At 68.8% G+C, this 115343-nt stretch carries 107 protein-coding genes, 2 pseudogenes and 1 riboswitch (1 of these 110 running past the window's edge); of the genes and pseudogenes, 74 read left to right on the forward strand and 35 right to left on the reverse strand.

All coding sequences use genetic code 11. The features are described from left to right. The first annotated feature begins 89 nt into the window (after positions 1-89). From cobA to A5760_RS08080, 3 genes are all read left to right on the forward strand, one after another. Positions 90-1295: a uroporphyrinogen-III C-methyltransferase gene (gene cobA / locus A5760_RS08070; RefSeq protein ID WP_064879478.1), complete on the forward strand. Its 1206-nt coding sequence runs from the start codon at positions 90-92 to the stop codon at positions 1293-1295. Positions 1296-1328: 33 nt separating this feature from the next. Beyond that, the gene (locus A5760_RS08075; RefSeq protein WP_064879479.1) at positions 1329-2945 is read left to right on the forward strand and encodes an MFS transporter; all 1617 of its coding nucleotides are present in this window, start codon (positions 1329-1331) and stop codon (positions 2943-2945) included. A gap of 155 nt (positions 2946-3100) precedes the next feature. Further along, on the forward strand, positions 3101-4858 hold the full coding sequence (locus tag A5760_RS08080) for a proline--tRNA ligase (protein WP_064879482.1): 1758 nt from the start codon (positions 3101-3103) through the stop codon (positions 4856-4858). 62 nt (positions 4859-4920) lie between these two features. Here the strand turns inward: A5760_RS08080 and A5760_RS08085 are convergent, their stop codons facing one another. Further along, entirely contained in the window at positions 4921-5367 is a 447-nt protein-coding gene (locus A5760_RS08085) for a ferritin-like domain-containing protein (protein WP_064879483.1), read from the reverse strand. Further along, positions 5364-5894 carry a hypothetical protein gene (locus A5760_RS08090; protein ID WP_064879484.1) on the reverse strand — a complete coding sequence of 177 codons (531 nt, stop codon included), beginning with the start codon at positions 5892-5894 and terminating at the stop codon, positions 5364-5366. The genes A5760_RS08085 and A5760_RS08090 overlap by 4 nt, the downstream gene beginning before the upstream one ends. Positions 5895-6122: 228 nt before the next feature. Between A5760_RS08090 and rimP the strand changes: the two genes are divergently transcribed. The 6 genes from rimP to A5760_RS08115 all read left to right on the forward strand — a co-directional run bounded on the left by rimP (position 6123) and on the right by A5760_RS08115 (position 12558). Next, on the forward strand, positions 6123-6656 hold the full coding sequence (rimP, locus tag A5760_RS08095) for a ribosome maturation factor RimP (protein ID WP_064879485.1): 534 nt from the start codon (positions 6123-6125) through the stop codon (positions 6654-6656). A gap of 49 nt (positions 6657-6705) precedes the next feature. After that, positions 6706-7761, forward strand: coding sequence for a transcription termination factor NusA (gene nusA, locus A5760_RS08100; RefSeq protein WP_007775127.1), 1056 nt, complete (start codon positions 6706-6708; stop codon positions 7759-7761). 185 nt (positions 7762-7946) lie between these two features. After that, positions 7947-8192 carry a YlxR family protein gene (locus A5760_RS26045; RefSeq protein WP_419538229.1) on the forward strand — a complete coding sequence of 82 codons (246 nt, stop codon included), beginning with the start codon at positions 7947-7949 and terminating at the stop codon, positions 8190-8192. A 75-nt stretch (positions 8193-8267) separates the two neighbouring features. Beyond that, positions 8268-11036 (forward strand): translation initiation factor IF-2, encoded by a 2769-nt coding sequence (gene infB / locus A5760_RS08105; protein ID WP_064879487.1) that lies wholly within the window; start codon positions 8268-8270, stop codon positions 11034-11036. A gap of 51 nt (positions 11037-11087) precedes the next feature. Continuing rightward, the gene (gene rbfA / locus A5760_RS08110) at positions 11088-11576 is read left to right on the forward strand and encodes a 30S ribosome-binding factor RbfA (protein WP_064879489.1); all 489 of its coding nucleotides are present in this window, start codon (positions 11088-11090) and stop codon (positions 11574-11576) included. Beyond that, positions 11551-12558 (forward strand): DHH family phosphoesterase, encoded by a 1008-nt coding sequence (locus A5760_RS08115; RefSeq protein ID WP_196772028.1) that lies wholly within the window; start codon positions 11551-11553, stop codon positions 12556-12558. The genes rbfA and A5760_RS08115 overlap by 26 nt, the downstream gene beginning before the upstream one ends. Before the next feature lie 11 nt (positions 12559-12569). Here the strand turns inward: A5760_RS08115 and A5760_RS08120 are convergent, their stop codons facing one another. Next, positions 12570-13151, reverse strand: coding sequence for a hypothetical protein (locus A5760_RS08120; protein WP_064879493.1), 582 nt, complete (start codon positions 13149-13151; stop codon positions 12570-12572). Between the two features lie 58 nt (positions 13152-13209). Continuing rightward, positions 13210-13959 (reverse strand): enoyl-CoA hydratase, encoded by a 750-nt coding sequence (locus A5760_RS08125; protein WP_064879495.1) that lies wholly within the window; start codon positions 13957-13959, stop codon positions 13210-13212. A gap of 102 nt (positions 13960-14061) precedes the next feature. Between A5760_RS08125 and A5760_RS08130 the strand changes: the two genes are divergently transcribed. Next, complete coding sequence (locus tag A5760_RS08130) at positions 14062-14331, forward strand: DUF2277 domain-containing protein (protein ID WP_064879496.1); 270 nt, start codon at positions 14062-14064, stop codon at positions 14329-14331. Beyond that, positions 14328-14900, forward strand: coding sequence for a DUF1802 family protein (locus A5760_RS08135; RefSeq protein WP_064879497.1), 573 nt, complete (start codon positions 14328-14330; stop codon positions 14898-14900). Before A5760_RS08130 ends, A5760_RS08135 begins: the two co-directional genes overlap by 4 nt. Here A5760_RS08135 and A5760_RS08140 read toward each other — a convergent pair. Further along, positions 14859-16589, reverse strand: a complete 1731-nt coding sequence (locus A5760_RS08140) for a CocE/NonD family hydrolase (protein ID WP_064879499.1) — start codon at positions 16587-16589, stop codon at positions 14859-14861. The genes A5760_RS08135 and A5760_RS08140 overlap by 42 nt on opposite strands. Positions 16590-16642: 53 nt before the next feature. After that, positions 16643-17239 (reverse strand): hypothetical protein, encoded by a 597-nt coding sequence (locus tag A5760_RS08145; protein ID WP_064879500.1) that lies wholly within the window; start codon positions 17237-17239, stop codon positions 16643-16645. A gap of 161 nt (positions 17240-17400) precedes the next feature. On the opposite strand from A5760_RS08145, the gene A5760_RS08150 reads away from it, so the two are divergent. The 5 genes from A5760_RS08150 to A5760_RS08170 all read left to right on the forward strand — a co-directional run bounded on the left by A5760_RS08150 (position 17401) and on the right by A5760_RS08170 (position 22496). Next, positions 17401-18378: a metallophosphoesterase family protein gene (locus tag A5760_RS08150; protein ID WP_064879501.1), complete on the forward strand. Its 978-nt coding sequence runs from the start codon at positions 17401-17403 to the stop codon at positions 18376-18378. After that, positions 18375-19055, forward strand: coding sequence for a 4'-phosphopantetheinyl transferase family protein (locus A5760_RS08155; protein WP_064879502.1), 681 nt, complete (start codon positions 18375-18377; stop codon positions 19053-19055). Before A5760_RS08150 ends, A5760_RS08155 begins: the two co-directional genes overlap by 4 nt. Next, complete coding sequence (gene truB / locus A5760_RS08160; protein ID WP_064879503.1) at positions 19052-19954, forward strand: tRNA pseudouridine(55) synthase TruB; 903 nt, start codon at positions 19052-19054, stop codon at positions 19952-19954. Before A5760_RS08155 ends, truB begins: the two co-directional genes overlap by 4 nt. Before the next feature lie 78 nt (positions 19955-20032). Further along, complete coding sequence (locus A5760_RS08165; RefSeq protein WP_064879504.1) at positions 20033-21223, forward strand: lipid-transfer protein; 1191 nt, start codon at positions 20033-20035, stop codon at positions 21221-21223. Positions 21224-21230: 7 nt separating this feature from the next. Further along, on the forward strand, positions 21231-22496 hold the full coding sequence (locus A5760_RS08170; protein WP_064879505.1) for an acyl-CoA dehydrogenase family protein: 1266 nt from the start codon (positions 21231-21233) through the stop codon (positions 22494-22496). A 145-nt stretch (positions 22497-22641) separates the two neighbouring features. Here the strand turns inward: A5760_RS08170 and mntR are convergent, their stop codons facing one another. Next, complete coding sequence (gene mntR, locus A5760_RS08175; RefSeq protein ID WP_064879506.1) at positions 22642-23346, reverse strand: manganese-binding transcriptional regulator MntR; 705 nt, start codon at positions 23344-23346, stop codon at positions 22642-22644. Between the two features lie 112 nt (positions 23347-23458). On the opposite strand from mntR, the gene A5760_RS08180 reads away from it, so the two are divergent. The 5 genes from A5760_RS08180 to A5760_RS08200 all read left to right on the forward strand — a co-directional run bounded on the left by A5760_RS08180 (position 23459) and on the right by A5760_RS08200 (position 29871). Then, entirely contained in the window at positions 23459-24430 is a 972-nt protein-coding gene (locus A5760_RS08180) for a bifunctional riboflavin kinase/FAD synthetase (protein WP_064879508.1), read from the forward strand. 151 nt (positions 24431-24581) lie between these two features. Then, positions 24582-24851, forward strand: coding sequence for a 30S ribosomal protein S15 (gene rpsO, locus A5760_RS08185; RefSeq protein WP_064879510.1), 270 nt, complete (start codon positions 24582-24584; stop codon positions 24849-24851). A 365-nt stretch (positions 24852-25216) separates the two neighbouring features. Beyond that, positions 25217-27481 carry a polyribonucleotide nucleotidyltransferase gene (locus A5760_RS08190; RefSeq protein WP_082279389.1) on the forward strand — a complete coding sequence of 755 codons (2265 nt, stop codon included), beginning with the start codon at positions 25217-25219 and terminating at the stop codon, positions 27479-27481. Continuing rightward, positions 27459-28841 (forward strand): M16 family metallopeptidase, encoded by a 1383-nt coding sequence (locus A5760_RS08195; RefSeq protein WP_064879779.1) that lies wholly within the window; start codon positions 27459-27461, stop codon positions 28839-28841. The genes A5760_RS08190 and A5760_RS08195 overlap by 23 nt, the downstream gene beginning before the upstream one ends. 4 nt (positions 28842-28845) lie before the next feature. Further along, positions 28846-29871 carry a nitronate monooxygenase gene (locus A5760_RS08200; protein WP_064879513.1) on the forward strand — a complete coding sequence of 342 codons (1026 nt, stop codon included), beginning with the start codon at positions 28846-28848 and terminating at the stop codon, positions 29869-29871. A gap of 8 nt (positions 29872-29879) precedes the next feature. Here A5760_RS08200 and ald read toward each other — a convergent pair whose 3' ends face one another. Then, entirely contained in the window at positions 29880-30995 is a 1116-nt protein-coding gene (ald, locus tag A5760_RS08205) for an alanine dehydrogenase (RefSeq protein ID WP_064879515.1), read from the reverse strand. A 90-nt stretch (positions 30996-31085) separates the two neighbouring features. Here ald and A5760_RS08210 point away from each other — a divergent pair, with 90 nt between their 5' ends. The 5 genes from A5760_RS08210 to A5760_RS08230 all read left to right on the forward strand — a co-directional run bounded on the left by A5760_RS08210 (position 31086) and on the right by A5760_RS08230 (position 36924). Then, entirely contained in the window at positions 31086-31547 is a 462-nt protein-coding gene (locus tag A5760_RS08210) for an SRPBCC family protein (RefSeq protein ID WP_064879517.1), read from the forward strand. Positions 31548-31568: 21 nt separating this feature from the next. Continuing rightward, entirely contained in the window at positions 31569-33032 is a 1464-nt protein-coding gene (locus tag A5760_RS08215) for a flavin-containing monooxygenase (protein WP_064879520.1), read from the forward strand. A 137-nt stretch (positions 33033-33169) separates the two neighbouring features. Continuing rightward, positions 33170-34078, forward strand: a complete 909-nt coding sequence (locus A5760_RS08220; RefSeq protein WP_064879522.1) for a metal-dependent hydrolase — start codon at positions 33170-33172, stop codon at positions 34076-34078. Next, positions 34078-35835, forward strand: a complete 1758-nt coding sequence (locus A5760_RS08225; RefSeq protein ID WP_064879523.1) for an SDR family oxidoreductase — start codon at positions 34078-34080, stop codon at positions 35833-35835. The genes A5760_RS08220 and A5760_RS08225 overlap by 1 nt, the downstream gene beginning before the upstream one ends. Positions 35836-35847: 12 nt before the next feature. After that, positions 35848-36924, forward strand: a complete 1077-nt coding sequence (locus A5760_RS08230; RefSeq protein WP_064879525.1) for a PDR/VanB family oxidoreductase — start codon at positions 35848-35850, stop codon at positions 36922-36924. On the opposite strand, the pseudogene A5760_RS08235 reads toward A5760_RS08230, so the two are convergent. Together A5760_RS08235 and A5760_RS08240 are read right to left on the reverse strand one after the other, a co-directional pair. After that, a pseudogene (locus A5760_RS08235) lies at positions 36911-37418 on the reverse strand (N-acetyltransferase family protein). The gene A5760_RS08230 and the pseudogene A5760_RS08235 overlap by 14 nt on opposite strands. Next, positions 37418-38059 carry a TetR/AcrR family transcriptional regulator gene (locus tag A5760_RS08240; protein ID WP_064879527.1) on the reverse strand — a complete coding sequence of 214 codons (642 nt, stop codon included), beginning with the start codon at positions 38057-38059 and terminating at the stop codon, positions 37418-37420. Before A5760_RS08240 ends, A5760_RS08235 begins: the two are co-directional and overlap by 1 nt. 122 nt (positions 38060-38181) lie before the next feature. On the opposite strand from A5760_RS08240, the gene A5760_RS08245 reads away from it, so the two are divergent. Together A5760_RS08245 and A5760_RS08250 are read left to right on the forward strand one after the other, a co-directional pair. Further along, positions 38182-39186, forward strand: coding sequence for a Rieske 2Fe-2S domain-containing protein (locus A5760_RS08245; protein WP_064879529.1), 1005 nt, complete (start codon positions 38182-38184; stop codon positions 39184-39186). Further along, positions 39186-40268 carry a dihydrodipicolinate reductase gene (locus tag A5760_RS08250; protein WP_064879530.1) on the forward strand — a complete coding sequence of 361 codons (1083 nt, stop codon included), beginning with the start codon at positions 39186-39188 and terminating at the stop codon, positions 40266-40268. The genes A5760_RS08245 and A5760_RS08250 overlap by 1 nt, the downstream gene beginning before the upstream one ends. Here the strand turns inward: A5760_RS08250 and A5760_RS08255 are convergent. After that, positions 40230-41600 carry an HNH endonuclease signature motif containing protein gene (locus A5760_RS08255; protein WP_064879531.1) on the reverse strand — a complete coding sequence of 457 codons (1371 nt, stop codon included), beginning with the start codon at positions 41598-41600 and terminating at the stop codon, positions 40230-40232. The two genes, A5760_RS08250 and A5760_RS08255, sit on opposite strands and share 39 nt — an antisense overlap. A 298-nt stretch (positions 41601-41898) precedes the next feature. Here A5760_RS08255 and A5760_RS08260 point away from each other — a divergent pair, with 298 nt between their 5' ends. The 4 genes from A5760_RS08260 (at position 41899) to A5760_RS08275 (ending at position 44185) form a co-directional block, all read left to right on the forward strand. Continuing rightward, complete coding sequence (locus A5760_RS08260; RefSeq protein ID WP_064879781.1) at positions 41899-42459, forward strand: hypothetical protein; 561 nt, start codon at positions 41899-41901, stop codon at positions 42457-42459. A gap of 84 nt (positions 42460-42543) precedes the next feature. Next, on the forward strand, positions 42544-43281 hold the full coding sequence (gene dapB / locus A5760_RS08265) for a 4-hydroxy-tetrahydrodipicolinate reductase (RefSeq protein ID WP_064879532.1): 738 nt from the start codon (positions 42544-42546) through the stop codon (positions 43279-43281). Then, positions 43278-43733: a hypothetical protein gene (locus tag A5760_RS08270; RefSeq protein WP_064879533.1), complete on the forward strand. Its 456-nt coding sequence runs from the start codon at positions 43278-43280 to the stop codon at positions 43731-43733. The genes dapB and A5760_RS08270 overlap by 4 nt, the downstream gene beginning before the upstream one ends. Then, on the forward strand, positions 43730-44185 hold the full coding sequence (locus tag A5760_RS08275) for a flavodoxin family protein (RefSeq protein ID WP_064879534.1): 456 nt from the start codon (positions 43730-43732) through the stop codon (positions 44183-44185). Before A5760_RS08270 ends, A5760_RS08275 begins: the two co-directional genes overlap by 4 nt. 13 nt (positions 44186-44198) lie before the next feature. Here the strand turns inward: A5760_RS08275 and A5760_RS08280 are convergent. The 9 genes and pseudogenes from A5760_RS08280 to A5760_RS08320 form a co-directional block, all read right to left on the reverse strand. Beyond that, positions 44199-47305: pseudogene (locus A5760_RS08280) on the reverse strand (NAD(P)-binding protein). After that, complete coding sequence (locus A5760_RS08285) at positions 47290-47706, reverse strand: hypothetical protein (RefSeq protein ID WP_064879535.1); 417 nt, start codon at positions 47704-47706, stop codon at positions 47290-47292. Before A5760_RS08285 ends, A5760_RS08280 begins: the two are co-directional and overlap by 16 nt. Beyond that, positions 47699-48721 (reverse strand): hypothetical protein, encoded by a 1023-nt coding sequence (locus A5760_RS08290; RefSeq protein WP_064879537.1) that lies wholly within the window; start codon positions 48719-48721, stop codon positions 47699-47701. The genes A5760_RS08285 and A5760_RS08290 overlap by 8 nt, the downstream gene beginning before the upstream one ends. Then, positions 48718-48987, reverse strand: a complete 270-nt coding sequence (locus tag A5760_RS08295) for a hypothetical protein (RefSeq protein WP_064879542.1) — start codon at positions 48985-48987, stop codon at positions 48718-48720. The genes A5760_RS08290 and A5760_RS08295 overlap by 4 nt, the downstream gene beginning before the upstream one ends. Then, on the reverse strand, positions 48984-49442 hold the full coding sequence (locus tag A5760_RS08300) for a hypothetical protein (protein WP_064879544.1): 459 nt from the start codon (positions 49440-49442) through the stop codon (positions 48984-48986). The genes A5760_RS08295 and A5760_RS08300 overlap by 4 nt, the downstream gene beginning before the upstream one ends. Continuing rightward, complete coding sequence (locus A5760_RS08305) at positions 49439-50644, reverse strand: polyprenyl synthetase family protein (RefSeq protein WP_064879546.1); 1206 nt, start codon at positions 50642-50644, stop codon at positions 49439-49441. The genes A5760_RS08300 and A5760_RS08305 overlap by 4 nt, the downstream gene beginning before the upstream one ends. Further along, positions 50613-51410 carry a hypothetical protein gene (locus A5760_RS08310; RefSeq protein ID WP_064879548.1) on the reverse strand — a complete coding sequence of 266 codons (798 nt, stop codon included), beginning with the start codon at positions 51408-51410 and terminating at the stop codon, positions 50613-50615. Before A5760_RS08310 ends, A5760_RS08305 begins: the two co-directional genes overlap by 32 nt. Positions 51411-51509: 99 nt before the next feature. Continuing rightward, positions 51510-55814 (reverse strand): AAA family ATPase, encoded by a 4305-nt coding sequence (locus tag A5760_RS08315; protein WP_231122584.1) that lies wholly within the window; start codon positions 55812-55814, stop codon positions 51510-51512. Between the two features lie 251 nt (positions 55815-56065). Then, a complete protein-coding gene (locus A5760_RS08320; protein WP_196772029.1) occupies positions 56066-56899 on the reverse strand; it encodes a thioesterase family protein in 834 nt (277 codons plus the stop codon). A 39-nt stretch (positions 56900-56938) separates the two neighbouring features. Here A5760_RS08320 and A5760_RS08325 point away from each other — a divergent pair, with 39 nt between their 5' ends. Beyond that, positions 56939-58471 (forward strand): class I adenylate-forming enzyme family protein, encoded by a 1533-nt coding sequence (locus A5760_RS08325; RefSeq protein WP_196772030.1) that lies wholly within the window; start codon positions 56939-56941, stop codon positions 58469-58471. Continuing rightward, complete coding sequence (locus tag A5760_RS08330; RefSeq protein WP_064879552.1) at positions 58468-61695, forward strand: carboxyl transferase domain-containing protein; 3228 nt, start codon at positions 58468-58470, stop codon at positions 61693-61695. Before A5760_RS08325 ends, A5760_RS08330 begins: the two co-directional genes overlap by 4 nt. Positions 61696-61707: 12 nt before the next feature. Here the strand turns inward: A5760_RS08330 and A5760_RS08335 are convergent, their stop codons facing one another. Then, positions 61708-62037 (reverse strand): hypothetical protein, encoded by a 330-nt coding sequence (locus A5760_RS08335; RefSeq protein WP_064879554.1) that lies wholly within the window; start codon positions 62035-62037, stop codon positions 61708-61710. A gap of 133 nt (positions 62038-62170) precedes the next feature. Between A5760_RS08335 and A5760_RS08340 the strand changes: the two genes are divergently transcribed. Genes A5760_RS08340 through A5760_RS08355 form a run of 4 tightly spaced genes read left to right on the forward strand, consistent with a single transcriptional unit; the run spans position 62171 to position 66520 of the window. Next, positions 62171-62953, forward strand: a complete 783-nt coding sequence (locus A5760_RS08340) for an SDR family oxidoreductase (RefSeq protein WP_064879556.1) — start codon at positions 62171-62173, stop codon at positions 62951-62953. Further along, entirely contained in the window at positions 62950-64149 is a 1200-nt protein-coding gene (locus A5760_RS08345) for an acyl-CoA dehydrogenase family protein (RefSeq protein WP_064879558.1), read from the forward strand. The genes A5760_RS08340 and A5760_RS08345 overlap by 4 nt, the downstream gene beginning before the upstream one ends. Continuing rightward, positions 64146-65249, forward strand: coding sequence for an acyl-CoA dehydrogenase family protein (locus A5760_RS08350; RefSeq protein ID WP_064879560.1), 1104 nt, complete (start codon positions 64146-64148; stop codon positions 65247-65249). The genes A5760_RS08345 and A5760_RS08350 overlap by 4 nt, the downstream gene beginning before the upstream one ends. Positions 65250-65305: 56 nt before the next feature. Continuing rightward, the gene (locus A5760_RS08355; RefSeq protein ID WP_064879562.1) at positions 65306-66520 is read left to right on the forward strand and encodes a glycosyltransferase; all 1215 of its coding nucleotides are present in this window, start codon (positions 65306-65308) and stop codon (positions 66518-66520) included. On the opposite strand, the gene A5760_RS08360 is transcribed toward A5760_RS08355, so the two are convergent. Then, complete coding sequence (locus A5760_RS08360; protein WP_064879564.1) at positions 66509-67258, reverse strand: dienelactone hydrolase family protein; 750 nt, start codon at positions 67256-67258, stop codon at positions 66509-66511. The genes A5760_RS08355 and A5760_RS08360 overlap by 12 nt on opposite strands. A gap of 98 nt (positions 67259-67356) precedes the next feature. Here A5760_RS08360 and A5760_RS08365 point away from each other — a divergent pair, with 98 nt between their 5' ends. The 9 genes from A5760_RS08365 (at position 67357) to A5760_RS08405 (ending at position 76734) form a co-directional block, all read left to right on the forward strand. After that, positions 67357-68157, forward strand: coding sequence for a thymidylate synthase (locus A5760_RS08365; RefSeq protein WP_064879566.1), 801 nt, complete (start codon positions 67357-67359; stop codon positions 68155-68157). Positions 68158-68218: 61 nt separating this feature from the next. Further along, complete coding sequence (locus A5760_RS08370; RefSeq protein WP_064879568.1) at positions 68219-68743, forward strand: dihydrofolate reductase; 525 nt, start codon at positions 68219-68221, stop codon at positions 68741-68743. A gap of 71 nt (positions 68744-68814) precedes the next feature. Continuing rightward, positions 68815-69549, forward strand: a complete 735-nt coding sequence (locus tag A5760_RS08375; RefSeq protein ID WP_064879570.1) for a hypothetical protein — start codon at positions 68815-68817, stop codon at positions 69547-69549. Positions 69550-69606: 57 nt separating this feature from the next. Then, positions 69607-70827 (forward strand): winged helix-turn-helix domain-containing protein, encoded by a 1221-nt coding sequence (locus A5760_RS08380; RefSeq protein ID WP_064879571.1) that lies wholly within the window; start codon positions 69607-69609, stop codon positions 70825-70827. Next, entirely contained in the window at positions 70827-72227 is a 1401-nt protein-coding gene (locus tag A5760_RS08385; RefSeq protein ID WP_064879573.1) for a type I restriction-modification system subunit M, read from the forward strand. The genes A5760_RS08380 and A5760_RS08385 overlap by 1 nt, the downstream gene beginning before the upstream one ends. Next, positions 72224-73300: a restriction endonuclease subunit S gene (locus A5760_RS08390; protein ID WP_064879575.1), complete on the forward strand. Its 1077-nt coding sequence runs from the start codon at positions 72224-72226 to the stop codon at positions 73298-73300. Before A5760_RS08385 ends, A5760_RS08390 begins: the two co-directional genes overlap by 4 nt. 10 nt (positions 73301-73310) lie before the next feature. Next, a complete protein-coding gene (gene thyX, locus A5760_RS08395; RefSeq protein WP_064879787.1) occupies positions 73311-74063 on the forward strand; it encodes an FAD-dependent thymidylate synthase in 753 nt (250 codons plus the stop codon). 72 nt (positions 74064-74135) lie between these two features. Continuing rightward, positions 74136-75038, forward strand: coding sequence for a 4-hydroxy-tetrahydrodipicolinate synthase (dapA, locus tag A5760_RS08400; RefSeq protein ID WP_064879789.1), 903 nt, complete (start codon positions 74136-74138; stop codon positions 75036-75038). Positions 75039-75057: 19 nt separating this feature from the next. After that, entirely contained in the window at positions 75058-76734 is a 1677-nt protein-coding gene (locus A5760_RS08405) for a ribonuclease J (protein WP_064879577.1), read from the forward strand. A gap of 61 nt (positions 76735-76795) precedes the next feature. Here the strand turns inward: A5760_RS08405 and A5760_RS08410 are convergent, their stop codons facing one another. From A5760_RS08410 to A5760_RS08420, 3 genes are read right to left on the reverse strand one after another with little or no spacing between them, the layout of a single operon-like run. Then, on the reverse strand, positions 76796-77668 hold the full coding sequence (locus tag A5760_RS08410; protein ID WP_082279391.1) for an SAM-dependent methyltransferase: 873 nt from the start codon (positions 77666-77668) through the stop codon (positions 76796-76798). A gap of 5 nt (positions 77669-77673) precedes the next feature. Further along, positions 77674-78504 (reverse strand): mycofactocin-coupled SDR family oxidoreductase, encoded by an 831-nt coding sequence (locus A5760_RS08415; protein WP_064879581.1) that lies wholly within the window; start codon positions 78502-78504, stop codon positions 77674-77676. Continuing rightward, a complete protein-coding gene (locus tag A5760_RS08420; RefSeq protein ID WP_064879583.1) occupies positions 78504-78818 on the reverse strand; it encodes a putative quinol monooxygenase in 315 nt (104 codons plus the stop codon). Before A5760_RS08420 ends, A5760_RS08415 begins: the two co-directional genes overlap by 1 nt. A gap of 170 nt (positions 78819-78988) precedes the next feature. On the opposite strand from A5760_RS08420, the gene A5760_RS08425 reads away from it, so the two are divergent. The 3 genes from A5760_RS08425 to A5760_RS08435 all read left to right on the forward strand — a co-directional run bounded on the left by A5760_RS08425 (position 78989) and on the right by A5760_RS08435 (position 83673). Continuing rightward, positions 78989-81505, forward strand: coding sequence for an FtsK/SpoIIIE family DNA translocase (locus A5760_RS08425; protein WP_196772032.1), 2517 nt, complete (start codon positions 78989-78991; stop codon positions 81503-81505). Positions 81506-81814: 309 nt separating this feature from the next. After that, entirely contained in the window at positions 81815-82123 is a 309-nt protein-coding gene (locus A5760_RS08430; protein ID WP_155764257.1) for a DUF7161 family protein, read from the forward strand. Between the two features lie 128 nt (positions 82124-82251). Continuing rightward, positions 82252-83673, forward strand: coding sequence for a sugar porter family MFS transporter (locus A5760_RS08435; protein ID WP_082279392.1), 1422 nt, complete (start codon positions 82252-82254; stop codon positions 83671-83673). Positions 83674-83748: 75 nt separating this feature from the next. Here A5760_RS08435 and A5760_RS08440 read toward each other — a convergent pair whose 3' ends face one another. Next, complete coding sequence (locus A5760_RS08440) at positions 83749-84291, reverse strand: amino-acid N-acetyltransferase (protein ID WP_064879587.1); 543 nt, start codon at positions 84289-84291, stop codon at positions 83749-83751. Positions 84292-84356: 65 nt separating this feature from the next. Between A5760_RS08440 and pgsA the strand changes: the two genes are divergently transcribed. The 4 genes from pgsA to pspM all read left to right on the forward strand — a co-directional run bounded on the left by pgsA (position 84357) and on the right by pspM (position 87146). Beyond that, a complete protein-coding gene (gene pgsA, locus A5760_RS08445; RefSeq protein ID WP_064879589.1) occupies positions 84357-84929 on the forward strand; it encodes a CDP-diacylglycerol--glycerol-3-phosphate 3-phosphatidyltransferase in 573 nt (190 codons plus the stop codon). A gap of 115 nt (positions 84930-85044) precedes the next feature. Further along, complete coding sequence (clgR, locus tag A5760_RS08450; protein WP_064879591.1) at positions 85045-85371, forward strand: transcriptional regulator ClgR; 327 nt, start codon at positions 85045-85047, stop codon at positions 85369-85371. Between the two features lie 133 nt (positions 85372-85504). Beyond that, positions 85505-86326 carry a phage shock protein PspA gene (gene pspA / locus A5760_RS08455; RefSeq protein WP_064879593.1) on the forward strand — a complete coding sequence of 274 codons (822 nt, stop codon included), beginning with the start codon at positions 85505-85507 and terminating at the stop codon, positions 86324-86326. 10 nt (positions 86327-86336) lie between these two features. Continuing rightward, positions 86337-87146 carry a phage shock envelope stress response protein PspM gene (gene pspM, locus A5760_RS08460; protein ID WP_064879595.1) on the forward strand — a complete coding sequence of 270 codons (810 nt, stop codon included), beginning with the start codon at positions 86337-86339 and terminating at the stop codon, positions 87144-87146. 9 nt (positions 87147-87155) lie between these two features. On the opposite strand, the gene A5760_RS08465 is transcribed toward pspM, so the two are convergent. Continuing rightward, a complete protein-coding gene (locus A5760_RS08465; protein WP_044485002.1) occupies positions 87156-87587 on the reverse strand; it encodes a limonene-1,2-epoxide hydrolase family protein in 432 nt (143 codons plus the stop codon). Between the two features lie 50 nt (positions 87588-87637). Here A5760_RS08465 and A5760_RS08470 point away from each other — a divergent pair, with 50 nt between their 5' ends. Genes A5760_RS08470 through A5760_RS08480 form a run of 3 tightly spaced genes read left to right on the forward strand, consistent with a single transcriptional unit; the run spans position 87638 to position 89373 of the window. Next, on the forward strand, positions 87638-88804 hold the full coding sequence (locus tag A5760_RS08470; protein WP_064879597.1) for a glycosyltransferase: 1167 nt from the start codon (positions 87638-87640) through the stop codon (positions 88802-88804). A 49-nt stretch (positions 88805-88853) separates the two neighbouring features. Next, entirely contained in the window at positions 88854-89126 is a 273-nt protein-coding gene (locus A5760_RS08475; protein WP_064879599.1) for a hypothetical protein, read from the forward strand. A 52-nt stretch (positions 89127-89178) separates the two neighbouring features. Then, the gene (locus tag A5760_RS08480; RefSeq protein ID WP_419538230.1) at positions 89179-89373 is read left to right on the forward strand and encodes a DUF3046 domain-containing protein; all 195 of its coding nucleotides are present in this window, start codon (positions 89179-89181) and stop codon (positions 89371-89373) included. 10 nt (positions 89374-89383) lie between these two features. On the opposite strand, the gene A5760_RS08485 is transcribed toward A5760_RS08480, so the two are convergent. Next, positions 89384-90010 carry a flavodoxin family protein gene (locus tag A5760_RS08485; protein WP_064879603.1) on the reverse strand — a complete coding sequence of 209 codons (627 nt, stop codon included), beginning with the start codon at positions 90008-90010 and terminating at the stop codon, positions 89384-89386. A gap of 58 nt (positions 90011-90068) precedes the next feature. Further along, positions 90069-90734, reverse strand: a complete 666-nt coding sequence (locus A5760_RS08490; protein ID WP_064879605.1) for a (2Fe-2S)-binding protein — start codon at positions 90732-90734, stop codon at positions 90069-90071. 39 nt (positions 90735-90773) lie between these two features. Then, positions 90774-90912, reverse strand: a riboswitch (cobalamin riboswitch). Positions 90913-91081: 169 nt separating this feature from the next. Here A5760_RS08490 and recA point away from each other — a divergent pair. The 4 genes from recA (at position 91082) to A5760_RS08510 (ending at position 94820) form a co-directional block, all read left to right on the forward strand. Beyond that, entirely contained in the window at positions 91082-92122 is a 1041-nt protein-coding gene (gene recA / locus A5760_RS08495) for a recombinase RecA (RefSeq protein ID WP_064879607.1), read from the forward strand. Further along, the gene (recX, locus tag A5760_RS08500) at positions 92088-92609 is read left to right on the forward strand and encodes a recombination regulator RecX (protein ID WP_064879609.1); all 522 of its coding nucleotides are present in this window, start codon (positions 92088-92090) and stop codon (positions 92607-92609) included. The genes recA and recX overlap by 35 nt, the downstream gene beginning before the upstream one ends. A 61-nt stretch (positions 92610-92670) precedes the next feature. Further along, complete coding sequence (gene miaB, locus A5760_RS08505) at positions 92671-94182, forward strand: tRNA (N6-isopentenyl adenosine(37)-C2)-methylthiotransferase MiaB (RefSeq protein WP_196772038.1); 1512 nt, start codon at positions 92671-92673, stop codon at positions 94180-94182. Positions 94183-94190: 8 nt separating this feature from the next. Beyond that, positions 94191-94820 (forward strand): hypothetical protein, encoded by a 630-nt coding sequence (locus A5760_RS08510; protein ID WP_082279402.1) that lies wholly within the window; start codon positions 94191-94193, stop codon positions 94818-94820. A 6-nt stretch (positions 94821-94826) separates the two neighbouring features. Here the strand turns inward: A5760_RS08510 and A5760_RS08515 are convergent, their stop codons facing one another. After that, complete coding sequence (locus A5760_RS08515) at positions 94827-96155, reverse strand: DUF349 domain-containing protein (RefSeq protein WP_064879615.1); 1329 nt, start codon at positions 96153-96155, stop codon at positions 94827-94829. A 311-nt stretch (positions 96156-96466) separates the two neighbouring features. Here A5760_RS08515 and A5760_RS08520 point away from each other — a divergent pair, with 311 nt between their 5' ends. The 8 genes from A5760_RS08520 (at position 96467) to A5760_RS08560 (ending at position 106879) form a co-directional block, all read left to right on the forward strand. After that, entirely contained in the window at positions 96467-97396 is a 930-nt protein-coding gene (locus tag A5760_RS08520) for a DMT family transporter (protein ID WP_231122585.1), read from the forward strand. A 237-nt stretch (positions 97397-97633) separates the two neighbouring features. Beyond that, positions 97634-98611 (forward strand): DMT family transporter, encoded by a 978-nt coding sequence (locus A5760_RS08525; protein ID WP_064879619.1) that lies wholly within the window; start codon positions 97634-97636, stop codon positions 98609-98611. A 54-nt stretch (positions 98612-98665) separates the two neighbouring features. Continuing rightward, the gene (locus A5760_RS08530; protein WP_064879621.1) at positions 98666-99358 is read left to right on the forward strand and encodes a hypothetical protein; all 693 of its coding nucleotides are present in this window, start codon (positions 98666-98668) and stop codon (positions 99356-99358) included. An 8-nt stretch (positions 99359-99366) separates the two neighbouring features. Beyond that, positions 99367-100326: a tRNA (adenosine(37)-N6)-dimethylallyltransferase MiaA gene (gene miaA, locus A5760_RS08535; RefSeq protein ID WP_064879795.1), complete on the forward strand. Its 960-nt coding sequence runs from the start codon at positions 99367-99369 to the stop codon at positions 100324-100326. A gap of 84 nt (positions 100327-100410) precedes the next feature. Then, positions 100411-101283, forward strand: coding sequence for a diaminopimelate epimerase (dapF, locus tag A5760_RS08540; protein ID WP_064879623.1), 873 nt, complete (start codon positions 100411-100413; stop codon positions 101281-101283). Positions 101284-101329: 46 nt separating this feature from the next. After that, a complete protein-coding gene (gene hflX / locus A5760_RS08545) occupies positions 101330-102769 on the forward strand; it encodes a GTPase HflX (protein WP_064879625.1) in 1440 nt (479 codons plus the stop codon). A gap of 143 nt (positions 102770-102912) precedes the next feature. After that, positions 102913-104073: an acyl-CoA dehydrogenase family protein gene (locus tag A5760_RS08550; RefSeq protein WP_064879627.1), complete on the forward strand. Its 1161-nt coding sequence runs from the start codon at positions 102913-102915 to the stop codon at positions 104071-104073. 604 nt (positions 104074-104677) lie between these two features. Beyond that, positions 104678-106879 (forward strand): LGFP repeat-containing protein, encoded by a 2202-nt coding sequence (locus A5760_RS08560; RefSeq protein WP_064879631.1) that lies wholly within the window; start codon positions 104678-104680, stop codon positions 106877-106879. Positions 106880-106896: 17 nt separating this feature from the next. On the opposite strand, the gene lexA is transcribed toward A5760_RS08560, so the two are convergent. Continuing rightward, positions 106897-107595, reverse strand: coding sequence for a transcriptional repressor LexA (gene lexA, locus A5760_RS08565; RefSeq protein WP_064879633.1), 699 nt, complete (start codon positions 107593-107595; stop codon positions 106897-106899). Positions 107596-107897: 302 nt separating this feature from the next. Here lexA and A5760_RS08570 point away from each other — a divergent pair, with 302 nt between their 5' ends. From A5760_RS08570 to A5760_RS08580, 3 genes are all read left to right on the forward strand, one after another. Beyond that, complete coding sequence (locus tag A5760_RS08570; protein WP_064879635.1) at positions 107898-108392, forward strand: LysM peptidoglycan-binding domain-containing protein; 495 nt, start codon at positions 107898-107900, stop codon at positions 108390-108392. Positions 108393-108541: 149 nt separating this feature from the next. Further along, entirely contained in the window at positions 108542-109006 is a 465-nt protein-coding gene (gene nrdR, locus A5760_RS08575; protein WP_064879637.1) for a transcriptional regulator NrdR, read from the forward strand. Positions 109007-109043: 37 nt separating this feature from the next. Further along, complete coding sequence (locus A5760_RS08580) at positions 109044-109529, forward strand: peroxynitrite isomerase (RefSeq protein WP_064879641.1); 486 nt, start codon at positions 109044-109046, stop codon at positions 109527-109529. 21 nt (positions 109530-109550) lie between these two features. Here the strand turns inward: A5760_RS08580 and A5760_RS08585 are convergent, their stop codons facing one another. From A5760_RS08585 to A5760_RS08595, 3 genes are all read right to left on the reverse strand, one after another. After that, a complete protein-coding gene (locus A5760_RS08585) occupies positions 109551-110237 on the reverse strand; it encodes a PhzF family phenazine biosynthesis protein (RefSeq protein ID WP_064879643.1) in 687 nt (228 codons plus the stop codon). A gap of 45 nt (positions 110238-110282) precedes the next feature. Continuing rightward, complete coding sequence (locus A5760_RS08590; protein WP_064879645.1) at positions 110283-111314, reverse strand: alpha/beta fold hydrolase; 1032 nt, start codon at positions 111312-111314, stop codon at positions 110283-110285. A gap of 63 nt (positions 111315-111377) precedes the next feature. Continuing rightward, a complete protein-coding gene (locus A5760_RS08595) occupies positions 111378-112349 on the reverse strand; it encodes a proteasome assembly chaperone family protein (RefSeq protein WP_064879647.1) in 972 nt (323 codons plus the stop codon). A 231-nt stretch (positions 112350-112580) separates the two neighbouring features. On the opposite strand from A5760_RS08595, the gene A5760_RS08600 reads away from it, so the two are divergent. Further along, a complete protein-coding gene (locus A5760_RS08600) occupies positions 112581-113417 on the forward strand; it encodes a trypsin-like serine peptidase (RefSeq protein ID WP_064879649.1) in 837 nt (278 codons plus the stop codon). Positions 113418-113468: 51 nt separating this feature from the next. On the opposite strand, the gene sthA is transcribed toward A5760_RS08600, so the two are convergent. Next, positions 113469-114884: a Si-specific NAD(P)(+) transhydrogenase gene (gene sthA, locus A5760_RS08605; protein WP_064879650.1), complete on the reverse strand. Its 1416-nt coding sequence runs from the start codon at positions 114882-114884 to the stop codon at positions 113469-113471. A gap of 113 nt (positions 114885-114997) precedes the next feature. Here sthA and A5760_RS08610 point away from each other — a divergent pair, with 113 nt between their 5' ends. Next, on the forward strand, positions 114998-115343 hold the 5' portion of the coding sequence (locus A5760_RS08610) for a DUF4192 domain-containing protein (protein WP_064879652.1). The gene runs 713 nt beyond the window's last position; 346 of the gene's 1059 nt are visible here — the first part of the coding sequence; it begins with the start codon at positions 114998-115000; the stop codon falls past the right edge of the window.

Consider the following 115343-nt stretch of genomic DNA (forward strand, 5'->3'; position numbering starts at 1 on the left):
TCGCCGCGCTGGCGGTCGCCACTAGGTCGATGGTGGCGACCCGCTGCGCCCCGCTTCGCCGCGCTGGCGGTCGCCACTAGGCTTGCCGGGTGACCGAGAGCGCCTACCTCGCTGGGCTGCGGCTGGCCGGCAAAAAGGTCGTCGTGGTCGGCGGCGGCACCGTCGCCCAGCGCCGGCTGCCCTTGCTCATCGCCAGCGGCGCCGACGTCCACGTCATCTCCCGCAGCGCCACCCGGTCGGTCGAGGCGATGACGGGAATTACCCTGGCATTGCGCGAATACCGCGACGGCGACCTCGACGGAGCCTGGTACGCGATCGCGGCCACCGATGACGCGCAAGTCAACGAGGCGGTGGTCGCCGAGGCCGAAAGCCGCCGCATCTTCTGCGTCCGCGCCGACATCGCCGTCGAGGGGACCGCAGTCACCCCAGCGTCTTTCGACTACGCGGGGCTGTCCGTCGGGGTCCTGGCCGGCGGCGACCACCGCCGCTCGGCGGCGATCCGCTCGGCCATCCGCGAGGCGCTGCAGACAAGACTCATCACACCCGACAGCCCGGTGAGCTCCGACGTCGTCAAGGGCGGCGTCGCGCTGGTCGGCGGCGGGCCCGGTGACCCCGAACTGATCACCGTCCGCGGCCGGCGCCTGCTGGCCCAGGCCGACGTCGTGGTCGCCGACCGTCTCGCGCCACCGGAACTCCTCGCCGAGCTGCCCCCGCACGTCGAAGTCATCGACGCCGCCAAGATCCCGTACGGGCGGGCCATGGCCCAGGACGCCATCAACGACGTCATGATCGAACGCGCCCGCACCGGCAGCTTCGTGGTGCGTCTCAAAGGCGGCGACCCCTTCGTGTTCGCCCGCGGCTACGAAGAGGTGCTGGCGTGCGTCGAGGCCGGGGTACCCGTGACGGTGGTGCCAGGTGTGACAAGTGCCATAGGAGTGCCCGCTTTGGCGGGCGTTCCGGTCACGCATCGGGCGATAAATCACGAGTTCGTGGTGGTCAGCGGCCATCTGCCACCCGGCCATCCCGAATCGTTAGTGAATTGGGATGCGCTGGCCGCAATGTCAGGCACGATTGTTTTGCTGATGGCGGTCGAACGCATCGAGCTTTTCGCTGAAGCATTGCTTAAAGGCGGCCGACCAGCGGACACCCCGGTGCTTGTGGTTCAGCACGGAACGACCGCCGCTCAACACACTTTGCGGGCTACCCTGGCCGACACGCCCGAAAAGATTCGCGCCGAGGGTATCCGACCTCCCGCGATCATCGTGATCGGCGCCGTGGCGGCCTTCGGGCTTTAAACGGTTCTTAAGATTACTGTAAGGTAACCCTTTATGACGGCTCTCAACGATGCAGAGCGCGCGGTGCAGAAACTGGCCTCGGCGCGCCCCGATCGTCCGGCCCCGGTGAGCACTGCGCTCCCGGCGGAGACCGCCTCCAAGCCCCCGGCGGAGACCGCCTTGAAGCGCATCAGCAAGTACTACCCGGCGTGGTTGCCCTCCCGGCGCTTCATCGCGGCCGTGATCGCGATCGGCGGTATGCAGCTGCTCGCGACCATGGACAGCACTGTCGCCATCGTCGCGCTCCCCAAGATCCAGAACGAGCTCAGCCTGTCCGACGCCGGGCGCAGCTGGGTCATCACCGCCTACGTGCTGACGTTTGGTGGCCTGATGCTGCTGGGCGGTCGCCTCGGCGACACCATCGGGCGCAAGCGCACCTTCATCGTCGGTGTCGCGCTGTTCACCATCTCGTCCGTGCTGTGCGCGGTCGCCTGGGACGAGGCCACCATGGTGATCGCCCGGCTGTCGCAGGGGGTCGGCTCGGCCATCGCCTCGCCGACCGGTCTGGCGCTGGTGGCGACCACCTTCCCCAAGGGGCCGGCCCGTAACTTCGCGACGGCGGTGTTCGCCGCGATGACGGCGGTCGGCTCAGTGATGGGCCTGGTGGTGGGCGGAGCGCTCACCGAGGTGTCGTGGCGGCTGGCGTTCCTGGTGAACGTGCCGATCGGCCTGGTGATGATTTACCTGGCCCGCACCGCGCTGCGGGAGACCAACCGCGAGCGGATGAAGCTCGACGCCACCGGCGCCATGCTCGCCACCCTGACCTGCACCGCGGCAGTGTTCGCCTTCTCGATGGGCCCGGAAAAGGGCTGGGTGTCGATCACCACCATCGGATCCGGCGTGGTCGCGCTGGGTGCCGCTCTCGCCTTCGTCATCGTGGAGCGCACCGCCGAGAACCCCGTCGTCCCGTTCGACCTGTTCCGCGACCGCAACCGGCTGGTCACTTTCACCGCCATCTTCCTGGCAGGCGGGCTCATGTTCAGCCTGACCGTGTGCATCGGCCTGTACGTGCAGGACATCCTCGGCTATAGCGCGCTGCACGCCGGGGTCGGCTTCATCCCGTTCGTCATCGCGATGGGAATCGGCCTCGGGGTCTCCTCACAGCTGGTCTCCCGGTTCTCGCCGCGGGTGCTGACCATCGGCGGCGGCATCCTGCTGTTCTGGGCGATGCTCTACGGCTGGGCGTTCATGCACCGCGGCGTCGCCTACTTCCCGAACCTGGTGCTGCCCATCGTGGTCGGCGGGATCGGCATCGGCATGGCCGTTGTCCCCCTGACGCTGTCGGCCATCGCCGGCGTGGGCTTCGATCAGATCGGTCCGGTGTCGGCCGTCACGCTGATGCTGCAGAGCCTGGGCGGGCCGCTGGTGCTGGCCGTCATCCAGGCGGTGATCACCTCGCGGACGCTGTATCTGGGCGGCACCACCGGCCCGGTGAAGTTCATGAACGACGCGCAGTTGTCCGCGCTGGACCACGGCTACACCTATGGGCTGCTGTGGGTGGCCGGCGTGGCCGTCCTCGTCGGCGGCGCGGCGCTGCTGATCGGCTACACCCCGGACCAGGTTGCGCACGCGCAAGAGGTCAAGGAAGCGATGGACGCCGGGGAGCTGTAGCTCACCGCAGACCCCTTGACGGTCACCGCTGCGCCCAATGGCGGTGACCTGCCGCGCCCAACTTCGTTGCGCTGTGCTCAATTGCCCGGCTCCTCCGCGGCCCCGTGTGGGCCGCATCGTCGCCGAGCGCCCAGTCACCGCTAGGCTGGCCCGCTGTGATCACCCGGATGTCCCAGTTGTTTTTGCGCACCTTGCGCGACGATCCCGCCGACGCCGAAGTCGCCAGCCACAAGCTGTTGATCCGGGCCGGCTACATCCGGCCCGTCGCGCCGGGGCTGTACAGCTGGCTGCCGCTGGGATTGCGGGTGCTGCGCCGCATCGAACGCATCGTCCGCGAGGAGATGAACGCCATTGGCGGGCAAGAGATCTTGTTCCCCGCGTTGCTCCCGCGCGCACCGTACGAGACGACTAACCGGTGGACCGAATACGGCGACTCGGTGTTTCGGCTGCAGGACCGCCGCGGCAACGACTACCTGCTGGGCCCCACCCACGAAGAACTGTTCACCCTGACCGTCAAAGGCGAATACAGCTCGTACAAGGACTTTCCGGTCCTGCTGTATCAGATCCAGAACAAATACCGTGACGAGGCGCGGCCCCGCGCCGGCATCCTGCGCGTGCGGGAGTTCCTGATGAAGGACTCCTACTCGTTCGACATCGACGACGCCGGACTCAAGGCCGCCTACCACGCGCACCGCGAGGCCTATCAGCGCATCTTCTCGCGCCTGCAGGTGCGTTACGTCATCGTCTCCGCGGTGTCGGGCGCCATGGGCGGCAGCGCCTCCGAGGAGTTCCTGGCCGAGAGCGTGGTCGGCGAGGACACCTTCGTGCGGTGCCTGGAATCCGGCTACGCGGCCAACGTCGAAGCCGTCGTCACCGCCCGCCCAGAACCGAAGCCCGCGGAAGTTGTGGCCGGGCTGCCCGAGGCGGTGGTTCACGACACCGGCGACACCCCGACCATCACCACCCTGGTGGACTGGGCCAACCAGGCGGACCTGGGCCGCACCGTCACCGCGGCCGACACGTTGAAGAACGTGCTGCTCAAGGTGCGCCAGCCCGGCGGGGAGTGGGAGCTGCTGGCCATCGGGGTGCCGGGGGACCGGGAGGTCGACGACAAACGGCTGGGCGCGGCGCTGGAACCGGCCGAATACGCCCTGCTCGATGACGTCGACTTCGCCAAGTACCCCTTCCTGGTGAAGGGGTATATCGGACCGAAAGCGTTGCAGGGCAACGGTGTTCGCTACCTGGTCGATCCGCGGGTGGTGGACGGCACCAGCTGGATCACCGGGGCCGACGAGCCAGGGCGGCACGTCGTCGGGCTGGTCGCCGGCCGGGACTTCACCGCCGACGGCACCATCGAGGCCGCCGAGGTGCGCGACGGTGACCCCTCACCGGATGGCGCGGGCCCGCTGGTCTCGGCGCGCGGTATCGAGGTCGCGCACATCTTCCAGCTCGGCCGCAAATACACCGACGCCTTCACCGTCGACGTGCTGGGCGAGGACGGCAAGCCGGTGCGCCTGACCATGGGCTCCTACGGCCTCGGGGTGTCGCGGATGGTGGCCGTCATCGCCGAGCAGCACCACGACGAGCTCGGGCTGCGCTGGCCGTCCGCGGTCGCGCCGTTCGACGTCCATCTGGTGATCGCCAACAAAGACGCGGAAGCTCGCACCGGAGCCACGGACCTGGCCGGCGAGCTGGATCGGCTGGGCGTCGAGGTGCTGCTCGACGACCGTCAGGCCTCACCCGGCGTGAAGTTCAAGGACGCCGAGCTGCTCGGCGTGCCCTGGATCGTCGTGGTGGGACGGGGCTGGGCGGACGGCGTGGTAGAGCTGCGCGACCGCTTCGGCGGCCAAACCCGAGAACTGGGGACCGGGCCGTCGCTGGCGACCGACATCGCGGCCGCCCTGCACGCCTGATAGCGGCTAGTCCCGATGGTGGCGACCCGCTTCGCCCGGCTCCGCCGCGCTCGCGATCGCCACTAGTCGTTGCCGCCGGGGAAGCTCGTCGTGATGGGCCAGGCACCCAGCACCCGGCTCCACCGGGCGGCCATCACCGCGCTCTGAACCAGCGCCGTCGAGGCGAACGCGCGGTCCGCGCCCGTCTCCGCGTGCTCGGCGACCACGCGCCACGCGCCCGCGCCGTCGTTCTCCATCCGCGCGGCCAGCCGTGCGGCGTCGGCCGGGCCGCCGACCACCATGGGCAGCTGGTAGCCGGCCGCGGCGACCGGGGCGGTCACCTTGCGCGCGGTCAGCATCGCGATGACGTCGTCGCGGCGCTGGCGATGCTGTCCGAGCGCCTCCACCACCATGTCGTTCACGCTGGGTGGCGACAGCGCGGACACGATGCCGTAGCCGTAGATCGTCGAGTGCTCGATGGCCAGCGCGTCGCACAGCGCCTGGTTGTCGGCTTCCTTGCCGGAGGTCATATCGACGGACCCCCGGGCACCAGCGCAACCGTGTACGACGCCGTACAGGACGCCGCGATCGAGGCGAGCAGCCCCGCCCGGTAACCCGATTCGGTGCCTACCAGCCGGCTCGCGCTGTCGGCCGAGGCGCGCAAGGCATCGATCACGTCGGACACCGGCGGCGGGGGCGGGGGCGGCCCGGCCGGCTGGGCCTGGCTCGGGCTGGGCGCTTCGCTCGTGGACGACGTGGCGAGCTTGCCGGCCGCGCGCGAGATCTCCGCGGACAGCGCGCGGGCGTGTGCGGCGCGCTGGCTGGCCACCACGGTCAGTGCGGCGGCGACCTGCGGTGGGTTCCCGATGGCCGCGGCGGCGGCACCCGCCAGCGTGCTGTCGTGCCGCGCCTGATCCAAGGGCCCCAGCAGCTGCTCGACGGTCGGGGGCTTGGGCGCGGGCTTGCCACAGGCGGTCACGACCGCGCCGAGCGCAGCGAAAGCCACACCCCCGGCGAGGACATCTCGCCTGTTGACGAACGGAACTGCGCTAGCCACAAGGACATCCTGCCATCGGCGCCGATGCGGGCACGATGCCAGGACGCGATCACGCCGTCATATGCAATTCCTGGCGTATCGTGGATAGCTGGTTCTCGCAGAGGGCAGCCACCGACAGCAACTGTCGGCGCGGATGTTCCTCAGCCGGGACACCGGAAGTCGCCTGCGAAGCCATCGGGGCGCCGACATCCGCCAGATGACCGGACAACTCAAGATGAGGAGCTCGCCGTGACCACCGGGCTACCGTCGCAGACGCAGGTGATCGAGCTACTCGGTGGAGAGTTTGCGCGCGCCGGATTCGAGATCGAAGACGTGGTCATCGACACCCGGACCCGCCCGCCGCGAATCCTGGTGATCGCCGACGGCGATAACGGCCTCGATCTGGACACCGCGGCCACCCTGTCCCGCTCGGCATCGGCATTGCTCGACGGCATGGACACCCTCGACGACCATTACGTGCTCGAGGTTTCCTCGCCCGGCGTCGACCGCCCGCTGACCGGCGCGAAGCACTTCCGTCGGGCCCGCGGCCGCAAGGTCGACGTCGTCCTGTCGGACGGATCGACGCTGACCGGCCGGGTCGGTGAGACGACCGACGACGCAGTCGCGCTGGTGGTCCGCGCCGGCCGGGACTGGGCGGTGCGCGAGATCCCACTCGGTGACATCGCGAAAGCGGTTGTCCAGGTGGAGTTTTCGCCCCCTAGCCAAGCGGAGCTGGAACTGGCGAGTATGGGTCAGGCCCGGAGGACGGAGACCGGAGCATGAACCGCGCCAGTGACGATGCAGAGCGTAGCGATGAGGAGGAGCGGCGCAGATGAATATCGACATGGCCGCACTGCACGCCATCGAGGTGGATCGCGGCATCTCGGTCAACGAGCTGCTCGAGACGATCAAGTCGGCGCTGCTCACCGCCTACCGGCACACCGAAGGCCACCAGAACGACGCGCGGATCGAGATCGACCGCAAGACCGGTGTCGTGCGGGTGATGGCCCGGGAGACCGACGAAGACGACAACGTCATCAGTGAATGGGATGACACCCCCGAGGGTTTCGGCCGCATCGCCGCCACCACCGCGCGCCAGGTCATGCTGCAGCGCTTCCGGGACGCCGAAAACGAGCGGACCTACGGCGAGTTCTCCACCCGCGAGGGGGAGATCGTGGCGGGCGTCATCCAGCGGGACAGCCGGGCCAACGCCCGGGGGCTGGTCGTGGTCCGGATGGGCACCGAAACGAAGGCCTCCGAGGGCGTGATCCCGGCGGCCGAGCAGGTTCCCGGCGAAAGCTACGAGCACGGCAACCGCGTGCGGTGCTACGTGATCGGGGTGACCCGCGGCGCCCGGGAACCGCTGATCACCCTGTCCAGGACCCACCCCAACCTGGTCCGCAAGTTGTTCTCGCTGGAAGTCCCCGAGATCGCCGACGAATCGGTGGAGATCGTGGCCGTGGCCCGGGAGGCGGGCCATCGGTCCAAGATCGCGGTGAAGTCCAACCTGCCCGGCCTGAACGCGAAAGGCGCCTGCATCGGCCCGATGGGGCAGCGGGTCCGCAACGTGATGAGCGAGCTCTCCGGCGAGAAAATCGACATCATCGACTACGACGAGGACCCCGCGCGCTTCGTCGCCAATGCGCTGTCACCGGCCAAGGTGGTGTCGGTCTCGATCATCGACCAGGCGGCCCGCGCCGCCCGGGTGGTGGTGCCCGATTTCCAGTTGTCGCTGGCCATCGGCAAGGAGGGCCAGAACGCGCGCCTGGCCGCCCGGCTCACCGGGTGGCGCATCGACATCCGCGGGGACTCGCCCGGCGGCTCCGGTGGGCATTCGGAGAGCCAGTCCGAACACGGCGCCAGCCACGGAATGGCCCACGACCGGTAGCGCCACCCGCGCATCCTCGGGTGGTTCTGACCATCTATTCGGTGACGCTAGACTGAGCCGTGATCCAGCACGAACTTTCGGCTCCCGAAACCAGAGGGTCGCACCGTCATGCGGGTGGGCCCGTACGGACATGTGTCGGGTGCCGAAAGCGAGAGCTGGCCGTCGAGCTGCTTCGAGTGGTGGCTGTGCCGAACGGGAACGGCGAATTCGCCGTGATCGTTGACACAGGCAAAAGCCTGCCGGGGCGGGGTGCATGGCTGCATCCCGGGCCGCAGTGCGCGCAACAGGCGATCCGGCGGCGGGCTTTCACCAAAGCGCTGCGCATCACCGGTTCACCGGACCCATCCGCGGTGATCGAGCACGTAGAGTCTCTCTGTGCGCCCGAGCGCCCGGCAACAGAACAGGTAGCAAAGAACATGAGCACACCGTGAAGTCCCGATGACAATGCGTCATAGCTAAACCCGAGGCGCGGCCCCACGACTGTCGCCTCATAGACAGGAGATGTAGTGGCAGGTAAGGCCCGCGTACACGAGTTGGCTAAGGAACTCGGTGTCACCAGCAAGGAAGTCCTCGCCCGACTGAATGATCAGGGCGAATTCGTCAAATCCGCATCGTCGACGGTAGAAGCGCCGGTGGCTCGCCGGCTGCGCGAGTCCTTCGGCGGCGGCAAGGCCCCCGCGAAGGCCTCTGCGCAAGGCGGGGCCAAGGCGCCCGCCGCCAAGGCCCCCGACAAATCCCTCGACAAGGCCCTCGACAACGCCATCGGCAGCGCGGGCGGCAACGGCGAGGCGACGGCGACGCCCGCCAAGCCCGCCGCCCCGCAGGCGTCCGCGGCGGCACCCGCCGAGGCCCCGGCCCGTCCCGGCCCGGCTCCCGACCGGCCGTCCGCGCCGTCCCCGGGCCAGCCGAAACCGCCCGCGCCCGGGCAGCCGCCCGGCCAGGCGCCGCGCCCCGGCATGACGCCCGGCCCTCGTCCGGGCCCGATGCCCAAGCCCCGCGCCCCGCGCGTCGGCAACAACCCCTTCTCGTCGGCGCAACCCGTCGACCGGCCCATCCCACGTCCGCAGGCGCCCCGTCCCGGAGCGCCCCGCCCGGGCGCGCCGCGTCCCGGCGGTGCTTCGCCGGGCAACATGCCGCCCCGGCCCGCCGGTGCCGGTGGGCCCGGTCGCCCGGCCAGGCCCGGCGCCCCGCGTCCCGGGGGCGGCCGTCCCGGCGGTCCCGGCGGCCGTGACGGAGGCGGCGGCAACTACCGCGGCGGCGGTGGCGGCGGAGTCGGCGCCCCGCCCGGAGGAGGCGGTGGCGGTTTCCGTGGCCGTCCCGGTGGCGGTGGCGGTGGACGCCCCGGCCAGCGCGGCGGTGCGGCCGGCGCGTTCGGCCGTCCCGGCGGTGCGCCGCGACGCGGCCGCAAGTCCAAGCGGGCGAAACGCGCCGAATACGAGAACATGCAGGCACCCGTCGTCGGTGGCGTGCGGTTGCCGCACGGCAACGGCGAGACGATCCGGCTGGCACGCGGCGCGTCGCTGAGCGACTTCGCCGACAAGATCAACGCCAACCCGGCCTCGCTGGTGCAGGCGCTGTTCAACCTCGGCGAGATGGTCACCGCCACCCAGTCGGTCGGCGACGAGACGCTCGAGCTGCTGGGCAGCGAGATGAACTACGTCGTCCAGGTCGTCAGCCCCGAGGACGAGGACCGCGAGCTGCTGGAGTCCTTCGACCTGACCTACGGGGAGGACGAGGGCGGCGAGGAAGACCTGCAGACCCGGCCGCCGGTGGTGACCGTGATGGGTCACGTCGACCACGGTAAGACCCGACTGCTGGACACCATCCGGAATGCCAGCGTCCGCGAGGCCGAGGCCGGCGGCATCACCCAGCACATCGGTGCCTACCAGGTGACCGTCGACTTCGACGGCACCGAGCGGCCGATCACGTTCATCGACACCCCGGGTCACGAGGCGTTCACCGCCATGCGTGCCCGCGGTGCCAAGGCCACCGACATCGCGATCCTGGTGGTCGCCGCCGACGACGGCGTGATGCCGCAGACGGTGGAGGCCATCAACCACGCGCAGGCGGCCGACGTGCCGATCGTGGTGGCGGTCAACAAGATCGACAAGGAAGGTGCCGACCCGGCCAAGATCCGCGGCCAGCTCACCGAATACGGTTTGGTGGCAGAGGATTTCGGCGGCGACACGATGTTCGTCGACATCTCGGCCAAACAGGGCACCAACATCGAGGCGCTGGAAGAGGCGGTGCTGCTGACCGCTGACGCGGCCTTGGACCTGCGGGCCAACCCCGATATGGAAGCCCAGGGTGTGGCGATCGAGGCGCACCTGGACCGCGGTCGCGGACCGGTGGCCACCGTGCTGATCCAGCGCGGCACGCTGCGGGTCGGTGACTCGATCGTCGCCGGCGACGCCTACGGCCGGGTTCGCCGCATGGTCGACGAGCACGGCGAGGACGTCCATGAGGCGCTGCCGTCGCGGCCGGTGCAGGTCATCGGCTTCACGTCGGTGCCCGGGGCCGGCGACAACCTGTTGGTGGTCGACGAGGACCGCATCGCCCGCCAGATCGCCGACAAGCGCAGCGCCCGCAAGCGCAACGCGCTGGCGGCACGTTCCCGCAAGCGGATCAGCCTGGACGATCTGGATGCCGCGTTGAAGGAAACCAGCCAGCTGAACCTGATCCTCAAGGGCGATAACGCCGGTACGGTCGAGGCGCTGGAAGAGGCGCTGATGGGAATCCAGATCGACGACGAGGTGGAGCTGCGCGTCATCGACCGCGGTGTCGGTGGCATCACCGAGACCAACGTCAACCTGGCGTCCGCCTCGGACGCGGTGATCATCGGCTTCAACGTGCGCGCCGAGGGCAAGGCCACCGAGCTGGCCAACCGCGAGGGTGTGGAGATCCGCTACTACTCGGTGATCTACCAGGCGATCGACGAGATCGAGAAGGCCCTGCGCGGCATGCTCAAGCCGATCTACGAGGAGAGCCAGCTGGGTCGCGCCGAGATCCGGGCGATCTTCCGGTCCTCCAAGGTAGGCATCATCGCCGGCTGCATGATCAGCAGCGGCATCGTGCGCCGCAACGCCAAGGCGCGGCTGCTGCGGGACAACATCGTGGTCACCGACAATCTCTCGATCACCTCGCTGCGACGGGAGAAGGACGACGTGACCGAGGTCCGCGAGGGCTTCGAGTGCGGTATGACGCTGGGGTACTCCGACCTCAAGGAAGGCGACATCATCGAGTCCTACGAGTTGGTCCAGAAGGAACGCACCTGACCACCGCCGACGCTGCAGAACGAAGTGATGAGGAGAAGGCGGTGAATCCGAATGCCTGACCCGGCCCGGGCGCGCCGTTTGGCCAAGCGGATCAACACCATCGTCGCCTCGGCGATCGAGTTCGAGATCAAGGATCCCGGGCTGGAGGGGGTCACCATCGTGGACGCGAAGGTGACCGCCGATCTGCACGATGCGACGGTGTTCTACACGGTGATGGGACGCACGCTGGACGATGAGCCGGATTACGGGGCCGCCGCGGCCGCCCTGGAACGGGCCAAGGGCGCGCTGCGCACCATGGTCGGGGCCGGCACCGGCGTGCGTTTCACGCCCACGCTGACGTTCACCCGCGACACCACGTCGGACAACGTGCAGCGGATGGACGAGTTGCTGGCGCGGGCCCGCGCCGCGGACGCAGATCTGGCGCGGGTTCGTTCGGGCGCCAAGCCGGCTGGGGAGGCCGATCCATACCGGGATAGCGAATCGGGCGTGGAGCCCGGCCTCGACGGGAGCATCGGTGACGACGACCAACACGAATACTGACCTGGACGACCCCTGGGTGGGGGCACGCGTCGACGCCGCGGATGCGGTCGATCTGCTGTCGGATGCCGACACCGTCGCGGTGATCGCGCACGTGCACCCCGACGCCGACACCATCGGCGCCGGGCTGGCGCTGGGGCTGGTGCTGGACAAGTGCGGCAAGCGGGTCGAGGTCAGTTTCGCCGAGCCGGCGGGGTTGCCCGAGTCGCTGGCGTCGCTGCCCGGCTGCCATCTGCTGGTCAGCCCGGATGCGATGCGCCGCGACGTCGATTTGGTTGTCACCGTCGACGTTCCGAGCGTCAAGCGGCTGGGCGCGTTGAGCTACTTGGCCGTCGAGACCGGCGAGGTGCTGGTCATCGACCACCACGCCTCCAACGACATGTTCGGCACCGCCAATTTCGTTGACGTGACGGCCGATTCGACCACAATGATGGTCGCCGACATCCTGGACGCGTGGGGCAAGCCCATCGATCCCGACGTCGCGCACTGCATCTACGCCGGCCTGACGACCGACACCGGATCCTTCCGCTGGGCCAGTGCACGCGCGCTGCGGCTGGCGGCCCGGCTGGTCGACGGCGGCGTGGACAACGCCGCGATCAGCCGCACCCTGATGGACAGCCACCCGTTCGGCTGGCTCCCGCTGCTGTCGCGGGTGCTGGCCTCGGCCCGGCTGCTGCCGGACGCCGCGGGCGGCCGGGGGCTGGTGTATGCCGTTGTCGACAACCTGGATTGGACTAGTTCACGTCCGGAGGAAGTCGAGAGCATCGTCGACATCGTGCGGACCACGCAGCAGGCCGAAGTGGCTGCGGTGTTCAAGGAGATCGCGCCGCAGCAGTGGTCGGTGTCGATGCGGGCCAAGGCCGCGGTGGACCTGGCGTCGGTCGCGTCCGGGTTCGGCGGTGGTGGGCACCGGCTGGCGGCCGGCTACTCGACCACCGGAACCATCGAGGATGCGGTGGCGTCGCTGCGCACCGCCCTGGACTAGAACGCCCTGCGCTAAAAAGCCCAGCTTCCCGAGCGCTGCACGACGAATCCGTGGTCGCCGCTGGTGGTGTCCAGGCAGGCGACGAGGTTGTCCGCTCCCACTGCGCAGGTGACGTTGAGATAGGTCAACTTCTGGCCCGACCCCAGTGCTTTGCCGCCCGCCGGCAGCGGGGGCGCGTTGCCGTCGCATCCGCCGTAGGACATCCGGCTCAGCTGATAGCCCGGGCCTTTGAAATCAACCGAACCCACCAAGCAGTCGCCGGGCCGTGAGCGCCCCCCCGGAATGGGGACGTCGTCCATCCCGGACATGTCTCCCTTGCACTTGATGTCCTGTGACGGTTGCGGCACGGGCGGTGGGCCGCCGTAGAAGTCGCAGACCAGGGCGGAACCGGCGGAGAAACTGACCCGCGGCGGGTTCCCCGGCGCGCCCGCGCCCTGGTAGCCGTCGGCCGGCACGGCGGTGAAGGCGTCCAGGTTGGGAAATCCCGGCGGCGGCAGTGCGCCCGCGTGCGGCGCGGACACCGCGACCGCCGACGCGACCGCCAGCGTCAGGCCGCCGAGCATCCGCACGATGACTCCGGCGACCGCGTTCATCAGCTGATCGTATGGCGTGTTCCGGATCGGGGGGAGCGGACCGGCGCAGATCGCGACGTCAGCGCACCTGCGAGCGGCCGCGTTGCAGCACGGCCTCCCGGTTGGCGGCGATGTCGTCGCCGCTGGTCCGGAACTGCCGGGCCGCCGTCGCCTCCTGCCACAGACCCGCGCTGGTCTGCGCGTCGTCGATGTGGTGATAGGACGCCAGCAACGCCCGCACCGCGTCCTGGTTGTTCCCGACGATCGAGGCCGCCACCGCCCGGGCGGCGGGAAGCAGTTGGTCGTGCGGCACCACTTCGGTCACCAGGCCGCCGCGCAGCGCGTCGGCGGCGGACAGGTAATCCCCGGTCATGCTCATCCGCCGGGCCAGCCCAACCCCCACCTTCTGCGGCAACCGCACGCTCAGGCCCCAGGTGGGCAGCAGCCCCACCCGGGCGTGCGTGTCGGCGAACCGGGCGTTTTCCGAGGCGATCAGGATGTCGCAGTACAGCGCCAGCTCCAGCCCGCCGGTCACCGCGGCGCCGTTGATCGCGCCGATCACCGGCTTGGTCAGCGCCGGCCACCGCGGCGAGATATCCGGGAGCGCCGTGGAGCCGCCCAACTCCTTGAGGTCCAGTCCCGCGCAGAACACCGGGTCGGCGCCCGTGACGATGATGACGTCGACGTCGTCGTCGGTTTCGGCGTCGGCCAGCGCGCCGAAGAAGCGGTCCCGCAACGCCGACGACAGCGCGTTGCGCGACTGGGGCCGGTTCAGGGTCAGGGTGCGCACCCGCTCGTCGGTGTCGATCAGCAGGATCTCGTCGGTCATGACATCACCGTAGCCAGTCGCCCGGCAGGGCCGGTTGGCCGCCTTGCTGCCGGCCGATCCGTCCGGAAGCGGCGGCGCCGAGCAGGGCTTATCGTGGGAAAGATGTGCCGAAACATCACCGAACTGCGCGGCCTGCAGCCCGCGGCCACCGCCGAGGAGATTGCCGCGGCCGCCCGGCAGTACGTGCGCAAGGTCAGCGGCATCACCCACCCCTCGGCGGCCAATGTCGGCGCGTTCGAGGCGGCGGTCGCCGAGGTCACCGAGACGACGACGCGGTTGCTGGGGCAGCTGCCGCCGCGGCGCCAGCCACCCAAGACGGTCCCGCCGCTGCGGCGGCCCGAGGTGATCGCCCGGATGGCGGGCGCGAAATGACCGTCACCACAACGATGCCCGCGCTCAAGGAATGGAGCGCGGCGGTGCACGCCCTGTTGGACGGCCGCCAGCGGGTGCTGCTGCGCAAGGGCGGCATCGGGGAGAAGCGATTCGAACTCGCGGCCCGCGAATTCCTGTTGTTCCCGACGGTCGCGCACAGCCACGCCGAGCGGGTGCGCGCCGAGCATCAAGACCTGTTGGCACTCGCGGCCGCCGACAGCACCGACGACGAGCTGGTGATTCGGGCCGCCGCGAAAGTTGTTGCGGCGGTGCCCGTCGAGCGCCCGGACGGCCTTCCGGCCATCGAGGACCTGCACATCTGGACGCCGGAGTCGGTGCGCGCCGACCGGCTCGACTTTCGTCCCAAGCACAAGCTGGCCGTGCTGGTGGTGTCGGTGGTCCCGCTGGTCGAGCCGGTGCGCCTGGAGCGGACCGCGGAGTATGGCGGCTGCAAGAGCTGGGTGGAGGTGCCCGTGCCGGCGCCGTTGGCGGCGCCGGTGCACGACCCCGTTCATGAGCAAGCGGCGCTAGCCGCGGTCGCCGCCCGGGTCCGCGCCGCCGTTGGCTGACAGCTCGGCCGGCCCGACCGGCAACAGCAGCCGGGAGCGCCCGTAGCGCACGGTGTGGGTGACCGGCGTCGGCTGCCGGCCGGTCAGCACCGGTTCGCCGGAGCCGAGGTTGTGCGCGTAGCGCGGGGACCAGCTGCCGGCGATCAGCACCCGGATGCGTGAGCCGGCCCGGAAGCGGTGGGCCATGCCGTCGAGGTCGAGTCGAACGATCTTCTCCGACTTGGGTTTTGCCGCGGCTTGCAGCCGGCGGTACGCCTCGCTGACGTTGCGCGACCGGCCCTTGGCGTCGACCTCGCTCACCCGCACGAACAGGTCGGCGTGCGGACCGTCCGCGCCGTGGGCGAGCTCGACGACCGGGGTGCCGTAGGCGTACACGTCCTCGGTGAGGGTCGCGCTGGTGAACGCCAGCACGTCGTCACGCGACGCCAGCCGGCTGTCGTCACGGTAGCCGCCGTTCGCGGACAGCAACGGGCCGCCGGTCGTCGGTGTCGGGTGGGCCGGGTCGTGACGAAAGGTGGCCGGGGCCAACCCCTTCAGGGCCGGCGCGGTCTCGCCCAGGTAGCCGCCGGGCCGCAGGTACAGGGCGCGTTCGGTGGTGGCAGGCGGCCAGTCGGGCAGGCTGCGCCAGCCCCCGCCGGCGCCGCCGCCGGTGACGTAGACCCGGACCCGGCTGGGGCGGCGCGACGTGGCCGCATCGCCCAGATGGGTGCCCAGCCAATCCAGCGCCTCCCGGGCGCAGGTGGAGAACCCGGTGGTGAGCAGGTGGGTGTGTGTCCAGGGGCCGACGGTGAGCGCGACGTCGACGCCGCGGCCCCGCAGGTGCGCGTACTGCTGCAGCGTCTGCCTGATGAAGATGTCCTGCCAGCCGCCCACCAACAGCACCGGCACCTGCACGCGGTCCAGCGCGTCGTTGCACCGCAACGCATTCCAGAACGGGTCGTCGGGTTCGCTGTGCTCGACCCAGGATTCGAACCAGGGGGCACCCGCGCCGAGCAGGCTGCGCGCGGCGTCGCCCAGCGGCACCGCGGCCGCCGCCTGCGCCACCCTGCGGCGGGTCTGCAGCTGGCGAAGCGCGGCGCGAACGCGCACCGGGTCCTCCTGGTGCGCCACCATGTCGCTCCAGCCCAGAAAGTCGTTGACCGCGAATGTGCCTGTGCCCCAGGTTGATTCGTTGAAATCGTGCGGGCCCACCATGATGACGGCGGTGGCCAGTTCCGGCGGGGGATCCTGCAGCAGCGCCCACTGGGTGAACCCCAGGTACGACATGCCGACGGTGGCGAAGCGGCCGGTGAACCATGGCTGCTCGCGCAGCCAGGCGACGGTGTCGGCGCCGTCGTCGACCTCGTTGGCCATCGGCTCGAACACCCCGCCCGATCCGAACGTGCCGCGCACGCTCTGCAGCACCACGTGGTAGCCGCGCGACGCGTACAACGCGCCGAAGATCAGCGTGAACGGGAAACCGCGCCCATAGGGCCCGCGGACCAGCAAGGTGCCCAGGGCGGACGCGGTGGCCGGCGCGTAGTGGTCGGCCACCAGCTGCACCCCGTCGCGCATCGGTACCACGACGCGCTCCACGGTGTAGTCGGTGGTCGCCGGCGGCAGGCCGAGCAGCCGGCCGGCGGCCTTGCCGCCCAAGTGTCGCAGGGTGTGCAGCGCCGGCTGTGTGGGTTGGATCGAGGTCGTACTCACGGTCCTCACATTAAGACCCCGTCAACCGGCGGCGACGCAACCCCGGGGAGAAATCAGAACTTGTAATACGGCGCGAGGTCGTTGGCGCGCTGCAGATTGGTCTGCATGCAATCGACCTCGGGGTTGGAGTAGACGGTCGAGTAGTACAGCGCCTGCTGCAGCACGCCGTAGCTGGTCTTGAACGCGACCATGCAGGAGTAGAACCAGTAGCTGTTGTGGTAGGTCGGCTTGAGCACCCAGTACTGCGCGGCGCGGTGACCCGCGATCGTCGTCTCGACGGCGTCGGCTGGCAGCGACTGCTCGTAGGTGCGCCAGATGATCGGTTCGACGGCCACCTGATAGTTCCCGGCGTCGAAGTGGCAGCGCAGCCCGTCTTCGTGTTCGGGCGGTGTGAAGCCCAAGCCGAGCCCCTGGATGACGTCGAACGGGATGTCCTCGCACGCGTCGAAGGGGCGCGGATCGGTGGTCGCCACGATGGGGCTCTTCATGGTGGTTTCCATCGGCTGGGCGGTCGACCTCAGCTCGACGGACCGGTCGCCGCCACCCGGCCAGGAAAGGTCCTGCGGGGCGGTCAACAGGCCCACCGTGCCCCCGATGGCCGCTGTGAGCAGCGCACCCAGCGCCCCCATCAGACGAACATTGGCGAACACGACATCCCCCCTGACGCCTCAGCGGTCCTTTCGGGGGAGTGTACAAGTCCCGCGCGCGGCGTCACAGGCAAACCTGAACTTGTTCTAACTCACCCGCTCGCGGGCCGAAATGGCGCCCGCGAAAGGGGCTTGCCCGGTTCGGGTCGTTAGGGTGGTTAATCGTGGCTGGGCATTCAGCGGGGCAGGACTCGACCAACGGTGGGCAACCGACGCTGTGGGCGGTGTCCGACCTGCACACCGGTCACCTCGGCAACAAGCCGGTCACCGAATCGCTGCATCCCTCCTCGCCGGATGACTGGCTGATCGTCGCCGGCGACGTCGCCGAACGCACCGACGAGATCCGTTGGGCCCTTGACCTGCTGCGACGGCGCTTCGCCAAGGTGATCTGGGTGCCGGGCAACCACGAGCTGTGGACCACCACCCGCGATCCGGTGCAGATCTTCGGCAAGGCGCGCTACGAGTACCTGGTCAACATGTGCGACGAGATGGGCGTGGTCACGCCCGAGCATCCGTTCCCGGTGTGGACCGAGCGCGGTGGCCCGGCCACGATCGTGCCGATGTTCCTGCTCTACGACTACAGCTTCTTGCCCGACGGGGCCACGAGCAAAGCCGAAGGCCTGACCATCGCGCGCGAGCGCAACGTGGTGGCCACCGACGAGTTCCTGCTCTCCCCGGAGCCCTACGCCACCCGTGAGGCGTGGTGCCGCGAGCGCCTGGAGATCACCCGTGCCCGCCTCGAAGAGCTGGACTGGATGAACCCGACCGTCCTGGTGAATCACTTCCCGCTGGTCCGCGACCCCTGCGACGCGCTGTTCTACCCGGAGTTCTCGCTGTGGTGCGGGACCACCAAGACGGCCGACTGGCATACCCGCTACAACGCCGTGTGTTCGGTCTACGGCCACCTGCACATCCCGCGGACCACCTGGTACGACGACGTGCGCTTCGAGGAAGTGTCGGTGGGTTATCCGCGGGAGTGGCGGCGCCGCAAGCCGCCCAGCTGGCTGCGCCAGGTGCTGCCGGATCCGCAGTACGCGCCGGGCGACCTCAACGACTTCGGCGGCCACTTCGAGATCACTCCCGAGATGAAGGCCCAGGCCGCGCAGTTCCGGGAACGGTTGCGGCAGCGGCAATCACGATGACGGGGGACATGCTGGTCTCCTCGGTGCTGCCGGTCGCCGACGGCCTGGCCTACTCGGAGGTGTATACCGATCCGCCCGATCTCGCGCCGCTGCCCGAAGAGGAGCCGCTGATCGCCAGGTCGGTGGCCAAGCGGCGCAACGAGTTCATCACCGTCCGGCACTGCGCCCGGATCGCGCTGGGCGAGCTCGGCCTGCCGCCGGTGCCGATCCTCAAGGGCGAGAAGGGTGAACCCTGCTGGCCCGACGGCGTGGTGGGCAGCCTCACCCACTGCACGGGCTATCGGGGTGCGGTGGTGGGCCGCACCGACGCGGTGCGCTCGGTGGGCATCGACGCCGAACCGCACGACGTGTTGCCCGACGGCGTGCTCAACGCGATCAGCCTGCCGGCCGAACGCAGCGAGATCCCCGCCCGCCTGACGGGGGACCTGCATTGGGACCGAATCCTGTTCTGCGCCAAGGAGGCGACGTACAAGGCCTGGTTCCCGCTGACCAAACGGTGGCTGGGTTTCGAGGACGCGCACATCGCGTTCGAGGCCGACGGTCCCGGCGCGGCGACGGGCGGTTTCGTGTCGCGGATCCTGATCGATCCGGAAGCGCTGTCCGGTCCGCCGCTGACCGAGCTGCGCGGCCGGTGGTTGGTCGAGCGCGGGCTGGTGCTGACCGCCATCGTGCTATGAGCCAAACCCCCACCGGGCCAGGGATAGTCGTCGTCGACAAGCCGCCCGGAATGACAAGTCACGACGTGGTCGGGCGCTGCCGCCGGATCTTTTCCACCCGCAGGGTGGGCCACGCGGGGACGCTGGACCCGATGGCCACCGGCGTGCTGGTGATCGGCGTCGAGCGCGCCACCAAGATCCTCGGTCTGCTGACCGCGACCGCCAAGTCCTACACCGCCACCATCCGTCTGGGCCAGAGCACGTCCACCGACGACGCGGAGGGCGAACTGGTGCACAGCGTCTCGGCGCGGCACCTGACCGGCGAGGCGATCGAATCCGCCGTGGGCGGCCTGCGCGGCGACATCGAACAGGTGCCGTCGACGGTCAGCGCCATCAAGGTCGACGGCAAGCGCGCCTACCGGCTGGCGCGCGAGGGCCAGACCGTCGAGCTCAAGGCCCGCCCGGTGCGCATCGACCGGTTCGAGGTCTGCGACATCCGGCCCGGACCCGGCGGCCACGACGTCGTCGACCTGGACGTCGAGGTCGACTGCTCGTCGGGGACCTACATCCGCGCCCTGGCCCGCGACCTCGGCGGCGCCCTGGGGGTGGGCGGGCACCTGACGGCGTTGCGGCGCACCAGCGTCGGGCGCTTCGGGCTCGATCAGGCCTACCCGCTCGACGAGCTGGCGGAGCGCCCGCGGCTCAGCTACAGCCTGGACGAGGCCTGCCTGCTGATCTTTCCGCGCCGCGACCTGTCCGCCGAGGAGGCCGAGGCGACCGGCAACGGCCGGTCGCTGGCGCCGGCGGGCATCGAGGGCATCTACGCCGCCTGCGACCCGGACGGCCGGGTGATGGCGCTGCTGCGCGACGAGGGCTCGCGGACCAAGCCGGTGGTGGTGATCCGCCCGGCGACGCTGTAACGGCCCCGGCCGAACGGTTGGTTGGGCTACGTTGCACACTGGATGCCTAGACCGCCCACGGTTCGGAAGGGGACAAAGATGTCCAGCAAGGTTTATGTCGTCGGCGTCGGGATGACGAAATTCGAGAAGCCGGGCCGCCGTGAGGGCTGGGACTATCCGGACATGGCCCGGGAATCGGGCACCAACGCCCTGAAGGACGCCGGCATCGACTACCGCGAGGTCCAGCAGGGCTACGTCGGCTACGTCGCCGGTGATTCGACGTCGGGGCAGCGGGCGCTCTACGAGCTGGGCATGACCGGCATCCCGGTCGTCAACGTCAACAACAACTGCTCCACCGGCTCGACGGCACTGTTCCTCGCGGCGCAGGCCATCCGCGGCGGCATCGTCGACTGCGCGATCGCGCTCGGCTTCGAGAAGATGCAGCCCGGCTCGCTGGGCGGTGGCGCCCAGGACCGCGAATCGCCGATGGCCAAGCACGTCAAGGCGATGGCCGACATCGACGAGTTCGCGATGCCCGTGGCGCCGTGGATGTTCGGCGCCGCAGGACGCGAGCACATGAAGCAATACGGCAGCACCGCAGAGCATTTCGCCAAGATCGGCTACAAGAACCACAAGCACTCGGTCAACAACCCGTTCGCCCAGTTCCAGGAGTCCTACACGCTCGAGGACATCCTGGGGGCGCGGATGATCTCCGACCCGCTTACCAAGCTGCAGTGCTCGCCCACCTCGGACGGCTCGGGTGCGGCCATCCTGGCCTCGGAGAGCTTCGTCGACAGCCACGGTCTGGCCGGCCAGGCGGTGGAGATCGTCGGGCAGGCCATGACCACCGACTTTGCGTCGACGTTCGACGGGAGCGCGAGGAACCTCATCGGCTACGACATGAATGTCCAAGCCGCGCAACAGGTCTACGACCAGTCCGGGCTCGGGCCGCAGGACTTCCAGGTGATCGAGCTGCACGACTGCTTCTCGGCCAACGAACTGCTGCTGTATGAGGCCCTGGGGCTGTGCGGTCCGGGTGAGGCACCGAAGCTGATCGACAACAACGACACCACCTACGGCGGCCGCTGGGTGGTCAACCCGTCCGGCGGCCTGATCTCCAAGGGGCATCCGCTGGGTGCCACCGGCTTGGCGCAGTGCGCCGAGCTGACCTGGCAGCTGCGCGGGACCGCCGACAAGCGTCAGGTCGACAACGTCACCGCCGCACTGCAACACAACATCGGACTGGGCGGCGCCGCCGTCGTCACCGCCTACCAGCGCGCCGAGCGTTAAGGGCGCCATGATCGAGTGGTCCGACACCGACCTGATGGTCCGGGATGCCGTACGGCAGTTCGTCGATAAAGAGATTCGCCCGCACGTCGACGAACTCGAAACCGGCCAAATGTCGCCGTATCCGATCGCACGCAAGCTGTTCAGCCAGTTCGGCCTCGACGCCATGGCCGCCGAGTCGGTCAAGAAGATGCTGGACCGCGAGCGGGCCAAGCTCGACGGCGCCCCCGCTCCTGCAGATGAAAAGCCCGACGAGTCAGGCGGTTTCGCCGGCGGCGCGCAGGGGTCGATGATCGCGGTGTTGGTGTCCGAAATCGCGAGAGTCAGCATCGGGCTGCTCAGCACCGCATCCGTGAGCCTCGGCCTGGGTGCGGCGACCATCATGAGCCGCGGGACACTGGCGCAGAAGGAACGCTGGCTGCCCGAGCTGATGACGCTGGAAAAGATTGCGGCGTGGGCGATTACCGAGCCCGACTCGGGATCGGACGCGTTCGGCGGGATGAGGACCTACGTCAAGCGCGACGGCGAGGACTACATCCTCAACGGGCAGAAGACATTCATCACCAACGGGCCCTGCGCCGACGTCCTGGTCGTGTACGCCAAACTCGACGAGGGCGATGCGAGCCCGGACAAGCAAGACAAGCGCAACCGACCGGTGCTGGTCTTCGTGCTCGACGCGGGCATGCCGGGCCTCACCCAGGGCAAACCGTTCAAGAAGATGGGCATGATGTCCTCGCCGACCGGCGAGTTGTTCTTCGACAACGTGCGGCTGAGCCCGGACCGGCTGCTCGGCGAGAGTGAACAGCACACCGACGGCGATGGCCGCGACAGCGCCCGCGCCAACTTCGCCGCCGAGCGGATCGGGATCGCGATGATGGCGTTGGGCATCATCGACGAATGCCACCGGCTCTGCGTGGATTACGCCAAGAGCCGGACGTTGTGGGGCAAGAACATCGGGCAATTCCAGCTGATCCAGCTCAAGCTGGCCAAGATGGAGATCGCCCGAATGAACGTGCAGAACATGGTCTTTCACACCATCGAGCGCCAGCAGGCCGGTAAGCCGCTGACGCTGGCCGAGGCGTCGGCGATCAAGCTGTACTCGTCGGAGGCGGCCACCGACGTGGCGATGGAGGCCGTACAGCTGTTCGGCGGCAACGGGTATATGGCCGAATACCGGGTGGAGCAGCTGGCCCGCGACGCCAAGTCGCTGATGATCTACGCGGGCAGCAACGAGGTTCAGGTCACCCACATCGCCAAGGGCCTGCTGGCCGACTGAGCGCCAACACGACTGCGCCGCTTACGATCGCCGCTAGGCCTGATGGCGGTGACCCGCTGCGCCCGGCTGCGCCGCGCTTGCGATCGCCGCTAGGCCTGATGGCGGCGACCCGCTGCGCCCGGCAGCGCCGCGCTTGCGATCGCCGCTAGGCCGTCACCCAGATGGCCCGGGCCGCCGGGCTGCCCAGGTCGACCATCGTCTCGGCGCCGTCGCCGGAGTCGATCGCGACCGAGATCATGCCGGCGAATTCGCGTCGGGTCAGGACCCGCAGCCGGGAGTCGAGGTTGATGCCGACATCGGTGAAGTAGCGCAGCATCTCGGGGTCGGCGTCGGAGATGCGCGCGACTGTGCCGGTGTCCCCGTCGTCGCACGCCCACAGCTGGCGGGCCGGCGGGGTGGGCACCTGCCCGTCGGAGGCCGGGATCGGGTCACCGTGCGGGTCGCGCTGCGGGAATCCCAGCTTGGCGTCGATGCGCGCCACCAGCCGATCGGACACCGCGTGCTCGAGCACCTCGGCCTCGTCATGCACCTCGTCCCAGGCGTAGCCGAGCTCGTTGACCAGGAAGGTCTCCAGCAGCCGGTGCCGGCGCACCATCTCCAGCGCCGCGCGCCGGCCCGCCTCGGTCAGCGTCACCGCGCCGTACTTTTCGTGGTCGACAAGGCCCTGCTCGGCGAGCTTGCGGATGGACTCCGAGGCCGTGCTGGCCGACACCCCGATCTTCTCGGCCAGCATCTTGGTGCTGACCTTCTGCGGCGCGTCTTTGGGGGACCACTCCTGGGCATTCCAGATGACCTTGAGGTAGTCCTGGCCGACCGCGGTGATACCGCCACGCTCTTCGTCAGCGCTCACACCGAGAAAGTTTAGGCACCCCACGCCTGATCCGGCGTGTTCCCCGACACCATGGCGGGGTTTGCCCCTCTGGATCTCCCGGCGGACCACTCGGCGCCGTAGGCTGGCGGGCGTGCAGCGGTGGCGCGGCCAAGACGAGATTCCCACGGACTGGGGCAGGTGTGTGCTCACCATCGGTGTATTCGACGGTGTGCATCGCGGCCACGCCGAGCTGATCGCGCATGCGGTCAAGGCGGCGCGCGCCCGCAACGTCCCGACGGTGCTGATGACGTTCGACCCGCATCCGATGGAAGTGGTCTACCCGGGCAGCCATCCCGCCCAGCTGACGACGCTGACCCGGCGCGCCGAGCTGGTCGAGGAGCTGGGCATCGACGTCTTCCTGGTGATGCCGTTCACCACCGACTTCATGAAGCTAACCCCGGAGCGCTACGTGCACGAGCTGCTGGTGGAGAACCTGCATGTCGTCGAAGTCGTGGTGGGGGAGAACTTCACCTTCGGCAAGAAGGCGGCCGGCACCGTCGACACCCTGCGCAAGGCGGGGGACCGGTTCGGGTTCTCGGTCGAGTCGATGTCGCTGCTGTCCGAGCATCACAGCAACGAGACCGTGACGTTCTCGTCCACCTACATCCGGTCCTGCGTGGACGCCGGCGACATGGTCGCGGCCACCGAGGCACTGGGCCGCCCGCACCGCGTCGAAGGTGTGGTGGTCCGCGGCCACGGGCGCGGCATCGAGCTGGGCTTCCCGACCGCCAACGTGGCGCCGCCGATGTACTCGGCCATCCCGGCCGACGGCGTGTACGCCGCGTGGTTCACCGTGCTCGGGCACGGACCGGCCACCGGCACCGTCATCCCCGGTGAGCGCTACCAGGCGGCGGTGTCGGTCGGCACCAACCCGACCTTCTCCGGACGCACCCGCACCGTCGAGGCGTTCGTCCTGGACACCACCGCCGACCTCTACGGCCAGCACGTCGCCCTGGATTTCGTCGCCCGCATCCGCGGTCAGCACAGGTTCGACTCCGTCAAGGAACTCGTCGTCGCGATGGGCAAGGACACCGAGAAGGCACGCCAGCTGCTCACCGAGTAGGTCGCCACCATCGGATGAGCGTCCCGCCAACGATTCGAGCCGGGCACCTTCTGGCTGCTAAACTGCCGGACGACATCGGCGCGTGCTGCGGTTCGCGGTGGCCGCGCCTTGAACATTCACCTTTCGCGGACCGATTGATGGAGATAGTTTCGTGGCGCTGACAGCCGAGCAGAAAAAAGAAATCCTGGGCAACTACGGCCTGCATGGCACCGACACCGGTTCCCCCGAGGCGCAGGTCGCGCTGCTGACCAAGCGGATCGCCGACCTGACCGAGCACCTGAAGGTGCACAAGCACGACCACCACTCGCGGCGCGGGCTGCTGCTGCTGGTCGGACGCAGGCGCCGGCTGCTCAAGTACGTCGCGCAGATCGATGTCGCGCGGTACCGCTCGCTGGTCGAGCGGCTGGGCCTGCGTCGCTGACGCAAGCACCGCCAGGGCGGTAGCGCCCCGCAAATTCCGAGCAATATGGCGGGCAGAGGTCGCCCGTGTAGAGTGAGGACGTTCTGGGCCGGTTCGGCCGGAGCAAACGGTGCGGTCACGCAGATCCGCGTGTGCCGTTCCAGCGTGTCACTACGCACGTTCGAGGGAGCAGCCAGTCTGCATCGGGCGGTCTTCGGTAGTGGCTGCCGGGCTCTCCGGATCTGGGGCAGGTCGGCCGCTTCGATCGATGGCCGTAGCCGTATTCAGACTCAGCGCCTCCCGCGGGTGACCCGCGGCCGTCAGGCCTGCGGTTCGCGCGTGGTCACGCGAAAAAGATGAATACAAGAGAGGCCGTACGGACGTCTATGTCTGTCGCTGAAATTGAAGAGGGCGTGTTCGAGGCGACCGCCACTATCGACAACGGGAGCTTCGGCTCCCGCACCATCCGTTTCGAGACCGGCCGGTTGGCCCAGCAGGCAGCTGGCGCCGTGGTCGCGTACCTCGACGACGAAAACATGCTGTTGTCGGCGACCACCGCCAGCAAGAGCCCCAAGGAGCACTTCGACTTCTTCCCGCTGACCGTCGATGTCGAGGAGCGGATGTATGCCGCCGGTCGCATCCCCGGTTCGTTCTTCCGTCGCGAGGGCCGTCCCTCCACCGACGCGATCCTGACCTGCCGGCTCATCGACCGGCCGCTGCGCCCGTCGTTCGTCTCCGGGCTGCGCAACGAGATCCAGGTCGTGGTCACGGTCATGAGCCTGGACCCCAACGACCTGTACGACGTGCTGGCGATCAACGCCGCGTCGGCCTCCACCCAGCTGAGCGGGCTGCCGTTCTCGGGTCCGATCGGGGGCGTGCGGGTCGCGCTCATCGACGGCCAGTGGGTGGCGTTCCCGACTGTCGAGCAGCTCGAGCGCGCCGTGTTCGACATGGTCGTCGCCGGCCGCAAGGTCGAGGGTGACGTCGCGATCATGATGGTCGAGGCCGAGGCCACCGAGAAGGTCATCGAGCTCGTCGAGGGCGGCGCCCAGGCGCCGACGGAAACCGTTGTGGCCGAAGGACTCGAGGCCGCCAAGCCGTTCATCGCCGCGCTGTGTACCGCGCAGGAGGAGCTGGCCGGGGCCGCGGCCAAGCCGGTCGGCGAGTTCCCGACGTTCCCGGACTACCAGGAAGACGTCTACTACTCGGTCGCCTCGCTGGCCACCGACGAGCTGGCCAAGGCGCTGACCATCGGCGGCAAGGCCGAGCGCGACGCGCGCACCGACGAGCTCAAGGCCGAGGTGCTCGCGCGGCTCACCGGGGCCTCTGCGACCTACGAGGGCCGCGAGAAAGAGGTCAGCGCCGCCTACCGGTCGCTGACCAAGAAGCTGGTGCGCCAGCGCATCCTGACCGATCACTTCCGCATCGACGGCCGCGGCATCACCGACATCCGCGCGTTGTCGGCCGAGGTCGCCGTGGTGCCGCGGGCGCACGGCAGCGCGCTGTTCCAGCGCGGCGAGACCCAGATCCTGGGTGTGACCACGCTCGACATGGTCAAGATGGCCCAGCAGATCGACTCGCTGGGACCGGAAACCTCCAAGCGCTACATGCACCACTACAACTTCCCGCCGTTCTCCACCGGCGAGACCGGCCGCGTGGGCTCGCCCAAGCGGCGCGAGATCGGGCACGGCGCGCTCGCCGAGCGCGCCCTGATCCCGGTGCTGCCCGGCGTCGAGGAGTTCCCGTACGCCATCCGTCAGGTGTCCGAGGCGCTGAGCTCCAACGGCTCGACGTCGATGGGTTCGGTCTGTGCGTCCACCCTGTCGCTGCTGAATGCCGGTGTGCCGCTGAAGGCGCCGGTGGCCGGCATCGCGATGGGCCTGGTCTCCGATGACGTCGAGGTGGACGGCAAGACCGAGCGCCGCTTCGTCACCCTGACCGACATCCTGGGCGCCGAGGACGCGTTCGGCGACATGGACTTCAAATGCGCCGGTACCAAGGACTTCGTCACCGCGCTGCAGCTGGACACCAAGCTCGACGGGATCCCGTCGCAGGTGCTGGCGGGCGCGCTGGGGCAGGCCAAGGACGCGCGGCTGACCATCCTGGAGGTCATGGCCGAGGCGATCGACGAGCCCGACGAGATGAGCCCGTATGCGCCTCGGGTCACCACCATCAAGGTTCCGGTGGACAAGATCGGTGAGGTGATCGGGCCCAAGGGCAAGGTCATCAACGCGATCACCGAGGAAACCGGCGCGCAGATCTCCATCGAGGACGACGGCACCGTGTTCGTCGGCGCCACCGACGGACCCTCGGCGCAGGCCGCGATCGACCGGATCAACGCCATCGCCAACCCGCAGCTGCCGACCGTCGGCGAGCGGTTCCTCGGAACCGTGGTCAAGACAACGGATTTCGGTGCGTTCGTGTCGCTGCTGCCCGGCCGTGACGGCCTGGTGCACATCTCCAAGCTCGGTAAGGGCAAACGGATCGCGAAGGTGGAGGACGTGGTGAACGTCGGCGACAAGCTGCGCGTCGAGATTGCTGACATCGACAAGCGGGGCAAGATCTCGCTGGTTCTGGTGGAGGAGGACAACTCGGCTCCTGCCGATGCTCCGGCGGCCGCTCCTGCCGATGCCGCGACGGCGAGCAGCTGACTCATCGACCGGGACGCGTCCCGGTCGGGCCGGCGCACTGCGCCGGGGCAAAGTCGCTGAGGCGGAGTCGGCACCCCAAGCCGCGTTGCGGCGCACCACGCTGCCGGGCGGCTTGCGGGTGGTCACCGAGTACCTGCCCGCGGTGCGTTCCGCCTCGGTCGGCGTCTGGGTCGGGGTCGGCTCGCGCGACGAGGGTGCCACCGTGGCCGGCGCCGCGCACTTCCTCGAGCATCTGCTGTTCAAGTCGACCCCCAGCCGCACGGCGGTGGACATCGCGCAGGCGATGGACGCCGTCGGGGGAGAGCTGAACGCGTTCACCGCGAAGGAGCACACCTGCTACTACGCGCACGTGCTCGACAGCGATCTGGCGCTGGCCGTCGACCTGGTCGCCGACGTGGTGCTCAACGGGTGCTGCGCGGCCAACGACGTCGAGCTGGAACGCGACGTGGTCCTCGAAGAGATCGCGATGCGCGACGACGACCCCGAGGACGCACTCGGCGACATGTTCCTGAGCGCGCTGTTCGGTGACCACCCCGTCGGCCGCCCCGTCATCGGCACCGCGCGGTCGGTGACGTCGATGACGCGCAACCAGCTGCACTCGTTTCATGTCCGGCGTTACACGCCGGAGCGGATGGTGGTGGCGGTGGCCGGCAACGTCGACCACGACGAGGTAGTGGCGTTGGTGCGCCGGCACTTCGGGCCGCATCTGGTCCGCGGGCGCGAACCGATCGCGCCGCGCAAGGGCGCCGGACGGGTCAGCGGCCGCCCCGGTCTACTGCTGGGCACCCGGGACGCCGAGCAGGCGCACGCGTCATTGGGTGTCCGCACGCCCGGGCGCGGCTGGGAGCATCGCTGGGCGCTGTCGGTGCTCAACACCGCGCTGGGCGGCGGCCTGAGCTCCCGGTTGTTCCAGCAAGTTCGGGAACTGCGCGGGCTGGCCTACTCGGTGTACTCGACGGTGGACGTCTTCGCCGACAGCGGCGCGCTGTCGGTGTACGCCGCCTGCCAGCCCGAACGCTTCGCCGAGGTGATGGCGGTGACCAGCGGCGTGCTCGAGTCGGTGGCGCGCGACGGCATCACCGAGTCGGAATGCCGCATCGCCAAGGGATCGTTGCGCGGCGGTCTGGTGCTCGGGCTGGAGGATTCCAGCTCGCGGATGAGCCGGCTGGGCCGCAGCGAGCTCAACTACGGCATGCACCGCAGCATCGAGCACACCCTGCGCCAGATCGATCAGGTGACCGTCGAGGAGGTAAACGCCGTGGCCCACCGGCTGCTCGGGCAGCGGTACGGCGCCGCGGTTCTGGGCCCCTACGCCGCCAAACGGTCACTGCCCCAACAACTTCGGGCGATGGTAAATTAGCCGAATGGTACTGGGCTTTTGGGACATCATGGTGCCCATCGTGGGCGCACCCATGGCCGGCGGGCCCGGGACTCCCGCGTTGGCCGCGGCGGTGTCCAATGCGGGTGGGCTCGGTTTCGTCCCCGGCGGGCACCGCAGCGCCGAGCAGTTGGCCGACGACATCGTCGCGGCGCGCAAGGCCACCAGCGGCCCGCTCGGGGTGAACTTGTTTGTGCCCCAACCCAGCGTCGCGGACTGGATGGCCCTGCATTACTACGCGGCCGAACTCGAAGAAATCGCCGAGCACTACCAGGTCGAGGTCGGTCACCCGCAGCACGGCGACGACGACGAGTGGGAGCAGAAGCTCGAGGTGGTGGCCGACGTCCGGCCCGAGCTGGTGTCCTTCACCTTCGGCGTGCCGCCGCCCGACGTGATCCGGCGGCTGGGCGCGCTGGGCCTGCTGGTGATGGTCACCGTCACCTCTGCCTACGAGGCGGGGATCGCCGTCGCGGCCGGTGCCGACAGCCTGGTGGCCCAGGGGCCCGCCGCCGGCGGGCACCGCGGCACCTTCGCGCCGGATATGGAACCCGCCAACGAGTCGCTGCACCAGCTCATCGACCGCATCCGCAACGCCCATGACATCCCGATCATCGCGGCGGGCGGGCTGGGCACCGCCGACGAGGTCGGGGCCGCGCTGCGCAGGGGAGCGGTGGCGGCCCAGGTCGGCACCGCGCTGCTGCTGGCCGACGAGGCGGGCACCAACTCCGCGCACCGCGTCGCGCTGAAGAACCCGCTGTTCGCCACCACCGTTGTGACGCGGGCGTTCTCGGGCCGCTACGCGCGTGGACTGGAGAACGACTTCACCCGCATGCTCGACCACGTCGCGCCGCTGGGCTACCCCGAGGTCAACCAGATGACCTCACCGATCCGGGAAGCCGCCGCCGCCATCGAGGACCCCAACGGCATGCCGCTGTGGGCCGGGACGTCGTTCAAGAACGCGTGTGCCGGCCCGGCTGCCGACATCATCGCCAGCCTCGCGGCCACGAGTTAGCGCACCAGTCAGCCCAGAACGGCGGCCGGGTCGGTGAACGGCAGGCCGAGGTCGGTGGCCACCTGTTCGGACAGCAGCCCACCGTCGTGCGTCGAAAGGCCTTTGGCCAGAGCATGATCCGAGCGACATGCCGCCTGCCAACCGCGGTCGGCGAGCGCGAGCACGTACGGCATGGTCGCGTTGGTCAGCGCCACCGTCGACGTCTTGGGCACCGCGCTGGGCATGTTCGCCACGCAGTAGAACACGGTGTCGTGCACCGCGAACGTGGGATCGTCATGCGTGGTGGGCCGCGAGCCCTCGAAACAACCGCCCTGGTCGATGGAGATGTCCACCAGCACGGCACCCGATTTCATCTGAGACACAAGGGAATTCGAGATCAAGTTGGGCGCCTTCGCGCCGGGCAGCAGCACCGCGCCGATCACCAGGTCGGCGCGCTTGACGGTGCCCTCCAGGTCGTAGGCCGACGAGTAGCGGGTGCGGACCTGGCCGCCGAACTCCGCGTCGAGCAGTCGGAGCTTGTTGATGTTGACGTCGAGCACCGTGACCGAGGCTCCCATGCCGCCGGCGACCCGGGCCGCGTTGTAGCCGGCCGTCCCCGCACCCACCACCACGACGTCGGCGGGTTTGACGCCCGGCACCCCGCCCATCAACACGCCGCGCCCACCGTGGGTGCGCATCAGGTGATACGCGCCCACCTGAGCCGACAGCCGGCCGGCGACCTCACTCATCGGAGCCAGCAACGGCAGTGTGCCGTCGGCGCTCTGGACCGTCTCGTAGGCGATCGACGTCGTCCCGGACCTCAGCAGCGCCTCGGTGCACGCGCGCGACGCGGCCAGATGCAGATAGGTGAATAGGATCTGGTTGCGCCGCAACAGGTCGTACTCGGCCGGCACCGGTTCTTTGACCTTGAGCAGCAGGTCCGCGTCGGCCCAGACCTGGTCGGCGGTATCGGCCAGCTGGGCGCCCGCCGCCTTGAACTCCGAGTCGGGGATCGCCGACCCTTCCCCGGCGCCGGCCTGCACGAACACGTCATGGCCGCGGCGGGTCAGCTCTGCGACGCCGGCCGGGGTGATGGCAACCCGGAACTCGTTGGTCTTGGTCTCGGTCGGTACGCCGACTCGCATGATCGCCCCTTGGTTGCCGGTTCGCCTTCAAGTGTGAAGAAAGTTCGCGGGGGCCGCAAAAGCTCGGTGTTTGCTGGCTATGATCGGCGGATGACCGACCCGTGCGTGCAGGCCACCGTGCAGATCGACGCCCGGCCCGACGTGGTGTACCGGCTCATCACCGACCTGCCCACGCTGGCCGAGCTGGCCGAGGAGGCGGTGGCGATGGAGTGGCGCAAGGGCGACGCGGTGAGCCCGGGCGCGGTGTTCACCGGCCACAACCGGAGCGGCAGCCGGCGCTGGAGCACCAAGTGCAGGGTCACCGACGCCGAACCGGGCCGTCGCTTCGCGTTCGACGTGAGCCACACCATGATTCCGGTGGCCCGCTGGCAATACGACATCGCCGCGGCCGACGGCGGGTGCGCGGTCACCGAGAGCACCTGGGACCGCAGGCCCGGCTGGTTCCGCAAGGTCGCCGGCAAGGCCACCGGCGTCAGCGACCGGGTGACCGCCAACACCGAGCACATCCGGCTCACCCTGCAGCGCCTCAAGCAGCGCGCCGAGACCGAGTAGCCGAAGAACCAGGGAGTCCCGATGACGCGACGCGATCCCGCCGTAGCCGTCATTGGAGCGGGCATGTCGGGGCTGTGCGTCGCAATTGCCTTGTTGCGCAGCGGTATCAGCGATGTGACCGTGTACGAGAAGGCCGACGAGGTGGGCGGCACCTGGCGGGACAACACCTATCCCGGTCTGGTCTGCGACATCCCGTCGCGCATCTACCAGTACAGCTTCGCCAGGAATCCCGACTGGTCGCACCTGTTCTCGCCCGGCGGCGAAATCCAGGCCTATTTCCGGGACGTCGCCGACCGCTACGCGCTGCGCGACCGGATCCGCTTCGGCACCGAGATCTCTCATGCCCGTTTCGAGGGCGGCGGCTGGGTGCTGCGCACCGCTGCCGGGGAGGAATCGACGGTCGACTTCTTGATCTCGGCCACCGGGGTGCTGCATCACCCGCGACTGCCGTCGATCCCGGGCCTGGATGACTTCGGCGGCAACGTTTTTCACTCGGCGCGCTGGGATCACGGCGTCGACGTGCGGGGGCGGCGCGTCGCGGTCGTCGGCAACGGCTCGACGGGCGTGCAGCTGGTGTGCGGTCTGTCCGGGGTGGCCGGCCACGTCGCGCTGTTCCAGCGCACCGCGCAATGGGTGCTGCGCCTGGCGAATCCGCGCTACAGCGGCTTCACCGGGATCACCCGGCGCAAGATGCCGTGGTTGGACGGGTTGGCGTATCGCATCTACAGCCTCGGATACGACTACTTCGCGGTCGGGCTGACCAAGCCGGGCCTGCGCCGGAAGATCATGGCGGCGCTGTGCCGGGCCAGCCTCTGGGAGATCCGCGATCCCGAGCTGCGGCGGTCCCTGACTCCCGACTACACGCCGGCCTGCAAGCGCCTGGTGATGTCGAACGGTTTCTACCGGGCGATGCAGCGCGACGACGTCGACCTGGTGACGGCGGGCATCGACCATGTGGAACGGCGCGGCATCGTCACCGCCGACGGCGTGCTGCACGACGTGGACATCATCGTGCTCGCCACCGGGTTCGACACGCACGCGTTCTTCCGGCCGATGGAGCTGATCGGCCGCGACGGCATCTGTGCCAACGACGTCTGGCGCGACGGGCCTCGGGCCTACCAAACCGTCGCGCTGTCCGGCTTCCCCAACTTCTTCATGATGCTGGGGCCGCACAGCCCGGTCGGGAACCTGGCGCTGACGACGGTCGCCGAATCGCAGGCCGACCACATCGTGGGCTGGATCGAACGCTGGCGCCGCCGCGAATTCGACACGATCGAGCCGACGGCCGCGGCGACCGAGCGTTTCAACGCGAAGCTGCGCGCCGCGATGCCGGACACCGTGTGGACCACCGGCTGTAACAGCTGGTACCTCAACAAGGACGGCGTGCCCGAGGTGTGGCCCCTCACGCCGGCCGAATACCGCCGGATGCTGGCCAATCCCGATCCCGGCCAGTACGAGCTGCGCCGGCGCGCCGCCGCCGGCTGACGGCGATCGCGAAAGAACCCAGTACCGGCGGTTTCGCATATCTGGCTGGCGTACCTATACTTGGGACGCGCACTTGGGACGCGCGATGCCCACCGCAACACCATGATCGAGGGCAGAACGCAGAGGTAGGGGGCATTATGCTGACCGTCGACAACCAGGCAGCGGGTCCACATGACGCCTCGCTGGACCACGAGCGACTGGTGCTCGAGGCCCGCGATGTGAACTTCGACTGGACGCAGCTGCCGTTCCACTACGTGCCCGGTGAGCCGTTTGCCACCCACGTCCTCAACGTGCTGCACCTGCTGCTGCCCGCCGGCGAAGAGTTCTTCGTCGAGGTGTTCAAGCAGACGCTGCCGCTGATCAAGGACGACCAGCTGCGGCTGGACGTCCAGGGGTTCATCGGCCAGGAGGCCGTGCATTCGCAGGCGCACGCGAACGTGCTCGCCCACTTCGCCGCGCGCGACATCGACCTGACGCCCTACACCGGCCAGATCAAGTGGCTGTTCGACAAGCTGCTCGGGCCCCGGCCCGGTTGGAGCCTGCGCCGCCAGCAAGGCTGGCTTCTCGAGCAGGTTTCGATCGTCTCGGCGATCGAGCACTACACCGCCATCCTGGGCGAGTGGATTCTCGACTCGCCGGCCCACGACAGGATCGGCACCGATCCGGTGATGCTGGACATGCTGCGCTGGCACGGCGCCGAAGAGGTCGAGCACAAGGCGGTGGCCTTCGACACCATGAAGCATCTGCAGGCCGGCTACTGGCGGCAGGTGCGCGCCCAGCTCGTGGTGACGCCCGCCATGCTGCTGTTGTGGATCCGCGGCGTGCGGTTCATGTACTCCCTGGATCCCCACCTGCCGCCGCGCACCAAGCCGCGCTGGCGCGACTACTTCTCCGCGGCGCGCCGCGGCCTGGTGCCCGGGCCGCTGCGCTTCATCCGGGCGATCGGCAATTACTACCGGCCGGGCTTTCACCCCTCGCAGCTCGGTGGGCTGGAACAGGCCGTCGACTACCTGGCCATCTCACCCGCCGCGCGCGCCTCGCACTGATGACCGTCACGTCGACCATCACCGCCAGCGACGGCGTCACGTTGGCCGTGCACCGGTACACCGACATCGACCCGGCGCGCCCAACCATCTTGGCAATTCACGGCTTTCCAGATAACCACCACGTCTGGGACGGTGTGGCCCACGAGCTGGCCGGCAAGCCCTACAACGTGGTGGCCTACGACGTGCGCGGGGCCGGTGAATCCAGCCGTCCCGCAAAGAGATCCGGATACCTCTTCGCGCAGCTGGTCTCCGACATCGGTGCGGTGATCGACTGCCTGGGCGTCGGGCCGGTGCACCTGTTGGCCCACGACTGGGGGTCGATTCAGGCATGGGCGGCGGTCACCGACGACTCGGTGATGGGCAAGGTCGCGTCTTTCACCTCGATCTCGGGCCCGCACCTGAACTACGCCGGCGCGTTTCTGCGGTCGGCGCGCACGCCGCGGGCCGTAGCGCAGGTCATCAGACAACTGATCTCGTCGGGCTACATCGGCTTCTTCTTGTGCCCGGGCGTGCCGGAACTGTCGTTTCGCTCGCACGTCGGCGTGAAAGTCGTTGAGGCGCTTGAGCGCATCGGCCGGTCGAGCACGCGCAGCCAGCGCCACGACACCCTGCGCTCGGTCACCGACTACGTGCACGGGCTCAACCTGTACCGGCAGAACATGCCCGCGCCGATGCTGGCGCCGGGACGCCAACTCCCCGAGACCACGGTCGCCGTGCAGACTCTGGTGCCGCGCCGCGACATCTTCGTCACGCCCGCACTGCAACGGTTCACCGGCGCAATTCCCAACGGCGGCAGGGTGATCGAGATCGAGGGCGGCCACTGGGTGGTGACGTCGCGTCCTGACGTCATCGCCCGGCTGACCGCCGAGTGGGTCGACCGCAATGTCCCCGGCGCGTCCCCCGCCGGGGCGGCCGAGGTACGCGGCGGGCGGCGCGAGGTGCGCGGCAAACTCGCCCTGGTCACCGGCGCCGGCGCCGGAATCGGCCGGGCCACCGCGGTGGAGCTGGCCCGGCACGGCGCTCGCAAGATCGTGCTCGTCGATCGTGACCTGGCCGCCGCCAACGACACCGCGGACGCGGTGCGCGCCGCGTGCGCCGAGGCCGTGGCTTACCAGGTCGACGTGAGCGACGAGGCCGCCATGAATGACCTTGCGGCGCAGGTGCGCAACGAGCACGGCGTGGTCGACATCCTGGTGAACAACGCCGGCATCGGGATGGCGGGCCGGTTCCTGGAGACGAGCTCGGCGAACTGGGAAGACATCATGGGCGTCAACGTCGGCGGCGTCATCTCGGGCAGCAGGGCGTTCGGGGCGCAGATGGTCGAGCGCGGCGAGGGCGGAACGATCATCAACGTGGCATCGGCGTCGGCATACCTGCCGTCGAAGTCCATGGTCGCCTACAGCACCACCAAGGCGGCCGTGTTGGCGCTCAGCGAATCGCTGCGGGCCGACTTCGCCGACGAGGGCATCGGCGTCACGGCGGTGTGCCCGGGATTCGTCAACACCAACATCGCGAAGAACACGATCTACGCCGGGATGAGCGCGGACCAGCAGGAGCGGGCGCGGGGCAAGGCCGACGCCGCCTACCGGCGCCGCAACTTCACCCCCGAAGCGACCGCCAAGGCGATCGTCAAGGCCGTCAAGACCGGTCCGGCCGTGTTGCCGATCGCCGCGGAGTCGCGGATCGGCTATGCGATGCGGCGCATCAGCCCGGGGGCGATCCGGCTGTTCGCACGTTTCGATATTCGGCAGAAGTAGGAGGCGGATTCGGTGCCGGAGAGCATCTGGGCCAGCAGGCCCGCCGACCTGTACGGACGGCGCGACCACGACCGCTTCGGGTCGCTGCTGTGGGGCGTGCGGGCGATGTTCGAGGGCTTCGCCACGGTGTCACGGTGGTCGCCGACGCGGGTGAAGCCGGTGCAGCGCAAGCTGACCGCGGTGGTGACCAAGCGCGAGCTCGTCGCCCCGGACGTCGTCGCGCTGACCCTGGCCGACCCCGACGGGAGGCTGCTTCCGTCCTGGACGCCCGGCGGCCACATCGACGTTCTGTTGCCCTCGGGCCGGCGCCGGCAGTACTCCCTGTGCGGTGCGCCCGGGCGGCGCACCGACTATCGCATCGCCGTTCGCCGGATCGCCGACGGCGGAGGCGGATCCATCGAAATGCATGAGGCATTCGGCGTGGGCGACACGATCGCGTTCGAGGGTCCGCGCAACGCGTTCTACCTCGGCACCGCCGAGCGCGAGGTGCTGTTCGTCATCGGCGGCATCGGGGTGACGCCGATCCTGCCGATGATCCAGGTGGCCGCGCAGCGCGGAATCGATTGGCGCGCAACGTATGCCGGCCGCAGCCGGGAGTACATGCCGCTGCTCGACGAGGTCGTGTCGCTGGGGCCGGACCGGGTGACGGTGTGGGCCGACGACGAGCGCCGCCGCTTCGCCACCGTGGCGGAGCTGCTGGACGGAGCGGGACCGGCGACCGCCGTCTACGTGTGCGGGCCGAGCTCGATGCTGGAGGCCGTCCGCATTGCCCGCAACGAGCATGCCGGTGCGCCATTGCATTACGAGCGATTCAGCCCGGCGCCCGTCGTCGACGGGGTGCCGTTCGAGTTGGAGCTCGCACGATCACGGCAGGTGCTCGCGGTGCCGGCGAATCGGACCGCGCTCGAGGTCATGCTCGATCGGGACCCGACCACCCCCTACTCGTGCCGGCAGGGATTCTGCGGGACGTGCAGGGTCAAAGTGCTTGCCGGACAAGTGGATCACCGCGGCCGGGCCGTGCCGGGAGACGACGGCATGCTGGTGTGTGTCTCGCGCGCCGACGGCGAGCGAATCGTCATCGACGCCTGAGGCGATAGCCCAGGTGGGGCACCTTGACGCCGGGCACCGGCTCCCAGTCCCAGGGTGCGCCCGTCGAGGTGAAAGTCGTTCTTCTCGTAAAAGCGCCGCGCCACACCATTGGCCTCCGCGCACCACAACACGACGTCTCCGCGCGGGTCGGAGTCCAGGGCCTTCGCGAGCAGCAGGCCGCCGACGCCGTGCCGTTGGCGCCCCTGCGAGATATAGAGCGCATCGAGTTCGAGCCGCTCGCGGTCGTCGGGGTCCGGCCCGAAGATCGTCATGCCGAGCAGTTGCCCGCCGGCCTCGGCGACCCACATCCGCCAGCCGGGCCGGCTGAGATCTCGGGGATAAAGCAGCACGGACCAGCGCTTCGGCGACGTGAGCGTGTCGAGCACTTCAGCCGGCAGCACGCCGGACCAGGACTGCCGCCAGACCGAATAGTGCATCGCGGCCACATCGGCGAAATCGATTGGCGTGGCCTCGCGTACCGTGACGTCGGCCATTACGGCCGGGACTGCTCGAGGTAGGCGGCCAGAGCGTTGGTCAGACCGCGGCGCGCCATGTCCAGGTCGGCGTAGGAACCCAGCTGACGCTCCGACACCAGGCCGCGCATTGCACCGGGGATCAGGGCCGCGACCTCGCGGACCCGATCCGGATCGACGGCCAGACCGGCGAACGCGTGCTGGCAGGTTTCCAGCCAGCTTTTGCCCCAGGAGAACAGTTCGGCCGCCGTGCGGGGGTAGAGCCGCTCGAGCTCGTCGGGATCGCGCGGCAGCGCGGCCCGCAGGTTTTCGATCGCCCGCGAATCCGGGGACGCCAGGCCCCGGTAGAGGGTCTCGATGATGGCGCCGACACGCTCACGCAGCGGCGCGTCCGGCGAGATCGGTGCCGACAGCGTCGCGGCGCGCCGCTCGGCGGTCCGGTGCAGCACCGCGGCCCAGAAACCGTCGGTGTCGCCGAACTGATACTGCACCGCGCCCCACGTGGCGCCGATGTCCTTGGCGATGCGGTTGGCCGATACCGAGCCCGGCTCGCCGGAGGCCAGCGAGCGCAACGCCGCCTCGAGCATGCTTTCGCGAGTCGCATTGCCCCGCCGATTCGGGCGCCGGCCCGCGACGCCGGCCGCGCTGCTCTGACGGGTCATTCGCTGATCTTATCCACTGGTGCCGATCCGAACGAAGAGTTTCATAGAGGGTACTTTGATTTCGTCCGCGGAGCGGCCTATCATTCGGACCCGAGGGAAGGCAGTTCACGTGGGAGGGTTCGATGGCTAAGCCACCGTTGTCGATGAAACCGACCGGCTGGTTCCAGGTCGCCTGGTCCGACGAGATCGGCGTTGGCGACGTGCACAAAATGAAGTACTTCGACCAGGAGATGGTCGCCTGGCGCGCCGAATCCGGCGAGCTGACGGTGATGAACGCCTACTGCGAGCACCTGGGCGCGCACCTGGGGTATGGCGGCAAGGTCGTCGGCGAGGCGCTGCAGTGCCCGTTCCACGGCTGGCAGTGGAGCCGGGAGGGCCGCAACGTCTGCATCCCATACCAGGATCGGCCGAACCGCGGCCGGCGCATTCGCACCTACCCGGTGGTCGAGCGCAACGCGTCGGTCTACATCTGGCACGACCTGGACCGCCGCGAGCCCTACTTCGACGCGCCGGACGTGTTCGGCGCATACAACGACGGCAGCAGTGTGGACGATTACTACCCGCAGCAGCGGCTGTACCGGGAGACCCTGGAACTGCACCCGCAATACGTGCTGGAAAACGGGGTGGACTTCGCGCATTTCAAGTACGTGCACAACACCCCGATCGTGCCGGTGTTCACCCGCCACGACTTCGCCGAGCCGGTGTCGTATGTCGACTTCACCATCACCTTCGAAGGTGACGACGGGCAGAAGATCGAGGACGTCAACAGCGGCGTGCAGGCCATCAACGGCGGGCTGGGCATCGCGGTGACCAAGAGCTGGGGCATGATCGACAACCGCACCATCTCGGCGATCACGCCGATCGACGAGTTCACCTCCGATGTGCGCTTCATGGTCTACATCGGCCGCACGCCCCACAAGGACCCCGACCGCGCCGCCGCCAAGGCGGACGAATTCGGGCGCGAAGTCATCCGCCAGTTCGAGCAGGACATCGAGATCTGGCAGCACCAGCGGTATTCGGATCCGCCGGCCCTGGCCCCCGACGAGTACGAAGGCTTCACCGCAATTCGCAAGTGGGCCAAGCAGTTCTATCCCGAGGCGTTCGCATCGCAGGAAGGCTCAAAGTAATGAGTGCAGCACCGGTTCGCGTCTTTCAGGTCGGAAGCGGAAACGTCGGCACCGAGATGATCAAGCGGATCGCCACCCAGCCCGACATCGATCTCATTGGCGTGCACTGTTATTCGCCCGAGAAGGTCGGCAAGGACACCGGAGAGTTCGCCGGGCTGGCGCCCAACGGGGTGGCGTTCACCGGGACGATCGAGGAGATCATCGCCGCCAAGCCGGACGTGCTGACGTTTCACGGGGTGTTCCCCGACGAGGACCTCTACGTCAAGGTGCTCGAGGCGGGCATCAACATCGTCACCACCGCGGACTGGATCACCGGCTGGCACCGCGACAAGAACCACCCGCACCCGTCGGGCAAGCCGGTCAGCCGGCTGTTGGCCGAGGCGTGTGAGAAGGGCGGCGCAACGTTCTACGGCACCGGGATGAACCCGGGGCTGAACCAGATCCTGGGCGTGGTGTGCTCGGCCGACGTCGCCGACATCGAGAACGTCACCACCATCGAATCGGTCGACGTGTCGTGCCACCACTCCAAGGACACCTGGATCGAGGTGGGTTACGGCCAGCCGGTCGACGATCCCGAAATCCCCTCGAAGCTCGAGAAATACACCCGAGTCTTCGCCGACAGCGTGTACATGATGGCCGACTGCTTCGACCTGCGCCTCGACGAGGTCAAGTTCAGCTACGAGCTGGGCGCGTGCACCAAGGATGTCGACCTGGGCTGGTACACCCTGCCCAAGGGCTCGCTGGGCGGTAACTACATCAAGTACCAGGGCATGGTCGACGGCGTGCCGCGGGTCGAGACGCACCTGGAATGGCAGATGACCCCGCACACCGACCCCAGCTGGAACATCAAGGGCTGCTACATCACTCAGATCCAGGGCGACCCCTGCATCTACAACAAGCACATGATCTTCCCCAAGGCCGGCGTGGATCTGTCCAACCCGGACAACTTCGCCTCCATCGGCATGACCGTCACCGGCATGCCCGCTCTTGCGTCGATCAAGTCGGTGGTCGCGGCGCCGCCGGGACTCATCACCAGCGCCGACCTACCCCTGCGCGGATTCGCCGGGCGGTTCAGGAAGTAGGCGTTCGGGATGGTGAAAGTCGTTGGTCCGCGCGCCGCGGTCTAACTGCGGCGGCGGTCTCCACTCGGTACGCCCGCGGGCTGTTTTCCTTGTCCGCCAGCCCCGTTCGGCCAGCTTGTGGTGTGGCACGCAGGCGAAGGTGAGATTGTCCGCGTCGGTCGTGCCGCCGGCCGCCCACTCGTCGAGATGGTGCACCTCGCACCAGTAGCCGGGCGCGTCGCAGCCCGGGTGGGTGCAGCCGCGGTCGTGCGCGTACAACACGATGCGTTGATCCGGTGTGGCGATCCGCCGCGATCGGCCGAGATACAGTGGGCGGCTGGTGTGCTCGTCGAACACGGCGAGGTAGTGGTAGGCGTGGCGGGCCATCCGGATCACATCGCGCATCGGCAGCAGCGTTCCGCCGCCGGTCACCGCGCGCCCGGTGCCCGACGTCAGCTCCTGCAGCGTCGTCGACACGATGACCGTGACCGGTAACCCGTTGTGCCGGCCGAGTTTCGGGTCGCCCAGCTGGCCGCGCACCAGGGCGTTGAGTGCGTCGTGCTGGCGCTGCGCGGGACTGCGCCTATCGCCGCGCGCGAGCTCGTCGTCGGGTTCGCCCGCAACACAGGGTGTTTGGTCGTCGGGATTGCACTTCCCGGGGGCCGCGAACCGGGAGAGCCAGGCGTCGAGGTTGGCGCGCAGCTCCGGTGAGGCGATCAGCTTCCCAATGCTCATCCCGTCGGGTCGTTGGCCGCACCAGGTGAACCCGCGCTGGCGGGCACGGTCGGCGTCGGAGAACTTTCCGTCCGGGTTGATCCGCAGGGCGCACTGGTGTGCGAGCTTTTGCAACTGATCCGGACGCAACGTCCGCGCCTGCCCGGCCAGGAATCGCTCGGCGTCGTCCACCGTGGCAGCGGGCACGCCGTACGGGAGATCGCGGATGAACGTTTGAATGACACGTAAGTGCTGACCGTCCAGCATCCCGTCGCGCCATGCCACGGCCGTGGCCGGCAACTGGGGCGGCAGCTCCGCGCCGGTGAGGGTCAGGCGCGCAGACAAGTCCTTGGCGTCGCGAAGCCGACGGCACGCCTCGGCATAGCTGATCCGCAGATAGTCGGCGACGACTTTGTGCACAGGGCCGCCGATGTCGGCGGGGTCCTCCGTCGCCAAGCTCGCAATGACGTCGTGGCTCAGCGCAATCTGTCGCCGGCGCGAGGCCTCGGTCCGTTCGAGCACGTGCAGCCGGATTGCGGGGCTCAGCGCATCGATGTTGAGGCCGCGTAACGCCGCATCGGCGGCGTCCTGGGCATCCAACGCGGCGGACACCTCAGCCGGGACCTCGATCGAATACACGTTCGAATTCTATGTGCAGGGCACGACGAGGGAGACGGACCGAGCCGCAGCTGTGGATAAAGCGCGAACTGTGGACAACGCAATCCGGTCTCGGGTGAAGGCCGTGCGGGTAGGAGTGCTGGGAGCCAAGGGCAAGGTGGGATCGGCGATGGTGGCGGGTGGTCTCGCCGGACGGCGATAGTGCGATTCGAGTTCAGCCGCAACGCTGTTCAAAGCGCAACCCAAGCCAGGCTTGGCTTGACGCGGGCGTCAGATAGTCCCGCGTTTTTCGTGGCAGCGCTGCGGGTAACCTCCCGTGGTGCGCGCGGGATTTGTAATTGCCGCAGCCGCGGTCGCCGTGGTCATCGCCGCATGCTCATGTCCCACCGGTTCGGCCGACTCCACGCCGGAGAGTCCACCGTTCCCAATCGGTCAGATGGGTGTGCCCGTGCATGCGCGGGCGGCCAGCGGCGCGACCGCCGACATCACAGTCAACAGTGCAACGTGGTTACCGCCGGGGTGCACCTCTCATTTTGCGGCTCCGACGCCTGGCTCCGCATGCAACGTGGTGGAACTGACTATTACCGCGACGTCCCACCAGTTCTTCCAGTTCGACCACCGCTATATATTTGCCGGATACGGCGGCGGCAACCAGCCATGGACCCATCCCGCCGACGCGCCAGAGCCTGCAACGCTTGCGGTCGACTACCGGAGGCTCGAGAAGATGCCCCCGCTGCAAACGGGCGGCCTTCACGACGGGCAGACGGCACATGGATTCGTCGGCTTCGCTATGCCGACGGGAGGCGACCTGTACATCACGATCAACGATCCCAAGCAACCCGCTCCCTACACCGAAGCGGGCTTAATCGTCCACACCTGATCGGCGCGAGAACCCACGTTCGAGTTGTCATGAGTGACTCGACGCACGCGCGGCGCAGAATTGACTCGGTCTAGGGTGAAGGCCATGCGGGTAGGAGTGCTGGGAGCCAAGGGCAAGGTCGGATCGGCGATGGTGGCAGGGGTGCAGGCCGCCGAGGATCTGAGCCTGTCGGCCGAAGTGGACGCCGGCGACCCGATGAGCCTGCTGACCGAGGCCAACACCGAGGTCGTCATCGACTTCACCCATCCCGACGTGGTGATGGACAACCTGAAGTTCGTCATCGACAACGGAATTCACGCTGTCGTGGGGACCACGGGCTTCACCGCCGAGCGGCTGCAACAGGTGCAGGATTGGCTCGCAGGCAGCGGAGGCACGTCGGTGCTGATCGCGCCGAACTTCGCCATCGGGGCGGTGTTGTCGATGCACTTCGCCAAGCAGGCCGCGCCCTTCTTCGACTCGGCTGAGGTGATCGAGCTGCATCACCCGCACAAGGCCGACGCCCCGTCGGGCACCGCGACGCGCACCGCGAAGCTGATCGCCGAGTCGCGAAAAGGCTTGCCGCCCAACCCCGATGCCACCAGCACCAGCCTGCCGGGCGCGCGCGGCGCCGACGTCGACGGCATCCCGGTGCACTCGGTGCGGCTGGCCGGGCTGGTCGCCCATCAGGAGATCCTGTTCGGCACCGAGGGGGAGACGCTGACCATCCGCCACGACAGCATCGACCGGACCTCGTTCGTGCCCGGCGTGCTGCTGGCCGTGCGGCGGATCAAGGAACACCCCGGCCTGACGGTGGGTCTCGAGGCCCTGCTCAATCTGCAATGACCAAAGCGCTGCGCACTCAATTGCTCGTCGCCTTCATGTGCGTCGCGCTGTTGGTGTACTTCATGCTGCTGGGGCGCGTCGCCGTTGCGATGATCGGCTCCGGCCGGGCCGCCGCCGTCGGCCTCGGGCTTGCGGTGCTGATCCTGCCCGTGATCGGGCTGTGGGCGATGATCGCCACCCTGCGCGCCGGATTCGCGCACCAGAAGCTGGCCCGGCTGATCGCGGCCGACGGAATGGAACTGGACACCAGCGCGCTGCCGCGCCGCCCGTCGGGCCGCATCCAGCGCGACGCGGCCGACGAACTGTTCGCCACGGTGCGCGCCGAGGTACAGGACCACCCGGACGATTGGCGGCGCTGGTACCGGCTGGCCCGCGCCTATGACTACGCGGGCGATCGCCGCCGCGCGCGCGAGGCCATGAAGGCGGCCGTCAACCTGCAGGGCCGCCCATGAGCAAGACGCTGCTGATCGTGCACCACACGCCATCGCCGCACACCCACGAGATGTTCGAGGCGGTGGTCTCCGGCGCCACCGACCCCGACATCGAGGGCGTGGAGGTGCTGCGGCGCCCGGCGCTGACGGTCTCGCCGGCCGAGATGCTGGCCGCCGACGGCTACCTGCTGGGCACCCCGGCGAACCTCGGCTATATCTCGGGGGCTCTCAAGCACGCATTCGACTGCGCGTACTACCAGCTGCTCGACTCCACTCGCGGGCGACCGTTCGGGCTGTACCTGCACGGCAACGAGGGCACCGAGGGTGCCGAGCGTGCCGTCGACACGATCACGACGGGCCTGGGCTGGACGAAAGTCGCAGAGACCGTGGTGGTTTCAGGCAAGCCTAGCAAGGACGACGTCGAGGCCTGCTGGAACCTCGGGGCGACGGTCGCCGCGCAGCTGATGGAGTGATGCCCAAAACCGCTCAGAGCGAGGGCGTTTCACCGTGCTCCCGGAAGCTGGTCGAAGCGCCCGGAGCGGAGAAAAGCGATCTCGGCTCGACCTGCGGCAGTGCAGTGGGCTCCACGTTAGACATTGTCCTGAGAAAGGCCGAACCCACTTCGGGGTGGGCGGTTGCTTCCGACATGGGGCGCGAAATTATGGGCCGAGCCGCTAAGACGGCCGGGTCCGCCATCTGGAATGGCATGCCGGGACTGCTAATTCGCTCACCGGGACGGTCGAACGGAGTTGCTGGCAGGTCGACCTGTGGGGCGGCGATTTGGCTCTGGCCGGGTATGACGGGCGACCGGTCGATCAGCTTCGGCGGTATCGCGTCCGATTTCCTGGTGTCGTCGCTCTGGGGGACGCCCGTGCTCCAGCTGGGGTATCCGGGTGGAGTCGGACCGGTCGGCGGGCGGTTCGGACCGCTGTTGCCGCCGTCGCCAGGACCCGCGGTCGGTGGCCGCGCGGTCGATGCCTGCGGCCAGGCCGGACTTGCGCCCGTCGCCTGCTCGAGGTACTGCCGCCACGCCTGCAGATAGCCGAACAGCTGCTGGGTGTAGTCGGCCGGCGCGGGCGGCGCCGGCGACCCCGCAGTGTTGGGCGGCGCCATCGGCATTGGCGGCATGAACGGCATGGGCGGCATGAACGGCATGAACGGCGGCATGAACTGCCCTCCCGCCGGCGCGGTGGGCAGCAGGGGCGGCGCGGTCAGGAATGGTGACCCGGCCGCCATGGCCGCCCACTGCTCCAGAAGCTGTCGCCAATTCTGGAGATAGCAGAGCAACTGCTGGTTGTAATCCGTTGTAGGCATGGACATTTGTTGACCTCCAGCTAGTGCGGGATAGGGGACGGAGGGGCGCCGAGCGAAAACGCGGCCGGTGTGTCCAACGGATGCGGCAGCGACCGCTCGCAGAGTTCCGAGTCGAGCATGCGGAGCGCGCGGGTGTCGGCCGGCTCGCGGTTTTCGATGTCGAACACGTAGCAGTAGTCGCCGGCCGGTGTCGGCATCCGAATCGGGCTCGACATACCTTGATCGAGGAAGCCGTACGGGAAATCCCAGTAGAGCGCCGGCGTCTTCTCCCGGCGATCTAGACCACCCGATTCCACCCAGATGTAGTGGTCGAGAATGGCATTGACGGCATGTCGTCCCGACTCGCACGCACTCTCCATCGACGTCACCCGGGTGAACGTCTTGTTCCACGTGCCCGCGAAGACCACCGAATTGTTGTGCACCTGGTAGCCACCATGGCGGGCCTGCCAGACATTGCGCTGTGTGAGATCTGCGAGCCACCCGTCCTCGTCCGGGGTAGTCGTCCACGACGTCCCGTGCGGATTCCACGGGTCGCTGCCAGGCCGGTTGTTCCAGTCTCCCACGATGGGAACGAGGTACGGTGACTCGTTGCGTATCACGCGGCCCCGGCCCTGACCGGGTCCGGTGGCCATGAGCAGCCCGCGATCGAGCGCATACCACACAGGCCACGGCATGACCTCTTCCCCGGCGGATCCCGGGCAGCTCGTGAGCGCGGAAATGATCTGGCGCCACACCTCTGCGGCGATTTCGTCGGGTATGCAGTCGCGGGCCGCCTTACCCTGCCCGGAAGCGTCGACCAGGTGAGACGAGGGGCTGTTGAAATCCCCGATGTCGACCGAGAGCACCGAGACGCAGCCGTCGCGGTCCAGAATCGGTCGCTTCTCCCACAATCCAGACTGGTTGATCGACGACAACGCCCACTCCGTGCCGGTGAGCAAGATGTGTCCGCGGAGCAACTGAAATTCCGTGTCGAAGTAGTACTGGATGCCGCATAGCGTTTGGAATCGATCCCATGGCACCCGTCCCATCTCGTCCATCGAGTAGGGATTCCGTCGGTGCTGCGGCCGCGTGGTCTGAGGCTGCAGTGGACCGTCAGGTGGGGGAGGGATGGTGGTGAAACCGTCCAGCCTGGACACGGTTCCGCCGGTGCCCGCCGCGCGCAGCGCGGTGGTGATGTATTCGGCTGCCGGGGCGTCGACGGCGACGACCGTGTAATCGGGCGCCACCCGGGTACCGTCGGCAAACGTGATCTGCGCGCGGGGCCGCAGATGGGGTGGCTCTGCCGGGTCGAAGGCCGGAGGGTCGAGGCGAGTCGCCTTGTTGTGGACGAAGCCGACGCCGAGTGTGACGAGGTGGCGGTACCAGTGGTCCAGCCACGACTCGGTGGTGGGACCGTTGAGCACCCCGTCGGCCTTGTTGTCGCGGCGGTCCATATTCAGATATAGCTGCAGATAGGTGCTCATGTTGGTGCGCGCGTCGCCCCAGACCGAATCGAGAGCGACCAGGATCCTTGGCAGTTGGCGCAACAGCCTGTCGCAACTCGGCGAATAGGAGAACTTGTTGATCCCGGTCGTGCGGTCGAATCCGACCAAGAAATCGTAGGCGGACACGTTCTGCAGTTCCCGCGCGCGACGCAACGGACTGGTGGACATGTAGTGGAGCAGCCTGCCCAGGTAGGTCCCGACGTCGCTGGGGGTGAAGCCCAATGTCGCGAGTTCGCTGAGGATTCCGAAAAACTCGGCAGGGCTGCGTGGGAGTTCGCTCGGAAAGACGAGGGACGGCCGGTCGTGCACCGTGGTGCCCTTGGTGATGACCCGCCGAACGTTGTCGTAGACGGTGCGTGAAGTCGGTGTCCAGCGGGCCGGGCCGCTGGCCGGCTGCGTGGGCTCATAGACCGGGATGCGCTGGAACAGGTCCCAGATATGTAGGTAGAACGCCGGGAAGAAGCGAAAGCCGTGTTCGCCCGCGACCGCTCGCTGCGGGTCGCGCGGCCGGCCCCGTCGGCCCGGGAAGGGACGCAGCTCGGCTTGGCTCCCGTCGCGCGTGCCTACCGTCGAATATTGAGAGGCGGCTAGGCCGCCGAGCTTGACCGGCGGGTAGGTCCCTGCCGGCTCGGATCCCAGCCCGTCGCGCTCATCCTGTCGTGACTCGTACACCGTGACAACGAAACCGCGCTCGGCGAGTTCGTGAGCGGCGGTGAGGCCGGCGATGCCGGCACCGAGTACCGCCACCGTGGGACGTCGTTGGCGTGACGCCGGCGTCGTTATGCGCTCGGACATGGTGCCCCCGCGCGCAGTTCGGACAGGAGTGTGGGCTGCGAGGGGGCCCGGACCGCGGCGTGGACGTACGCCAGCATCGAGTCGTGTGCACGCTGGACGTCATCGAGCCGCCCTGCTACGCGCACCTTGCCGGTCTCGACGGCCTCGCCCAGCCCCACCCTGGCATCGAGCAGGTCGAGGATGGTGCCTCGCGAGGTGACAATCCGGGCACCCGCCAGCTGCGCCGCACCGTCCGACACCCGAAGTCGAGTGCCACCGTGCAGCGAAAACATCTCGCCGTCGACGTCGAGTTCGACCACCATCGGGCCGAGCCCTGCGACCAGCAATCGGTAACTGTCGGGCACCTCGTCCTCCAGGTGCTCGAGCGAGCGGCGCAATAGCGACGAAATTCCTTCAGCCATAGAGGAACTCGAATACCCCGGTGCCGGTGAAGTCGAAGGGCTGGCCGTTGATCGTTCCGCTCGCCCGGGTGGTACCGCCCGTTTCACAGAGCACAGTCGATCGGTCGAGGAACACCTCGCTCGGCTGCGCCAGGCGAGCATAAGAAAGCGAGCGGAACTCGGCGTGCACCCTGTCGCCCGCCCGTGTCGCGGTGATGTCCATCCGGGCCGGAACGCCCGGCACCTCGCCGTCCAGCAGCAGCCGCATCTGGGGCGGCAAGGTGCAATCGGCCGCGCGGGCGAGCCGGCCGTCCGAGCGCGTCCGCACCGCCGCATGCCGGAATATCGCGGCGGGCTCGTCGTGATGCCAGACGTACAGCGCTTGCGACAGGCAGCGCAGCCGGCTCCGGTCGGTCGTCTGCAAGAACACCATCGACCACGGGTTGCCGGGCTCGGTGGGCAAAATGGTGCCCCATGTCCAGCCGAAGTCGTCGCCCCACCGGAACCGGCCCCAGTTGTGGTCATGATAGGCGAGTTCGCCTTCCACGCGATGCTCGCGACCGCCGATACACAGCGATCCGTCGGCGCGCAGCCGCGGTACGAAGAGCCAGCTGATCCGGCCGTCCCCCAGCGGCTGGTTACGGACCACGAACGGGCGGCTCGCCGAGGTGAAGCGCAGTTCACCCTGAATGTCCTTGTCGGGCAGGTTGATTGCCACGCAGTAGCCGTCGGGTAGGACGGTCATCCGACTGCCGCCGATGGTCAGTTCACCCAGATCGGCCGAGACATTCAGGTCGCGTTCGTCGAACCGCTCGATGGCGCCGGTCCAGTTCTCGTCGTGAGCGATCACGATGACGCGTGGCGCAAGCCGGACTTCATTCGCGCGGAACCCTTCATTGTTGAGGCTGAAGTTGATCAAGAGCCGCCAGCCGCGCCCGTGGACCACGAAGTGGTGCCACTCCTTGAAGTCGGTGGGGCGGGCGGTGGCCTGCACCGGCGCGCGGAGGAAATCGTTGCGTGCGAGCAGCGCGCTCATCGTAGCCACCGCGTGGTCGGTATGACTGCCGCTTTATCGGTATTCTGCTGTGGCGTAGCCGAATTCGCGATCCGCTCGATCGCCGCACCGAGGCTCGCCAGCCCGAGCAGGACGTGCACGAAGTCATCCGGGCCCCGGCGCGTGTCGGATCGGCGGTCGTCGTCGGCCAGGGTGTGCACCATCCGGGCCACACCGGCGAGGCCGACCAGGTAGCCGATGAAACTGCTCTGGTCGGCGAGAGCTTCGCGAGGATCGGTGAGCGTCATGCGAACCCCTCGGGCCGCAGGCCAGCCAGGATGGAGTCGTCGAGGTCATGCCCGATGACGACGTCGGCCAGCAGATCCGCCCAGGCATCGGGGGCGGCGTTGGGTGCGGCGGGGCCGTCAAGAACGTTGAGGCTCACCATCTCCCAGACGCGCCGGAGATTCTCGACGGCTTCGGAGGCGGCTAGTGCGTCGCGCAGCCGCGCCCCGCGTGGGGTGGCCGCGTAGCGGCGGCCTTCGGCGACGAGTAGGTCGTGCAGCCTGCGGGCAGCCGCGGGATTGCCCAGGACCGCGCGGCGCGCGCCGACAAGCAACTCGAACGCGGATCGCTGCGTCCCGCCGGCTTCTTCCGGTGGGGTCGGGCGCAATTGTGGTGTCTCCCGGTCGATGAGGTCGAGAGTGAGCTCGCGGATCCGTTCGAGCTCCGCCAGCATGCCGATCATGGATTCGGGGTTCATCGGGTCCGCCCGTGCACGTAGTCCACCAGGTCGGCCAGCATGTCTCGATGGCGGCTGCGGGGGAACCAGTCGAGACCGGCGAGCGCGGCGGCCGCCTTCTCGGCATGCTCGGCGGCGACATTCCGAGCGTGCTTGAGCGAACCGGCCCGGTGCATCAGATCGTAGATCCATCGAATGTCGTTGAGGCTCTTAGACTCCGAGGGTTGGTGCACCTGCAGCCGAGCCTGAATTTGGGCCCGGCCCGACTGAGACAGTTGACCGCAGACGGTAAGGCGATCCAGCAACTGGGCCAGCTCCAACTCGCCGTCGGGTCCCGGTCGGCGCTTGGCCAGGATCGCCACGGCGCGTTCCCGGTCGTTCGGCTCGGCGGATCGCAAGGTGTGCAACAGCATCAGGGTCCGCTTGCCCTCCCAGATGTCGCCGCCGATCTCCTTGCCGTACTCCTCGGGATCCGCACGCAAGTTCAGTAGGTCGTCGGTGATCTGAAAGGCCGCTCCGAGGTGGCGGCCGAGGGACTCCAAGGGGGCCATTCGCTCGGGTCCGGCGCCGGCCGCGATCGCGCCCGCCTGCAGCGGCGTGATGAACGTGTACCAGCTGGTCTTGAGCTCCACCATGGTGAGGTAGTCGGCGTCGTTGAGCCGCCAGGTGTTGGATCGGACCCACTCGAGTTCCTGCCCCTGGCCGTCGACGGTCATCCGGGTCATCTTTGCGACGGCTCGCAGGATGCGCAGGGCGGGCCCGAGCCCCACCCGTTCGACGTTGTCCAGCAGCGGTTGTAGCGAAAGCGACAGCATGGCGTCGCCGACATTGACGGCGATCGGCACGCCGTGGTCGATGTGCAGCGTGGGTTTGCCTCGCCGCCACCATGATTCGTCCTCGATGTCGTCGTGGATGAGAAATGCGTTGTGGTACAGCTCGAGGGTCGCGGCGGTCGGAAGTATTGCCTCGAGGTGGCCGCCGAGGCCGAGGCAGGTGGCGATGCTCAGCGCCGGTCGCAGCGCCTTCCCGCCGCGCAGCGGGTAGTCGAGGATCAGGTCGTAGAGGCCGTTCGATCCGCGCTCTCCGGGGCCGTACAGCCGGTCGATCTCGCCGTCACAGGCCTTTTTGCACAGGGCGAGATAGTCGTCGAGCGGGTTGCAGGCTATCGGGTTCGTACCGCTGTCAGGTGATTCACACTTTGAGAGCGACGAGGCCTGTGGCATCGGTAATCCTTGCCGCGTAGCGGACCCGGGGGGAGAACTGGATTGTGCCCGTTTTGGTTTCGCCGTCGACCTCCAGGCTGGGGAGGGCACTGAATGCGAGGTCCACCGGCTCCTCGCCGGGCGATGCTTCCGGCGCCGCGCCTTGGGCGATCCGCCGGCGACGGCCGATCAAGACCATCCGGACCTGCGTTTGGTTAGTGCCGTCGAGCGGCTCGAATCGGTACAGCGAGTTGATGTTCGCCGCGTCCAGTATCTGCTGAGCGATGTTGTAATAGCCACTGACCAACTGGTTGAGCTGTTGGAACCCCACAGTATTGGTGACCAGGCAGGACGGCGCCCGATACCCCGCGTTCTCGACGAGCACGCGGGCGCCGATCAGTGAGTCCTGTAGGTCCTGGACGCCGGTTGTCGGGAAGGTGATGATATTGGGCGCTTTCGCGGCCCCATAGCACTTCTTCAGGACATCGGTGTCAAAGACATTGGCGAGGGTCTTGGTCGCTGCCATCACTGCGGTGAGCAGCGCATCGGGGGTCGGCGCAATCGTCTCCGCGACTGTCAGCTCGACGGTTGGCGGCGGAGGCGGAGACGGAGGTGGGGCGAGGGGAAGAAAGCCCGCGGACCCACCCAGCAGGCCATTGGCGACATTGAGCTGGCCGGGGTCGCCGGTGTCCCAATGCGGGATGGCCTGCCAGGCAACGCTGCACTGCCCGAACGCCTCTTTGACTGCTTGGTTGGCATGGGCCAACCGCTCTGCACTCAAGTACATGGCCGCTCCTTGACCGCCCCCGGCTGTCGGTACAAATCATGAGACAATTACCACACTCGCGCAATCACTTCAGCAAAGTTTCAAAAGTGGAGTAGTGCACTACTTGTTCAGGAGTGCCACCTCTTGACCGGGGGTCATCTCACCGCGCGCCACCGCGTCGCAGTGCGCCAGATGCAGGGGTGCGACGGGGTCGTGGGGCAACAGCTCGCGGCATCGTTCGAAGGCAGCGCGCGCTCCATCGACCTCGCCCGCGTCGAAAAGTGCAAAGGCCTCGTCGAACGCGGGCTTCGCCGCGCGCTTCGCGGCGCGAAGCGGAGCCGAATCCTCGTCGTACACTTCGTAAATCGTCACCGGCCGACGTCGATTGACCACCATGACCCGCTCCATGCGCCGGACTTCGAACCGCTCCGACGCAGCGAGGCGCTTGTACGTGTTATCGGAGATGAGCAAGGCGGATCCGTAGCGCTTGTTGGTGCTCTCGATGCGCGCGGCCAGGTTCACCGCGTCGCCGATGATGGTGAGCACCATGCGGTTCACCCCGCCGACGAGCCCAACTCCGACCATCCCGGTATTGATGCCGATTCCCGCACGCAGTTCTTCGGATCCGACTGCTTTTCGCTCCCGGTTGTGCGCGCGCAAGGACCGCAGCATCGCCAGTCCTGCCCGGACGGCGTCGGGCTCGGACTCGAAGACGGCAACGATCTCGTCCCCGCGTACGTCTTGAATCATGCCGTTGTAGCCGATGATCGGGAGCTCGACGGCACGTAGAAAACCCATCGCCAGGTTGCTCGCCTCGCCGACGTTCATATCCTCGATCATGGTCGTGTAGCCACGGATATCGCTGATGAGCACCGTCATCTCGCGCTCGACCCGGTAGCCGTTGCGGACGCGGCGAAGGTCGTCGATGTCGAGGATGCGCAGCAGTTCGTTGGGCACGAATCTCGATTGCGCGTCCATCAGGGACTGTCGGTGCTCGTCGGCGGCCCGTAGTCGCGCCTCGAGCTGGAAGTTCCACAACGCAGCGGCGGCCTGGGCGCACAGGAAGGCGACCGCCTGCTCGTGATCGGCGCCGAAGTGTCTGCCGGACTCGTCCTGCTCGGCGTAAATAACGCCAATTGTCCTGTTGTGCACCCTGATCGGAGCGGCGAGTATGGACGGCGCCTGATGCTCGGCGGCGACGATGACCGGCGAGCCACCGTCCAGCACGCGGCGCACAATGTCCCTGTCGTAGGCAACTTCGGTCCACGGCCCCTCGACAATCGAAATGCGGCCGTGATCCTGGATGGCCCGGACCGAAAGATTCTCGGCTTCGCCGGTGAGGAGCAGTACGCGGCCCGCTCCCGTGGTGTCCGCGACCGACCCCAGGATGATGTTGGCCAAGCCTTCCTGATTCGGCGCTCCCGCCAGCGCTCGCAGGAGCTGATGCGCGCCGACCGGGTCGATCCCGGTCGAACCCGTCGTGAGGTCGCGCCTGAGAAGCCAGGGGTGCTCGCGCGCGAGCCGGTCCGTACACACCGCGAAACCCAGATTCAGCCAACGCTGATACGCCGACCGCAGCATGTGCTCGCGCAGCGTCGTTCGCCTGAGGTCGGCGTAGAGCGCGGCGGCTTCCTCATGGGCATACGCACTGATAATGGGAAGCTGGTTTTCCTCGGCGAGTTCAATCGCCTGGTGAAGGTAGCGCTCCGCCTTGGCATGTTGCCCACGCCCCCTGGCCCACGACCCCTGGGCCAGGGCATACGGTGCCGCGTAGTTCTCCGGTGCGCCCGCCGCCCACTTGCGGTGCAAGGCCAGTGTCCGGCGCACGAAGCGGGCGGTCGAGGGATCCCGCGGCGCGCACCGAATCATGCTCAGGGCGCCGATCAGGTAGATGAGTTGTGAGATCACAGAGCCGGCCATGCCGCCGACGTGTTCGATTGACTCCGGCGTCGCGGCGACTGCGCCGGCGTAGTCGCCGCACCAGAAATGCAGGGCCTGCTGCCTGGCCGCGGCCGCGCTCAGGGCCACCTCGTCCCCCTCCCGGCGGGCGGCCGGCAGCACGTCTCGCTCGTCGTAACCGCTCTCGCCGGCGACGAGGAGGGGATCGGCGCTGCGGCCCATCAGGTTGAGGCAATACTGATGCGTGCCTTGGCAAAGCGCGCCAGGCACGGGCTGGGAACGGATGTGGGGAATCAGCGAACTGGCGAGCGCATCGATTTCCGCGAGCGGACGACCTACCCAGACCGACTGCGCGAGCAGGGCCGCGACCAGAAATCCGGCGTATTCCTGGTCGCCCTGGTCGAGTGCCCCCTCGATGGCGTCATGGAGCTCGCCCAAGCCGTCGCGGACGGGCTGTCGCCAGTGGCGGATGAAGTTCAGGTGCGTAAACACCGTCTGCGGCCGGGCCTCCCGGAATTCCGGGCGGTCGGCGAGCCGCATGGCTACCTCGCCGAAGCGCTGGCCGCCTGCATGATCGCCGAGCATTACGCGGATAACCCCGTAACCGCCAATGACCAGCGGCGAGTACGGGGTATGGCCGTGAGTCAACGTGAGATCGAGCTGCTTTCGTACGAACAACGGCATGAGGTTGGGCCGGACCAGGTACGACATGTTGCGCAGTTCGAGAAGAATCCGGTGGATCTCGATGACCCGCTGGTCATCGCAGTGCGGCAGTCGCAGCAGCCGCTCGGTGCTCCAGCGGCGAGTCGTCATCATCATCCGGACGACCGCGTTGCCCATCCGTGGCTTGCCCGCGTCGCTCGGCACCCTTTCGCCGAGCTCGGCGAGAGCTTGCAACCCGATCTCGAGCGCCTCCTGGAGACGGTTCTCTGCGACCCGCCCTTTGAGCCGGAGGTGAGCGATGCGCGCGCGATCCGGCGGGTCCCGCAGGATCTCCTCGGCCTCGTCGAGTAGCCCATTCAGCGCCGGCACGTCACCCACCAGCAACGCGGCGTCAGCGGCATCGAGCTGCAGCTGCCGGGTCAGGTCGAAGTGAGCGGTCCAACGCTGTCCGCCGAGCAGGTCCAGCGCATCCCGGCAGTAGTCGAGCGCCAACGGGAACGAGGCCTGCGACCTCGCCTTTTGTGCCGCACGCCGGAGTACGTCGACATAACGAATGCGCTCGGCGTCGTCGGTGAGCCCACGTCCGCCGATGCCGAGGTGGCGGGCGGCCTCGAACAATCGGTCGTCCTCCTGCTCGACCAGCCACCGACCGATCCGCAGATGTGTCGCGCGGATCTCGGCGTCGGACAGGCCGACTCGCGCCGCCTCGGTCACCCGGTCATGGCTGAAGCGATATCGGGCGTCGCGGCTGATCGCGTTGGTGATCCGTCTGCCGCCACTGTCGACGGCCTCGAGTAGACGAAGCTCGAGGCACGCCCAGAGCGCCTGGGCCACCGCATCGGGCGGTTGCGCGGCCGCTGCCGTGGCGTCGTTGAGGTCGAACTCGCCACCGAAGCACGACAGCGAACTCAACACCGACCGATCCTGCGGACTCAACTGACCGAGGTAGCGGCCGAGAAACTCGGCGGCCGTAGCAGTGACCTCGAGCGACGCCAGGACGCGCAGGTCCCAACCGGGGCGCCCGCTCGGCCCCACCGGGATGAGTGCGCCTTCGCGTTGCGCGCGGTACAGCAGCTGACGGACCTGCAGTGGGTTGCCGCCGGTGCGATGGTGGAACTCGGCGGCCACGTCGCCCAGCTCCACGCTCTGGCCGCACACGTCCGCCAGCAGCTCTTCGACGTCCTCGGGGGCCAGCGGTTGCAGTTCGATGGTGTTGAGGTTTTCCGATTTGATCCCCCCGGCGTCCGGGTCGAACTCACCCGCGCGGTGCCCGCCGACAACCAGGACGTTGCGAAGCGACACCGTCAACAATTCGGACAACAGCAGCAGCGTGTCTCGGTCTGCCCACTGCAGGTCATCGATCGCCAGCACCACCGGACGGTAGGACGCCGTGGTCGACACCAGCCGGATGGCAGCGCGGTGCAACCGACGGCGAGCATCCGCCGCATCGAGATCGGCATCAGTCGAGGTCTCGCCCAGCACCGGTGCCAGTTCGGGCACGAGCGGCGAGAGGACGCCCGCAAACCCCGACAGCTCGCTGACGAGGTCGGCAAGCCAACGATCACGCTCGGCCGGGCCGGTGGCCTCCATGGTGCGGACAACCGCGCTCAGTGCGTCGGCCAACGCCGAGTACGGAGCCGGGCCGCCGTCTCGACACCTCCCGTAGGCGAATACGCAGTTGCGACGGGAGATCTCGACGCCGAACGCCTGGATGAGCGTCGACTTGCCCACCCCCGGGACCCCGCTGAGCAGGACGCACCCTCCGCTGACCCGTTCGGCCGTCGCCACCGCGGTCCGGAGTTCGCTGAGCTCCTGCCGCCGGTCGGCCACCCGGCCGTCGAGGTCCAGTACCGGAGTCGTCACGGCCCGGCGCACTCCGTGCGCAGCGCCGTCCGCCGGATGGCGCTGCAAGGGAATCGCGAGTCGGAGCGCATGTGCATGGCGGTTCCCTCCAAGGGAATGTCCACCCACCTGGAGTGACGGTCCCCCCGCTGCGGGACTGTGCAGATCCGTTCGGCGGGTAGTGCAGAGCAGCATAGCCCAATACCAGGCGCTTTCCGAGATTTAAAGCGTCGCTGCGCAGCTAACGGAGTGACGCCCGCAACGATGATGGATTAGGCGTAGGTCGGCTTGAAGGCGTCCGCGGGTTGGGCCAGGGCCAGCGCCGAGCTGGTGCCGATCGGCCCGCGCCGGTCGAACAGCGTTGCGGCGCCGGTGGCGACCCCGGCCGTGCCGTAGTGGCTCTGGGCGGCCAGGCCGAGGAATTCGCCGTCGGGCAACCGGCTCGCGGTGACGGTGTAGTCGGCGTTGATGTAGCGCAATCCGCCGGTGCCCCAATGGGTGAGCGAGCTGGTGATGTCGCCGACGAAGGCCAGGCGGGTGAACGGCGTGAGTGGGTGGCCATGCACCATCGGGCGAAACAGCCGGGCCCAGGCGAACTTCTGGGAATGGGTCTGCTCCCATTCGCCGGCGGCGATTCCGGGGCTGCCTTCCAGCGTGGCGCCGTACCCCCAGATGAGGAAAGGCATCTCGGCTCCGAAGCCGTCCGAGGACGTTGGGAGCGGCGGCATCTGCGCGGGGGACGACCACACCTGCCCGTCGGGATGATCACCGCGGCGCAGGAACAGCGCACTGGCCCGCGCGACGACGGTGCCGTTCTGCACCAGGCTGCCGTCGACCAGCTTGATGCGCCGGCCCTCCCGCTGCACCGAGGTCCGGATCTGCACCGGCTCCATCAGGGCTGGGCGCAGCAGGTCAACGGTGAACCGGGCGGGCTGCAGGTCCGCGTCGATGCCGGATTGCTCTATGCCCCAACCCAACAGGCCGCCGACGATCTGGCCGCCCATGGCCGCGCCCCATGGGCCCTGCGTCATCTGGCCCGGAACATAGGAGTCGCCGTCTACAGTGAAAAACGCCTCGGGCATGATGGCGGAATCCTCGATCGTCACCGCTATCACGATAGGGCAGCAGGATAGTAAGGACCGGGCATGCCTCCAGTGATCGAAATTCCCCGCGGGCGTAACCCGTTCCCGCTGACCGGAGTTTCACGCGGTTCCGACGGCATTCCCCGCTATGACGAGTTGCCCGCCACCCTGCTGGGCATGCTCGCCGAACAGGTTGACGCCCGTCCGGACGCCGAAGCCCTGGTCGAGCTGGGCGCGAACCGGCTGACGTACCGGCAGCTCTGGGACCGGGCGGCGCGCGTGGCCGGCGGGCTGCGCGCCGGTGGCCTGAAGCCGGGCGATCGCGTCGCGGTACGTTACCCCGCCGGAATCGACTGGGCGTTGGCGTTCTGGGGCACGGTGATGGCCGGTGGCGTTGTGGTGGCGGTCAATACGCGATCGGCGCAGCCCGAGGTCGAGTTCGTGCTGTCCGATTCCGGTGCGCACGTGGATCTGGCGCCAAGCGCCGCGCTGCCCGAGGGGCAGCCCTACGTCACCGAGCAACTCGGCCGCGACGACACTGCCGCCCTGTTCTACACCTCGGGCACCACCGGCCACCCCAAGGGCGTGCCGACCACGCACGAGGCATTCCTGACCAACACTGAGAACGCGATCCGCTGTCTGCAGCAGCCCCGGGACCTCGGCGAGGCGATGCGCACGCTCATCTCGGTTCCGCTGTTCCACGTGACCGGTTGCAACACGCAGCTGCTGGCTGCTGCCCGGCTCGGCGGAGCCTCGGTGATCATGCCCGCGCTCAACCTGGACGGGTTGCTCACCGCGCTGATCGCCGAGCGCGTTTCGGTGATGGTCACCGTCCCGGCTATCTACTCGTTGTTGTTGCGGCACAGCGGTTTTGCGTCGCTTGATGTGTCGAATGTGCGGTGGGTGGGCTACGGCGGCGCCCCGATCGCCCCGTCGCTGGTGCGGTCGGTGAAGGACGCGTTCGGCCACGCCACGGTGTTCAACGGCTACGGGATGACGGAGACGGCCTCCCTGATGACGGTGCTGCCCGACCGCGAGGCCGTCGAACACGCCGACTCCGTCGGTTACGCCGTCCCGTCGGTGGACCTTGGGGTGATCCCGTTCGGGGATGATCCCGGCGTGGGCGAGTTGGTGGCGCGGGGCGCCAATGTGACCGCCGGCTACTGGAATCGGCCGGAGGCCACCGCCAGCACCTTCGCGGACGGTTGGCTGCACACCGGTGACGTGGTGCGCGTTGATGATGCGGGTCGGGTGCACATCGTCGACCGGCTCAAGGACATCATCAACCGCGGCGGTGAGAACGTCTCCAGCGTGGAGGTGGAGGGCGTGCTGCTGGCGGCGCCCCACGTGGCCGACGCCTGCGTGCTCGGGGTTTCCGACGACGTCATGGGGGAGAAGGTGGGGGCGGTGTTGTTCGGCGGTGACGACGAGATCGACGTGCCCGCGGTGCTCGACCACTGCCGCGGCCAGCTGGCCGACTTCAAAGTGCCGCAATATGTCACGGTGGTCGACAGCGCGCTGCCGCGCAACGCCGGCGGCAAACTGCTCAAGGCCAGGCTGCGCGAGCAGGTCCAGTGGGGCGAGCCGCTGCGATGAACCCGCGCCTGCTGGTCGCCAACCGCGGCGAGATCGCACTTCGAATCATCCGCACCGCAATCGAATTAGGCATGCGGACGGTCGCGGTCTACGCCGAGGACGATGCGGACAGCCCGCATGTGCACGCGGCCGACGAGGCGATCGGCTTGCCGGGCGGCGGGCCGCGGGCCTACCTGGACCAGACCGCCATGCTGGCGGCGGCGAAGAGCTCCGGCGCGAGCCTGATCCACCCCGGTTACGGGTTCCTCAGCGAGAACGCCGAATTCGCCAACGCCTGCGCGGCGGGCGGTTACACGTTCGTGGGTCCCGACGCCCGGGTGCTCCAGCTGCTCGGCAACAAGACGTCGGCCCGCCGCGCCGCGATGGCCGCCGGGGTGCCGGTGCTGCCCGCGACCGAGGGGCCCAGCAGCGTCGAGGACATCAAGGCATTCTTCGCCGCGCAGGGTCGCGGCATCATGATCAAGGCCCTCGCCGGTGGCGGAGGGCGCGGAATGCGCAAGGTGCACAGCGCCGATCAGATCGACGACGCCTACCAACGCTGCGCCGCCGAAGCGCGGTTGGGCTTCGGCGACCCCGCGCTGTTCGCCGAGGCGCTGCTCACCGACGCCCGCCACATCGAGGTGCAGGTCGTCGCCGCGCCGGCCGGACACCAGACGCACGCACACGCCGTCGGCGACCGCGACTGCAGCATTCAGCGGCGCTACCAGAAGCTGGTCGAAATCGCTCCCGCCCAAGGGCTTTCGGACGAGATGCGCCGGTCCCTGCACCAGGCGGCGGTGCGGCTGTGCGCCCGCGTGGGCCTGCGCGGGCTGGCCACCGTCGAATTCCTGGTCACCGGCGAGGAGTTCGTGTTCCTCGAGGCCAACCCACGCATCCAGGTCGAGCACACCGTCACCGAGGAAACCACCGGACTCGACCTGGTGGCCGTCCAGCTGGCCATCGCCGGTGGCGCGTCCTTCTACCAGCTGGGGCTGGCATCCGGAATCGCCTCGGACGGACTGGAAGTCATCGGCGAGCCGGCCGCTCGCCGCGGCATCGCCATTCAGCTCCGGGTCAACACGGAGACGTTCGGGCCCGACTTCTCCGTCGTCCCCTCGGCGGGCACGCTCACGGCGTTCTCCCCGCCCAGCGGCCCGGGCGTGCGCGTCGACACGTATGGCCGGGCGGGACTGGTGATCAGCCCCCAGTACGATTCGCTGCTGGCCAAGCTCATCGTGGACGTGCACGGATCATCGTGGCAGGCGGCGGTGCGCAAGGCGCGCACCGCGCTCGCCGAGTTCGGCATCGAGGGCGTCCACACCAACATCGGGTTCCTGCGCGAGCTGCTGACCGACGACCGGATCGAATCCGGTTGGGTGAGCACCGGTTTCCTCGACGACAGGCTTCCCGAACTGGTCCGGGCCGCGCAGTCCCGCGAGCAAGGACCGCGGGTAGCGGCGGTCGAGCTCTATCCCGGTGAGGACGCGCTACGCGCGCAGATGGCCGGCACCGTGGTCGAGGTGGCGCCCGAGGGAGCCGAATACGCCGCGGGCGGCCAGCTGGTTGTCCTGGAAGCGATGAAGATGCAGCACGTGCTCGTCGCGCCGGACGCGCTGCGGGCCGTCCGGGTTCTGGTCACGCCCGGGCAGGTGGTCGGGACCGGAGACCCGCTGCTGGTCTTCACCCGGACGGAGGCGACCGGTGACGGTGAGTCCGTCTCGGCCGCAACCGATCTCGACCGGCCGCGCGCTGATCTGGACGAGGTCGCACACCGGCATTCCCTGACGCTGGACGAGGGCCGCCAGGCCGCGGTTGCCAAGCGGCACAGCCGAGGTCGGCGCACCGCGCGGGAGAACATCGCCGACCTCGTCGATCCGGACAGCTTCGTCGAATACGGTGCGCTGGCCATTGCGGCGCAGCGCAGCCGCCGCTCCGAAGAGGACCTGATCGCCAACACCCCGGCCGACGGGTTGGTCGCCGGCCTGGCCACCATCGGCGCGGATCGGTTCGGGCGGGCCGCGGCGCAGGCCGTCGTGGTGTCGTACGACTACACCGTGCTGGCCGGCACGCAGGGCATGCGCAACCACGCCAAGACAGACCGCGTGTTCGACCTCGCCGCGCGAAAACGGTTGCCGGTGGTGCTGTTCGCCGAGGGCGGCGGGGGCCGGCCGGGGGACACCGACGTCGGCGGTGCCGCCGGGCTGGACGTCCCGACCTTCCGGATGCTGGCGGCGCTGAGCGGGAAAGTGCCGTTGGTGTCGGTCGTGTCGGGCCGGTGCTTCGCCGGCAACGCCGCGCTGGCCGGGGTGTGCGACGTGATCATCGCAACACCGGACGCGAACATCGGGATGGGCGGCCCGGCGATGATCGAGGGTGGCGGGCTGGGCGTGTATCCGCCGGAGGCGATCGGGCCGATCGGGGTGCAGCGCCGCAACGGCGTGGTCAGCCTGGTCGCCCGGGACGAATCGCACGCCGTCGCGCTGGCCAAGCAATACCTGTCGTACTTTCAGGGCGCCCTGAGCGACTGGACCGCGCCCGACCCGCGGCTGGCCCGGCATGTGGTGCCGGAGAACCGGTTACGCGCCTACGACGTGCACCGGGCCATCGAGGCGATCGTCGACGTCGGTTCGGTGCTGGAGCTGCGGCCGGACTACGGCGTGGGCATCGTCACCGCGCTGGTGCGCGTCGAGGGAGTGCCTTACGGGTTGATCGCCAACAGCACCCATCACCTGGGTGGCGCGATCGATGCCGAGGCGGCCGACAAGACGGGCGACTTCCTCGCCCTGTGCGAATCGTTCGGGCTGCCGGTCATCTCGTTGTGCGACACCCCGGGCTTCATGGTCGGGCCGGACGCGGAGATCCAAGCAGCGGTTCGCCGCTTCGGCCGGATGTTCGTCCTGGGTGCCCGGCTGACGGTGCCGCTGGGGATGATCATCCTGCGCAAGGGGTATGGGCTCGGCGCGATGGCGATGGCCGGCGGTTCATTCCGCGCGCCGCACTTCACCGTCGCGTGGCCGACGGGCGAGATCGGCGGCATGGGCCTGGAGGGCGCTGTGCGCCTTGGGTTCAGTAAAGAGCTGGCCGCCGTCGATGATCCCGCCGAGCGGCAAAGCCTGTTCGACCGCCTGGTGGCCGCGGCCTACGAGCACGGCAAGGCGCTGCGGGCGGCCACCACGTTCGAACTGGACGACGTCATAGACCCAGCAGCCTCCCGGGCCTGGATAACCAGGCTCTCGGGAGGCTGACGGGTTCAGCGATTACGCGTGGCCGGAGCCGCAGCCGACGCCGGGCAGACATCCGGTGCCGCCGGGAACGCCACCCGGTCCCGCGTTCTGCCCGCCGGAGCCGCAGCCGACGCCCGGCACGCAGCCCTGGCCGCCCGGCCCGCCGCCGGGGCCGTTGAACTGGCCACCGGAGCCGCAGTTTCCGTTGGCGTCGCAGCCGCCGCCGCCCGGGTCGTCCTTGAAGGTGACGTGGGTCGGGGCGGGTGAGTTGGCGGCTGGTCCGGCGACGTAGACGTCAGCAGCGGCCGCGGGAGCGGCGGCGATGGCCGCAGCGACAGCCCCGGCAACAACCAGCGGTTTCATGAGTGTCAATTTCGATAACATGCGCGTGGCATACCACCGCAACACGTGTCCAAAACATCACGAATAAAATTTGTCAGCAAACGAAGTCCCCGCTGCCTACGGCGGCTCCCACCGCGACGGAAGGCCCGACACCATGACCTCACAAGATCTGACCGGCCGCACCGCGATCATCACCGGCGCGTCGCGCGGAATCGGGCTGTCGATCGCCCAGCAACTGGCGGCCGCGGGGGCCAACGTGGTGCTCACCGCGCGCAAGCAGGAGGCCGCCGACGAGGCCGCCGCCCAGGTGGGGAAGCAGGCCCTCGGGGTGGGTGCCCACGCGGTCGACGAGGATGCGGCGCGCCGCTGCGTCGAGCTCACGCTGGACCGTTTCGGCAGCGTCGACATCCTGATCAACAACGCCGGAACCAATCCGGCATACGGTCCGCTGATCGACCAGGATCACGCCCGCTTCACCAAGATCTTCGACGTCAACCTGTGGGCCCCGCTGCTGTGGACCTCGCTCGTGGTCAAGTCGTGGATGGGTGAGCACGGCGGGTCGATCGTCAACACGGCCTCCATCGGCGGCTTGCATCAATCGCCGGCGATGGGCATGTACAACGCCACCAAGGCCGCGCTGATCCATGTCACCAAGCAACTGGCGCTGGAACTTTCGCCGCGCATCAGGGTCAATGCGATATGCCCGGGTGTGGTCCGCACCCGGCTCGCCGAGGCGCTGTGGAAGGACCACGAGGACCCGCTGGCGTCGTCGATCGCGCTCGGGCGCATCGGGGAGCCGATCGACGTGGCCGCGGCCGTCGCCTTCCTGGTCTCGGACGCCGCGAGCTGGATCACCGGCGAGACCATGGTGATCGACGGCGGCCTGCTGTTGGGCGCCGCACAGGGATTCCAGTCCGCACCGGGAGGCGGGCAATGACCGCCGTCGATACGGCCGACCTGGACGCGCGGGTGCAGGCCCTGCTCGACGAGCACGATCCGGCGACCAGCGACCCACGCGATTTCCTTGGCGCACAATACGATGCGGGGTTGGCCTGGGTGCATTTACCGCACGGTTTCGGCGGGCTGGATCTGCCGCGCACCGGTCAGGAGCGCGTCGATGCCCGGCTGGCCGCCGCCGGCGCGCCGGTGGGCGGCACCCGCAAGAATTACATCGGCATGGGCATGGCGGCGCCGACGATCGCGGCCTTCGGCACGGACGAGCAGAAGCGAAAGTTCCTGCGCCCGTTGTTCACCGGTGAACAGATCTACTGCCAGCTGTTCAGCGAGCCGGGCGCCGGATCCGACCTGGCCGGGGTGGCCACCCGGGCGGTGCGAGACGCGCATAACCCTCAAGACTGGATTGTCAACGGGCAAAAGGTGTGGACCTCGCAGGCGCAACACGCGCAGATGGCCATCCTGGTCGCCCGGACCGATCCGGCCGTGCCGAAACACCACGGGCTGACCTACTTCCTCTGTGACCTGACCCAACCGGGGGTCGATATCCGGCCGTTGCGCCAGATCACCGGCGAGGCGGAATTCAACGAGGTGTTCCTCACCGACGTCCGGGTGCCCGATGCCAATCGGCTCGGCCCGGAGGGCGGCGGCTGGCGGGTCGCGACCACCACGCTCAACAACGAACGCGTCGCCATCGGGTCGCGTGCCGGCGTCCCACGGGAAGGCGGCCACATCGGCAAGGTCACCGCGGCTTGGCGCGACGAGCCGGAGCTGCGCAACCCCGCGATGCACGACCAGCTGATGCGGCTGTGGGTCGAGGCGGAGGTCCTTCGGCTCGCCGGTGAACGGTTGCGGCAACAGGCGGCCACCGGTCAGCCCGGTCCCGAGGGCGCTGGCATGAAGGTGGCTTTCGCCAAACTGGCGCAAGCGATTTCGGGCTTCGAGATCGAGCTGCACGGCGAATCCGGGCTGCTCTACGATGACTGGACCATGCGCAGGCCCGAGACGGTCGACCTGGTCGGTCGCGGACCCGGCTACCGCTACCTGCGGGCCCGCGGCAACTCGATCGAGGGCGGGACGTCAGAAATCCTGCGCAACACCATCTCCGAGCGGATCCTCGGCCTGCCGGGTGAACATCGCGTCGACAAAGACGTCGCCTGGAAGGACCTACCCCGATGAGCGCGCACACCGCCGACCTGCTGTACTCCGACACCGAAGAGGCGCTGCGGGCCGGCGTCCGTCAGTTGTTCGCCGAGCGGTGCCCACCCGAAACGGTCGTGCGCGCCTATGACCCGCAACCGCAAGAGTTTTCGGGAGTGTGGCGCACGCTGGCCACCGAATTGGGCGTGGCCGGCCTGCTGGTTCCGGAGTCGCTGGGCGGCGCCGGCGCGAGCGCTCGCGAGGCCGCCGTGGTCATGGAGGAGATCGGCCGGGCCGTCGCCCCTGTTCCGTTTTTGTCCAGCGCGGTCCTCGCCACGATCGCGCTGCTGCGTGCCGGTGACACCGAGACCGTGTCGGCGCTGGCCCAGGGCGAGCTGACGGCGGCGTTGGTGGTGCCGCTGTCGAGCGCACCGGGCGACCCGATCACGGGCGTCGGCGGCGGCGCCGACGGCCTGAGCGGGTCGGTCACCAGCGTGGCCGGCGCCGACGGCGCCGATGTGCTGGTGGTCCCGGTCGCCGGGCGCGACGGGCTCGAGCTGCACACCGTCCCCGGCGACGCGGCGGGCGTGCAGATCTCCCCGGCGCTCGCGCTGGATATGACCAGACCCCTTGCCGCCGTGACGTTTTCGGGATCCCCGTCGTCCCGGGTCGGGGCCGGCGACGAGCCGGTCACCGAAGCCATCCGGACCGGCGCGGCCCTGTTGGCTTCCGAGCAACTCGGGGTGGCCCAATGGTGCTTCGAGACCACGCTGGCGTACGCCAGGGAGCGCAGGCAATTCGGCCGGACGATCGGCTCCTATCAGGTGATCAAGCACCGGCTGGCCGACCTGTGGTTCGAGGTCGGCGCGGCCACGGCCGCGGCCCGTTACGCGGCCGACGCCTGCGCCGGCGGCGGTCCCGATGCGGACGCGGCGGCGGCCATCGCCCAGGCCTACTGCAGCGATGTCGCCGTGCACGCCGCCGAGGAGTGCGTGCAGCTGCACGGCGGCATCGGGATGACCTGGGAATATCCGGCGCACCTCTACCTCAAGCGGGCCAAGAGCGACCAGTTGGCGTTCGGCACCGCCTACCGTCACCGCGCCCGCCTGGCCGAATTGGTCGATCTGCCGGCGTTCTGACCTTCGGCGCCGGCCGACGATAGAGTTTGCCGACCAAGCAGGTGGGAGTGGCGCGAATGCGGGTGTTGCTGTCGGCGTACGACTCGCGCGGGGGCGTCGAGCCGTTCGCCGCGCTCGCGGTGCACCTGCGCGCGCTTGGCGTCGACGCGCGGGTGAGCGCGCCGCCGGACGCCGAATTCGTTGAGCTGCTGGCGCGTGTCGATGTGCCGCTGCTGCCGTTCGGTGACTCACTGCGGGCGATGAAGACCGGGGCGGTGCCGTCGGAGGCGGACCTGCGCCGGCACCTGGACGGGCTGATCGCCATGCAATTCGACGCCGTGGCCGCCGCGGCCGAGGGCTCCGATGCGCTGGTGGTGGCCGGCTTCCCGCCGGCCGCCGCGGCCGCCCGATCGGTGGCCGAAAGCCTGGGGATCCGCTACGTCTACGTCAGTTACCAGCCCACCATCCTGCCGTCGCCGCACCACCCGCCGCCGACCTACGCCAACGGGCCGTTCCCGCCCGGCACGGTCGACAACCGGCTGCTGTGGCAACTCGACGGCCGGCATATGCAGGAGCCGTTCGGCGCGACGCTCAACGGTCACCGGGCGGCGATCGGACTGCCGCCGCTCGACAACCTGCGCGACTACGCGCTGACCGACCGCCCGTGGCTGGCGACCGATCCGATCCTGGATCCATGGCGGCCTGCCGACCTCGACGTGGTGCAAACCGGCGCCTGGCTGCTGCGCGACGAACGCCCGCTGCCGGCCGAGTTGGTCGAATTCCTCGACGCGGGCGCACCGCCGGTCTATGTGGGCTTCGGCAGCATGCCGATGCGCGCCTCGCACGACATCGCACGGACGGCCATCGAGGCGATCCGCGCGCAGGGCCGCCGGGCCGTGGTCTCGCGTGGCTGGGCCGACCTGGCCCCGATCGACGACCGGGACGACTGCCTGGCCGTCGGCGAGGTCAACCACCAGGCGCTGTTCGGGCGGGTCGCCGCCGTCGTGCACCACGGCGGGGCGGGCACCACGACGACGGCCGCCCGGGCCGGCGCGCCGCAGGTGGTGGTGCCCCAGGGGGCCGACCAGCCCTACTGGGCGACCCGGGTGCGCGACCTGGGCATCGGCGCCGCCCATGACGGCCCCGCCCCGACCAGCGAGTCGCTGTCGATCGCGCTCGAGGCGGTTCTGACCGACCAGACCCGCGCCCGGGCGAGATCCGTGGCCCCCACGATCCGCACCGACGGCACCGCGGTGGCCGCGACGCTGCTGATGACCGCGCTAACGCGGTAGCGCCGACGCGAACAGCTCCGTCATCGCGTCCCAATGCCGCTCGGCCGCGGCGGCGTCGTACGGCGCATTGTCCGGAACCGCGAATCCGTGCCCGGCCGAGTACCACTCGATGGTGTGCTCGACACCGGCCGCCGTCAGCGCCTTGTCGAGCTGCTCGGCGTGACCGGCGGTGAACGACGCGTCGTTCTCGGCGCCGCCCACGTACACCTTGGCGCTCATCCGGTCGGCCAGCAGGTGTGGGCTGTCCTCGGTGTCGGTCACCAGGCCGCCGCCGTGGAAGGATGCCGCCGCCGCCACCCGGTCGGGCACCCGTCCGGCCACCATCAGCGACGTCCGGCCGCCCATGCAGTAACCGCACACCCCGAACCGCTCGCCGACCACCTCCGGGCGGGCGGCCAGGTAGTCGAAGAACGCGCCGGCGTCGGCGGCCATCCGGTCGGGGGTCACGCTGCCGATCATCGAGAACAGGCGCCCGCGCTCCTTCTTGTCGCTGAACACGGTCGCCATGTCGAACGGCGCCCAGTCCGCGGTGCGGTAGTAGACGTCGGGCAGCAGCACGGTGTAGCCGAAGCCGGCCAACTTGGCGGCCATCTGCTGGAACGTGTCGCGCACGCCGCCGGCGTCGGGGTACATGACCACACCGGGCCACGGGACTTGGGATTCCGGGCCGTCGGGGGTGAACAGGTGCACCGTGCAGGTGCCATCGGGAGTGGTGACGACGTCGATGATGTTCGGCATGGCATTCGTTCTACTCCGCGGGCATAGACCCAAATTCATCGGCGCCGACCCGCCGCGCCCGGCCACGCCGCGCTTGCGATCGCCGCTAAGCTGGCGGCGTGCCGATCCCGACCCCCTACGAGGACTTGCTCCGCCTGGTGCTCGATCAGGGAACGGCCAAATCCGACCGCACCGGCACCGGGACCCGCAGCCTGTTCGGTCAGCAGCTGCGCTATGACCTGGCGGCCGGCTTCCCGCTGCTCACCACCAAGAAGGTGCACCTCAAGTCGGTGGTCTACGAATTGCTGTGGTTCCTGCGCGGCGACTCCAACGTCGCCTGGCTGCATGAGCACGGCGTCACCATCTGGGACGAATGGGCAAGCAGCACAGGCGATCTCGGGCCGATCTACGGTGTGCAGTGGCGGTCTTGGCCGACGCCATCGGGCGAGCACGTCGATCAGATCAGCGCGGCCCTCGACATGCTGCGCACCGACCCCGACTCGCGGCGCATCATCGTGTCGGCCTGGAACGTCGGCGAAATCCCGCAGATGGCGCTGCCGCCGTGTCACGCGTTCTTCCAGTTCTACGTGGCCGACGGGAGGCTGAGCTGCCAGCTCTATCAGCGCAGCGCCGACCTGTTTCTGGGTGTGCCGTTCAACATCGCCAGCTATGCGCTGCTGACACACATGATGGCCGCCCAGGCCGGCCTCGCGGTCGGCGAGTTCGTGTGGACGGGCGGGGACTGCCACATCTACGACAACCACGTCGAGCAGGTGCGGCTGCAGCTGAGCCGCGATCCCCGGCCGTACCCGGAACTCGTTCTCGGCGAACGGGATTCGATCTTCGATTACACCTACGACGACGTCGTCGTAAAGAACTACGACCCACATCCGGCGATCAAGGCCCCAGTCGCTGTATGAAGCGCGCCGGCCACGATGCCGGCTCGGGCGGCTTGCAAGCCGGGATCAAGGAGTAGCGCATATGACCGAGGTGGGCCTGGTGTGGGCTCAGTCGACCTCCGGCGTCATCGGGCGTGGTGGCGACATCCCCTGGAACGTGCCGGAAGATCTTTCCCGATTCAAAGAGGTGACCATCGGACACCCGGTGATCATGGGCCGGCGGACGTGGGACTCGTTACCGGCGAAGGTGCGCCCTCTGCCGGGCCGGCGCAATGTCGTCCTGTCCCGCGACCCCGGCTTCGTCGCCGACGGGGCGCAGGTGGCCGGGACCATGGAGGAGGCGCTCGCCCACGGCGCGGGTGGCCCCGAGACGTGGGTCATCGGCGGCGAGCAGATTTATTTGCTGGCGCTGCCGTACGCCACCCGCTGCGAGGTCACCGAGATCGAAATCGATTTGCGACGCGACGACGACGATGCGCTGGCGCCGACGCTGGACGACACTTGGGTGGGTGAAACGGGGGAGTGGCTGGCCAGCCGCTCAGGGCTGCGGTACCGCTTCTACAGCTACCGTCGGCCGTCCGCTCACCCGTTCGCGCCCACGGCCTGACCTGACATACTCGGACTCGGGGCGGGTCGCACAGCGTCAACCAGGTGTTTGGAGAGAAGGGGGAATTGGCAGTGAAAACCGAACCCGTGAAGACGTTCTCTCGAAAATTCATGGGCTACGACGCGGCCGCGGTTGATGCCCACATCGAGATGCTGACCACCAAGCAGCAGCTGCTGCTTGACGACGTCGAGAGCCTCCGGGCCCGGCTGCAGGAATCCGGCGATCAGACGGCCGCGCTGCGCAAGGAGGTGGCCGTGCTCACGGACACCTCGCCGGCGCCGCACGCGGTGCAGCAGCGGATGTCGAAAATGCTGAGCCGCGCGGTCGACGAGGTGGCCGAGATGCAGGCCGAGGTGCGGGCCGAAGCCGATGCGTTGATCGCCGCGGCCGAGGCCGAGGCCGAAGCCGCGGAGCGAAAGCGCGACGAGGTGCTCGCCGACATGGCCGCGCAGCAGAAGGCCCTGGAAGCCGAGTACGAGGAGACCAAGGAAAAGCTGGACGCCGAACTGGCCGAGATGCGCGCCGAAACGCAATCGGCGATCGAGAAGGCGCGCCAGGACGCCGAGCGGGAGTGCGAGCAGCTCCTCGGCGACGCGAAAAAGGGCGCCGATCACTACCGGGAGAAGGCCCGGCGCGCGGTGGACGAGGCGACGGCCCAGCGCATCAAGATCCTCGAGCAGTTGATGGGCGTGTACCGCGACCTCGATGAGGTTCCGAAGGCCCTCGAGGCGGCCTACGAGGAACAAAACGACTCGGATGACGAGCGCGTGTTGAAACCGCTGGACCGCAAGGTTGCCGCGGGCTGAGCCCACGCCGGCCCGGCCGCCAAAGGGTTGTCGCACCCAAGAGGTATTCTCAGCGCCGTGCCAACCCGCAGGCTGTCGGCCGCCCAAGCCCGGCGGATAGCCGTTGCGGCCCAAGGATTTAGCGAGCCCCGCGCCGGTGGCGGGGTCACGCGCGCGCACCTGAAGCGGCTGATCTCCAGAATCCAAGTGCTGCAACTGGATTCGGTCTCGGTGGCGGTGCGCGCGCACTATGCCCCGGTGTTCAGCCGGCTCGGTCCCTACGACCGGGACGTGCTCGACCGCGCCGCCTGGGGCCCGCGGTCGTCGCGGCTGCTGGCGGAGTACTGGGCGCACGAGGCCGCGCTGATGGCCGTCGAGGACTGGCCGTTGTTGCGTTGGCGGATGCGCCAGTACCGGCATGGCCGGTGGGGCACCCACATCGTCAAGGCCAACCCGCGGCTGGCCGACGAGATCGTCGCCGCCATCGCCGAGCTCGGCCCCAGCACGGCGGGGCAGATCGAAGCGCATCTGGCCGCCGAGCCGCGCAGGAAGAAGGGCACCTGGTGGACCCGCAGCGACACGAAGTGGGTGGCCGAGGCGCTGTTTTCCGCCGGAGTGCTCACCACGGCCACCCGGGTGGGCTTCGCTCGCCACTACGACCTGGTGGAGCGGGTGCTGCCGGCCGCCGTGCTGGCCCGCGAGGTCGACGACGACGAGGCGATGCGCGAACTCACGCTGCGGGCCGCCACCGCGCTGGGCGTGGGCACCGAGGCCGACATCCGCGACTACTTTCGGCTGTCGGCCCAGCAGGTCAAGCCGGCGATCGCCGCATTGGTGGCCACCGGTGACATCGAGCCGGTCGACGTCGACGGGTGGGCGGCGCCCGCCTACCTGCGGGCGGGGCGCACCGTGCCCCGCGCCGACCGCGGTACCGCGCTGCTGTGCCCGTTCGACCCGCTTATCTTCTTCCGCCCGCGCGTCGAGCGATTATTCGAATTCCATTACCGCATAGAGATTTACACCCCCGCCGCCAAGCGGCAGTACGGCTACTACGTGTGGCCGCTGCTGATGGACGGGCAGCTGGTGGCGCGGGTCGACCTCAAGGCCGACCGCGCCGCCGACTCGCTGCGGGTCCTCGGCGCGTTCGGCGAGCCCGACGCGCCCAAGGCCCGCGTTGCCGCGGCGCTGGCCGGTGAACTCGAGTCCATGGCGTCCTGGCTGGGTCTGGGCGGATTCAGCGTCGCCGGGCGCGGCGATCTGTCCGGCGAGTTGCGCGCGGCGGCCAAGCGGGTCAGCTGATGCCGGCGTCGACGTCCAAGGAGCTCAAAGCCACACTGTGGAAGGCGGCCGAGAAGCTGCGCGGGTCGCTGTCGGCCGGTGAATACAAGGACGTGATTCTGGGGTTGGTGTTCCTCAAGCATGTCTCCGAATCGCACTGGAACACGTTGGCGAACAACGTCACATCCGATGACATCGGCCGCCTGGCCGACGACGCGATGGACGCCGTGATGACGGCGAACCCGGCGCTGGCCGGGACGCTGCCCCGGCTCTACGAAAACCTCGACCCGCGTCGCCTCGCCGAGCTGGTGACGGTGCTCGACGGCGCACGAATCGGCGACGACCGGGCCGGGGACCTGATGGGCGAGGTATACGAGTATTTCCTGGGCAATTTCGCCCGCGCGGAAGGGCGCCGAGGTGGCGAATTCTTCACCCCACCCAGCGTCGTGCGGCTGCTCGTCGAGGTGCTCGAACCGACCGGCGGGCGCGTGTATGACCCGTGCTGCGGCTCGGGCGGGATGTTCGTGCAGACCGAACACTTCATCGCCGAACGCGACGGCGATCCGGCGAAAGTCACCGTCTACGGGCAGGAAAGCGTCGAGCAGACCTGGCGGATGGCGAAGATGAACCTCGCCGTGCACGGCATCGACAACTCGGGCCTGGGCGCGCGGTGCGCCGACACGCTCGCCACCGATCTGCACGCAGGCGTGCAGATGAACTACGTGCTGGCCAATCCGCCCTTCAACATCAAGGATTGGGCCCGCGACGAAGACGACCCGCGCTGGCGCTTCGGCGTTCCGCCCGCGACCAACGCGAATTACGCCTGGATTCAGCACATTCTGTCCAAGCTGGCCCCGGGCGGCAGGGCCGGCGTGGTGATGGTCAACGGCTCGATGTCGTCGAACGCGATGGGCGAGGGCGACATCCGGGCCCGGATCATCGATGCGGACCTGGTGTCGTGCATGGTCGCGCTGCCCGCGCAGCTGTTCCGAAGCACCGGAATACCGGTGTGCCTGTGGTTTTTCGCCATGGGCAAGGCGCACCGGTCGGGGCAGGTGCTGTTCATCGATGCGCGCGGCCTGGGCTACCTGGTGGATCGGGCCGAGCGTGCCCTGACCCGCGAGGAGATCGCCCGGATCGCTGACACCTACCGCGCGTGGTCGGGCGCGGCCTCCGCCCGCGCCAAAGGCCTTTCCTATCAAGATGTTCCGGGGTTCTGCCAGTCCGTGCCGGTGGACGCCATCAGAGCCGCGGGCTACCCGCTCACGCCGGGACGCTATGTGGACGCACCCATCACACCGGACGACGGCGAACCCGTCGACGACAAGATCGCGCGGTTGACCGACGACCTGCTGGCCGCGCTGGACGACTCGGCCCGCGCGGAAACCGTGGTGCGCCAACAGGTGAAGCGGTTGCGGTGAAGACCGTCCTGGGTGAGCACCTCGAATTCAGCACCGGAAGCAGCGCCCCGCCGCGAGACTGCAACGGGCGCGTCCCCGTCTACGGCGCCAACGGCGCGATCGGTTACGCCGCCGGGCACAACGCCACCGGGCCCTTGATCGTGCTCGGCCGCGTCGGGTCGTACTGCGGCAGCCTGCGCTACTGCGACTCCGACGTCTGGGTCACCGAGAACGCGCTGGTGTGCCGCGCCAAAGACCCGCAGGAGACCCGGTATTGGTATTACGCCCTGCAGACCTGCCGGCTGGCCGATCACCGATCCGGATCGGGGCAGCCCCTGCTCAACCAGAGAATCCTGAACGACGTTCCGGTGTGGACGGTCGCCGCGCGCGAACGTCGGCGGATCGCCGAGCTGCTGGGCGCTTTCGACGACAAAATCGCGGCCAACGACCGGGTGATCGAGACGGCGGAACGCCTGATGATCGCCGTCGCCGAATCGGCGCCGGATCGGGTGCGGCTGTCGAGCCTGGCCACCCGGTCGCCGGCGACCCGCAACGTCAGCGAGTTCGACGCTCGCATCGCCCACTTCAGCCTCCCGGCGTTCGACGACGGGGCGATACCCCGCGTGGTCGGCGCGGCGCAGGTGCGCAGCGCCAAGCTGCTGCTGACCCAGCCGTGCGTCCTGTTCGCCAAGCTGAACCCGCGGATCCCGCGGATCTGGAACGTGGTGGGTCTGCCGTCGGACATGGCGGTGGCCAGCACGGAGTTCGTCGTGCTGCTGCCGGTCGGCATCGATTCCTCCGCGCTGTGGTCGGCGCTGCGGCAACCCGACGTCTCACAACGACTGCAGCGGCGGGCCGCGGGAACATCGGGCAGCCATCAGCGAATTCAGCCCGGCGACCTGCTGGACGTGTCGGTCCCAGACGTGCGCCGGTTGAGCCCCGAGGCGTTGCGGACGCTTACCGGGCTGGGTGCGCTGTGCCACGCACGCCGCACCGAAAGCGCGCAGTTGGCGGGCCTGCGTGACGCGCTGCTGCCGTCGCTGATCTGCGGCAAGGTGCGGGTCAGACACGCCGATGCGCCCGGCACGCTTTAAGGTGAGCGCCGTGGCCGAGATCGCGCCGCTGCGCGTGCAACTGATCGCCAAGACCGACTTCTTGGCGCCCCCGGACGTGCCGTGGAGCACCGACGCCGACGGCGGCCCGGCGCTGGTCGAGTTCGCCGGCCGGGCCTGCTATCAAAGCTGGTCGAAACCCAACCCCAAAACCGCGACCAACGCCGGGTACATCAAGCACATCATCGACGTCGGCCACTTTTCGGTGCTCGAACACGCGAGCGTGTCGTTCTATGTCACCGGCATCTCGCGGTCGTGCACCCACGAGCTGATCCGGCACCGGCACTTCTCCTATTCGCAGCTGTCCCAGCGCTACGTCCCCGAGAAGGACTCGCACGTCGTCGTGCCGCCGGGCATGGAAGACGATCCGGAGCTGCAGCGGATCCTGGCCGGGGCCGCCGACGCCAGCCGCGCCACCTACACCGAATTGCTGGCGAAACTCGAAGCGAAATTCGCCGACCAACCCAATGCGGTGCTGCGGCGCAAGCAGGCCCGCCAGGCCGCCCGCGCCGTGCTCCCCAACGCGACCGAAACCCGCATCGTCGTGACCGGCAATTACCGGGCGTGGCGCCACTTCATCGCCATGCGTGCCAGTGAGCACGCCGACGTGGAAATCCGGCGGCTCGCCATCGAGTGCCTGCGCCAGCTGGCGGGTGTGGCACCCGCGGTGTTCGCCGACTTCGAGATCTCCACCCTGGCCGACGGCACGGAGGTCGCGACCAGCCCACTGGCGACCGAGGCCTGACGCGTCGACTCGCGACGGCGCGCGTCCACGTGGGTGCTAAATACCTTGCTGGCGCCAGGTAACCTGAACACCGTGAGCACGGTCGGATTCGACGCCCCAGCGCGGTTGGGAACCTTGCTGACCGCGATGGTCACACCGTTTTCCCCCGACGGCTCCGTTGACACCGCCGCGGCCGCTCAGCTGGCCAATCACCTGATCGATGCGGGCTGCGACGGGCTGGTGATCTCCGGAACCACGGGTGAGTCCCCGACCACCACGGACGACGAGAAGCGAGAGCTGCTGCGCGTCGTGCTGGAGGCCGTCGGCGACCGAGCCCGCGTCATCGCCGGCGCGGGCACCTATGACACGGCCCACAGCGTCCGGCTGGCGAAGGCCTGCGCCGCCGAGGGCGCCCACGGGCTGCTGGTGGTCACCCCGTACTACTCGAAGCCGCCGCAGAGCGGGCTGATCGCCCACTTCACCACCGTCGCCGACGCGACCGAGTTGCCGGTGCTGCTCTACGACATCCCGCCGCGTTCGGTGATACCGATCCAGTCCGAGACCATCCGCGCGCTGGCCGCCCACCCGAACATCGTCGGGATCAAAGACGCGAAGGCCGACCTGCACAGCGGTGGCCAGATCATCGCCGAGACCGGCCTGGCCTACTACTCCGGCGACGATGCGCTGAACCTGCCGTGGCTGGCCATGGGCGCCACCGGATTCATCAGCGTGATTTCTCACGTCGCGGCGGGGCAGCTGCGGGAAATGTTGTCCGCCTTCAGCTCCGGAGACATCGCCACCGCCCGCAAGATCAACGCCGCTGTCGCCCCGCTGTGCGACGCGATGGCCCGCCTGGGCGGCGTGACGATGTCCAAGGCGGGCCTGCGCCTGCAGGGCATCGACGTCGGCGATCCGCGGTTGCCGCAAATGCCCGCGACGCCCGAACAACTCGACGCGCTGGCCGCCGATATGCGCGCGGCCTCGGTGCTGCGGTGACTCGAGGAGTTTCCGAGAAGTGGATGTAGACCTCGCCCCGCCAGGCCCCTTGGCCGCGGGAGGGTTGCGGGTCACTGCTCTCGGCGGCATCAGCGAAATCGGCCGCAACATGACGGTTTTCGAGCACCTGGGCCGCCTTTTGATCATCGACTGCGGCGTGATGTTCCCCACCCACGACGAGCCCGGCGTCGATCTGATCCTGCCGGATCTGCGCCACATCGAGGACCGGCTCGACGACATCGAGGCGCTGGTGCTCACCCACGCGCACGAGGACCATATCGGCGGCATCCCGTTTCTGCTCAAGCTGCGTCCCGACATCCCGGTGGTCGGTTCGAAGTTCACCCTCGCGCTGGTCGCCGCGAAGTGCCGCGAACACCGCCTCAAGCCGGTGTTCGTCGAGGTGGCCGAGGGCCACAAGAGCACCCACGGCGTGTTCGAATGCCAGTACTTCGCCGTCAACCACTCCATCCCCGACGCGCTGGCGATCGCCGTGCACACCGGCGCGGGAACCATCCTGCACACCGGCGACATCAAGCTCGACCAGCTTCCGCTGGACGGCCGGCCGACCGACCTGCCCGGCATGTCCCGGCTCGGCGACGCCGGGGTGGACCTGTTCCTGTGCGACTCAACGAATTCCGAGCACCCCGGCGTCGGGCCCTCGGAAAGCGAAGTGGGCCCGACGCTGCACCGCCTGATCCGCGGCGCCGACGGCCGCGTCATCGTGGCGTGCTTCGCCTCCAACGTGGACCGGGTTCAGCAAATCATCGATGCCGCAGTCGCTTTGGGCCGGCGGGTATCGTTCGTCGGCCGATCCATGGTGCGCAACATGGGCATTGCCCGCGAACTCGGCTTCCTGCGGGTGGCCGACTCGGACGTGATCGACATCGGCGCCGCCGAGATGATGCCGGCCGACCGGGTGGTGCTGATCACCACCGGCACCCAGGGCGAACCGATGTCGGCGCTGTCGCGGATGTCGCGCGGCGAGCACCGCAGCATCACGCTGACCGCGGGTGACCTGGTGGTGTTGGCGTCGTCGCTGATCCCCGGCAACGAGGAAGCGGTCTACGGCGTGATCGACGAGCTGGCCAAGATCGGTGCCCGCGTCGTCACCAACGCCCAGGCGCGGGTGCATGTTTCGGGCCACGCCTACGCCGGGGAATTGTTGTTCCTGTACAACGGGATTCGGCCGCGCCATGTCATGCCCGTGCACGGCACGTGGCGCATGCTGCGCGCCAACGCCAAGCTGGCGGCCCGCACCGGCGTGCCGGAGGAGTCGATCCTGCTGGCCGAGAACGGGGTGAGCGTCGACCTGGTCGCGGGGAAGGCCTCCATCGCCGGCGCGGTGCCGGTCGGCAAGATGTTCGTCGACGGCCTGATCAACGGCGACGTCGGCGACATCACCCTGGGCGAGCGCCTCATCCTGTCGTCGGGTTTCGTGGCGGTGACCGTGGTGCTCGCGCGCGGCACCGGGCGTCCGGTCGCCCCACCGCAGCTGCATTCCCGCGGATTCTCCGAAGATCCCAAGGCGCTCGAACCCGCCGTGCGCAGGGTCGAGGCCGAACTGGAAGCGCTGGCGGCCGAGAACATCACCGATCCGGGCCGCATAGCCCAGGGCGTGCGGCGCACCATCGGCAAGTGGGTGGGCGAAACCTACCGCCGGCAGCCGATGATCGTGCCGACCGTCATCGAGGTCTAGTGGCGATCGCGAGCGCGGCGTAGCCGGGCGGAGCGGGTCGCCACCATCGGCGCCTGACCCGCTAGATCTTCTCGGCGTAGGCCGACCACTCCAGTTGCGACGCTTTGAGTTTGCGGCCGGTGGGCTCGACATAGCGCTGGATGAGCTCGTCGGGCCCGGCCTGCTCCACCAGCCGCCAGCCGTACTCGCCCAGGAACGTCGCGACCTCGTCGGGCTGAAGGCCGAAATGCCACAGCTGCCGCCGCTGGCGCACGGTGCGGTACAGCGTGCGGGTGCCATACCGGTTGGTGCCGTCGATGAAATCCCTACGGACATAGGTGAATACCAAACGGCTGCCGGGTGCGGTCGCGCGCAGCCCGTCCAGCGTGCGCCGCACCGTCGCCTCGGTGAGGTACTGGGTGACGCCTTCGCAGATGAAGAACACCCGGTAGTCGGTGCGATAACCGTGCTCGGCGAGCGAGGTGAGCAGGTCGTCATGCTCGAGGTTCAACGCCACCAACCGAACCGATAGCGGCAGCTCGCCGAGCACCCGACGCACCGTCTTGAACTTTCTGGCGACGTTCACCGGCAGATCGACCTCGAACACCGGGATGCGCACCCGCCGCGTCAAAAGGTAGGCGCGGGTGTCCAGCCCCGCCCCGAGGATGACGACGGCGTTGATGTCGTCCAGCGACTCCTTGAGCTTGTCAGCGATAAAGCGCTTGCGGCAGGCCAGATTCGCCCACAATCCCGGACCGGTGAACTCCGAGCCGCGGATCATCAGCCGGCGAACCGGCGCGAACCGGGTCGCCCCGACGAGCCACCGCAGCGGGACGGGTAGGAAGAGCTCGGCGAAGTCGTCGTCGACCAGGCGGCGTCCGGGCGGCTCGTTCTGCTCGACGGCGGCCAGCACCATCGGGCCAAATGCAGTCTGCGCAACCGGATTTCGTGCCATGACGACTACTTGTTCAGGAATCCCGCGTCGACCGGCAACGTCACACCGGTGATGTAGCGCGCCTGGTCGGACACCAGCCACGCGACCGCGTTGGCGATGTCCTCGACATCCAGCACCTCGACCGGCATGGCGTTGCCCATGGCTCCCGGCGTGTCCGTCGCGGCGGCCATCTTGGCCAGCCACTCGCGGGTGAACTCGTTGTTGATCATCGGCGTCTCGACGCCGGACGGATGGATCGAGTTGACCCGGATCATCTGTCCGGCAAGCAGATTGGCGTAGACCCGCATCAGCCCGACCACCCCGTGCTTGGCGGCGGCGTAGCCGACGGAACCGGCGTCCGGGCTGCCGACCCCGGCCAGCCCCGCGCTCGAACTGATCAGCACGATCGACCCGCCGGTGCCCTGCTTGACCATCGTGGGTATCGCGACCTTGATGGTGTGGTAGACGCCGGTCAGGTTGACGTCGATGACGTCATGCCAGCCGTCGTCACCCGATTGCATGGGGGCGATCCCGGCGTTGGCCACCACGATGTCCAGCCGGCCGAACTCGTCCAGGCCCGCCTGCAGCGCCGCCGACAGCGAGTCGCGGTCGCGGACGTCGCCCTGTCGGGCCACGATACGGGCGCCCGTGTCTTCCACCAGCTTCACGGTGGCGGCCAGGTCGTCGGGCGTGGCCAGCGAGTAGGGGACGCTGGCGATCTGGTCGCACAGGTCGACGGCGATGATGTCCGCGCCGTCGGCGGCCAGCCGCACCGCGTGCGCGCGGCCCTGACCGCGCGCCGCGCCGGTGATGAAGGCGACCTTGCCCTTCAGGGGCCCTTGCGACGAGCGGGTCATCACGGCCGCAACTGTCCTTTGGCCGGGTCGCCCGCCGGGACCGGCTGCAGCATCTTGATGTCGGGGGCCCCGTCCAGGTGCTCGCCGGCCGCGGTGAACATCTTGGTGACCGCCGGTGCGGTGCTGTGCGCCTTGAGCGCCTCGGCGTCGGCCCACTGCTCGACGAAGACGAACGTCTCGCCCGACTGGTGCAGCGAGTAGATCTGGCAGCCCGGCTCGTCGTGCACTTCTTCGACCGCCCGCGTGAGGATGTCGCGAACGGTGTCGACCGACTCCGGTTTGACGGTCATGGTGGCGACGACGACAACGGGCATTGCTGGCCTCCTGGGGCGCGGTGGGGGTGGGTGACGAGCACGACTTCTCTCAACCGAATGTCACCCTACTCACGCGATTTGGCGGCCGATTGGCCCTATGCCCGACAAGCCGAACCGTTACCAGTGTGGCGGGTGGTGTAGATGATGTCGTTGCGACTACCCTTGCCGTCATGCCCAGTAAGACCGCCGCCCGCTCCGGAAGCCGAACGAGCAGGTCAAAGGCCACTTCGCGCGTCAGCGGGTCCAGGGGGGCGCGCCGGGCGGCGCCCCGCAAGAAGGTCGGCAAACCCGCCAGGCGGCGTAATCACGCGCCGCTGGTCGGCGCCGGGCTGACCTGCGGCCGCGCCGCGCGCGCCGTCTGGCTGATGGCCGCCCGGGGGACCGGCACCGCGGCCCGGTCGATCGGGCGGGCCCACGACATCGACCCCGGGCACCGCCGCGACGGCATCGCGCTGCTGTTGCTGGGCTTTTCCGTGGTGGTCGCCGCGAGCTCGTGGTTCCACGCCGCCGGACCGGTCGGCACGTGGGTCGACACGCTGCTGCGGACCTTCATCGGCGCGGGTGTGCTGGCGCTGCCGGTGGCCACCGCCGCGGTGGCGGTGACCCTGATGCGCACCGAGCCCAACCCGGATGTGCGCCCCCGGCTGATCCTGGGCGCCAGCCTGATCACGCTGTCGGTTCTCGGCCTGCGCCACCTGTGGTCCGGTTCGCCGGGCGACCCCGAGGCGCGCCGCCGCGCGGCCGGTTTCATCGGCTTCGCCATCGGCGGGCCGCTCTCGGACGGGCTCACGCCCTGGATCGCCGCGCCGTTGTTGTTCATCGGCTTCATGTTCGGCCTGTTGCTGCTGACCGGCACCACCATCCGCGAGGTGCCCGTGGTGATGCGCAACCTGTTCCACACCCGGTTCGTCGACGAGGACTACGACGACGAGCCCTACGACTATGCCGACGAGTTCGACGACGACGCCGAGGCGGAGCCCGCCAACTACCACGACGACGCGTCCTCCGTGCCGGACGAGGCGCCGTCGGCGTGGTCGCCGGACGACGATGCCCAGGCCGCGCTGCAGGACGACATACCCACCGTGCCCGAGCCCGCCGTCCAGCCCGCCCAGCAGGGCTTGCGGGGCCGCAAACGCGGACGGTCGGCGGACAAGCACGACACCGTCGAGCTGGACCGGGTCGTCGAGGGCCCCTACACGTTGCCGTCGCTGAGCCTGCTGGTCGCGGGGGACCCGCCCAAGAAGCGCAGCGCCGCCAACAACGTCATGGCCGACGCCATCACCGAGGTGCTGACCCAGTTCAAGGTGGACGCCGCCGTCACCGGCTGCACCCGCGGGCCGACCGTCACCCGCTACGAGGTCGAGCTGGGGCCGGGCGTCAAGGTCGAGAAGATCACCGCGCTGCAGAAGAACATCGCGTACGCGGTGGCCACCGAGAGCGTGCGCATGCTGGCCCCGATCCCCGGCAAGTCGGCGGTGGGCATCGAGGTGCCCAACACCGACCGGGAAATGGTCCGGTTGGCCGACGTGCTCACCGCGCCGTCGACGCGGCGCGATCACCACCCGCTGATCATCGGGCTCGGCAAGGACATCGAGGGCGATTTCATCTCGGCGAACCTGGCCAAGATGCCGCACCTGCTGGTGGCCGGCTCGACCGGTTCCGGTAAGTCCAGCTTCGTCAACTCGATGCTGGTATCGCTGCTGGCGCGCGCCACTCCGGAAGAGGTCAGGATGATCCTGATCGACCCGAAGATGGTGGAACTCACGCCGTACGAAGGCATTCCGCATCTGATCACCCCGATCATCACCCAGCCCAAGAAGGCGGCGGCCGCGCTAGCGTGGCTGGTCGAGGAGATGGAGCAGCGCTACCAGGACATGCAGGCGTCCCGGGTGCGGCACATCGACGACTTCAACGAGAAGGTCCGCTCCGGTGCGATCACCGCGCCGCTGGGCAGCCAGCGCGAGTACCGGCCGTACCCGTACGTGGTGGCGATCGTCGACGAGCTGGCCGACCTGATGATGACGGCGCCGCGCGATGTCGAGGACGCCATCGTGCGGATCACCCAAAAGGCCCGCGCCGCAGGCATTCACCTGGTGCTGGCCACCCAGCGCCCGTCGGTGGACGTGGTCACCGGTCTGATCAAGACCAACGTGCCGTCCCGGCTGGCGTTCGCCACGTCGTCGCTGACCGACAGCCGCGTCATCCTGGATCAGGCCGGCGCCGAAAAGCTGATCGGCATGGGCGACGGCCTGTTCCTGCCGATGGGTGCAGGCAAGCCGATCCGGCTGCAGGGCGCCTACATCACCGACGAGGAGATCCACGCCGTCGTCACCGCCTGTAAGGACCAGGCCGAACCCGAGTACACCGACGGCGTCACCGCCGCCAAGCCCACCGGCGAACGCACCGACGTCGACCCCGACATCGGCGACGACATGGACGTGTTCCTGCAGGCCGTCGAGCTGGTGGTGTCCAGCCAGTTCGGCTCCACATCGATGCTGCAGCGCAAGCTGCGCGTCGGCTTCGCCAAGGCCGGCCGGCTGATGGACCTGATGGAGACCCGCGGCATCGTCGGGCCGTCGGAGGGCTCCAAGGCGCGCGAGGTGCTGGTCAAGCCCGACGAACTGGCGGGAACGCTGGCGCTGATCCGCGGTGGCAGCAGCGAAACCGGCGAGTCGGACGAGGACTAGGCAACATCTCAAGCCAGCTGGGACGGCGCCGGGGATCGGAGCCTACAACTGGGCTGTGTCGCTCAACACACTCGCGAGATTATTTCCCCACCGAATAGCGTTCTAGTACAATGCAACTGGTGGCTATGCCACCTTCGGCTTACCCAAAATTCGTGACCGACCGTTCCCCGGATCGCTAGGGTAGTCAAACGGCACGCCCCGCGACACGCGGCGCGCCTGCCTTGATCACACCAGTGACAAACACATATGCGCCGTCGCAGCAGCGATACCGGTTATGACATCGGGCGCTGAAAACCACGGTGAGCGACCATGAAATCCGAGCACAGGAATGGGGAATCGATGACGATGTCCGGGCGGACCGCAGACCAGCCCGCGGTTCGTCATTTCCGCTACGACGTGACCGGCCTACCCGGCAAGCGCATGCGACTGCTCGGTGAGCTGCCTACCCGTGATGCCGGCCATCCGCAGGAAGCACTCATAGCCATCACGCAGGTGATCTGCTTCGACGACACTCCGAACGTGATGCGCGACTTACGCTTGCCTCCCCTCGGCCAGCCCGACATGGTGGCGCGAGTGGGGTTCCGGCAGCTCGTCCTCAACGAGGATCAGCTCTGCTAGTGGCCGGGGACGATTCGGCAGACCGCGAATGGTGGTTAGGGGTCCGCGATGAGGCTCCGACCGTGGCGAGTCGGCTCTCTCGTATGGCTGGGTTGTGCAAGGAGACTGACCCGGCCGAAGGCGCAGGTATGGCAAACGCGGAAGCGCCGCAGAGCGCAGTTGACGCCGGCGCGGAGGCGGGAAAGCAACTGACGGGCGCTGTGGTCATCATCGCGCTCGTCGCGGCGATCTCGGGCATGCTCTACGGCTACGACACCGGCGTCATCTCCTGGGCTCTATTGCAGCTCACCCAGGACTTCAACATCACCGAGGGCTGGAAGCAGGTGATCGCCGCCAGCATCCTGCTCGGCGCCGTCGCCGGGGCATTGACGTGCAGCTGGCTTTCCGATCGGCGCGGCCGGCGCGGCACACTGTTGATGCTGGCGGTGGTGTTCATCGTCGGCGCGCTGTGGTGCGCAGACGCGCCCGATTCCGTGATGCTGTCGCTGGGACGGCTGGTCCTGGGCTTCGCGGTCGGAGGGGCGACGCAGACGGCACCGATGTATGTCGCCGAGCTCTCGCCACCGGCCTACCGGGGACGGTTGGTGCTGTGCTTCCAAATCGCCATCGGAGTGGGGATCCTCATGGCCACCCTCGTCGGGGTCTCCGATTCGATCTCCTGGCGAGGGCCGATCGGACTCGCGTGCGTACCCGCCGCGATCATGCTGTGGCTGTTGCTGCGCCTCCCGGAGAGTCCGCGCTGGCTGGTCAAGCAAGATGATCGCAAAGCTGCGCAAGCCGTGTTGGAGCATGTCCGGCCCGAGGGCTACGACGTGGGCGCCGAGCTGGACGAAGCGACCGAACTTGCGCGCGTCGAACGCACGGCCAGCACCCGCGGGTGGGGCGGGCTGCGCGACGCCTGGGTGCGCCCGGCCCTGGTCCTGGGTTGCGGCATCGCGGTGTTCACCCAGCTCAGCGGCATCGAGATGATCATCTATTATTCGCCGACCATATTGACCAACGACGGCGTGTACAGGTCCGTAGCTCTGCAGGCGTCGGTGGGCTTGGGTGCGGCGTACCTGATTGCCCAACTGGTCGGGTTGGCCATCATCGACCGGGTCGGTCGGCGCCGGCTCACGCTCATCATGGTGCCGGGTGCAGCGATGAGCCTGTTCGTGCTCGGCCTGCTCTTCGTCACCAGCGACAGCGGTCACGAGGTGATTCCCTACATCATGATCTGCCTGATCGCCTTCATGCTGTTCAATGGCGGCGGTCTGCAGCTGATGGGCTGGCTGACCGCCTCGGAGACCTATCCGCTGGCGGTGCGACCGGCGGCCACCGCCTTGCAGTCTGCGACACTGTGGGGGACCAACCTGCTCATCACGCTGACGATGCTGTCGCTCATCAATGTGATTGGAGTCGGGCCCTCGATGTGGCTCTACGCGTTGTTCAACGTGGCGGCGTGGATCTTCGTATTCTTCCGCATGCCCGACCTCACCGGTAAGAGCCTGGAGGAGATCGAAAACAAGCTGTCCGAGGGGAGTTTCCGACCGTCAGACTTCACTCGCTGACGAATTCTGTGGTGCGGCAGGTTGTTCGGGTTACGGCCCACACGCCTCGGCGCTTCTAGCGGCAGGTTCGACGCATCAGAGCCTCAGCAGCATCCGCGAGTTGCCGAGGATGTTCGGCTTGACGTAGCTCAGGTCCAGGAACTCCGCGACACCGATGTCGTAGGAGCGGCACATCTCCTCGAACACCTCGGCGGTGACGGGCGTGCCCTCGATCTCGGTGAATCCATGTCTGGCGAAGAATTCGGTTTCGAACGTCAGCACGAACAGCCGCTTCAACTGCAACTCGCGGGCGACCTCGAGCAGCCGGTCGACGATCGCGTGGCCGATGCCGTGTCCGGTCAGCGCCGGGGCGACCGCGACGGTGCGGACCTCGCCGAGGTCCGACCACATCACGTGCAGAGCGCCACAACCGACCACCTGGCCTGGAGAATCTGGGTGCTCGGCCACCCAAAACTCCTGGACAGCCTCGTAGAGCGTCACGAGGTTCTTCTCCAGCAGGATCTTTCCCGAGTAGGTGTCGACCAGGTGCTTGATGGCCGGCACATCGGACGTTCGCGCGCGCCGAACCAGCGGCCGAGGGCGCTGCGGACTTTGGGTCACGGCTAACAGTATCGACATCGCGGACGGGTGCGCTGGTCAACCGCTATTCTATTGCGGTGTCGGGGCAGCCGCAGACGGGTCCGATGGTAGGCCGCGCGAACATCGCCAACCTCGCCAATACGCTGACCCTGTTGCGGCTCGTGCTGGTGCCCATCTTCCTGCTCGCCCTCTTCGCCGGAGACGGCCACCAAAACGGTTTCCGCGTGGTGGCTTTCGTCATCTTCGCGGCCGCCTGCATCACCGATCGGCTGGACGGCCTGCTGGCCCGCAACTACGGCATGGCGACCGAATTCGGGGCGTTCGTCGATCCGATCGCGGACAAGACGCTGGTGGGGTCGGCGCTGATCGGGCTCTCGATGCTCGGCGAACTGCCGTGGTGGGTCACTGTGCTGATCCTGGTCCGCGAATTCGGGGTCACCGTGCTGCGGCTGGCCGTGATCCGTCGCGGCGTCATCCCGGCCAGCTGGGGCGGCAAGGTCAAGACCGTGGTGCAGGTGCTGGCCATCGGCTTGTTCGTGCTGCCCTGGGCGGCAACGCCGGGGCCGTTCCGGGTGATCGCGGCGGTGGTGATGGGCGCGGCGATCGTGCTGACGGTGATCACCGGGATCGACTACGTCGTGTCGACCGTCCGGGAAGTGCGCCGCACGCCCGGCTGATTTCGGCGCGTCCGACGGGAACCAGTCCATCGCTGTCGGCGTTCACCTAATGAGCACCTGCCGGAGGCAAGCTGAGTACGTGCCGCGCAGGGCCGACTGGACGAAGGAGGGCGGGATGCCGCCATTGGTGCGAGAGGTCATCGGCGACGTGCTGCGCGAGGCCCGCACGACACAGGGCCGGACGCTGCGCGAGGTGTCCGATTCGGCGCGGGTGAGCCTCGGTTACCTATCCGAGGTGGAGCGCGGCCGCAAGGAGCCGTCCAGCGAGCTGCTGAACGCGATCTGCGACGCGCTGGACGTCCCGTTGTCATCGGTTCTCACCCACGCCGGCGAGCGGATGGCCAGCGAGGAGCGGGCGGCCGTCGGCGCGGCCGCGGACGGGGCGAGCGGCACCAGCATCAAGGTCGTCATCCCGCCGGTGGCGTCGTTGGCGCTGGCCTGAGCTCCGGGGACCGATCCCGCGTAAGGGGTGGGGCGATCGGCGCCGACCCACTAAATTGAGCGACAGGCGCGGAGCCCCTCAGTCCCATCCGGGGACCATCCGGATCCTCAAGAAGCGAAGGCGGAGCTAACTCATGGCCAATCCGTTCGTCAAGGCGTGGAAGTACCTCACGGCGCTGTTCAACGCCAAGATCGACGAGCACGCAGACCCCAAGGTGCAGATCCAGCAGGCCATCGAGGAAGCGCAACGCACGCACCAGGCGCTGACCCAGCAGGCCGCGCAGGTCATCGGCAACCAGCGGCAACTCGAGATGCGGCTCAACCGTCAGCTGGCGGACGTGGAGAAGCTGCAGGTCAACGTGCGTCAGGCGTTGACGCTGGCCGACCAGGCCACCGCGGCCGGTGACGCCGCGAAGGCCACCGAGTACAACAACGCCGCCGAGGCGTTCGCCGCCCAGCTGGTGACCGCCGAGCAGAGCGTCGAAGACCTCAAGACGCTGCACGATCAGGCGCTGGGCGCGGCCGCGCAGGCCAAGAAGGCCGTCGAGCAGAACGCCATGATGCTGCAGCAGAAGATCTCCGAGCGCACCAAGCTGCTCAGCCAGCTCGAGCAGGCCAAGATGCAGGAGCAGGTGAGTGCCTCGCTGCGGTCGATGAGCGATCTGGCCGCCCCCGGCAACGTCCCCAGCCTCGACGAGGTGCGCGACAAGATCGAGCGACGGTACGCCAACGCGATCGGGGCCGCCGAGCTCGCGCAGGGTTCGGTTCAGGGCCGGATGCTCGAGGTTGAGCAGGCCGGCGTGCAGATGGCCGGTCACTCCCGCCTGGAGCAGATTCGCGCCTCGATGCGTGGTGAGGCCCTGCCGACGGGCGGGACGCCGGCCGCGGGGACCACGCCCGCCACCCCCGCGCCCGCGGAGAGCGGCTCGGTCCCCGAGAAGCCACTTGGCCAGTAGCCGAAGTGTCATGGCGGTGAAAGCGACGCAGCCCGGTCCGTGGCGCGCGCTGCTGCACCGCGGCCTGGCCACCGCGGCCGACCTCTCCGACCTGGTGGCCCGCAGGATCAGCGCGGCCGCGGATCCGCGCGCCCGGCTGCTGCGGCGGCGTCGCCGCGCGCTGCGGTGGGGCCTGATCTTCAGCGCCGGATGCGTGTTCTGGGCCGCGGTGACGATGTTGCTCGCGGCCTGGGGCTGGTTCGCCTTGCTGCTCGAAATCACCGGCGGCGTCGCGGTTTTCATGGCCATTCCGGCGACGCTGTTGCTGCTGCGCTATCGCTGGCTGCGTTCCGAGCCGTTGCCGACGCCCCGGACCGCGAACGTGCGCCGGCTGCCGCCGCCGGGTTCGGCGGCGCGCCCGGCGATGTACGCGCTGGGCGCCTCCGAGCGCGGGTTTTCCTCGCTGGTGGCCGTGATCGAGCGGGGCGCGATGTTGCCGACCGCCGAGATCCGCGACCTGACCGCGGCCGCCACCCGGACCTCAGCGGCCATGGCGTCCACCGCCGCGCAGGTGGTGTCGATGGAGCGGGCGGCACAGGCCAGCGCGGAATCGCGGTCGTATCTGGTGCCCACTATCAACGCGTTCACGGCGCAGCTTGGTGCGGGCGTCCGCCAATACAACGAAATGGTCACCGCGGCAGCGCAATTGGTGTCGTCGGCGAACGGCGACGCATCGGCCGCGTCGCAGCACTACCGCGCCGAGCTGGCCGGGGCGACCGATCGCCTGGTCGGTTGGGCGCAGGCATTCGACGAACTCGGCGGATTGCGCGGGACCGGCTAGGCGCCGGGGTCAGAACGTCGCTTTCAGCGACGGCAGCACCAGCGCCGCCAGGCCGCGCGCGGTGGCCTTGAGCATGTCGAAGAAGTCGAAGTAGTCCCGCCACAACGTGATTCGCCCGTTTTGGACCTCGAACACGCCGCACACCCAGAACTGCAGCCGTAGCGGGCCGAAGATCAGTGCGTCGGTGCGTTCGGTGAGCACCGCGCCGCCGTCGGCCGCGATGCGGTGGATCTTCACCTCGAAGGCGGCGCGGCCCTCCATCTGGCGAAACAGCTTGATGGCCCTGGCCCGGCCATGGATGGTGGGCAGGCCGACGTTTTCGTAGACGAGATCGTCGGCCAGCGCGGCGTCGGCGGCGTCGTAATCCGCGTCCTGCAGGGCGTTGAGGAATCCTTCGACGGTGCGGGTGTTCGCAACGGTTGTCCCGGTCAGCTCGGTCATCTTGCCAGCGTAGGCGCGTGCAAACCGGGCGCTGTGGCAGGGTAAGCACGATGCGCGTCGCCGTGGTCGCCGGGCCGGATCCCGGGCACTCGTTCCCGGCGATCGCGCTGTGCCGGCGCTTCGCCGAGGCCGGCGACGAGCCCACCCTGTTCACCGGCGCCGAATGGCTGGACACCGCCCGCGGTGCCGGCATCGGCGCCGCCGCGCTGGACGGGCTGGCGGCCACCGACGACGACGTCGACGCCGGGGCCAGGATCCACCGGCGCGCCGCGCGGATGGCCGTGCTCAACGTGCCCGCGCTGCGTGAGTTGGCGCCCGACCTGGTGGTGTCCGACGTCATCACCGCCGGCGGCGGGATGGCCGCCGAGCTGCTGGGCATCCCGTGGATCGAACTCAACCCGCACCCGCTGTACCTGCCGTCGAAAGGACTGCCGCCGATCGGCAGCGGGCTGGCGCCGGGCACCGGCATCCGGGGCCGGCTGCGCGATGCCACGATGCGCGCGCTGACGGCGCGATCCGTGCGCACCGGCCTGCAGCAGCGCGCGAACTCGCGTGTCGAGATCGGGCTGCCGGCACGCGATCCCGGGCCGCTGCGCCGGCTGATCGCCACGCTGCCCGCGCTGGAGGTTCCCCGCCCGGACTGGCCCGCCGAGGCCGTCGTCGTCGGGCCATTGCACTTCGAACCGACCGACCGGATCCTCGAGGTCCCGGCCGGCTCCGGGCCGGTGGTGGTCATCGCGCCGTCGACCGCCTTGATCGGCACCGAAGGGCTGGCCGAGGTCGCGCTGGGGTGCCTGACACCTGGGGAGACCGTGCCGCCGGGGTCGCGGCTACTGGTGTCGCGGTTGGACGGACCGGAACTGACGGTGCCGCCGTGGGCGACGGTCGGGCTGGGACGCCAGGACGAGCTGTTGGCGCACGCCGACCTGGTGATCTGCGGCGGCGGCCACGGCATGGTGGCCAAGACGCTGCTGGCCGGCGTGCCGCTGGTGGTGGTGCCCGGCGGCGGCGACCAATGGGAGATCGCCAACCGGGTGCAGCGCCAGGGCAGCGCCCGGCTGATCCGGCCGCTGACCGCCGACGCGTTGGTGGCCGCGGTCAACGAGGTGCTGTCGTCGCCGGGCTACCGCACGGCGGCGCGGGCGGCGGCCGCCGGCATCGCCGACGTCGCCGACCCGGTCCGGGTGTGCCGCGACGCGCTGGCGGTGGCCGGATGATCCGCTGCGCGCCGCGCAGGCCGCCCTATGCTTCGGCGGGAGGCACCCGATGAGGATCATCACGACGATCGCCGCCGGCGCCCTACTGGCGGGCACGCTGGCCGGCGCGGCAGTCGCGCACGCCGACAGTCCCGAGGAACAGCAGGTCTGCCAGTTGATGGACGATCCGGCGGCCGCTCAACAGGGGCTCGCGCCGGCCGAGTACGCCTTCATGCAGTTGCGCGCCACCATGTCGGCCCAACGTGCGCGTGACGTGATGTCGATTGCGGTGCAGGAGGACTGCCCGAACCACATCATCGACCTGCCGGCCAGCTGGCGGTAGCGCGCTGCGCGCTCACGTGTCCGATGCCTGCGGGCTGGGTATGTTGACTGGCGTGCGGCTAACGGAGTTTCACGAGCGGGTAGTCCTGCGCTTTGGCACCACCTACGGGTCCTCCGTCCTGGTGGATCACGTGCTGAGCGGCTTCGACGGACGCACGGCCGCCCAAGCCATCGAGGCCGGGATCGAGCCCCGCGACATCTGGCGGGCGTTGTGCGTGGACTTCGACGTGCCCCGGGAACAGTGGTGAGCGCAGCGCGCTATTCGTATGCCGGGTACGCGTTCTGCCGCAACACCGTGGCGAGGTGCACGGCGTTGCGGACCGCATTGCCGGTAGCGGATGCGACGGCTTCCGGCACATCGTCGAGGTCGGTGTAGTCCGTGCCCTGCATGGCCTCGCCGTTCCAATAGGTGCACCCCTGCGCGGCGATCGAGAACCCGATGTCATTGAGCGCCTGGAAAAGGTCGGCGACGATCTTGTGCGCCCCGTCCTCGTTGCCCACGACCGCGGCCAGGGCCACCTTGCCCACCATCCGGGGCCTTCCCGCGTCGTCCGTGTCGGACAGCTCGGCGTCGAGGCGCTCCAGGACGCGCTGGGCCACGCTGGACATGTGGCCGACCCAGGTGGGCGTCGACACGATGACGATGTCGGCCGACTTGACCTTGGTCAACAGCGCCGGCCACTCATCGCCGGGCCCCATGTCGGCCTCGACACCGGGCAGCAGCGCCAGGTCCACGCACCGCACCTTCTCACCCTGCACGCCCGCACTGCGCAGCTGGTCGAGCAACTGGTCGGCGAGCAGCTCGCTGCTGGACGGCGCAGGGCTTTTCTTCAACGAGCAGACCAACGCGATGGCGCGCAGGGATGGCGTTGCGGCTGAGGACATGCTGGCCAGATACCCCGGCGCGACGACGCCAAACGACGCCCGCGTCGTCTGATCGGCTCTACCGCGGCGTCCGGTGCAGCACGCAGTCGCCGCACAGAGAACTCCCCGGCAGTCGATAGAAAAGGCAGCAGCTGCGGCGCCTGAAGCCCAGTTGTGGGCTGGTGATGACACCGGCCCCGGCCAGCTCGCCGGTGTCCAACAGCGACCGGGTCAGCTCGACGATCGCGGGGCGCAGGCCGGGGCGCGCCGACAGCAGGGCCCGTGCGGCCCCCACCAGCGCGGAGGCGATGTTGCCCGCGAGCAGGGCGGGCGCCAGCTTGACCCGCAGGCCGTCGGCGAGCGGCCACATGTGCTCGCTCACCACGATGCGATACAGCATGTCCGGTGCCGGGGAGGTGACGGGTTTCCCGGCGGCCTCGGGCAGTCGTAGCTGTGCACCGTCGTCGGCGCGTTGCAGGTCTTGGAGGTCGGGGACGACGCCGTGGCCGATCGCGCAGGCGAGCACCGGTGACCACAGCCGGGTGGCGTGAGCGAGGTGGACCAGTGACGCGCCGATCCGCAGATCGGTCGTGCGGTAGCGCCGAATGGTGGCGTCGATCAGGTCGGCGCAGCCGTCGGCGTAGGACTGTCCGACCGGATGCCAGCCCGCCGCGTCTCCACCCACGGCCAGAGTGAAAAAGCCTCCGTAGGAAGCGATTTCAGCCAGCTGAGCGGAGATGTCCATTGCTTCGCGACCGCCTCTCGGGGAAATCCGCCCCGGTCGTGGTGAGGACGCGTCGACGGCGAGTATCTGGCTCTCTCGGGTGGGCATGCCCATGGAGATCACAGTGGCGGGACCGCACCGGATTCACACCGGTTTCCTCGGGCTTCCGGCTGGAAGGCCCGTCGACGCCTTTCGGTAGCCGATGTTGCCACACCTGACGGGAGGGAACGGCGTGTCGAACTTGAATCGAACACCTGTTCGGCTAGTGTGGGGAATGTTCGGCCAGTCAACTTGTCGGTGGCCTTCTCTAGTGTCACCGCCAACCGACCGATACCGGTCAGACGAACACCGACTATAGGAGAGGCACCATGGCGCAAGCCCCCGACCGTGAGAAGGCTCTCGAACTGGCGATGGCCCAGATCGAAAAGAGCTACGGCAAAGGCTCGGTGATGCGTCTCGGCGACGAGACGCGTCAGCCGATTTCGATCATCCCGACCGGATCCATCGCACTGGACGTGGCCTTGGGCATCGGCGGGCTGCCCCGCGGCCGGGTCGTGGAGATCTACGGCCCGGAATCCTCGGGTAAGACCACCGTCGCCCTGCACGCGGTGGCCAACGCCCAGGCCGCCGGCGGCGTCGCCGCCTTCATCGACGCCGAGCACGCCCTGGACCCCGACTACGCCAAGAAGCTCGGCGTGGACACCGATTCCCTGCTGGTCAGCCAGCCGGACACGGGGGAGCAGGCCCTCGAGATCGCCGACATGCTGATCCGCTCCGGCGCCCTGGACATCCTGGTCATCGACTCGGTGGCCGCGCTGGTGCCGCGCGCCGAGCTCGAAGGCGAGATGGGGGACAGCCACGTCGGACTGCAGGCCCGGCTGATGAGCCAGGCGCTGCGGAAAATGACTGGCGCGCTGAACAATTCGGGCACCACCGCGATCTTCATCAATCAGCTGCGCGAGAAGATCGGCGTGATGTTCGGCAGTCCCGAAACCACCACGGGTGGAAAGGCTTTGAAGTTCTACGCGTCGGTGCGCATGGACGTACGCCGGATCGAGACGCTCAAGGACGGCACCAACGCGGTCGGTAACCGCACCCGGGTCAAGATCGTCAAGAACAAGGTGGCGCCGCCCTTCAAGCAGGCCGAGTTCGACATCCTCTACGGCCGGGGAATCAGCCGGGAAGGCTCGCTGATCGATATGGGTGTGGAGCAGGGCTTCATCCGCAAGTCCGGTTCCTGGTTCACCTATGAGGGTGAGCAGCTCGGCCAGGGCAAGGAGAACGCCCGCGTGTTCTTGATGGAGAACGACGAAGTCGCCAACGAAGTCGAGAAGAAGATCAAGGAAAAGCTCGGCATTGGCGCGGTCGTGACCGATGACGAAGTCCTGCCCGCCCCCGTCGACTTCTGAGCCCTCCCGCGGTGAGCAGGCGCGGGCGCTGTGCCTGCGCCTGCTCACCGCGAGAGCGCGCACCCGGGCCGAGCTGCACGGCCAGCTGGCCAAACGCGGCTATCCCGACGACGTCAGCGAACGGGTGCTCGACCGGTTGGCCTCCGTCGGCTTGATCGACGACGCTGACTTTGCCCAGCAGTGGGTGCGGTCCCGCCGGGCACACGCCGGGAAAAGCAAGCGCGCCTTGGCCGCCGAGCTGCACACCAAGGGCGTCGACAACGACGTGATCACCGCGGCGCTGGCCGGGATCGACGCCGGCGCCGAGCGGGACCGGGCGGAACAGTTGGTCCGGTCCAAGCTGCGCCGCGAGACGTTGAACGACGACGACGCGCGGGTGACCCGCAGGCTGGTGGCGATGCTGGCGCGGCGGGGTTACGGCCAGAACATGGCGTGCGAGATCGTGTTCGCCGAGTTGGCCGCCGAGCGGGAGCGCCGCCGGGTCTAGGCGGGTGACGTGCGGTTTCTCGCGCGCCGACCGGTCGCCGTACCATGGCCCCGTGACTTCGATGGTGCGAGAGACCGTGGCGGCGGACGCCGCGCCGGCGCGCACCTACCAAGTCCGCACCTACGGCTGCCAGATGAACGTCCACGATTCGGAGCGGCTGGCGGGCCTGCTGGAAGCGGCCGGGTACCGGCGTGCGGCCGAGGGCGCCGACGCCGACGTGGTGGTGTTCAACACCTGCGCCGTGCGCGAGAACGCCGACAACAAGCTGTACGGCAACCTCAGCCACCTCGCGCCGCGCAAGCGCGGCAACCCCGACATGCAGATCGCCGTCGGCGGCTGCCTGGCCCAAAAGGACCGGGACGCGTTGCTGCACAAGGCGCCCTGGGTCGACGTCATCTTCGGCACCCACAACATCGGGTCGTTGCCCACGCTGCTGGAGCGCGCCCGGCACAACAAGGTTGCCCAGGTGGAAATCGCCGAGGCGCTGCAGGAGTTCCCGTCGTCGCTGCCCAGCGCACGCGAATCAGCTTATGCGGCTTGGGTTTCCGTCTCCGTCGGGTGCAACAACAGCTGCACCTTTTGCATCGTCCCGTCGCTGCGCGGCAAAGAAGTCGACCGCAGCCCCGACGACATCCTGGCCGAGGTGCGGTCGCTGGTCGACGACGGCGTGCTCGAGGTCACGCTGCTCGGCCAGAACGTCAACGCCTACGGGGTGTCCTTCGCCGACCCCGCCCAGACCCGCGACCGCGGCGCCTTCGCCCGCCTGCTGCGGGCCTGCGGCGACATCGACGGCCTGGAGCGGGTGCGGTTCACCTCGCCGCACCCGGCCGAATTCACCGACGACGTCATCGAGGCCATGGCGCAGACGCCGAATGTCTGCCCAGCCCTGCACATGCCGCTGCAATCCGGATCCGACCGGGTGCTGCGCGCGATGCGACGGTCCTACCGCGCCGAGCGCTACCTCGGCATCATCGACCGCGTCCGGGCCGCCATGCCGCACGCCGCCATCACCACCGACCTGATCGTCGGATTCCCCGGTGAGACCGAAGAGGACTTCGCCGCGACGCTGGACGTGGTGCGCCAGGCCCGGTTTTCGGCGGCGTTCACCTTCCAGTACTCCAAGCGGCCCGGCACCCCGGCCGCCGAACTCGACGGGCAGATCCCGAAAGCCGTTGTGCAGGAACGCTATGACCGGCTGATCGAGCTGCAGGAGGCGATCTCGCTGGAGGGCAACCAAGCCCTCGTCGGACAGACCGTCGAATTGCTGGTCGCCACCGGCGAAGGGCGCAAGGACAGCCGCACCGCCCGGATGACCGGGCGGGCCCGCGACGGGCGGCTGGTGCACTTTGCCGTGGACACGCCCCGGGACGTCAGGCCCGGCGACATCGTCACCACGGTGATCACCGGGGCCGCACCCCACCACCTCATCGCCGACGCGGGTGTCGTCACGCATCGCCGCACCCGGGCGGGCGACGCGCAGGCCGCCGGGCAGCGCCCGCGCGGCATCGGCCTTGGCATGCCCGCCGTCGGGCCGCCCGTCGGCCCGACCGAACCCCTTGGATGTGCGCTGTGAAAAAAGAGATGAACAACGACGACGTACAACTCGGCGCCCTGCGGAGCGAGATCGAGGCCGCGGAACGCCGCGTGGCCCGCGGAATCGACCCCGGCCCGCGGGCCTTCTTCGTGTCGATCCTGGTGTTCGTCCTGCTGGCGTCGTTCATCCTGCCGCACACCGGGGACGTGCGCGGCTGGGACGTGTTGTTCGGCAGCCACGGTGCCGGCGCGGCCGCGGTGGGCCTGCCGTCGCGGGTGTTCGCCTGGCTGGCGCTGGTGTTCGGCGTCGGCTTCTCGATGCTGGCGCTGGTGACGCGGCGCTGGGCGCTGGCCTGGGTTGCGTTGGCCGGCACGGCCATCGCGGGCGCCGCGGGCATGCTGGCGATCTGGTCGCGTCAGACCGTGGCCGCGGGGCACCCGGGGCCGGGCTGGGGCCTGATCATCGCCTGGCTCACCGTGCTCGTGCTCATCTACCACTGGGCCCGGGTGGTCTGGTCGCGCACCATCGTGCAGCTCGCCGCCGAGGAGCAGCGGCGCCGCGTCGCGGCGGCGCAGCAGTCGGTCACCTTCCTGGACGGCCTGGACGGCCTGGACGACCCGGCCACCCCCACCGCCACGGAGACCCGCGACGACCCCGGCACGACCAACGGGGTCTGACGGCCGCTAGGGCTTGCGGGTCAGGGCCTCGACGGCCGCCTGCGCCCACTGTCGCCACTGCTCGGCGTTGGCCTTGGCCTCTTCGGCTTCCTTGGTGCGGCCCGCCGTCGCGGCCTTCTGCGCCTGCTGTTCGTATTGCTCGGCGCGGGCCTGGAACTGCTCGGCCCGGGCCTGCGCCTGCGGGTCGGACCAGCCCGTGTCGCCGGCGTCGCGCACCTTCTTCTCGACCGCGCGCAGCCGGCGCTCCAACTCGGCGGACCGCTCGCGCGGGACCTTGCCGATCGCGTCCCACTTGTCGGTGATCGTGCGAAGCGCCGCCCGGGCGGCGTCGTGGTTGCTGGTGTCCAGCTTCTCCGCCTCGGCCAGCAGCGCCTCTTTGGCGTTCGCATTGGCCCGGAATTCCGCGTCCTTCTCCGCCGTCACCGCGTTGCGGGCAGTGAAGAACACGTCCTGGGCCGCCTTGAAGCGCCGCCACAGGGCGTCGTCGACCTCCCGGGTCGCCCGCCCGGCCGCCTTCCACTCGGTCAGCAGCTTGCGGAATTCGGCGCTGGTGGCGGTCCAGTCGGTCGAGTCCGACAGCGCTTCGGCCCGCTCGCAGAGGCTTTCCTTGGCCTGGCGGATCACCGAGCGCTCCCGGTCCAGCTCCGCGAAGTGCGATCCCCGTCGCCGGTTGAAGGCCTCCCGGGCCGCGGAGTAGCGCTTCCACAGCGCGTCGTCGACCTTGCGGTCCACCCCGCTGATCGTCTTCCACTCGTCGAGGATTGCGCGGAACCGGTCACCCGCGGCCTTCCACTGCGTCGAGTTGGCGGCCAACTCCTCGGCCTCCGCGGCGAGCGCCTCCTTGCGGGCGGTCTGGGTGGCGCGATGCTCCTCGCGCCGGGAGCGCTCCGCGGCGACGGTCGCCTCGGCGTGCTCGGCGATGGTGGTCAACCGGCCCGCCAGCGCATCGATATTGCCCAGCACGGCCGCCGTCGGCAGCGACTCGGCCAACTCGGCCGCGTGCGCCTTGATCTTGCGCGCGTCACCCGACCCGGAGGCCAGGCGCTCCTCCATCAGGGTGACCTCGGTGGCCAGGTCGTCGAAGCGCCGGCCGAAGTGGGCGAACGCCGCCTCGCGATCGCCGGCCTGCCAGGAGCCGACGATGCGCTCGCCGGCGGAGCTGATCAGCCATACGGTGCCGTCGTCGTCCACGCGCCCGAATTGGTGCGGATTGCTGGGCGGCGGCACCACCAGCGGGTGCGCGGTGGTGGGCCGCGGTGTCGGCCGGGGGCCGGGACGCGGTCCCGGACGCGGCGCGGGCCGAGCTGAATCGTCGCGAGGCTCGTCAGCCGTCATGCGCTCGTCACTACCCTTTCACAACCCTTCCGCGCGGTCCGTGTCCCGCGCGCCTGCCGCGCGAAGCGGCACCGTCTCCTGCCTCTGTCGGATGCCCGGAGCCGGGTCCTCCCAACAGCTGCTTAACAGTATTCAAGCAGCTTGCTCTGGCATGCGCCGCCGCCTTGCCATTCCCGGCCAACCGGGCACCCGCGCCGTCTCCGCACGGACGGGTACCGTCGTCCTATCGCGTCACCGCATCGGAGTTCGTCGAACCCTGGTGAGCGTTGTCTTCGGCTCTCGTCGGGGTCGCATGTCGATGGGAGGTCACCATCGCCAAGGTGGATATGGCTGCGCTCCTGGCGCTGATCGCCGCGCTGATGTCGGGCGTCGGCGACGTGATCCGGCAGCGCTCCGCGCAGGAGATCACCGACGAACAGGTAGGCCACCTGGAGCTGTTGCGGATGTCGTTGCGCGACGTCCGGTGGTGGCTGGGTGGGATTGCGGCGGTGGGCAGCTTCACGCTGCAGGCGGTGGCGCTGAGCCTCGGTTCGGTGGTGCTGGTGCAGGCCTTGCAGGTGACCGCGCTGCTGTTCGCCCTGCCGGTCTATGCCTGGCTGACCAAGCACCGGTTGAGCCGACGGGAGTGGGTCTGGGCGGTCCTGCTGGCGGCCGCGGTGGCGGTCTTCGTGACCGTCGGCGAGCCGGCGGCCGGCTACCAGCGGGCGTCGTTGGATTCCTGGGCGGTGGTCGCGACGGTGATCGGGCCGGCGATGGTGTTCTGCGTGCTGGGTGCGCGCCTCTGGTCGGGCCCGCTGGCCGCGGTGCTGCTGGCGCTGGTGTCGGCGTCGTCGTGGGCGTTGTTCGCGGTGCTCACCAAGGCTGTCGTCGACGTGCTGCCGCACGGGCCGGGCGCGCTGCTGCGCACCCCGGAACTGTACGGCTGGTTGCTGGTCGCGGTGCTCGGCACGATCTTTCAGCAGTCGGCGTTTCGGGCCAGCGCGCTCACCGCCTCGTTGCCGACGATGACGGTGGCCGAGCCGCTGGTCGCGTCGGTGCTGGGCGTCACCGTGCTCGGTGAGACGCTCGGCGCCAGGGGCCCCGCGGTAATCGCCTTGGTGGCCGCGGTGGTGGTGGTCGTCGTCGCGACCACCGCCCTGGCCCGGGGAGAGGCCGCATCGATGAACGCGGCCGACGACGCGCCGGACGATCAACGCGATGTTGTGACGCTGATCCCATCGCGCGCGGCGGGTGGGACGTGAAAAGGGCTGGCAGCGAACGGGCTTAGCCGTCGCTCACAGCTACCTGTGTAGTTCTCTTAGAGTTATCCCACGCGTTACATAGATTGCTGAAGTACTACTTGAGCGGTTACCTGCGGCGCAGTTAGCAACGTGTGGAACGTCATAAATTTGTAGTTGAACTGAATGCAAATTGTGCGTGTATTTGCCTGCGCCTCGGGGAAAGCTGGGTCGGACGGGTCGTGAGGCGAGGGGTCGAGAATGTCGAAAGTTGATGTCGCAGCGTTACTGGCTTTGTGCGCGGCGTTGGCATCGGCTGTCGGCGACGTGGTCCGGCAGCGCTCCGCGCACGAGGTCACCGACAAGCAGGTCGGCCACCTAGAGCTGTTCCGCATGTCGCTCAAGGACACCCGGTGGTGGCTGGGCGGCTTGGCCGCGATCACGAACTACAGCCTGCAGGCCGCCGCCCTGGCGTGGGGCTCGGTCGTCATGGTGACCGCGCTGCAGGTGACGGCGCTGCTGTTCGCGCTGCCCATCTACGCGCGGCTTGCCAATCACCGGGTGAAGATCCGCGAGTGGATGTGGGCGCTCATCCTGGCCGCCGCGCTGGCGGTCGTCATCACCGTCGGCGACCCGGCGGCCGGGGAGCAGCGCGGGCAGCTGCAGACCTGGCTCATCGTCGCCATGGTCATGGTCCCGCTGCTGGTGGCCTGTGTGGTGGCCGCGCGGCGCTGGTCCGGCAGCCCGTTCTCGGCCGTGCTGCTCGCGGTGGTGGCGGGTTCCTCGCTGGCGCTGTTCGCGGTGCTGACCAAGGGCATCGTCGAGATGGCCGAGAACGGCCCGATGGCGGTGCTGACGTCGCCGGAATTCGTGCCCTGGCTGCTGGTGGCCCTGGCCGGGATGATCTTCCAGCAGTCGGCTTTCCGCGCCGGCACGCTGACCGCGTCGCTGCCGACCATGACGGTGGCCAAGCCGGTGGTCGCCGGCCTGCTCGGGGTTCTGGTGCTGGGCGAGACGATGAACGCCAGCGGCCCCAGAGCGTTCGTGCTGATCGGGGCGGTGGCCGTGGTCATCATCGCGACGATCGCGCTGGCGCGTGGCGAAGCCGCCACCATCGACAAGGCCGAGCGGGGTCCGGGTGGTGCCCCGCGAGAAATGCCGGCCCGAGAGATGACCGCGGACGACGACTTCGGCCCCTTCAGCGACCGCCTGCTCGTGGCGGACGGCTTCGGCCGGTGACGTCCGGCCCCGGTACATCGCGGTAGTGCCGGGCCGCCGCGTTAGTTTGGTGGCGTGCTGAGCGTCATTGCGATCGTCCCGTCGGCGCCGGTCCTTGTCCCCGAACTCGCCGGAGCGGCCGTCGCCGAGATGGCCGAGCTGGCCGCGGCGACGCTCGCCGCGGCCGCGCTGCTGCCCGACTGTTGGGTGGCGATCGGGGCGGGACCCGACGACGACGTGCTGGGTCCCGACGCGGTGGGCACTTTCGCGGGTTTCGGCGCGGACGTCCGCGTCCGGCTCTCCCCGCAGGCTGACGAGGCCGCCCCGCCGATGGCACTTCCGATCTGCGCGCTGCTGGCCGGCTGGGTGCGCGGCCAGGCGCAGCCGCACGCCAGAGCGCAGGTCCGCGTCTACCGCGCCGACCACGACGCCGACACCGCGCTGAGGCTGGGCAAACACCTGCGCGCCGAGATCGACCGGCTGGCCGAGCCGGTCGGGGTGCTGGTCGTGGCGGACGGCGCGAACACGCTGACACCGGCCGCCCCCGGCGGATACGACCCGGACAACGCCGACGCCCAACAGGCGCTGGACGACGCGCTGGCCGGCGGCGACATCGCCGCGCTGCGCCGGCTGCCGCAGCAGATCCACGGCCGGGTCGCATTTCAGGTGCTGGCCGGGCTGGCCGAGCCCGGACCCCGATCCGCCAAGGAGCTGTACCGCGGAGCGCCCTACGGGGTGGGCTACTTCGCCGGTGCCTGGCAGCTGTGACGGCCGCCGTGCGCCCCCTGGCGATCATCGGCCCCACCGGCACCGGCAAGTCGCAGTTGGCCCTCGACTTCGCGGAACGGATCGAGCGGCTCGGCGTCCGCGCCGAGATCGTCAACGCCGACGCGATGCAGCTCTACCGCGGCATGGACATCGGCACCGCCAAGCTGCCCGTCGGCGCCCGGCGCGGCATCCCGCATCACCAGCTCGACATCCTCGACGTCACCGAGACCGCGACAGTCGCGCGCTATCAGGGCGCCGCAGCGGCCGACGTCGAAGCGATCGCGGCCCGGGGCGCGCTGCCGATCATCGTGGGCGGCTCCATGCTCTACATCCAGTCGCTGCTCGACGACTGGTCGTTTCCGGCCACCGATGCCGCGGTGCGGGCGCGTTGGGAGCAGCGGCTGGCCGAGATCGGGGTGGGCGCGCTGCACGCCGAGTTGGCCCGCCGCGATCCCGCCGCGGCCGCGTCCATCCTGCCCACCGACGCCCGGCGCACAGTGCGGGCGCTGGAAGTGGTCGAGCTGACCGGTCAGCCGTTCGCCGCCTCCGCGCCCCGGATCGGCGCCCCCAGATGGGACACCGCCATCGTCGGGTTAGACTGCGACACAACGCTTCTCGACGAGCGGCTGGCTCGGCGCACCGACGCCATGTTCGACCAGGGTCTGGTGGGCGAGGTGATCGCGCTGCTGGACAAGGGCTTGCGCGACGGGGTCACCGCGTCGCGGGCGCTGGGCTACGCGCAGGTGCTGACCGCCCTGGACGAGAGCGGTCCGGCGGGCCCCGGTGCCGATCAACTGCGGGACGCGCGCGAGCAGACCTTCTTCGGCACCCGGCGCTACGTCCGGCGCCAGCGGTCCTGGTTCCGCCGCGATCACCGGGTGCAGTGGCTCGATGTCGGCGCCGCGACCCCGGCCGAGGGCGCCGCGGTCGTCGACGCCGCCGTGCGGGCCTGGCGCCAAGTACCCTGAACAGGTGATCCGCGCCGGCGACGATAACGACCCTGTAGCCGGGGTCGTGGCGGTACCGCCCGCTTGCGGGGGAGAGTGGCGCACATGATCTTCGCCAAGGGCCACGGCACCCAGAACGACTTCGTGCTGCTGCCGGACCCGCAGGCCGACCTGAGCCTGACCGGGGCGGCGGTGGCCGCGCTGTGCGACCGGCGCCGCGGGCTGGGCGCCGACGGGGTGCTGCGGGTCACCACCGCAGGTGCCGCGCTGTCGGCCGGCGTGCTCGACCGGGTGCCCGACGGGGTGGACCCCGGCGACTGGTACATGGACTACCGCAACGCCGACGGATCCGTCGCCCAGATGTGCGGCAACGGCGTGCGGGTCTTCGCGCACTACCTGCGCGCCAGCGGCATGGAATCGCGCGACGAATTCGTGGTCGGATCGCTGGCCGGTCCGCGGCCGGTCGCGGTGCATCGCGCCGACGCGACCACCGCCGACATCAGCGTCGACATGGGCAAGGCCAACACGCTGGGCCCGGGCGACGCGGTCGTCGGCGGCCGGCGGTTCTCCGGCCTGGCGGTCGACGTGGGCAATCCGCACCTGGCCTGTGTCGACCCACAACTGACGGCCGAGGCGCTGGCCGCGCTGGACGTGGCCGCGCCGGTGAGCTTCGATGCCGCCCAGTTCCCGGACGGGGTGAACGTCGAGATCGTCACCGCGCCGGCCGATGGGGCGGTGCACATGCGCGTGCACGAGCGTGGCGTCGGCGAGACGCGCTCCTGCGGCACCGGAACGGTGGCGGCCGCGGTCGCCGCGCTGGCCGGTGCCGGGGCGGCCAGCGGCACCCTGACCGTTCGCGTGCCCGGCGGCGAGGTCGTCGTCACCGTCACCGACGCCACCAGCTTCCTGCGAGGACCGTCCGTACTGGTAGCCCGAGGAGAACTCAGCGAGGAATGGTGGCGAGCACAGCAGCGTTAAATCAGGTGCACGACACCGTTTTCGCGTGCATCATCTTTTATTGCCTATGACAGAACCAGAATTTCGTGATCACGCTCCGGCAATGCCGGAGCCCAGCACGGGCGAACTCGCCCTCGAAGATCGGTCGGCGCTGCGCCGCGTCGCCGGCCTGTCGACCGAACTCACCGACGTCTCCGAAGTCGAATACCGCCAGCTCCGGCTCGAGCGGGTCGTCCTGGTGGGCGTGTGGACGGACGGCACCGCCGCGGACAGCGAGGCCAGCATGGCCGAGCTCGCCGCCCTGGCCGAAACCGCCGGCTCCGAGGTGCTCGAAGGGCTCATCCAGCGGCGCGACAAGCCCGACCCGTCGACCTACATCGGCTCGGGCAAGGCGCAGGAACTCCGGGAGGTGGTGCTGGCAACCGGCGCCGATACCGTCATCTGCGATGGTGAGCTCTCCCCGGCGCAGCTGACCGCTCTGGAAAAAGCCGTCAAGGTCAAGGTCATCGACCGCACCGCGCTGATCCTGGACATCTTCGCCCAGCACGCCACCAGCCGGGAGGGCAAGGCGCAGGTCGCGCTGGCCCAGATGGAATACATGCTGCCGCGGCTGCGCGGCTGGGGTGAATCGATGTCCCGGCAGGCCGGCGGCCGGGCCGGCGGCAGCGGGGGAGGCGTGGGCCTGCGCGGTCCCGGTGAAACCAAGATCGAGACCGACCGGCGGCGCATCCGCGAGCGGATGGCCAAGCTGCGCCGCGAGATCAAAGACATGAAGCAGGTCCGCGACACCCAGCGCAGCCGGCGGGTGCACAGCGACCTGCCCGCGATCGCCATCGTCGGCTACACCAACGCCGGCAAGTCGAGCCTGCTCAACGCGCTGACCGGGGCCGGGGTGCTGGTACAGGACGCGCTGTTCGCCACCCTGGAGCCCACCACCCGGCGCGCCGAGTTCGAGGACGGCCGCCCGTTCGTGCTCACCGACACCGTCGGCTTCGTCCGGCACCTGCCCACCCAGCTGGTCGAGGCCTTCCGCTCCACGCTGGAAGAGGTCGTCGACGCCGATCTGCTGGTGCACGTCGTCGACGGCTCCGACGTCAATCCGCTGGCGCAGATCAACGCGGTCCGCCAGGTCATCTCCGAAGTCGTCGCCGACTACGGGACCGACCACGAGGGCGACACGCCGCAGGAGCTGCTGGTGGTGAACAAGGTCGACGCCGCCAGCGATCTGACGCTGGCCAAGCTTCGTCACGCCCTGCCGGGCGCCATGTTCGTGTCCGCGCGCACCGGCGACGGCATCGACGCCCTGCGCCGCCGGATCGCCGAGCTCGCCGTCCCGGCCGACACCGCCGTCGACGTGGTGATCCCGTACCACCGCGGCGACCTGGTGGCCCGCCTGCACGCCCACGGGCGCGTCCAGCAGGAGGAGCACAACGCCGAGGGCACCCGCATCAGGGCCCGGGTCCCGGTGGCGCTGGCCGGCCGGCTGCGCGAGTTCTCGGCCGACTGACCGCGCGAGTATCAGGGCGATCCGTACAGCGCAGGGCCGTCCGACCCCCTCGAGGCGACGGTAGGCGACCCTGCCGGCTGCCTACCAACCGTCCGGTTGGTATATCTTGGGCTGCAGAATCCCCAGTCGCCGGAGGTCTTTCCATGGGCAGCGCCATCAAATACCAGCGCACGCTTTTCGAGGCAGAGCACGACCTGTTCCGTGAGTCCTACCGGGGCTTCCTGGAGCGCCACGTCGCGCCCTACCACGACGAGTGGGAGAAGGCGAAGATCGTCGACCGCGGTGTGTGGCTGGAGGCCGGCAAGCAAGGCTTCCTGGGCATGGCGGTGCCCGAAGAGTACGGCGGGGGCGGCAACCCGGACTTCCGGTACAACGCGATCATCACCGAGGAGACCACCGCCGGCCGCTACAGCGGCATCGGTTTCGGCCTGCACAACGACATCGTCGCGCCGTACCTGCTGGCCCTGGCCACCGAGGAGCAGAAGCAGCGCTGGCTGCCGAAATTCTGCACCGGAGAGCTGATTACGGCGATCGCGATGACCGAGCCGGGCACCGGTAGCGACCTGCAGGGCATCAAGACCCGCGCGGTCAAGCAGGGCGACCACTACGTGCTCAACGGCTCGAAGACGTTCATCACCAACGGAATCAACTCCGACCTGGTGATCGTGGTCGCGCAGACCGACCCGGAAAAGGGCGCGCAGGGCTTCTCGCTGCTCGCGGTCGAGCGCGGCATGGAGGGCTTCGAGCGGGGTCGCCACCTGGACAAGATCGGGCTGGACGCCCAGGACACGGCCGAGCTGTCCTTTACCGACGTCAAGGTGCCGGCCGAAAACCTGCTGGGCCAGGAGGGCATGGGGTTCATCTACCTCATGCAGAACCTGCCCCAGGAACGCATCTCGATCGCCATCATGGCGGCCGCGGCCATGGAGCAGGTGCTGGAGCAGACCCTGGAATACACCAAGGAGCGCAAGGCATTCGGGAAGCCGATCGGCAGCTTCCAGAACAGCCGCTTCGTGCTCGCCGAGCTGGCGACGGAGGCGACCGTGGTCCGCATGATGGTCGACGAGTTCGTCCGCCTGCACCTGGACCACAAGCTGACCGCCGAACAGGCCGCGATGGCCAAGTGGTACTGCACCGAAAAGCAGGTGCACCTGATCGACCGCTGCCTGCAACTGCACGGTGGTTACGGCTACATGCGCGAATACCCCGTTGCCCGCGCCTATCTGGATGCCCGGGTGCAAACCATCTACGGCGGCACGACCGAGATCATGAAGGAAATCATCGGCCGCAGCCTCGGCGTATAGCGTTTCGCTTGCTGGATAGCGGCCGCGCTCGCGGAAATGGGCGCGACGAACATTCGCCGGTCGACTCGCGCTGCGCTATTGCCGGTGAGCGACAAACCGACCGATGCGTGATTGGTCCGTCGCGGTAGAGCGTGAGTGCTCCGATGGCTCACGTACGGTCGGTATCTCGGGTGTGCCGACCGCGTCATCGCGCGTGGTCAAGCCGGTGATCGCGGTGCCCGCGACGGCTCGCGCGCGCCCCACGCAATTCCGCTGATGCGAGGCGGCAGTCCGGCGGCGTTACTCGATGCCGCGCGTTCCGGCCGCCTTTCGGTGCGATATCCGCAACACCGCGCGAACGTTGCCGCGGTGGGTCGCGATTGGGCCATGGGCAGGCATCATTTCGACATCGGTGTGGTATCCGTTTTTGTAGAATTCGTGATTTGACTTCGCATTTCTTGTTGGCTGGAGCAAAGTTGTGCGAGCCCGGCGATAAGGCTGATCGTGCGCGGGTCCATTTCCCGCGCAAGGACCGCCCGCTCGCCGGTTATGCAGTCAAGGGAATAGCCGCAGATAGAGCCGTATCCGCCGGCTGGGAGGCTTGGTGAAGGTGCAGAGAGGTCACATGCGCAAGCTGATCGGAAGCGCGCTGGTCAGCTTGACGACCACAGCACTGGCCGCCGTATTGCTGGCCCCCACCGCGGTAGCGAGTCCGATTGGCGACGCCGAGGCGGCGATGATGGCCGCATGGGACAAGGCCGGCGGCGACACATCGCCGCTGGGCGCCCGCAAGGGCGATGTGTACCCCGTCGGCGACGGTTTCGTCCTGGACTTCGACGGCGGCAAGATGTTCTTCACCCCGGCTACCGGGGCCAAATTCGCCTATGGGCCCGTGCTGGACAAGTACGAGCAGCTCGGCGGGCCGGTCGGCAGTGACCTGGGCTTCCCGGCCATCAACGAGGTGCCCGGTCTGTCCGGTCCTGACAGCCGGGTGGTCACCTTCTCGGCCAGCGACAAGCCGGTGATCTTCTGGACGCCCGAGCACGGTCCGTTCGTGGTGCGCGGCGCCCTGAACACCGCCTGGGACAAACTGGGCAGCTCGGGTGGCGTTCTCGGCGTGCCGGTCGGCGACGAGACCTACAACGGCGAGGTGTCCTCGCAGAAGTTCAGCGGCGGGCAGGTCTCGTGGAATCGGCAGACGAAGCAGTTCACCACCGAACCGCCGGCCCTGGCCGACCAGTTGAAGGGCTTGCAGGTGGCGATCGATCCCACCGCGGCGATCAACACGGCCTGGCGTGCGGCCGGCGGACCCAACGGACCCTTGGGCGCCAAGCAGGGCGGGCAATATCCCGTCGGCGGTGACGGAATCGCCCAGAACTTCGCCGGCGGCAAGGTCTTCTTCACCCCGGCCACCGGCGCGAACGCCGTCGAGAGCGACATCCTGGCCAAATACGAGTCGCTGGGCGGACCGGTCGGCAGCGACCTGGGATTCCCCACCACCAACGAAACCGACGGCGGCATAGGGCCTTCCAGCCGCATCGTCACCTTCTCCGCGGCCGACAAGCCGGTCATCTTCTGGACGTCCGACCGCGGCGCGTTCGTAGTGCGCGGGGCGATGAAGGCCGCGTGGGACAAGCTGCGCGCCCCCGCCGGCAAGCTCGGCGCGCCCGTCGGCGACCAGGCCGTGAACGGCGACGTGATTTCGCAGCAGTTCACCGGCGGCAAGGTCTCGTGGAACCGCGCGAAGAACACGTTCAGCACGGAACCGGCCAACCTGGCGCCGCTGCTGTCAGGCCTGCAGGTGTCCGGTCAGAACCAGCCAAGCAATTCGGCCATGCCGGCGCACCCGAAGAAGTTCACCTGGCACTGGTGGTGGCTGATGGTCGCCATTCCGGTGCTGGCGCTGCTCGTGCTGCTGGTGTGGATGCTGTTCGGCCGGCGCCGGCGCCGGCCCGGGTACGAGGACACCGCGGGCTACCCGCCCGACCACCGCGGTGACTTCGGCTACGACGCCGACGAACGCTGGGGATACGACGAATCCGACCACGACGCCGAGTCGTTCGCGCTCAGCGCGCCGCACCAGCCTGAACCGGAACCTGACGCCGGGCGGGTCAGTTGGCAACGTCAGGCTCCGGCCGAAAGCGACTACGGGTTCACCGACGATGACCCCGACGCCGTCGACACCGACTCCATCCCGGTGGTCTCCGAGGAGATGCTGTCGGAGGCCGAGTATTCCGACGCCGGAGCCGACTACACCGACTACACCGACGCCGTCCCCGACGTCGCCGAGCCCGAGACGGCGGACGACGCCGCCTACGTCGACGCCGAGGACCCCGACGCCGGCTACGCCGAGGAGGTGGATTCGGAGGACGAGTATCCCGACGTCGCCGTCCCGCACACCCCGCCGGACAGCGACGCCGTGACCGGCGCCCTGGAAGCTGCCGAGCCCGAGGACGAATACGCCGACCTCGAGGCGCCGGAGCCCGATGTCGAGCCCGCAGCGGACGCACCGGCGGGGGCGGACGTGGCCGAGGCCGTGGTCGCGGGCGCGGTCGCGGCCGGGACGCCGGCACGAGGCGGTCGGCACGCCGCCGCGGACGCCGAGGACGCCTCGGAGAACGGCCTGGCGGGCCCGGACGGGCGACCCACGATCCACCTGCCGCTCGACGACCCGTACCAGGCGCCCGACGGCTATCCGATCAAGGCGAGCGCTCGCTACGGCCTGTACTACACACCGGGCAGCGACCTGTACAAGGACACGCTCGCCGAAATCTGGTTGTCGAGCGAAGAAGTCGCTCAGGCCAACGGATTCACTCGGGCCGACTGACCCGGTCCGCCGCCGGGTTACACCTTGCGGATGACCGTGACGACCTTGCCCAGCACGCTCGCGTCGTTGCCGGGGATGGGGTCGAACGCCGGGTTGTGCGGCATCAGCCACACCTGACCGCCGGCGCGTTTGAACGTCTTGACGGTGGCCTCGCCGTCCAGCATCGCCGCGACGATGTCGCCGTTGTCGGCGACGTTCTGCTGACGGACCACCACCCAGTCGCCGTCACAGATGGCGGCCTCGACCATCGAGTCACCGACCACCTTGAGCAGGAAAAGCGTTCCCTCACCGACCAATTCGCGCGGCAGGGGAAAGACATCCTCGACGGCCTCTTCGGCGAGGATGGGTCCGCCGGCCGCGATGCGCCCGAGCACCGGGACGAACGTGGGCTCCGGCAGGGCGTCCGAGCCGGCCACCTCGGTGGCGGGCGCCGCGACGTCGTCGTCGGCTCCGCGGACATCGACGGCCCGCGGACGGTTGGGGTCGCGGCGCAGGTATCCCTTGCGCTCCAGGGTGCGCAGCTGGTGCGCCACCGATGATGTCGAAGTCAGACCGACGGCGTCGCCGATCTCGCGGATGCTCGGCGGGTAGCCGCGGCTGGTGACCGAGGCGCGGATGACGTTCAGAATGGTGCGCTGCCGTTCGGTCAGCGAGGAGGCCACGGAGTGCAACCGACCCTCGGGGCCGGCCGATGAGATGTCGTTGCTGTCGCCCATGGGAATGAATGTAGCCGTACCGCGAAAAAGAATCAAACATGTGTTCGAGTAGCGTGTCGCGCCGCCCGCATCGCCCGCATCGGCCGCCGGAAAGGCCGGAAGTCGGGTGAATCACAAATGTGTAACTCTTCGGGACATCGGGTATTTGTGCCTCGTGACAGTGGTAGAGGCCGACGAACTTGTCGGTGGTGTGATCTAGCGTTTGCTCGTGCGACACGCTTCGCTCAAATGTTCGGGTTTCGAACATACAAGCGATTAGAGTCGAACACACGAGCGAGAGCTAGTTGACCGGAGGAACGAAGATGACAGTCATCCACACGCCTGCGCCGCGCATCAGCAGTCTTCGGCGCCCGATCAACGGACCCGTCCAGGGTGCTCGTTACGGGCGGGACGGTCTGGCCAGGTCGCGCAGGCCCGCGCCGTCGCGGCCGGCGGGTGCCGCGACGCGCTACTACGGCACCGGAGTGGCAGTGTCGGTCGCTTCGCACCGCAGGCGCCCCACCACCTGGGCGTCCACCATCGGGTTGGCGCTGGCCGCCGGGGCGATCACGCTGTGGCTGGGTCTCGTCGCGAACGTCGGCCAGGTGCTCAACGGCGACTCCACGAACTCCGCGGCTCACGTTCCCGACCGGCTCGCCGTCGTCCGCGTCGATGCGGGGGAGTCGCTTCAGGACTTCGCACACCGGGTGGCGCCCGACGCGCCGACCACCGGGGTCGCCGACCGGATCCGCGAACTCAACGATCTGCACTCGCCCAACCTGATGGCGGGCCAGACCCTGATCGCCCCGGTCGGCTGACAACCGTTGTGCGAGCACGGCTCTGGGCCGACGGTCCCAGGATGGCGGCGGTGCGCCCTTACGCCCGGCGGCTCCATTAGCCGTGCAGGTCAGCGCGCGGGTACGCTCAAAGTTCAGCGGTACCTTGTCGGCGCGATGAAGGAGCGGTCATGCACTGTCCGTTCTGCCGCCATCCCGACTCCCGGGTGATCGACTCGCGCGAAACCGATGAAGGGCAGGCGATCCGGCGCCGCCGATCCTGTCCCGAGTGCGGACGGCGTTTCACCACCGTGGAGACCGCGGTCCTGGCGGTGGTCAAGCGCAGCGGCGTCACCGAACCGTTCAGCAGGGAGAAGGTCATCAGCGGCGTCCGGCGGGCCTGCCAGGGGCGGCATGTCGATGACGATGCGCTGAATCTGCTCGCCCAGCAGGTCGAAGACACCGTGCGTGCCGCGGGCTCGCCCGAGATCCCGAGCCACGAGGTCGGCCTTGCCATCCTGGGGCCGCTGCGCGACCTCGACGAGGTGGCCTATTTGCGGTTCGCCTCCGTGTACCGGTCGTTTGAGTCCGCGGACGATTTCGAACGCGAGATCCAGGCGCTGCGCGATCACCGCGGAGTGGCGACCCCGGGCTGACGGAACCCGACGAGCCGTCCCCGCCTAGGCTCGGTTCATGCCCCCTGACTTGCATTCCGACCTTGCGGCGCTGGCCCCGCTCCTTGGGACCTGGGCCGGGCAGGGTTCGGGTAACTACCCGACGATCCCGCCCTTCGACTATCTCGAAGAAGTGGTTTTCGCCCACGTCGGTAAGCCGTTTCTGGCCTACGGGCAGAAAACCAAGGCGGTAGCCGACGGCAAGCCGTTACACGCCGAGACCGGCTACCTTCGCGTGCCCCAACCGGGCCACGTCGAACTGGTTCTGGCGCATCCCAGCGGCATCACCGAAATCGAGGTCGGCACCTATTCGGTCACCGGCGACCTAATCGAAATGCAGATGTCGACGACGACGGTCGGGCTGACGCCCAGCGCCAAAGAGGTGACGGCGCTTGGGCGTTCCTTCCGCATCGACGGCGACGAGCTGTCCTACACGGTGCAGATGGGTGCGGTCGGCCAACCGCTGCAGGACCACCTCGCCGCGGTGCTACACCGGCAGCGCTGAAAGCGAGGGCCTCGGCCGCCCTCAGTTCAGGTGTCTCACACCGTCATTGACGACCCGCCCGGCCACCCCTACCCAGCCCTCGGCGCTCCACGTCGTGTCGATGACGGAGCCCTTGCCCTGGGTGATCCGCAAGCCTTGGCTCAGGTAATCGGTGATCCGCATCGCCGCCGAACCGGTCGCCTCGTCCTCGACCACACCGAGGTTGGCGGCGAACATCCGCGACCGCAGCGAACCGGCCGTTCGGTCGGTCCAGGCCCACAGGTAGTGCGTGGTGTCGTCGGGATAATCCGACGGGTCGGCGGCGAGAACCTCGTCGGCCGAAGCGAATTCGTGCAGGGCGAAATCGGGCGCCCAGTCCGCGCGGGCGTTGATGCTGGCGCGGTGTTCGTCGTAGCCCACCTGCACGATCCCGGCCGGCACCCGCAGCGTGTTGATCGGCGAACCGTTCTCGCGCAGCCACCACGTCGCGCCGACGGTCGGGTGCCCGGCGAAAGGTAGTTCGGTTCGCGGCGTGTAGATGGTGGCGTGCGCGGTGGCGGAGCCGGGGGCCGGAAGGCCGACGAAAACCGTCTCGCTGTAGCCCAATTGGGTTGCCAGCCGCTGCCGGGCCGCGACCTCGACCTGGCCGGCGTCCACCACACCCAGCGGATTACCGAAATTGCCGTCCGAATCGGTGAACACCCGCAACACCGTCACGTCGATCCCCATGGCCCGACTGTACGACGCGGCAGCGGGCCGCATCGACCAAGGTGATCAGGTGGCGCTGCGCTCGTCCGACCCCATCGCGTTCAGCACCGCGACCCGAGTGGGCGCGGGGCCCGAGACGGCCTGCTCGCCCCCGCCGGTGCGGAGCAGGCCGCGAAGGCTGGCCTGGTCGTACTCGGCGGGGTCGGTGGAATCGATGAAGCGCTCGACGACGTCGATGAACCTCGCCGGGTCGTCGTGAAAGGGGAAGTGGCCGGAGCCCTCGAAGATTTCCAGACGCGAGCCCGGCATCGCGGCATGTGCCATCCACGCGTGCCGCACGGGAACGACCACATCCTTTGTGCCCCAGACGATTTGCACCGGAATGGCTTCGGTCAGATAACATCGGTCGAGCATGGTGACGATCTGCCCACGCCAATCCACCACCGCCCGCAGCGTCCGGCTGAACGCCGCGGAGGCCGTCGGTTCGGGCAGGTCGTCGAGGATTCGCAGCACGTTGGGCAGGTCGCGGCCCAGCCCGGTGCTGCCCAACGCCAGGCCCAGGACGCGTCCGATGGTCTGAACCGCCGGCAGCACCAGCGGCAACCGCAGCAAAGCGATCGCCTCGCTGCCCATCGGCAGCGAGGCCCAGCGCAGCACGAAGTTGACGTCCTTGGTGACGCCACCGGCGCCGACCAGGATCAGCCGTTCCACCAAATGCGGGAATTGGTAGGCGAATTGCATGGCCACGCCGCCGCCGAGCGAGTGACCGATGATGGTGACCCGCTCGATGTCGAGCACGCTGAGCAGGTCACGCATCCCGTTCGCGTACGCCGCAATCGAGTAGTCGGCGCGCGGCTTGTCGGATTGCCCGTGGCCCAGCAGATCCGGGGCGATCACTGTGAAACGCTGGGCGAGCTTGGCCTGCACCGCATTCCACGTGGTGGAGTTGTCGCCGATGCCGTGAATCAGCAGAATCGCCGGCCCTGAGCCGGCGATGCGGTAGGCCCGCTTGTAACCGTGGATGGTGCGGAACTCGAGTCTGGGTGCGGTCACTTCACGCACCGGGCGGAGCGTGCTCTTGCGCTTCCGCTCGGTCATATCGCCAACCTTGATGTCGGGCCGGGCTAAGGGCGGCCTGGCTGGGGCGTCGTGCTGAGTGGGTCAGGCCTTGTCGTCGTCGTCGAACTTCTTCTCCGCCTGCTGGGCCAGAAATCGCTCGAACTCTGCGCCCAGCTCGTCGCCGCTAGGCAGATCCTCGTCGCGAGCTAGTAACGATCTGTTCTCCTGAGCGTCGATGAAGGCATCGTACTGGCGCTCCAGCGCGGCCACCACTTGAGCGACCTCCGCGCTCGCCTCGACCTGCTCGTCGATCTTGGCCCGAATCACCTCGGCCGCTTCGGTCAACGCCGTCAGCGGCAGCTCCAGCGAGGCGGTCTTGGCGACCTGCTCGAGCAACGCCTGCGCGGCGGCCGGGTAATCGGTCTGGGTGAGGTAGTGCGGGACGTGCACGGTGTAGCCGACGACCTCGTGACCGTGCTGGCCCATCCGGTACTCCAACAGGTTGGAGGCGCTGCCGGGAACCTGGATTTCCGAGATCCACGGCTGGAAGTTGGCGATCAGCTCCGGGTTGTTGGAGTGTGCGGTCATGGTGGTCGGCCGGGTGTGCGGAACCGCCATCGGGACCGTGCCCAGGCCGATGGTCTGGCGCACGCCGAGGCGCTCGGCCAGCAGCCGGACGGCGGTGATGAAGCGCTCCCACTTGAGGTCCGGTTCCATGCCGGCCAGCAACAGGAACGGCGTGCCGATCGTGTCGCGCATCGCGTACAGGCTCAGCTCGGGATCCTCGTAATGGGTGAAGTGGTCGGTCTTGAACGTCATCAGCGGCCGCCGTGAGCGGTAGTCCAGCAATTCGTCGATCGCGAAGGACGCGACAAGCTCGGTGTCCAGCACCGCCTTCAGGTGCGCGGCCGACAGCTTGATGGCATGACCTGCGTCGGAAAAGCCCTCCAAGGCATGCACCAACACTGGACCGCGGCCGTCGGACGTCGACAACTGCGGTGCCGGCAACTCGAGCTCGTACATACCAGCCTGCCCTGGCTGGTACTGATCACCTGGGTCTCGGTGGTGAGCCATCTGCGATCGCCTCCTCTTTGGGGGTCTTTCCAGGGTGCCCTACCAAGTTTCCCCCGAATCAGGCGGCACCAACATCTATCAGCGAACTTCGCAGTCACGCTGTGGGATGAAACGCCATAATCCTCAGGCGTAATCCGCGAACGGCGCCGCGGGAACCGCCGGCGCGCGCACCGGCAAGCCCCGTGGCGCACCGCGATGTGTGGAAGTCGGCTTGCAGAACACCGGTCAGGCATGATGAAGGCGATGCGCATTCGGATCCTGATGCTCTGCTTGGTGGTGGGGGTGGCTACGTCGCTGACGGCCTGTCGTCCTCCGGTCCAGCATGCGTCGGGCGCCCCGGTGTCCGCCCCGCGCGTCGGCGGCCCGGTGCAGCGGCTCAGCGCGCCCGAGCAGAAGGCCATCGCGGGCCCGGTCGAGCCGGATCGGCGCATCGGGGCGATCTTCATCGACGGTGGCCCGCTGCACGTCTGCACCGGCTCGGTGGTGCATTCCACGGGCGGCAACCTGATCATGACCGCCGCGCACTGTCTGGCCGGCGCCTCGCTGATCACCTTCGTCCCCGGTTTCGCCGGGGACGCCGCACCCGGCCCCGCCGATGTGTGGAAGGCCGACACGGTCTACCTCGATCCACGCTGGATGGCCAGCAAGGACCCGCACGCCGACTACGCGATCGCGCGGGTCAACAACGAGGCCGGCGCCCCCGTCGAGTCCCGGGTCGGCCTGGCGCTGACGCTGGGCGTGACGCCGCCCCCGGGCAGCCGCGTCACCGTGCTCGGCTATCCGGCGGGCGTGGGTGGCTCGCCCATCGGGTGCCAGGCCAGCACGTCCATCACCGACACCGGGTTCCCCGCCTTGGCCTGCGAGGGCCTGGTGGACGGCACCAGCGGTGCGCCCTGGGTCAGCGGCACGACGCTCATCGGGCTGATCGGCGGTCTCGAGCGGGGCGGTTGCGCCGCGAACGTGTCGTATTCGGCGCCGTTCGACGCGCAGACCGCCGAGCTGCTGCATCGCGCCGAGGTCGGTGGGCCCGGCGATCCGATCCCGAACGATCTCTCAGACGCCTGTTAGTGGCGATCGCCGGCGCGGCGCAGCCGGGCGCAGCGGGTCGCCGCCATTGGGTTAGTGGCGGAACTGGTTGAGCGCCCGGACTTTGTTCATCACGTCGAGCGCCGCCACCTTGTAGGCCTCGGAGAACGTGGGGTAATTGAACACCGCGTCCACCAGGTATTCCACCGTGCCGCCGCAACCCATCACGGCCTGCCCGATGTGCACCATCTCGGTGGCGCTGGTGCCGAAGATGTGCACGCCGAGCACCCTGAGGTCCTCGGTGGACACCAGCAGTTTGAGCATCCCGTAGGAGTCGCCGGCGATCTGGCCGCGGGCCAGCTCGCGGTACCTGGCCACGCCGACCTCGTAGGGCACTGAGTTCTTCGTCAGCTCCACCTCGGTGGCGCCGACGTAGGACACCTCGGGGATGGAGTAGATGCCGATCGGTTGCAGCTCGGTGATGCCGTCGCACGCTTCCCCGAACGCGTGGTAGGCGGCCAGGCGTCCCTGTTCCATCGACGTCGCGGCCAGCGCGGGGAAGCCGATCACGTCGCCGACGGCGTAGATGTGGGGCACCTTGGTCTGGAAGTTGTCGTCGACGAAGATCCGCCCGCGGTTGTCGGCTTCCAGCTCGGCGTTGTGCAGGTCGAGATGATCGGTCTGGCCTTGCCGCCCGGCCGAGTACATCACCGTCTCGGCGGGGATCTGCTTGCCGCTGGCCAGGGTGGTGACGGTGCCCGCCGACCCTACGTCGACCGCGGTCACCTCCTCACCGAACCGGAATGTCACCGCGAGGTCGCGCAGGTGGAACTTCAGCGCCTCGACGACCTCGGGGTCGCAGAAGTCGAGCATGTCGCCGCGCTTCTCCACGACAGTGACCTTGGTGCCCAGCGCGGCGAACATCGAGGCGTACTCGATGCCGATGACACCCGCGCCGACGACCACCATCGAGGTGGGCAGCGACTTGAGATCGAGGATCCCGTCGGAGTCGAGCACCCGGTGCTCGTCGAACTCGACGCCGGAGGGCCGTGCCGGCCGGGTGCCGGTGGCGATGACGACGTATTTGCCTGTGATGGTTATCTTTTCGCGCCGCGACGGATCCTCGACCTCGATGGTGTGCGGGTCGACGAAACGCCCGTGGCCGATCAGCAAGTCGATGCGGTTGCGCATCAGCTGGTTGCGCACCACGTCGACTTCCTTGCCGATGACGTGCTGGGTTCGGGCCAGCAGATCGGCCGGGGTGATCTTCTCCTTGACGCGGTAGCTCGCGCCGTAGAGTTCGCGCTGGCTCATCCCGGTGAGATAGAGGACCGCCTCGCGCAACGTCTTTGACGGGATGGTGCCGGTCTGGACGCAGACACCGCCGAGCATTTGGCCGCGCTCGACGATCGCGACCGACTTACCGAGCTTGGCCGACGCGATGGCGGCCTTCTGTCCGCCGGGCCCGGACCCGATGACCACCATGTCGTACTCTTGCGCCGAACTCATGGGCCTAACAGTAAGGCAGCACGACGCACAGTGCTGGGTTCATCCACAGGTCCGCCGCCGCACCCGCGCACGTGCGCACCGGTTGACGGTGGCGCCCGTCAGCGTTGGTGCTCATGACGACGCCTCGAGAAGACTTCGAACTTTCCCGCCCCGGTGCACTCATCGCCGCTCTGCCGGCCGTTCTCGGCTTCGTTCCCGAAAATTCATTGGTATTAGTGTCTTTGGGCGACGGGGAGCTCGGCTCGGTGATGCGCGTCGACCTCTCCGAGGAACTTGTCGAACGGCTGGAGCACCTGGCGGAGGTCGCCGCCGCGGCGGCCCCGGAGGCCGTGATCGCGGTGATCGTCGACGCGGACGGCGCCTACTGTCCCAGCTGCAACGACGAATACCGGCAGCTGGCGGCGGCGCTCGCGGAAGCCTTGTCGCAGCACCACATTGAGCTGTGGGCTACGCACGTGG

It is taken from the genome of Mycobacterium colombiense (genome assembly GCF_001665835.1).
GTDB classification, from domain to species: Bacteria; Actinomycetota; Actinomycetes; order Mycobacteriales; family Mycobacteriaceae; genus Mycobacterium; species Mycobacterium colombiense_A.

Bases quoted from the DNA above. Each gene is read 5' to 3' on its own strand.
- A5760_RS08440 (WP_064879587.1), bottom strand. From the start codon at position 84,291: ATGTCGATACTGTTAGCCGTGACCCAAAGTCCGCAGCGCCCTCGGCCG.
- A5760_RS08075 (WP_064879479.1), top strand. From the start codon at position 1,329: ATGACGGCTCTCAACGATGCAGAGCGCGCGGTGCAGAAACTGGCCTCG.
- dapF (WP_064879623.1), top strand. From the start codon at position 100,411: ATGATCTTCGCCAAGGGCCACGGCACCCAGAACGACTTCGTGCTGCTG.
- A5760_RS08570 (WP_064879635.1), top strand. From the start codon at position 107,898: ATGACAGTCATCCACACGCCTGCGCCGCGCATCAGCAGTCTTCGGCGC.
- A5760_RS08200 (WP_064879513.1), top strand. From the start codon at position 28,846: ATGGTACTGGGCTTTTGGGACATCATGGTGCCCATCGTGGGCGCACCC.
- A5760_RS08130 (WP_064879496.1), top strand. From the start codon at position 14,062: ATGTGCCGAAACATCACCGAACTGCGCGGCCTGCAGCCCGCGGCCACC.
- A5760_RS08485 (WP_064879603.1), bottom strand. From the start codon at position 90,010: ATGTCCTCAGCCGCAACGCCATCCCTGCGCGCCATCGCGTTGGTCTGC.
- A5760_RS08465 (WP_044485002.1), bottom strand. From the start codon at position 87,587: ATGACCGAGCTGACCGGGACAACCGTTGCGAACACCCGCACCGTCGAA.
- A5760_RS08595 (WP_064879647.1), bottom strand. From the start codon at position 112,349: ATGGCTCACCACCGAGACCCAGGTGATCAGTACCAGCCAGGGCAGGCT.
- A5760_RS08385 (WP_064879573.1), top strand. From the start codon at position 70,827: ATGCCGGCGTCGACGTCCAAGGAGCTCAAAGCCACACTGTGGAAGGCG.
- recX (WP_064879609.1), top strand. From the start codon at position 92,088: ATGACGAAGTCCTGCCCGCCCCCGTCGACTTCTGAGCCCTCCCGCGGT.
- A5760_RS08155 (WP_064879502.1), top strand. From the start codon at position 18,375: ATGACGGGGGACATGCTGGTCTCCTCGGTGCTGCCGGTCGCCGACGGC.
- ald (WP_064879515.1), bottom strand. From the start codon at position 30,995: ATGCGAGTCGGCGTACCGACCGAGACCAAGACCAACGAGTTCCGGGTT.
- A5760_RS08350 (WP_064879560.1), top strand. From the start codon at position 64,146: ATGAGCGCGCACACCGCCGACCTGCTGTACTCCGACACCGAAGAGGCG.
- A5760_RS08250 (WP_064879530.1), top strand. From the start codon at position 39,186: ATGAGTGCAGCACCGGTTCGCGTCTTTCAGGTCGGAAGCGGAAACGTC.
- A5760_RS08290 (WP_064879537.1), bottom strand. From the start codon at position 48,721: ATGAGCGCGCTGCTCGCACGCAACGATTTCCTCCGCGCGCCGGTGCAG.
- A5760_RS08325 (WP_196772030.1), top strand. From the start codon at position 56,939: ATGCCTCCAGTGATCGAAATTCCCCGCGGGCGTAACCCGTTCCCGCTG.
- A5760_RS08340 (WP_064879556.1), top strand. From the start codon at position 62,171: ATGACCTCACAAGATCTGACCGGCCGCACCGCGATCATCACCGGCGCG.
- sthA (WP_064879650.1), bottom strand. From the start codon at position 114,884: ATGAGTTCGGCGCAAGAGTACGACATGGTGGTCATCGGGTCCGGGCCC.
- A5760_RS08515 (WP_064879615.1), bottom strand. From the start codon at position 96,155: ATGACGGCTGACGAGCCTCGCGACGATTCAGCTCGGCCCGCGCCGCGT.
- A5760_RS08225 (WP_064879523.1), top strand. From the start codon at position 34,078: ATGACCGTCACGTCGACCATCACCGCCAGCGACGGCGTCACGTTGGCC.
- A5760_RS08525 (WP_064879619.1), top strand. From the start codon at position 97,634: ATGTCGAAAGTTGATGTCGCAGCGTTACTGGCTTTGTGCGCGGCGTTG.
- pspM (WP_064879595.1), top strand. From the start codon at position 86,337: ATGGCGGTGAAAGCGACGCAGCCCGGTCCGTGGCGCGCGCTGCTGCAC.
- A5760_RS08475 (WP_064879599.1), top strand. From the start codon at position 88,854: ATGAGGATCATCACGACGATCGCCGCCGGCGCCCTACTGGCGGGCACG.
- A5760_RS08550 (WP_064879627.1), top strand. From the start codon at position 102,913: ATGGGCAGCGCCATCAAATACCAGCGCACGCTTTTCGAGGCAGAGCAC.
- A5760_RS08270 (WP_064879533.1), top strand. From the start codon at position 43,278: ATGACCAAAGCGCTGCGCACTCAATTGCTCGTCGCCTTCATGTGCGTC.
- pspA (WP_064879593.1), top strand. From the start codon at position 85,505: ATGGCCAATCCGTTCGTCAAGGCGTGGAAGTACCTCACGGCGCTGTTC.
- A5760_RS08295 (WP_064879542.1), bottom strand. From the start codon at position 48,987: ATGACGCTCACCGATCCTCGCGAAGCTCTCGCCGACCAGAGCAGTTTC.
- A5760_RS08285 (WP_064879535.1), bottom strand. From the start codon at position 47,706: ATGGCTGAAGGAATTTCGTCGCTATTGCGCCGCTCGCTCGAGCACCTG.
- A5760_RS08220 (WP_064879522.1), top strand. From the start codon at position 33,170: ATGCTGACCGTCGACAACCAGGCAGCGGGTCCACATGACGCCTCGCTG.
- A5760_RS08125 (WP_064879495.1), bottom strand. From the start codon at position 13,959: ATGACCGACGAGATCCTGCTGATCGACACCGACGAGCGGGTGCGCACC.
- A5760_RS08510 (WP_082279402.1), top strand. From the start codon at position 94,191: ATGAACAACGACGACGTACAACTCGGCGCCCTGCGGAGCGAGATCGAG.
- truB (WP_064879503.1), top strand. From the start codon at position 19,052: ATGAGCCAAACCCCCACCGGGCCAGGGATAGTCGTCGTCGACAAGCCG.
- pgsA (WP_064879589.1), top strand. From the start codon at position 84,357: ATGGTAGGCCGCGCGAACATCGCCAACCTCGCCAATACGCTGACCCTG.
- nusA (WP_007775127.1), top strand. From the start codon at position 6,706: ATGAATATCGACATGGCCGCACTGCACGCCATCGAGGTGGATCGCGGC.
- A5760_RS08580 (WP_064879641.1), top strand. From the start codon at position 109,044: ATGCCCCCTGACTTGCATTCCGACCTTGCGGCGCTGGCCCCGCTCCTT.
- A5760_RS08410 (WP_082279391.1), bottom strand. From the start codon at position 77,668: ATGGCACGAAATCCGGTTGCGCAGACTGCATTTGGCCCGATGGTGCTG.
- A5760_RS08120 (WP_064879493.1), bottom strand. From the start codon at position 13,151: ATGAACGCGGTCGCCGGAGTCATCGTGCGGATGCTCGGCGGCCTGACG.
- A5760_RS08435 (WP_082279392.1), top strand. From the start codon at position 82,252: ATGGCAAACGCGGAAGCGCCGCAGAGCGCAGTTGACGCCGGCGCGGAG.
- A5760_RS08305 (WP_064879546.1), bottom strand. From the start codon at position 50,644: ATGCCACAGGCCTCGTCGCTCTCAAAGTGTGAATCACCTGACAGCGGT.
- A5760_RS08275 (WP_064879534.1), top strand. From the start codon at position 43,730: ATGAGCAAGACGCTGCTGATCGTGCACCACACGCCATCGCCGCACACC.
- A5760_RS08300 (WP_064879544.1), bottom strand. From the start codon at position 49,442: ATGAACCCCGAATCCATGATCGGCATGCTGGCGGAGCTCGAACGGATC.
- A5760_RS08195 (WP_064879779.1), top strand. From the start codon at position 27,459: ATGCCGCGACGGCGAGCAGCTGACTCATCGACCGGGACGCGTCCCGGT.
- A5760_RS08330 (WP_064879552.1), top strand. From the start codon at position 58,468: ATGAACCCGCGCCTGCTGGTCGCCAACCGCGGCGAGATCGCACTTCGA.
- A5760_RS08600 (WP_064879649.1), top strand. From the start codon at position 112,581: ATGATGAAGGCGATGCGCATTCGGATCCTGATGCTCTGCTTGGTGGTG.
- A5760_RS08420 (WP_064879583.1), bottom strand. From the start codon at position 78,818: ATGCCCGTTGTCGTCGTCGCCACCATGACCGTCAAACCGGAGTCGGTC.
- A5760_RS08335 (WP_064879554.1), bottom strand. From the start codon at position 62,037: ATGAAACCGCTGGTTGTTGCCGGGGCTGTCGCTGCGGCCATCGCCGCC.
- hflX (WP_064879625.1), top strand. From the start codon at position 101,330: ATGACAGAACCAGAATTTCGTGATCACGCTCCGGCAATGCCGGAGCCC.
- A5760_RS08345 (WP_064879558.1), top strand. From the start codon at position 62,950: ATGACCGCCGTCGATACGGCCGACCTGGACGCGCGGGTGCAGGCCCTG.
- A5760_RS08170 (WP_064879505.1), top strand. From the start codon at position 21,231: ATGATCGAGTGGTCCGACACCGACCTGATGGTCCGGGATGCCGTACGG.
- recA (WP_064879607.1), top strand. From the start codon at position 91,082: ATGGCGCAAGCCCCCGACCGTGAGAAGGCTCTCGAACTGGCGATGGCC.
- A5760_RS08415 (WP_064879581.1), bottom strand. From the start codon at position 78,504: ATGACCCGCTCGTCGCAAGGGCCCCTGAAGGGCAAGGTCGCCTTCATC.
- A5760_RS08245 (WP_064879529.1), top strand. From the start codon at position 38,182: ATGGCTAAGCCACCGTTGTCGATGAAACCGACCGGCTGGTTCCAGGTC.
- A5760_RS08470 (WP_064879597.1), top strand. From the start codon at position 87,638: ATGCGCGTCGCCGTGGTCGCCGGGCCGGATCCCGGGCACTCGTTCCCG.
- rbfA (WP_064879489.1), top strand. From the start codon at position 11,088: ATGCCTGACCCGGCCCGGGCGCGCCGTTTGGCCAAGCGGATCAACACC.
- A5760_RS08355 (WP_064879562.1), top strand. From the start codon at position 65,306: ATGCGGGTGTTGCTGTCGGCGTACGACTCGCGCGGGGGCGTCGAGCCG.
- A5760_RS08310 (WP_064879548.1), bottom strand. From the start codon at position 51,410: ATGTACTTGAGTGCAGAGCGGTTGGCCCATGCCAACCAAGCAGTCAAA.
- A5760_RS08370 (WP_064879568.1), top strand. From the start codon at position 68,219: ATGACCGAGGTGGGCCTGGTGTGGGCTCAGTCGACCTCCGGCGTCATC.
- miaB (WP_196772038.1), top strand. From the start codon at position 92,671: ATGGTGCGAGAGACCGTGGCGGCGGACGCCGCGCCGGCGCGCACCTAC.
- A5760_RS08190 (WP_082279389.1), top strand. From the start codon at position 25,217: ATGTCTGTCGCTGAAATTGAAGAGGGCGTGTTCGAGGCGACCGCCACT.
- A5760_RS08425 (WP_196772032.1), top strand. From the start codon at position 78,989: ATGCCCAGTAAGACCGCCGCCCGCTCCGGAAGCCGAACGAGCAGGTCA.
- A5760_RS08165 (WP_064879504.1), top strand. From the start codon at position 20,033: ATGTCCAGCAAGGTTTATGTCGTCGGCGTCGGGATGACGAAATTCGAG.
- A5760_RS08360 (WP_064879564.1), bottom strand. From the start codon at position 67,258: ATGCCGAACATCATCGACGTCGTCACCACTCCCGATGGCACCTGCACG.
- A5760_RS08560 (WP_064879631.1), top strand. From the start codon at position 104,678: ATGCGCAAGCTGATCGGAAGCGCGCTGGTCAGCTTGACGACCACAGCA.
- A5760_RS08430 (WP_155764257.1), top strand. From the start codon at position 81,815: ATGAAATCCGAGCACAGGAATGGGGAATCGATGACGATGTCCGGGCGG.
- nrdR (WP_064879637.1), top strand. From the start codon at position 108,542: ATGCACTGTCCGTTCTGCCGCCATCCCGACTCCCGGGTGATCGACTCG.
- A5760_RS08135 (WP_064879497.1), top strand. From the start codon at position 14,328: ATGACCGTCACCACAACGATGCCCGCGCTCAAGGAATGGAGCGCGGCG.
- A5760_RS08240 (WP_064879527.1), bottom strand. From the start codon at position 38,059: ATGACCCGTCAGAGCAGCGCGGCCGGCGTCGCGGGCCGGCGCCCGAAT.
- A5760_RS08490 (WP_064879605.1), bottom strand. From the start codon at position 90,734: ATGGACATCTCCGCTCAGCTGGCTGAAATCGCTTCCTACGGAGGCTTT.
- lexA (WP_064879633.1), bottom strand. From the start codon at position 107,595: ATGGGCGACAGCAACGACATCTCATCGGCCGGCCCCGAGGGTCGGTTG.
- A5760_RS08215 (WP_064879520.1), top strand. From the start codon at position 31,569: ATGACGCGACGCGATCCCGCCGTAGCCGTCATTGGAGCGGGCATGTCG.
- dapB (WP_064879532.1), top strand. From the start codon at position 42,544: ATGCGGGTAGGAGTGCTGGGAGCCAAGGGCAAGGTCGGATCGGCGATG.
- A5760_RS08085 (WP_064879483.1), bottom strand. From the start codon at position 5,367: ATGACCTCCGGCAAGGAAGCCGACAACCAGGCGCTGTGCGACGCGCTG.
- A5760_RS08590 (WP_064879645.1), bottom strand. From the start codon at position 111,314: ATGACCGAGCGGAAGCGCAAGAGCACGCTCCGCCCGGTGCGTGAAGTG.
- A5760_RS08210 (WP_064879517.1), top strand. From the start codon at position 31,086: ATGACCGACCCGTGCGTGCAGGCCACCGTGCAGATCGACGCCCGGCCC.
- A5760_RS08585 (WP_064879643.1), bottom strand. From the start codon at position 110,237: ATGGGGATCGACGTGACGGTGTTGCGGGTGTTCACCGATTCGGACGGC.
- clgR (WP_064879591.1), top strand. From the start codon at position 85,045: ATGCCGCCATTGGTGCGAGAGGTCATCGGCGACGTGCTGCGCGAGGCC.